Consider the following 115,343-nt stretch of genomic DNA (forward strand, 5'->3'; position numbering starts at 1 on the left):
CATGCCAGCGTCCCCGACCTCGATCACCACGCCTGCCTCGCTCGCACAGTGCAGCGCCCTGCTGCGCGATATCGACGGCCATGTCAGCTTGCGCGACGATATCCAGACGCTGCTGGTCAACGGCGATGCGGTCATCGTCAAACCCCTGCGGGCAGCACGGAAAAGTTGTCTCGCCACCCTGGCCATGCGGATGGCGTGCCGCCTGATCTTCAAGGCATCGCTCGACACCGCGGCAATCCGCCGCCGGTCGCCTGGCTATGAAGCCGATCGCCTGCGGGGCCTCCGGCGCCTGGGCTGGCCGGTGACGACGGTCTACCTTGAAACGCGCCGCTACATGGTGATGCAGCATTGCGGCCCGTCGGTCGAGACGCTGCTCAAGCGGATGGCGCCGACCCCGCGCCTTGCCCTGCTTCAACGCATTACCGACGACCTGGCCGATTTTCACGGGACCGGGCAATGGCACGGCGGCGCCCAGTTGCGCAATCTGACCTTGCAGGACGACGTGCTGTACCGGATCGATTTCGAAGAACCGATCGGGGACGCCGTGCCGCTGCCGCTGGCACAGGCCTTCGACGTTGCGCTGTACCTGGCGTCGGCGTCCGATCTGCTTGGGCCCGACGGCGGCGACGGCGCCGCCCTGCTGACCCGCTATCTGGATGCCGCGCCGCGTTCCGAGGTGATCGGTTATCTGCAGCGGTTGAGACGGGTCGTGACAGGGGCGGCCTGGGCCCTGGCGCGAACGCGCGGATCGCGGCGGCAGACAGCAGAGGTCCGCCGCGTCCACGCGCTGTCGCGGATGCTGGCGCAGGCGCTGTAGAAGGGTCGATGCGCCAGGCTCGGGGCCTTCACGATTCGTGAAGGGGCTTGTGCCGTCAGGGATGGCGGCGGCACCGGGCGGACCCTACAGTAGCGGCCTGACCATCCCCCTCGGACCTCCCGATGATTGACGTACTGGTAATTGGCGGCGGCAATGCCGCGTTGTGCGCTGCGCTGATGGCGCGCGAGGCCGGCGCCAGCGTAATGGTGCTGGAGTCCGCGCCACGCGAATGGCGAGGCGGCAACTCCCAGCACACCCGCAATCTGCGCTGCATGCACGATGCGCCGCAGGACGTGCTGCTCGACGCCTACCCCGAAGAAGAATTCTGGCAGGACCTGCTGAAGGTGACGGGTGGCATCACCAATGAACACTTGGCGCGCGTGGCGATCCGCCATTCGGCCACCTGTCGCGACTGGATGCGCAAGCACGGCGTCAATTTCCAGCCGCCGCTGTCGGGCACGCTGCACCTGGCTCGCACCAACGCGTTCTTCATGGGCGGCGGCAAGGCCCTGATCAACGCCTACTACCGCAGCGCCGAAGCCCTGGGCGTGCAGATCCGCTACGACAGCACGGTCGACGCGCTGGAACTGGACGGCGACCGCTTCGTTGCGGCCCGCATGGGTGACACCCGCATCGAAGCGCGCACCTGTGTGCTGGCATCCGGCGGCTTCGAGTCCAACCTGGCATGGCTGCGCGATGCCTGGGGCCAGAATGAACGCGGCGAATGGCCCGCCGACAACTTCCTGATCCGCGGAACCCGCTACAACATGGGCGTGCTGCTGCGCTACATGATCGATGCCGGCGCCGACATCATTGGCGACCCGTCCCAATCGCATTGCGTGGCCATCGATGCCCGCGCGCCGCTGTACGACGGCGGCATCTGCACCCGCATCGACTGTGTGTCACTGGGCGTGGTGGTGAACCGCGACGCCCAGCGCTTCTATGACGAAGGCGAAGACTTCTGGCCCAAGCGCTACGCGATCTGGGGCCGCCTGACCGCCATGCAGCCCGGGCAGATCGCCTATTCGATCATCGACGCGAAAGCCGTCGGACGGTTCATGCCACCCGTGTTTCCGGGCACCAAGGCCAATACGCTGGAGGAGCTGGCCCGCGCGGTCGGGCTGGACGAGGCCGCGTTCGTTGACACCATCCACCAGTACAACGCCGCCTGCCGCATTGGCACCTTCGACCATACCGTGCTGGACGACTGCCATACCGAAGGCGTGACACCCGCCAAGACCCACTGGGCCCGGCCCATCGACACCGCGCCGTTCTACGCCTACCCAGTCCGGCCCGGCATCACGTTCACCTACCTGGGCCTGAAAGTGGATGAGGGCGCGACCGTGCATTTCGGCGGCCGCCCCAGCCCCAATCTGTTCGCGGCGGGCGAAATGATGGCCGGCAACGTGCTGGGCAAGGGGTATACGGCCGGCGTGGGCATGACCATCGGCACAGCCTTTGGCCGCATTGCCGGCACCAGCGCGGCGGCCGCCGCCCTGAACACGCATGAAGGAGCACGCCGTGAAGCAGCTTGAGATCCTGACGCGGGAAGCCGTTGCGCTTGCCACGCCGGGCGTGACCATGAAGGAGCATCCGGTCCGTTGGGCAGGCAAGGACAGCAAGGCGCTGAGCCACGACGAAAACGAAGTCGGCCGCATGATGGAAATCTGCAATGCCTGCCGGTATTGCGAAGGCTTCTGTGCCGTGTTCCGGGCCATGAGCCGGCGGCTGGAATTCGGCAAGGCTGACATCCATTACCTGGCCAACCTGTGCCACAACTGCGGCGCCTGCCTGCACGCCTGCCAGTACGCGCCGCCCCATGAATTTGGCGTGAACGTGCCGCAGGCCATGGCCAAGGTACGCGTGCAGACCTATTCGGACTTTGCCTGGCCTGCGCCGCTGGGCAAGCTGTACGAACGCAACGGTCTGACGGTCGCGATGGCGGCGGCGGTCTGTCTGACGCTGTTCCTGGTGCTGGCCGCAGGGGTCAACGGCGGCCTCTTCCACGAGCCGCTGCAAGGCAATTTCTACGCCATCTTTCCGCACAACACCCTGGCGCTGATGTTCGGCAGCGTGTTCATGCTGGCCCTCCTTGCCTTGGGCATCGGCGTGACACGCTTCTGGCGCAACGTCAGCCCCGGTGCGGCAAGCGGCGAAGCAGTTGCCGAAGCCGCCGGCAATGCGCTCAAGCTGAAGTACCTCGATGGCGGACACGGCAAGGGTTGCAACGACGAGAGCGACAGATTCACGCTGCGCCGCCGGCGGTTCCACCACTTCACGTTCTACGGCTTCATGCTGTGCTTTGCCGCGACGTCGGTCGCAACGCTGTACCACTACTTCCTGGACTGGCACGCGCCCTACCCGTTCTTCAGTCTGCCGGTGCTGCTTGGCACCGCCGGCGGCATCGGGCTCATCATCGGCCCGGTCGGCCTGCTGTGGCTGAACCTGAAGCGAGACCCCGCGCAGGGCGACGTGGCGCAGCGCCCAATGGACCGCGGGTTCATCGTGCTGCTGCTGCTCATCAGCGTGACGGGCCTGCTGTTGCTCGGATTGCGCGACACCTCTTGGATGGGCCTGCTGCTGGCCGTGCACCTGGGCGTGGTGATGGCGCTGTTCCTGACCCTGCCCTACGGCAAATTCGCGCACGGCATCTACCGCAGCGCCGCGCTGCTCAAGTGGTCGATCGAAAAACGCCAGCCGAGCAAGCTGCAGGTGGGCGCGGACTAAACGCTTGTACAGATCCAGGGCACAGCGGATCTGGCTTTGCCAGGCCGCCAGTGCCGCCCCTGGGGAGGCGCGCAGCGCCCAAGGGGGCCTCCTACTGTCGCCCCTGGGGGAGGCGCGCAGCGCCTAGGGGGCCTCCCTGCTTTCGCCCCTGGGGGAGGCGCGTAGCGCCTAGGGGGGTAAGATCCCTGACTGCCATTCTGCGAAGACACCCCGATGTCCCACACAACTCAGGTGCCGGCCTACGACAGCCGGGCCAGCACCTGGATCGCATTGCTGGTCGCGGCCTCCTTCTTCATGGAGAACCTCGACGCCACCATCATCGTCACCGCCGTTCCGCAGATGGCCGAGTCCTTCGGTGTGCAGGCGGTCGACCTCAGCATCGGGGTCAGCGCCTACATGCTGGCGCTGGGCGTCTTCATTCCGGCCAGCGGCTGGGTGGCCGAACGCTTTGGCGCCCGCACCGTCTTTGCATCGGCGGTCGCCCTCTTTACCGTATCGTCGCTGCTGTGCGGCTTTGCCACCGGGCTGTGGGAATTCGTCTTGTTGCGTGTGCTGCAAGGCATGGGCGGCGCCATGATGGTGCCGGTCGGCCGGCTGGCCGTGCTCAAGACAACACCGAAGGAAAAGCTGGTCAGCGCCATCGCCACCCTGACCTGGCCGGCGCTGGTCGCGCCCATCCTTGGCCCTCCCATCGGCGGCTTCATCACCACCTACGCATCGTGGCGCTGGATCTTTTATCTCAACCTGCCGCTTGGCATCCTTGCCTTCTACTTTGCCTGGAAGCTGATCCCCAACGACAGGAACCCGACCCCGCAACCCTTCGACACCCAAGGCTTCCTGCTTGGCGGCGGCGGTCTGTTCTGCACCCTGTGGGCCGTCGAACTCGTCAGTGGCGACGGCACGCCCTGGGCACAGGCTGTGGGCTTCCTGATCGCCGGGGTGCTGCTGCTGGCCGCCTGCGTCTGGCACATGCACCGCGCCACCCACCCGATGATCGACCTGAGCGTGCTGAGAGTGCAGACCTTTGCCGCGACCGTCAGCGGCGGATCGTTGTTCCGCATGGCCACCGGCGCCACCGCGCTGCTGCTGCCGCTGATGTTCCAGGTCGGCTTCGGTCTGAACCCCTTCCATGCCGGTTTGTTGATGGTCGCCATCTTTACCGGCAACCTGGCCATGAAGCCCGCCACCACCGGCATCATCCGCCGCCACGGCTTCAAGCGCGTGCTTGGATGGAACGGGCTGGCCAACGTCGTCTTCCTGCTTTGCTACGCGATGCTGTCGCCCAACACGCCGCTGGGCTGGATCCTGGGCGTGCTATTCGTGGGCGGCCTGGCCCGGTCCCTGCATTTCACCGCGTTGAACACCTTAGCCTTTGCCGATGTGCCGCCCGCCAAGCTGCGCGCCGCCAACACCTTGTTCAGCACGGCGTTCCAGCTGTCGCTGGGCGTGGGCGTGGCCGTCGGCGCACTGGCTCTGCGGGTCGGGTCGTGGGCGAAAGATGGGCTGGGCGTGACCGACGTGCCGGCCGTGGATTTCCGCCTGGCGTTCGTGCTGATCGCCCTGCTGTCGTTGATCGCGCTGTACGACGTGCGCCCACTGCCGGCGGATGCGGGGGATGAGATTGCACGGAAGGCAAAGAAATAGGCGTCAGGAAAGCGAGGCGGCGTGGCCTGCCATCGATGCTCGGCAGGCGATGCGGCGTGAGACGCTGCAATGGCGATGAATCGATGCCTGGCCAGGACTACGAACCGGCGCGCTAGGCAGACGTCCCGGCGTGCCGCCACGCATTCAGCTCCGCCCCGATCAGCATCGAAAATCCCGCCATGTACAACCACAGCATCAGCACGATCACCGCGCCGACGCTGCCGTACGTGGCGCTGTAGTCCCAGAAGGTCTGCACATAGCGCGCAAAGATCAATGACGACAGCACCAGCAGCGCCGCAGCCGCCAGGTTGCCCGACGTGATCAGCACGAACTGCTGCTTGCGGTTGGGCGCCAGGTAGTAGATCAGCGCGAAGCCGAGGATCAGGCCCGACAGGATGATGACCCAGCGCAGTACACCGAACACCACCTGCCATAGGGTAGACATGCCGAGCTGGTTGCCCAGCCATTCCTGCAGCAGGCCGCCCAGCACGACCAGCGAAAACGCCAGGATCACCAGCACCACGAACAGCAGGCTGAGGCAGATCGCGACCCACCGGCCGCGAAACACGCCCCGCCCTTCCTGCACGCCGTAGATGGTGTTGAGCTGCTGCATGATCGCGTACATGCCGGTGGACGTGGCCCACAGGCTGGCGCCGATCCCGAACGACAACAGGCCGCCGCGCGGTTGCTCGGTCACGTCCTTGACCACGTCCTGGAACATGGCGGCGGACTCGGGCGGCAGGGCCTGGCCCAGCAGGTCCATGATGGCCTGGTCCACGTGGTGCACGGGCAGATAGGGCAGCAAGGCCATGATCAGAATGATGGCCGGGAAGATGGCCAGGGTCAGGTAGAACCCCAGCACGGCGGCGCCGTTGAACAAGTCGTGTTGATTGATCTTCCGGCAGAAGCCGAGAACAGACGAAAGAAGTTTCACGGTGGCGTGCGGGGCGAAAGGTGGACGAGCCGGAACTGAACCGTAGCACGCGGCGATCTGGCCGACAGGTGCATATACGCCGCGGTCACGTTAATGCAATCAGGCGAATGGCTTGAGCGCGTTGACCTTCTCAGCACAAACGGGGAGGTCATCCTTGCCACCTAGAATCCAGATCTTGGGTTGATCGAGCACTCTAGTCAGAAACGAGTCCTGCGCCATCAGGCGTTTTGCGAACTCCTCGCGCGTCAATATCGTGGGATTGATCGGCCGACCCAGGGCTTGCCCCGCCTCCTCCAGCGCAATAAATACGTCTCCATAGCTCAACGCCTCGCTGATCAACATCAAGTCGATATCGCTGCTGGCGGTGTCGCTCTGCTTGGCTATGGACCCGTAAACGAAAGCGGCCGCAATCTCGTTTGCAAGCGGAGTCACAGCCTGCAGGATAGGTTCTGCGATTCCCACCGTCTTTTGAACGATGGAGCGCAACTCAGTAAATATGGGCGATGTTGGATTGGCCTGATAGTGCACTTGATTGCCGATGCGCTTGGCCGTGATCAACCCGGCTTGCATTAACGTAGCCAGTTCACGTTGCACGGCGCCGGATCCGCCCGCGACAAGTTCAATCACCTCACGTGCGTAAAAGCTGCGGTCCGGACGGCCGAACAGGACCGCAAGCACCCGCTGCTTAGTTGCAGGGAAGAGTGCGTCGGCAAGGCTTAGAGAGCGCTCGGCGGCAGGTTTTTCTGTACCCATATTAGGTTCCATCGTACTCTTTTTGGGTATGAAAGCACACGGTGCGAATAAGTGTCAACGTGGTACACGTAAACCCTGTAGTGCATCTACCCCTTCGTGGCCTACGTTAACGGTCTGACTTGCCGCGCCCCTTCACCCCGCCGCCAACCCGCAGCCCCCTAGGACGCCCCGTGATCCACTTCTATTTCCACCCCACGCCCAATCCCGCCAAAGTCGCCCTTTTCCTTGAAGAAGCCGGCCTGCCGTACGAGGTCATTCCAGTCGATACCAGCAAGGGGCAGCAGCACGCCGCGGAATTCCGCGCCATCAACCCGAATGGCAAAGTGCCTGCCATCGTGGACACGGAAGGTCCTGCCGGGTCGGACACGCGAGTGTTCGATTCCAGCGCCATCTTGCTGTACCTGGCCGAAAAGACCGGCCGCTTTCTGGGTTCGCCCGCCGACAAGCCCGAGCTGCTGTCGTGGCTGTTCTTCATTTCATCGGGCCTGGGCCCCTTTTCGGGCCAGGCCGTGCACTTCCAGTACGCCGCCGAAAACGAAAGCCCCTACGCCACCAACCGCTATCGACGCGAGACCGAACGGCATTACCAGGTCCTGAACGACCACCTGGAAGGCCGCGACTACATTGTCGGCAACGAATACACCATTGCCGACATGTCGGCCTGGGGCTGGGTGGACCGTGCGCCGCGCGTGTTCAAGGGCGTGGAGGATCCTCTGTCGGCCTATCCAAACATCAAGCGCCTGTACGACACGATCAACGCGCGTGATGCCGCCACCCGTGCGCGCGCGGTGGGCAAGGACATCGACTTCAAGAAGGTCAATGACGAAGAAACGCGCCGGTCCTTGTTCCCGTCGAACTTTCCGCCAGCAGCGCGCTGACGCCGGTCGAACCAGGCGGCGCACGTTACCGCCGCGTACTGTTGCGCAAAACCGTGTGATCGGCGGCAAGATGTAGCTGCTCGACCATTCGCGCAACATTGCGTAAGCGCGCGTCGTGCCGGGATCCCGGCAACAAGTCGGTAACACCTACACTCCTGGGTGTGCTACTGCGCATCGATTTCGCCATCGATGCCCGGCGGCGCACACCCGCAACACGTTTGGCGGTTGCAATGTCCATCAATTGCCAGACACCAGGAGACACCGTGCTAACGGCGATGACCCAAGAAGGATTCAGGAACGCATTCGAGGAAGCGCCATGCCCGGCCTTGCTGCTCGATTGCGACCTGATGGTGCTGGCGTGCAACAGCGCCTACGAAAACGCCGTAAAAACGGATCGCACGGCCATGCTGGGCCGCCAGATTTTCGATCTGTTTCCAGGATCCGACGACCAGCAGTCCGAGATCATGCGCGAGTCGTACCGGCGCGTCCTGGACAGTGGCCGGCCGCATCACATTTCGCAGATCCAGTATTCCGTCGCTGCAAAAGGGATCCATCAGGAACGCTATTGGACCGTGTCCAACACGCCTGTCTTCGATAGCGACTCGACCCTGCGCGGCATTCTGCATTGCGCGGCGGACGTTACCGAGCTGGTGCTGGACGTGCATGACGATGCACGTTCGCTGGACGCGGCCCTGATGGCCGGCCAGCAAGCCACCACCCATCGCTGGACCCGCAACATCCAGAACATCCTGCAAAGCGAAATCCAGCGCTTGCAACAGCTGTTCAAGCAGGCGCCCGGCTTCATTTGTGTTCTGCAAGGTCCGAACCATGTGTTCGAGCTGGCCAATGATGCCTACAACCAACTGGCCGGTCACCGCACGATCATTGGCCACCCGTTTGCCAAGGTCATGCCCGAAGTGATACAGCAAGGTTTCCTGGCCAAGCTGGACAACGTGTATGCGACGGGAACGCCCTTCGTCGGCCGCGCCATGCCGATCAAGCTGCAACGCGAGGCAGGTGGCGAGCTTGAACAGCGTTTTATCGACCTGATCTATCAGCCCATCTTTGACGCCAGCCGCGCCGTCACCGGCGTGTTTGTGCAGGGCAACGACGTGACCGAGGCCTACGAGCTGGGCCAGGAAATCGCCTATCAAGCGGCCCACGACGCGCTGACCGGCCTGATCAACCGGCGCGAATTTACCGCGCGCACCGAGCACATTGACGGCCCCGGTCCCCATGCGCTGCTGTACATGGACATCGATCACTTCAAGATCATCAATGACCGCCGGGGCCATGCGGCGGGCAACGGCTTGCTGATCCAGGTGGCCAATCTGCTGACATCAGTGTGTCTGGACGACGATGTGCTTGCGCGTTTCGGGGGCGACGAATTCGTGCTGGTCCGGCCCAACTGTGGGCCCGACGATGCCCTGGAATGGGCGAATCGCCTGTGCGCCGCGATCGACGACATGGACTTCATGTGGGAAGACCGGCGCTACGGCGTCACGGTCAGCGTAGGGGTGGCCTTTGCGGGCGAGCCCGAGGGGTTGTCGTTCGAGTCCGCCCTGGCCCAGGCCGACGCCGCCTGCTTCCTGGCGAAGGAAAAAGGGCGCAATCGGGTGCAGGTCAGCCTGCCCAGCGACGAAGAAATCCGGCAGCAACAGCAGGACATGGACAGCGTGACGCGCCTGAAAGACGCCATGCGGGAAGACCGTGTGCTGCTGTATGCGCAGCGCATCGTGCCCTTCCACGCCAGCACGGACGCACCAGAGGTCTTCTATGAAGTGCTGGCCCGGATCCAGGATCTGGACGGCACGGTGGTACTGCCGGGCGGCTTCATCCCCGCCGCGGAACGGTTCGGCCTGATCGAGGAACTGGATCGCCACATCGTCCGCAAGACCTTTGCGCATATCCAGGCGCAGTCCACACAGCCGGGCGAGACGCCCTGCTACTTCATCAACCTGTCGGGCATAACGCTTAGCGCGCCGGGCTTTCTTGCGTTTGTCGAAGCCGCATTGGAGATGTACCCCCTGGTTCGATCCAGCCGCATCTGCTTTGAAGTGACCGAGACGGCGGCGGTGTCGAATGTGAACCGGACTGCCGACGCGATGCGCCAGTTGATCGCGATGGGATTCCAGTTCGCCCTGGATGACTTTGGCAGTGGCATGGCGTCGTTCACGTACCTGCGGCACTTGCCCGTGCACTACGTGAAGATCGATGGCGAGTTCGTGAAGGCGATTCTGGATCAGCCGGCTAGCGCGATCATTGTCGAGGCGGTAATCAAGGTGGCGCAGACGATGAATATGCAGACCATCGCGGAATCGGTGGAATCGGAAGCGTTGATCCCGTTGCTGAGGTCGCTGAATATCGATTATGCGCAAGGCTTTGCGCTGCATCACCCAGAGAAAATAAGCCCCCCTAGGCGCTTCGCGCCTCCCCCAGGGGCGGCACCAGTGGACTGGCGAAGCCAGATCCACGGTGCCCCTGGTCGGGCCATGCACGGGGCGCGGTTGCGTCTGTGGGAGGGGCCGATGCGCTCGACTGCGGTGGGTGTTGCTTAAGGGCGCACTGGCGGCTTCGGGCGGGATAATCCAGCGTGGCCTGAACGGTCCTGCCCCAGGACGGTTTAGCGTCTTGGGTGGCACTAACCTGGGTCACGTGGGCTACATGGACGGACAAGAAAAAGCCGCTGGCTCGGTAGAGCGCAGCGGCTTTTCGCGCTTGCGGGCGGCGATCAGGTTGACGACGGAGCAGGCGCAGCAGGAGCGGCCGGGGCCGGGTCCGTCGGGGCGGACGATGCTGGCGGGACCACAGGGGCCGGCTCGGCGGGCGGGGTTTGCGTGCCGGGTTGGGTGCCCGGCTGTGCGCCGAGGGCCGGGTCCGCTGGCGTAACCGGTGGAGCGGCCGGCGGCGTGACGGGCGCTGCCGCTGGGGGCACGGAAACCGCCTGGGTCGGCGCCACGCGCCAGATCGTGTTGGCGAGATCGTCAGCCACGATCAGCGCACCACGAGGGTCCACGGTCACGCCCACCGGACGGCCGCGGGTCGTGCCATCGTCGTCCCGGAACCCGGTCACGAAGTCCACGGGATTGCCCGAGGGCCGCCCCTGGCTGAACGGCACGAACACGACCTTGTAGCCCACCGGATCCTTGCGGTTCCAGCTGCCGTGCTCACCCACGAACACGCCATTGGCGAACTGCGTGCCCATGGTTTCCGTCGAGAAGTCGACGCCCAATGCCGCCACATGCGACCCCAGCGCGTAGTCCGGCTTGACTGCCGCCGCGACCTTGTCCGGATTCTGCGGCCGGACGCGATCGTCGGCGTTCTGGCCCCAGTAGCTATACGGCCAGCCGTAGAAGGCGCCCTCGCGCACCGAGGTCAGATAGTCCGGAACCAGGTCCGGGCCAATCTCGTCGCGCTCGTTCACGACAGCCCACAGTTGCCCGGTCTCGGGCTGAATGGTCAGCGCCGTCGGGTTGCGCAGCCCGGTTGCATACGCCTTGTGCTCACCCGTGCGCGCATTTACGCGCCAGACCATGGCACGGTCGACTTCCGCCGTCATGCCCCGCTCGGTAATGTTGCTGTTCGACCCGATACCCACATACAGATACTGGCCGTCGGCGCTTGCCGCCAGCGACTTGGTCCAGTGGTGGTTGATCTCCGAAGGCAACAAGGTCACCACTTGTGCCGGGCCGCTGGCCTGCGTCTGGCCTTCCTTGTAATCAAAGCGGACCAGGGCATCCTGGTTGGCGACATACAGCACGTTGTCGACCAATGCCAGGCCATAGGGCGCATTCAGGTTTTCGGCAAAGACGGTCGACGTTTCATACTTGCCATCCTTGTCCGCATCCCGCAACAGCGTCAGGCGGTTGCCGCCCTTGACGGGGCTGGTGCCTTTCGCCTTGATCACGGCGGCAATGACATCCTTCGGTTTCAGATCGGGTGCCATACCACCGCGCCCCTCGGCCACCAGGATGTCCCCGTTGGGCAAGACCAGCGTCTGGCGCGGAATCTTCAAGTCGGTAGCGATGGCCGTGACGGTATATCCGGCAGGCACCACGGGAACCTTGTCCCCCCACGGGGCAGGCTTGGCAATGACCATGTCGGGCAACAGGCCACGCTGCGGTTCAGGCAACTGAGGCTCCGCCCCGACCTGGACCGGCGCGGGCTTGTCGCCGCAAGCGCTCAACAGGGCGGACAGGGTAACAATGGCAAGCGAACTGGCGTATTTGATAGTCATAGTGGCCCCAGGACGCGTGGAGTACGGAAACCCAGCCAAGTCGCCAGGCAGGCAAGCACGAATACGACGACCGACAGGATCAGTCCCATTGGCATGACGGCCCACGCATCACGGGCGTGCCACAGGGCATTGATGAAGCCAAGTACCCAGGTGGCCAGCAGAACGATGAAATAGGCGACGGCGCCCCGAGCCCGTTGGTACGGCCGGAACAGGTCCACCAGTGCAAACACGAGCGCAATGCCCGCGAGAACCAGCGCGCCCGCAATCAGCCACGAAGCGAAGTTGCTCCACTGAATATGGAAGCTTTTGGCATACGCCATGTCGCTGAGCATGGCGCCCAGGAATAGCGGGACCGTGCCAGCCAGGAAGACGGCATGCAACGGGTAAAGGGTGACGCTGTAGCGATGGTCGATGACGTGAGCCACGGACTGTCTCCTTGGTAGCGAGGTCTAGCAGGGTGCTAACTCTGGAAGACTGCGCAGCAAGATGCGTACCGTTACAACGCAAGGGCGATTTGGGAACCAAGCCGTGCCGCTACGAGGCGCCGGTCCGGCACCGGCATGCGCCGTCTTCCTGGCTCGGGACGTGATGCGGAAAGGCGCAACGCAGCGGAAAGGCCGACTAACCGACAACCGGGCTGATTGGCGACGAGGCGCCGGTCGGGCACCCGCATGCGCGGTTTGCCTGGCCTGGGACGTGGGTGCGGAAAGGCGCAACACAGCGCGAAGGCCGACTGATCGAGAACCGGGCTGATTGGCTACAGGGCACCGGTCTGGCGCCAGCATGCGCAGTCCGCCTGGGCTGTGACGTGAGTGTGAAAAGGTGCAACGCGCGTAGAAGGCTAATGCGCGAACTGCGCGAACGCAACAAGCCCGTGCGGTGGCTGATTATCGCTGGCGGCGGCTGACCGGGCTCAGTGCAGGCTTACGCACTGCAGTGCTTTTCGTCCCCTTATTTACTCAGCACATTGACCGGCTTGCCGTCTTTCCATGCCTGCACGGCCGCCAGCGCATTCTGGTAGAAAGCCCGGAAATTCGATTCGCTGACATAGCCCAGGTGCGGGGTAAGAACGACGTTGTCGAGCTGGCGGATCGGATCGTCTTCGGGCAGCGGCTCCCGCTCGAACACATCCAGCCCCGCCCCGCCAATCTTGTGTGCCGTCAGCGCACGCATCAGTGCGTCGTCATCGACCAAGCCTGCGCGCGACGTGTTGACCAAAAACGCGGTCGGCTTCATGGCATCGATGGCCGCCGCATCCACCACGTGACGGGACCGGTCGCTTAACACCAGATGCAGACTGATCGCGTCCGACGTGGCGAATAGCTCGTGTTTGTCTACCCGCTTTACGCCAACTTCAGCCGCCTTCTCGTCGGTCAGATTGGCACTCCACGCCACCACGTCCATGCCGAACGCCAGGCCCACGCGCGCCATGGCGGCACCCAGCCGGCCCAATCCCACCACGCCAAGCCGCTTGCCATACACAGGCACAGGCATGCGCGTTTGCCACTGCCCCCGCCGCATCGATTCGTTTTCGTGCGGCAGGTTCTTGAACAATGCCAGAAGCAAGGTCCACGCAAGCTCTGTCGTGGCAAGGTTGGCCTCGGCACTGCCCGCCGAACCGCACACCGTGATGCCCCGCGCCGTGCAAGCCGGCACGTCGATGGAATTGTTCTTCAACCCTGTCGTGACTAGCAGTTTGAGATTGGGAAGCGCAGCGATCTGGGACGCAGGGAACGGCGTGCGTTCACGCATCGCGATGATGACGTCAAAGGGCTTCAAGGCCACGTCGCGTTCCGGACCTTCGGGCAGGTAATGCGGGAAGGTCGTTACCTGCGCATCGTCGCCAAGCGTTTTCCAGTCGGCATAGGTGCTGGCTACGCCATGGTAATCATCCAGAACGGCAATCTTCACGCGGGTCTCCTGAGGGGTGCGATCAACCTGGGGGGCAGTGGTGCGCGTCACGTATCGACTGTGCGGCGCGCTGGCCGGTTGTGGTGGGCGATCATGGTCGCACCAGACCGCGGATCGCGCCAGTCGAATATGGCGGACCACGGCGGGGCGCCGGACCGGACTGCACGGGCATTAGCCGCGACCCCACGGGCATCGGCACGGCCTCAAGGTCATCGGACCCGGCCTCACCGGTATCGGACCCGGGCGCGCGGACATCGACCTGGCCTCGCGGGCATCGGACCCGACTTCACGAGCACCCGACCCGATCGCACGGGCATCCAACCCCGGCCGCACAGGCATCGGCCCCTACCGCACGGTCACTTCAGATCGAGCTTGCCGGCCGCCACCAACTTTTCCCAACGTTGGGTCTGCGTGTCAAGGTAGGTGCCATAGGCCTGCGCGTTCAAAGTGCCTGGCTCAGCGCCGATCTGATTGAGCCGATTCCGGACATCAGGGGCGGCCATGCCTTCCAGCAAGGCGGAAGCAATACGGTCCACCACCGGCTTGGGCGTACCCACGGGGGCGAGCAGTCCGAACACCGATACCAGATCGGTGTCCGGCAGGCCCGCTTCCGCCAACGTGGGCAAGTCAGGCGCGCCGGGCCAGCGTTTTGTCGATGTGACCGCAAGCGCCCTCACGCTGCCAGCCTTGGCATTGGCAAGTCCGTTGATCAGGTTGTCGAACATGAGCGGAACCCGACCGGCAAGCAGGTCGACCTGCGCGGGCCCTGTGCCCTTGTAAGGAACATGCAGCATGGGCACCCCGGTAGCATCCCCGAACAGCACACCTGACAGGTGACTAACCGTACCCAGGCCCGCGGACCCATAGCTGAAGCTGTCCTTGGGGCTGGTCCGCTCAAGCTCGATGAATTCCTTGGCAGTCGTTGCCTTGACCGACGGATGCACTACCAGCACGTTGGGCGACTCGGCCAACATCACCACGGGCATGAAGCGTTTGGTGATGACGGCATCTTTGTCACGCGCGACCACCGGATTGACGATGTCCGCCACCACGTTGACCAGCAGCGTGTTGCCGTCGGGCTTGGCGTTGGACACCGCACTGGCCGCAATCGCGCCGCTGGCGCCCGGCCGGTTTTCCACCACGACCGACGCACCCAGCTTGGTGGTCAACACTTCCGCGGCGATGCGAGCCACGGCATCGGTCGGGCCGCCCGGCGCGAATCCCACGACCAGGCGCATGGGTTCGGGGCGCGCCTGAGCGTGGACGACGCCGGGGCTGAGAGCAGTTGCGGCAGCGAGATTCAACAGCAGGATGCTGAACCACCTTGCCTTCGGTGATGCATTCGACAACGTTGCATTCGACAACTTTGCAGTCGACAACGTTGCATTCGACAACGTTGCAGTCGACAACTTTGCGTTCGACAACTTTGCATTCGACAACGTTGCGGTCGACAACGTTGTCTCCAGCAACATTGTCTTTGATAACCCTGTCTTCGATAACCTTGTAGTCAACCACCTTGCGTTCAACAACATAACCGTCTCCTGATTTTTATCGTTTGGGAATGTCGGGTCAGCCGGTGCCGCTACCGGCTTCGGCCTTTATGCATTGTTGAAGAAGGCAAATGCCCGTTCACGAGGCGCCTCCCACTCCAGATCGAACCCCACCACCGTCTTGGTCCAGGCGCGCTGGCTGTCGATGACTTTCTTGAAGAAGGGATCGGAAGACAGATCATCGAGAACCGTGGCCCACGCCGCCAATTGAGCGTCCAGAATGCTTTCCGGCGCTTGAACCACGGTGATGTTGTCCACCACCTTCAGCTCTTCCAGATCCCGGGGGTAATAAACCATCTGCTTGTAGGCCATCGACGACGACGCCGCGTCACCGGCGATCTCCAGAATGCGCTTCACCTCATCACCAAGCCCATCCAGTCGGGACTTGTTGAAGATGATCTCGAAGCATTCGCACACCTGGTGATAGCCCTGCACGATGTACAAAGGTGCCGCCTTGGCCAGACCGACCTGCCGGTCGATCGTCGGATTCAGATATTCAGCCGCATCGACACGCCCGCTGGCCAAGGCCTCGGCAGTCTCGTTTCCGGGAATCAGCACCGGTTCCATGCCCATCACTCGGCACACGTCCGCAGACAATCCACCGGTCCGGAACCTCAGGCCCTTCAAATCTTCTGGCGAATGGATCGGCTTCTTGAACCAGCCCAAGGGCTGGGTAGGCATCGGCCCGACCAGATACCCGGAAATATTGTGGCCATGCACCGTCTGCACCAGTTCGTCATACAGCGCCTGCCCGCCGCCGTGACGCATCCACCCCAGCATCTGCGTCGAATTCCAGCCAAACGAAGGCGGCGTGGTGAACAGCGCATACGCCTTGTCCTTGCTGTACTGATTCGACGCCACGCCATGGGCCGCATCCAGCGCGCCCGACGCCACCGCGCCATACAGATCGCCACCCCGGCTCACCACCGCCCCGCGCGGCAGCATCTCCAGACGGACCCGCCCTGCCCCGATCGTGTTGACGATATTGACGTAATCCATGGCGAACTCGTGCAGCACGGAATCCTCGCTCCACACGGCCTGCATTCTCAACGTGACGTCATGTGCCTTCGTTGAAGACGACTGACGGTTGCTAGTTTGGTCGGACATTGACTCGCGATCCTGCTAAGAAGGTGTTGAAAGCGCAACCTGCACGGCGACAGCACCATTACCGACACGCGCACACACACATGCACATGCACATGCACATGCACATGGACTTGCACGCAGGCACTGATGCCGGTCGCCGGTAATCGTTGCCGGCCCCCACCCGCGCGCATGCACACAATGCCGTAGACACAGGACTGTCTAAACGGCAGCGTTCATCTCAATCGGCTCTTGGCAGATCGGCAATGTGACATCCAGAATCAATCGCGGCGCACTTGATCTCCTCGTCCTTAACAGTTTTCTGCGCCATGACCAGGACTTCCTGCGCCCGCGCGATCGGGATAAAACACACGCCCGTATCGTCCGCGAACACGATGTCCCCGCAAGACACGCGCACGCCGTCGATCTCGACATCGCCATTGATCTCAACGGTCTCCACCCGCCACTTGCCCGTGCGCGGCGTGATCTCCGATGCCCACACCGGGAACCCCACCGAGCGCGAATGGGCCACATCCCGCACGCCACCCATTACGATCGCGCCCACTTCCCCATGGCGCTTGCCCAACTGCGCGGAGATACCGCCCATATTGGAAATCCCCGGCACGCCCTGGATCACCAGCACGTCATCAGGCTGAGCAAGGTTATGCGCCTCAAACTCCGCCATCTTGTTCACCACGGACCGCGCAGCCTCATACTCATGACCCCGCTGCATCACATTGCGAACCGTCAGAGCCGTACCCACGATCACCTTGCCAGGAAGCGTCGGCGCCAAAGTCGACGCCGCCACCACGCCCGGAATCCCCAGGCGATCCATCACGTCAGACAGCACACCGCTCGCGTCGCCCAGCGCACGGTAGGCGGCCAGCAAAGCCGGATCCGCGCGGGGAACGGCCATCTGTCGAATGCGCTCGCGTGCGATCTTTCCGGTCAGTCGCTTTTCCTGTTCCATGGAATGTCTCCCTTTGTTGATTGCATTAGATGGGGCGAATTCTTGGGCATGCGCAGGGGGCGCTCAAGCGATTTAAACTGCAGTTCGGTTGAGTTTTTTAGAATCGAGACACGACATGAGCCTGCCTCCATTGAACGCTGTTCGCGCTTTCGAAGCCGTGGGGCGGCGCGGCAGCGTCAAACACGCCGCTGAAGAGCTGTGCGTGACGCCAGGCGCCATCAGCCGCCAGCTGGGATTGCTGGAAGAACACCTGGGCATCGCCCTGTTTAAGCGCTCACACCGGCAAGTAACGCTTACCCACAGCGGAACTCTTTATTTGCAAAGCGTGAGCGACGCCTTGCAACGCCTAAGTGACGCCACCGACGAAATAAAGTCAACCAAAGGACGCGACCCACTGCACATTTGGTGCCCCATGACGTTTGGCTTGCGCTGGCTTGTCCCCCGCCTGCCCGCCTTTCGTGCCGCCCAGCCTGACAGAGATGTCGTGTTCACCACGTCCCTCGGCCCAATCGACTTCAGCGCGCGGACTACGGATGTCGCGATCCGCATCGGTCAGGGTTCGTGGCCCGGATGCGCGAGCCACCGGCTGATCGATATCGAGCTCACGCCAGTTTGCAGTCCAGCACTCCTGGATCGTCTGGGGCCGATGACTCGCCCCAGCGACCTCAGGCGCGCGACGCTGCTGCAGTCCGCCGCCCGCCCCGGTTATTGGCGCCAGTGGCTAGAGGCTGCCGGCGCGTCAGACATTGATCCTGACCGTGGCATCACTTTTGAAAGCGTCAGCTTGGCGTATCAGATGGCGATGAATGGCGCAGGCGTGGCCTTGGGGCAGCTGGCGCTGGTGGAAGACGATCTGCGGACAGGGCGGCTCGTGGCACCGTTTGCGCAGCGTACCCATTCGGGGGATGCGTTCTATCTGATCTATCCGAATCGGTTGATCGGCGATCCGTTCGTGGGGATGTTTCGGGATTGGGTGGTTGGGGAGGCGGGGGTGGCGGCGTGGTCGCGCGCTAATCGCAGCGACTTTTAACAGGACCAAGCTCAAAGACGTAAAAAAGCCGCTGACTAATCACAGTCAACGGCTCTTTATATCTGGTGCCCGGGGCCGGAATCGAACCGGCACGCCTCGCGGCGGGGGATTTTGAGTCCCCTGCGTCTACCAATTTCACCACCCGGGCGTCTCGTGACGCGAGCGCGGCTGCTGCATGCGCTCGGAGAGAAGTCGTGCATTATAAGCATAACTTTCGCAAAAAGCGCAGCCCACCTGCCCAACCGGTTATCATCGCTGGTTTTCCGCAAGCATTACGCCTCATCCCCCGTGTCTGATCTGACCCTGGACGACTTCGACTACGTCCTTCCTCCCGAGCTGATCGCCCAGTCCCCGGCCGCCGATCGCACTGCCAGCCGTCTGCTGCATCTCGATGCGCAGGGCGGGCTGCATGATCGCCGGTTCACTGACCTGATCGACCTGCTGCGCCCCAACGATCTGCTGGTGTTCAACGACACGCGGGTGATCAAGGCGCGGCTGTTTGGCGAGAAGTCGAGTGGCGGCAAGGTGGAGGTGCTGGTGGAGCGGATTACGGCACCGGATCGCGCGTTGGTGCATATGCGCGCCAGCAAGTCGCCGAAGGCGGGTGCGGTGATCCGGTTGGAAGACGCGTTTGACGTGACGATGCTGGGGCGCGAGGACGATCTGTTCGACCTGCAGTTCCCGGGGCCGGTGCTCGATCTGCTGGAAGCGCATGGGGCGACGCCCCTGCCGCCGTACATTACGCACACGCCGGATGCGGGGGACGATGCGCGCTACCAGACGGTGTATGCGCGTGAGCCTGGCGCGGTGGCGGCGCCGACGGCGGGGCTGCATTTCGATGAGGCGACGCTCTCGACACTGAAGGCCAAGGGTGTGAACACGGCGTTCGTGACGCTGCACGTGGGCGCGGGTACGTTCCTGCCGGTGCGTACGGAAAAGCTGTCGGAACACGTGATGCATAGCGAGTGGTACACGTTGCCCGATGCCACGGTAAAGGCCATTGAAGCAGCCCACGAACAGGGCGGCCGGGTGATCGCGGTGGGCACGACGAGTGTGCGCGCGCTCGAATCCGCGGCCAAGGCGCATTGGCCTCTGCAGGCGACGGAGGGCGATACGAAGCTCTTCATTACGCCGGGCTTTGACTACAAGGTGATCGACGCGATGGTCACCAATTTCCATTTACCCAAGTCCACGTTGATGATGCTGATTTCTGCCCTGGCAGGGATGGCGCCGATCAAGGCGGCCTATGCGCATGCCGTGGCGCAGCGCTATCGCTTTTTCAGCTATGGCGATGCGATGTTTATCGAGAAACCATGAACGGACTCAATTTTGAGCTGCTGGCAACGGATGGTCTGGCCCGACGTGGCCGGGTGACGTTGAACCACGGCGTGGTGGAAACGCCGATTTTCATGCCGGTGGGCACCTATGGCACGGTCAAGGCGATGGCGCCGTACGAGCTGAAGGAGATCGGCGCGCAGATCGTGCTGGGCAATACCTTCCATCTGTGGCTGCGCCCGGGTACCGAGATCATGGAGGCCCATGGCGGCCTGCATGGTTTCATGCAGTGGGACAAGCCTATCCTGACGGATTCGGGTGGCTTCCAGGTGTTCAGCCTGGAAGGCCTGCGCAAGATTACGGAGGAAGGCGTGCGGTTCGCGTCGCCTATCGATGGCGCTCGGCTGATGCTGACGCCGGAAGAGTCGATGCGGATCCAGCGTTCGCTCAATTCGGATATCGCGATGGTGTTCGACGAGTGCACGCCGTACATGATGGGTGACCGTCCGGCCACGGCGGAAGAAGCGGCCACGTCGATGCGGATGTCGCTGCGCTGGGCCAAACGGTCGCTGGACGCGTTCAATGGGTTGGAGAATCCGAATGCGCTGTTCGGCATTGTGCAGGGCGGGATGTATGAACACCTGCGGGATGAGTCGCTGGCGGGTCTGACGGATATCGGCTTTCACGGGTACGCCATTGGCGGGCTGTCGGTGGGTGAACCGAAAGAGGACATGCTGCGGATCCTGAATCATGTGGGTCCGCGTCTGCCGCAGGATGCGCCGCGTTACCTGATGGGCGTGGGCACGCCGGAGGACCTGGTGGATGGCGTGGCGCACGGGATCGACATGTTCGATTGCGTGATGCCGACGCGGAATGCGCGCAACGGCTGGCTGTTCACGCGGTTTGGCGACATCAAGATCCGCAACGCGCGTTATCGCGCCGATACGACGCCGCTGGATGAAACCTGTGGCTGCTATACGTGTCAGAACTTTTCGCGGTCGTATCTGCACCATTTGTTCCGCTCGAACGAGATCCTGGGCGCGCGGCTGAATACGATCCACAACCTGCATTACTACCTGAACTTGATGCAGGAAATGCGTGACGCCATTGCGTCCGGTACGTTCTCGGCATGGCGTGCGCAGTTCCACGCCGACCGGGCGCGCGGCGTCTAGCAAAGGTTATCCCTAGTCCTGCCGAGGCCTGCGGGGGCGGCGGTGGGCTACAATTTCGCGTTAATTTTGACGCAAGTCATTGATTCTGGAGAAGAAAACGTGCTGACAATGAATGAGCTGGCCGCTCCGCTGGCCCAGTTGAACCTCGGCGGCGGCGCCGGCGAAAGCCCCTTGATGGGCATGCTGCCGATCGCGCTGATGTTCGTGATCCTCTACTTCCTGATGATCCGTCCGCAAATGCGTCGCCAGAAAGAGCACAAGAATATGGTGGCTGCGCTGGCCAAGGGCGACGAAGTCGTGACCTCGGGCGGCCTGCTGGGCCGTGTCGTGAAGGTCAACGAGACGTACGTCACGCTGGAACTGAACCGCGAAGGCGAAAAGTCGGTGGAAGTGCTGGCGCAGAAGGCCGCCGTCGCAACCGTCCTGCCCAAGGGCACGATCAAGGCCCTTTGATGCAGTGTCGGGCCGCGCCCCCTATCGGGCGGCGGGTGCGGCCTGGCAAGACGATTTTCCGGGGCTGGCGCATGGCGCCCGCCCCTTTTCGTGTCTTGCTGGCTTGAGGCCGCCCTGCAGTAGCAACACTGGCCGCCGCCACCTTCCGTGGCGCGGCCTTCCGAGGTCAGATTACTCATGAATCGTTATCCTCTCTGGAAGTACATCATGGTCGCCGTCGCGATCGTGATTGGCTTCATCTATACCTTGCCGAACTTTTTTGGCGAATCGCCCGCGGTGCAGGTGTCGAGCGCCAAGGCGACCGTCAAGGTCGACGCGTCGATGATGGGCAAGGTCGAACAGTCGCTGCAAGCGGCCAACATTCCCAATACGGGGCTGTACTTCGACCAGAACGGTCCGGTCGGCACGGTGCGGGCGCGTCTGACGTCGACCGACCAGCAACTGCGTGCGCGGGACCTGCTCGAAAAGGAACTGAATCCGGACCCGACCGACCCGAGCTACACGGTGGCGCTGAACCTGCTGTCGGCATCGCCGGCCTGGCTGACGTCGCTGCATGCCCTGCCCATGTACCTGGGCCTGGACTTGCGCGGTGGCGTGCACTTCCTGCTTCAGGTGGACATGCGCGCAGCCCTGACCAAGCGCTATGACTCGCTGACCGGTGACGTGCGCAGCCTGCTTCGCGACAAGAACGTGCGCCACAACGGCATCGACCGCGTGGGCGATACGATCGAAGTGAAGTTCCGCGATGAAGCCTCGCGTGAAGCGGCCCGTGGAGCGCTGACCGATGGCATGCCGGACCTTCAGTTCACTGAGCAAGTGGCGGGCACCGACTACAAGCTGATCGGCGCGCTCAAGCCGGCCGCGATCAAGACGGCGCAAGACAATGCGCTGGGTCAGAACATCAGCACGCTGCACAACCGGATCAACGAACTGGGCGTGGCCGAGCCAATCATCCAGCAGCAAGGCGCCGACCGTATCGTGGTGCAGCTGCCGGGCGTGCAGGACGTGGCCAAGGCCAAGGACATCCTGGGCCGCACCGCGACCCTGGAAGTGCGCCTGGTGGACGATTCGCCCGAAGCGCAGGCCTCGTTCGCCAGCGGCACGGTTCCGTTCGGTCTGGAACGTTTCAACGATCGTGACGGCCGCCCCGTGCTGGTCCGCCGTCAGGTGGTGCTGACGGGTGAAAACCTGACGGATGCGCAGGCCGGCTTTGATGGCCAGAGCCAGCAGCCGGCCGTGCACCTGACGCTGGATGCCAAGGGTTCGCGCATTTTCCGTGACGTGACCCGCGACAACCTAAAGAAGCGCATGGCCATTCTGCTGTTCGAGAAGGGCAAGGGCGAGGTCGTGACCGCACCGGTGATCCAGTCGGAAATCAGCGGGGGCCGGGTGCAGATCTCGGGCAGCATGACGTCGGCCGAAGCGGCTGACACCGCGCTGCTGCTGCGCGCCGGTTCGCTGGCGGCCCCGATGGAAATCATCGAGGAACGCACCATTGGACCCAGCCTGGGCGCGGACAACATCGAGAAGGGCTTCAAGTCGGTGGCCTATGGTTTTGCCGCCATCGCCATCTTCATGATGCTGTACTACGGCCTGTTCGGCGTGTTCTCGGCGATCGCCTTGTCGGTCAACCTGTTGCTGCTGATTGCCTTGCTGTCCATGCTGCAGGCCACGCTGACCCTGCCGGGTATTGCCGCTATCGCACTGGCGCTGGGTATGGCCATCGACTCGAACGTGCTCATTAATGAGCGCATTCGTGAAGAATTGCGTGCAGGCGCGTCGCCCCAACAGGCGATCAACCTGGGCTTTGAACGGGCGTGGGGCACGATTCTGGACTCCAACGTCACCACCCTGATCGCCGCGGTCGCCCTGCTGGCCTTCGGCTCGGGTCCGGTCCGCGCGTTCGCCATCGTCCATGGTCTGGGCATTCTGACCTCGATGTTCTCCGCCGTTGTCGGCGCGCGTGCTCTTGCCAATCTCTGGTACGGCCGCCGCAAGAAGCTGCAGAAGATATCCATCGGTCAGGTCTGGAAACCCAAAGAGGTCTAAGAGATGGAATTTTTCCGCATCCACAAAACCATCCCGTTCATGCGTCACGCCGTGATCCTGAACGTGATCAGCCTGGTGACGTTCCTGCTGGCGGTGTTCTTCATCGCGCACAAGGGCTTTCACCTGTCGATCGAGTTCACGGGCGGCACGGTCATGGAAGTGGCCTACCCCCAGGCGGTCGAACTGGAAAAGGTCCGCGAAGTCGTGGCCGCCAAGGGCTATACCGACTTTCAGGTGCAGAACTTCGGCACGTCACGCGACGTGATGATTCGCCTGCCCAACATCGAGGGCAAGACGTCGACGGCGCAGAGCACGGAGGTGATGCAAGCCCTGAAAGCCGCCGATTCGGCCGTGGAACTGCGTCGGGTGGAATATGTCGGGCCGCAGGTGGGCGAAGAACTGGCGCATGATGGGCTGCTTGCCATGCTGTTCGTGGTGATCGGCATCATGATCTACCTGGCCTTCCGCTTCGAATGGAAGTTTGCCGTGGCCGGTGTGTTGGCCAACCTGCACGACGTGGTGATCATCCTGGGCTTCTTCGCCTTCTTTGGCTGGGAGTTCTCGCTGCCCGTGCTGGCGGCGGTGCTGGCCGTGCTGGGCTACTCGGTGAACGAGTCGGTCGTGATCATGGACCGGATCCGCGAAAACTTCCGCAAGCAGCGCAAGGCGACGGTCCGTGAAGTCATCGACAGCGCCATTACCGCGACGATGTCGCGCACGATCATTACCCATGCATCCACGCAGATGATGGTGCTGGCCATGCTGTTCTTCGGCGGTCCCAGCCTGCATTACTTTGCGCTGGCGCTGACGATCGGCATCTGGTTCGGTATCTATTCGTCGGTGTTCGTTGCCGCGGCGATTGCGATGTGGCTTGGCGTGAAACGCGAAGACATGGTCAAGCCGATCAAGAAGGACACCGAGGTGGTGGGCGGTTGATCCGCTGACTTCCTGGTGATGCTGTAGCAAAGCCCGGCCTTGTGCCGGGCTTTTTGTTTTTGGTGGGGGGCGTCCTGGACGCCTCAGCTCAGCTGGGCTGGCACAGCATCACGCTCGCGCCAGCGCGACGCAGCGACGGGCAAGCACATCCGTCGGGTCGACCAGCGCGACACGCCATCCTTGCACATCGATCGCCGCCTCCCGGAAGACCAATGGCAGCTCGGTGCATCCAAGGATCACCACGCGCGCGCCCTGCTCGACCAGCTCATCCATGGCGACTCGCAAAGCGTCTTTGCACAAGCCCGTTGTGTGCCCCGCCTTGATGCCTTGCGGTCCATAGATGGCTTCCATGACCTCCGCTTGGGCAGCGGCCGACGGCGTCAGCAGGGTCAGGCCACGCTGCGCAGCCGCGCTCGCATAGACCCCGCTGTTGACCGTGCCGGTCGTGGCCAGCAGGCCTATCCGCACCGCGCTGCCCTGCTGATGAACAATGTGATCGAGCGTCTCGGCGATCATGTCGATCACCGGGATGCCCAGGCGCGATGCAATACGAGGCACGAAGGCATGCGCGGTGTTGCACGGAATGGCAATGGCGCTGGCGCCCTGTCGTTCAAGTCGTCTGCAGGTGGCATACAGCGCGACCGACGGATCTGCGCCGCCATTCAGCAGGCATGCCGTGCGGTCCGGTATCTGCGGGTTCTGTTCCAGAAGCACCTTGATGTGGTCCTGGTCCCGTGCGGCCTGCGTGCTGCGCACGACCTTGCTCAGGAAGTCGACCGTGGCGGCAGGGCCCACGCCCCCCACGACTCCGAGCCGGAAAGCCTGGCGTGCGGCCCGACCGGCCATCTTCAGCGCGTAGTCGGCCAGACGGCGGTCCAGGTCCATCGGATTCACCGAGTCCGCAGAGCCCATGGCATGCCAGGCTGGCGCCGCATTATCCATGGATGCGGGCAGCACGGTCCGCCATCCGATGACGGGTATGCCGACTTCATCGATCAGCAGCGGCAGAAGATGCTGATGGCGGGCGGACCGCAGGAGCAATGCAGTGGCGCCTTGCTCGGCCAGATGGCGGCAGGCATCGAAAATATCTAGGCCGTCCAGATCAGGCAGGGGCGGTTTATCAGGCAGCGTCGATTTACCAGACAGGGTCGATCCACCAGGCAGCGTCGATTCACCAGGCAAGGTCGATTCACCAGGCAGCGTCGATTCACCAGGCAGCGTCAATTCACCAGCCAAGGTCGATTCACCGAGGCTCCCGGTCCGCCCGTGCCCCCGCTGCCGGTCACGGTCGGCAGCCGCCAGTTCGCGCAGCCCGGCAAGCAGGTCCGACGACCGCACAACCCGGTCTCTTCCGACGATGCCGAACAGAGTTTGATCCATGGCCCTTCCCTGCCCCGGCCTTCCCCTATTGCAGGGTGACCTTGCCCTTCTTCACGACGTCGTCCCACTTTTCCGCCTCGTTGCGGATCAGGGTCGCAAATTGGGAGGGTGTTGCCGTCATCGGCTGCGCGCCCTGCTCCGCCAGCAACTGGGCCGTGGCGGGGTCTTTCGCCAGGGCTGTCACGGCATCAGCCAGCTTCGTCACGACATCGGCAGGCATCCCCTTGGGACCCATGACGCCAAACCACGAATCCACCGCCGCGTCCGGAATGCCGGCTTCCTGCATGGTCGGCACATCGGGTAGCGCGGGGGAACGCGACGCGCTGGCAAGCGCCAGGGCGCGCAGTTTGCCGGCCCGTACATGCGCCAGCACGTTGGGCAGATTGACGAAGGTCAGTTGCACCCGATTGCCCAGCAGATCGACCATGGCGGGTCCGGCACCCTTGTAGGGGACGTGGGTGAACTCCGCCCCTGTCCGGAGCATGAACAATTCGCCGACCAGGTGATTGGCGGAGCCTGCCCCGGCCGAACCCATGTTCAGCTGATTCGGATGACGTTTTGCGTAACTGATCAGCTCAGTGGCAGTGGCGGCGGGGGTCTGCGGCGACACGACAAGCACGTTCGGCACACTGGCGAACAGGGCGATCGGCGAAAAGTCCGTCTTGGGATCGAATGGCAGATTCTTGGATACCGCGGGCTGAATGGATTGCGCGCCCATGGTGGCAAGCAACAGGGTATAGCCATCGGGCGCGGCCTTGGCGACCACATCGGCCCCCATGATGCCAGCCGCGCCGGCACGATTTTCCACGACCACTTGCTGACCCAGGCTGGTGGATAGACGGTCGGCCAGGATGCGTCCCATCAGGTTGACGCTTCCGCCCGGCGGAAACGGCACCACCAGGCGTATCGGCTTGTCGGGATAGGACGCCGCGTAAGCGGGCTGCAGGGACACGGCGCACAGCGTGGAAACGAGAAAGACAGCAATGGGTTTCATGGGCGACTCGGTAATGAAGCGTGAGGGGGCCGCGCAGGCGGCAGGGAGCATGCGGGCGGGCTCAGGCCTGCCGGGCAGCTAAGGCGCGGATGTCCCGCTTGAGCGTGTCGCGGGCGGCCGCAAGCCGCTGCCGCCAGGTGGCGACCTCGGACAGCACCGCTTGATGCTGTTGCCGTTGCGCGCCGATGCGGCCGCGCACGACCGCCGGTGCGGGCCCGCCTGTCGCGGTTCTTGCCGCTACGTTGCGTTCCGGATCGAGGCAGTTGCGCACGGTGTCGTCGCTCAAGTGCACCGCGCGGCCGAGTTGGTCCATCGCGGCCCGGTCGATCATGGCCGACGTGATCTCGTCGGCGGGCACCTGCTGGTCCAGTGCGTCGCGCACCACGGCGCCAACGATGTGGTGCGCGTCGCGGAAGGACAGGTCCGCCTCGCGCACCAGTGCATCCGCCAGATCGGTTGCAGTGGAAAAGTTTCGGCGGGCATGACGCGCCATGGCGTCGGGTTTCGGCACGACGCTTTCGAGCACCAGCCTAAACAGCGCAAGGCAGCGGCGGCTTTCGTCGGCGGCTTCATAGAAGCTGCGCATGCTTTCCCGGCTGCCGTCCCCGGTATGCGTGAAGTTGCAGCCCTTGACCGTGGCAAGCGACGCCGTCAGCAAACCGATCAAGTGGCTTGCCTTGCCCTTGAGGTGTTCCAGCACCGCCGGGTTTTTCTTTTGCGGCATGATGCTGGACGTGCTGGCCACGCGATCCGGGAATTCGAGCAGACCGAACTCCGGTGTGGACCAGATGTAGAAGTCTTGCGCGACGCGGCTCCAGGTGACGGCATTGATGGTCAACGCCGACATGATTTCCCACGCGAAGTCGCGTGACGCCACGGCATCGAGCGCATTGTCGACGACGCCCGAGAAGCCCAGCCACTGGGCGACGGCTTCGCGCCGGATCGGAAACGCGGTGCCGGCCAGCGCGCCGGCGCCCAGCGGGCAGGCGTCCAGGGCGGCAAGACCCTGGCGCAGACGCGCCATGTCGCGGCCCAACGCATCCGCCACTGCCGACAGATAGAAGCCGTAGGTGATGGGCTGCGCGGCCTGCATGTGGGTGTAGCCGGGCATGACGACATCGGCGTATCGGTCTGCCCCTTCGATGGCCGCATGGGCGGCTGCGCCCATGGCATCAAGCACATCCAGCGCCAGCGCGCGCGTCCGCATGCGGTCGACCGTGGCGCCGATGTCATTGCGGCTGCGCGCCATGTGCAGCCGGCCACCCGCATCGCGTCCGGCGATGTCCATGAGACGGGCTTCGTAGTTGAAGTAGGCCTCTTCCCGGCGCGCGTCGAGCGGCACCGCGTCCATGCCCTGCTCTTCCATCTGAATCAGTGCCGACGCCAACGCGGCCGAGGTCGTGGTGGGCATGAGGCCGACCGAGTGCAGCATCAGCAGGTGGGCCTGGTTGATGTCGGTCAGGTGGCCGAAGTTGTTCGTGAATTCGCGGTTCAACCGCGGAAGGAACATGTACTCCAGGACTTCCGGGGCAATGGCTTCTTTCAGGCGACGACTGACTTTCGATTCCAAGATGTTCTCCGCTTCAGGTGTGAAAGCAGTATGGAAATCGGGGCACGTACCGTCAAATTCCGAGTTTGCAGGAGGCCATGCAGATTTGATATACCCTTTGGAGTCGTCTACCGCTTGCCTCGCACCATGAACTTCAAACAGATCGAGACCTTCCGGTCGGTCATGCTGACCCGTTCGATGACGGCGGCAGCGGCGCAGCTGCACACTTCGCAGCCCAACGTGAGCCGTGTCATTGGCCAGCTGGAAAAGGAAGTCGGCTTTGCGCTGTTCGAGCGCGTGGCGGGCCGGCTGTCGCCGACGGAAGAAGCGGAAGCCTTGTTTCAGGACGTGGAGCGGGCCTTTATCGGGCTGGACAATCTGCGCGATTCCGCCCGGTCGATCCGCCGGCTGGGCACCGGTACGCTGCGCATCGGCGCGGCCGGGTCCATCGCAATGAGCGTGGTCCCGCTGGCAATTCGCGCGTTCAGCGCCGCCCATCCGGATGTTGCGATTGTCGTCCACACCGGATCGTCGGCCACGGTCGCCAAATGGACCGCCACGCATTTCTGCGATATCGGACTGGTGTCCTACACGTCCGACATTCCGGGCGTGGAAATCGAACTGCTGCGCCAGGAAAACGGCGTCTGCGTCGTTCCGGCGTCGCACCGGCTGGCACGGCGGCGGCGCATCCGCGCCAGCGATCTCGACGGTGAACGGTTCATTTCACTGCCTTACGGCAGCGCCACCCGCATTGCTACTGACGCGGCGTTTGCATCCGATCGCCGGCTGCTGACGGTGGAAACGCCGTTCGCGGCGACGATCTGCACCATGGTGAACATGGGGCTGGGCGTCGGCATCGTGAATCCGATCGTCACGCGAAGCCTGAAACTGCCTGGCCTGCGCGCCATTCCGTTCGATCCGGCGGTGGAGTTTCGCAGCTATGTGGTGCGCGCCACGCAGTTTCCGGCGACGCGACTGGCCAACCTTTTCCTGGCGTGCCTTGACGAGGCCTGGGCCATGTCGACCTGAGTGCTGTGTCACCACAAGAAGATTGATGCGCAAGCGGTAGGCAGTGGCAAAATGGCGGCGTCATTCATCCCTTGCACCCCCGCCATGGCCACTCCTAGAAAAATCCGCGTCTGGGATCTTCCCACCCGACTGTTCCACTGGCTGCTCGTGGTCTGTATCGTCGGCGCCTACGTCACCATCAAGGTGGGCGGGCTCTGGCTGGATTACCACATGCTGTTCGGGTACACGACGCTGGGCCTGATCCTGTTTCGCATCGTGTGGGGGTTCGTGGGGCCGGAGCCGGTGCGCTTCCGGCACTTCGTGCGTGGACCGGGGGCGGTCCTGGCGTACCTGAAGGGCACACGGGTGCGAAACACCGGGCACAACCCGCTGGGCGCCCTGTCGGTCGTGGCGATGCTGGCGCTGCTGGGCTATCAGGCGGTGACGGGCTTGTTTGCCACCGATGACATTCTGAGTTCAGGGCCGCTGTCGGGCCGGGTGAGCAATGATCTGGCAAGTACCCTGACCGGTCTGCACAAGCTGGACGAGTGGCCGATCCTGATTTTGGTGGCGCTGCACGTGCTGGCGATCATTTACTACCGGATTGCCAAGAAACAGAAGCTGGCGGCCGCCATGATTACGGGCGATGCGCCAGCGGATGAATTCCATTCCGCTGCCGAACCCACGCGGGACACGTGGAAGGTGCGCGGGACGGCACTGGTGATCGCGGTGGTGGCAGCGGGCGTCGTGTACTGGATTACGACGCTGCGGGTGTCGTCGGGGTATTAAGCAAGGGTTGTTTTACGGGTCGCGCGATGGCAAGCAGTTTGCTGCCGTCCGTTCACTCACGAACGTCCACCGCCGTGACCGCCGCCATGGCCGCCGCCGCCACCATGGCCACCGAAGCCGCCTCCCCCACCTCCGCGTCCACCGCCACCGCCACCGCCCATGCCCGGCGCGCCGCCCCCGCCTCCACGCTGGAAGCCGCCACCGTTCATGGACGGGGCGCCCCCACCGCCGTTGCGTTGAAAGCCGCCGCTCATCTGCGGCGCACTGCCACCGCCCACCTGCGGCGCCGGGCCTCGCGCAAAGCCGCCGCCCGCGCTGATGCTGCGTTCGGACGCGCCACTGTTGAAACGCTGGCCGCCGTTGATCTGCGGAGCGGCACCGTCGCCATAACGTGAGCCGCCGCCGATCTGGGGCGCGGCGCCGCCCCCATTGAAACGGGGTCCGCCGCTGATCTGAGGTGCACTGCCATCACCGCGGCTGGCACCACCGATGAACTGGGGAGACCCGGCGCGAAGCGACCGGCCGTCGCCGCCCTGCCCGGTCCGCGGGAAACCGCCATCGGGCCGGCTGGCGGCTTCGCCAAAGGACGACATGCGCGAGCCCCCGGTGGTCTGCGGATTGCCCGGACCGGTACGGGGATTGCCCGGAGCGGTTTGAAAGCCGCCTGGTGCGGTCTGCGGATTCCCTGGCGCCGTTTGCGGGTTGAGCGGCCCGGTTTGCGGGTTCATGGACCCGGTCTGCGGGAAGCCGCCACGGCTGCCGCCGAAGTCGGAGCGCGGAAACCCGTTGCCATTGCTGCCCGGTCCGCCCCCGGGGGCTCCCCCTGGCGCGCCGCCCTGCCCGCCAGGCCCTCGGCCGGCACCGCCGCTGTAGAAGCCTTGAGCGCCACCTGGGACGCCACCGCCGCCAAGGTGCTGACCGCCTCCGCCGCCGGGCCCGCCCGGCCCACGGCCGCCGCGATCACCGAATCGGTCCCCACCGCGATCTCCGCCATACGCGCCACGATCCACACGCCCCAGGTCTGCACGCCCGGCGTCGGCGCGCGGCCGGAACTGCTCGCGCGACCCAAAGCGGTTGCCCGGCCCGCCGTCGCGGAAGCCACCATCCCGATAGCCGCCATCCCGATAGCCGCCATCCCGAAACCCATTGCCGGGGCCGTACCCGACCGGCCCGCGATGCCCCGGATCGTGCCGCCATGGCCCGCCACCCCACGACGTGCGGCTGTAGCGATTGTAGTTGGTGACGTTGACCACGTTCACACTGTGCCGGCGCCAGTCATACCCGCCCCACAGGGCGTGGCCAACAAAAATGCCCGACGCAAAGCCAAGAATCGCCCCCGCCGCGACATACCCGGGCGGCGACCAGTAGAACGGCGTGTAGGCCGGGTAGGCCCACCCGCCGTACACCACCTGCGGGTTGTAGGTCGGCACGTAGATCACGTCGGGCTGGGCCGGTTCGATACGGATGATCGTGCGTGGCGCGGTCTCGGCCACGATCACGTTCTGCTGGGGTGTCGACTGCAGGTTACCGGCGGTCTGCGCCCGATAGCGCATCTCCTGCACCTTGTCCATCACGGCGGTCTGCTGCGACAGGAAGGCGTCACCCAGGTCGGACGTCCAGCGCAGGTGCTCGTTCATCATGTCCAGCACCGTGGGAAAGGCAACCAGCGACTTGACGCTGGGATCCCAGTCTTCCTGCCGCAGGGCATCTTCCAGCGCCGCGCCCGTCAGCCCGGGATGAGCCTGCCGCCAGCGTGCCGCCTCCACGACTTCCAGCGGATAGGTGGACGCCATGAGCACTTGCGAGAGCAGTGAGTCGGGATACAACGCGATAGGCGCGACCAATTGTTCCAGTTGGCCGGGCTGCGCGTAGTTGGCGCTAGACGCGGAACTGATATTGGAATCAGGTAACGTCGGGAAGACGGTTTCCTGCGCCATGCCTCGCAGCGGCACGGCGAGCGTCGATAACGCAGTGGCGACGCAGACGGCGATTCGGGAGACGGAGACCATGATGGCTCCTCCTTCAAGGGATATCCCATTCGACCGCCGGGACGCAAAAAAGCCAGAAATCATCCGGCTTTTTTGCAACAGGCGCCGAAAAGCGCCTGAAAGATATTGCGATCGATTACAGGGCACCAAATTGCCCGCAACCGTGCGACTGACCAGCTGCCACGCGGGTTTTGCCGCAATGCGGCGCCCGTGTCCAGCCAGCCGGAAGTCAGCCGAAAATCAGCGTGCGCGGAAGCTGTCGTGGCAGTTCTTGCAGCTGGCGCCCACTGCGCCGAAGGCCGTGCGAATCTGGGCGATGTCGCCTGATTGCGCAGCGGTCTGCAGCTTGGCGACGTCGCCTTCCAGCCGCTGGGAAGCTTGCACGAACTTGGCGTTGTCGGTCCAGACTTCCGGACGGGCCTTGCCGCCCTGCGTGCCTGGACCAAACGCCGCCCAGGGCAGTTTGGACATGGACGCGACCAAGGCGGCGTCCGCCTGCACCGTGGCGGCGTCGAACGGACGTTCACCCTTGACGATGGCGCCAATGCGGCCAAAGTGCGTGGCCATGACCGTCAGTGCCGACTGGCGGTAGTGGATGGCATCTTCGGGCTTGGCGAATTGGGCGGCAGCCGTTGCGGAATACAGCATCGGCGCGGCGACCGTACAGGCCACCAGCAGCACACGAGTCAATTTCTTCATGCGGGAAACTCCAGAGAAAGCTAGCGGGAACGCAAGGGGGATGGCGTGAACGGACGGCAGCAAACTCGATCAGGACATCGGCAGGCTGCGGAGTGATGACCCACAGCCTGGCTCAAGCCTACCGGGAAAGACGGCCGCTAGCCACCTGCCGAAACCCCGTTACAGCTTGCGCGCCAGCTCAGCCGCAAGGCCAATGTAGCTGCGAGGCGTCATGGCCATCAAGCGTGCCTTGGGTTCTTCCGGCAATTCCAGCCCACTGACGAATTCGCGCAACGCTTCTTCGGTAATGCCCTTGCCGCGCGTGAGCGCCTTGAGTTGTTCATACGGCTGTGGCAGGCCATAACGGCGCATGACCGTCTGGACCGGTTCGGCCAGCACTTCCCAGCAGGAATCGATATCGGCGTCGATCGCGGCGCCATTGATTTCCAGCTTGTTCAAGCCGCGCAGGCAGGCGTCGTACGCCACCAGTGCGTAGCCAAACCCCACGCCCAGGTTGCGCAGCACCGTGGAGTCGGTCAGGTCGCGCTGCCAGCGCGACACGGGCAGCTTGTCGGCCATGTGGCGCAGCGTGGCGTTGGCCAAGCCGAGGTTGCCTTCGGAATTTTCGAAGTCGATCGGATTGACCTTGTGCGGCATGGTCGACGACCCGATTTCGCCTTCTTTCAGACGCTGCTTGAAGTAGCCCAGCGAGATATAGCCCCAGATATCGCGGTTCACGTCCAGCAGGATCACGTTGGCGCGCGATACGGCGTCGAACAGCTGCGACATCCAGTCGTGGGGTTCGATCTGGATGGTGTGACGGTTCTGCGTCAGGCCCAGCGAGGTGAGCACCTTGGCGCTGAAGCCTTCCCAGTCGATTTCCGGATAGGCCGACAGATGCGCGTTGTAGTTGCCCACGGCGCCATTCATCTTGGCCAGGGGTTCGACACGCGCGATTTCGGCGATGGCGCGGCCCAGGCGGGCGGCCATGTTCGCGAATTCCTTGCCCATGGTGGTCGGGCTGGCCGGCTGGCCGTGGGTGCGCGACAGCAGCGGCTGGTCGGCGTGGTCGTTGGCCAGCGCCACCAGTTTGTCGTGCAGGCCCTGCAGCGCGGGCAGCAGGCCTTCCTTGCGCGCGGCGTTCAGCATCAGCGCGTGCGAGGTGTTGTTGATGTCTTCGGACGTGCAGGCGAAATGGATGAATTCGGCCGCGCCCGACAATTCGGCGTGATCGGCGACCTTTTCCTTCAGCCAGTATTCGACGGCTTTCACGTCATGGTTGGTGACGCGTTCGATGTCCTTGATGCGCTGTGCATCGGCTTCGGTAAAGTCCGCGACCAGCGCCTTCAGGCGCGCGCGGGCGTCGGCCGAAAAAGCGGGCAGTTCGGGCAGGCCCGCGTCGGACAGCGCTTCCAGCCAGGTGACTTCGACCTGGACCCGGTGCAGCATGAAGCCGGCTTCGGACAAAAGCGGACGCAACACGGCGCCCCGGCTGGCATAGCGACCGTCCAGCGGCGACAATGCATTGAGTGGGCTGAGCTGGTCGGAAGTTTTCATAAGCGCTTGATAGTAAAAAGAAATTGTAGCACCGGCGCATCAGGGGATGCATCCCGGGTGGTATACTCGGCGCCCGTTCGGCTGTGCCGTTCGGACACGAATTGAGTCGTCCCTTTTATCATCTTTTTTCTGATCTGCTGCACTATGAAACTGATCGGTTCCCTGGCCAGCCCCTTCGTTCGCAAAGTGCGGATCGTGATGGCCGAGAAAAACTCGACTACCAATTCGAGCTGGAAGATGTGTGGGCGCCTGATACGCGCATTCAGGATTCCAATCCGCTCGGCAAAGTGCCCTGTCTGGTGATGGAAGACGCCGGCGCCGTGTTCGACTCGCGCGTGATCGCCGAATACCTCGACACCATGAGCCCGGTCTGCCGCCTGCTCCCGCAATCGGGCCGCGAGCGCGCCGAAGTCAAATGCTGGGAAGCGCTGGCCGACGGCCTGCTGGACGCCGCGATCCTTATCCGCGCCGAACACACGCAGCGCGATCCGTCCTTGCGCAGCGACGCCTGGATCGCCCGCCAGCACGGCAAGATTCGCGCATCCCTGGACGCGATGGCCAATGGCCTGGCCGAAAAGCCGTTCTGCGTGGGCAACAACTACACGCTGGCCGACGTGGCGACCGGATGCGCCTTGGGGTATCTGGACTTCCGGTTCCCCGATCTGGACTGGCGCAGCCGCCACCTGAATCTGGCGCGGCTGCTGGACAAGCTCAGCCAGCGTCCGTCGTTCATGGATACCCGTCCGCCTGCGGCGTGACCTGAGCGGCCGTAAGCCGCGGCACACTGTCGCGGGCGTTGCGACGGCGGGGTCTCGCTTACTCGTTCCTACGTAGTTCCCGACCTGGCCCGATTCATCCGGGCGTTCATCTTGCCGTGACCGTGCGCTGCTATCCTAGTCGGCTATCTGGCTGACCCAAGGAAGTACGCATGGCCTGGTTTGCTCCCCGTTACGCCACGCTGTGGCTGTCTGTCATTGGCACGATCGTTTTTGGCGCCATCGCGCTTGAACGGCCGGGCTGGGCCATCGCCGCGCTGATCTGCGCCCTGCTCGTCGCCGTCGGCATCCACGACCTGCGCCAGCGCCAGCACGCCATCCTGCGCAACTACCCCATCATCGGCAACCTGCGCTTCCTGTTCGAACTGGTGCGCCCCGAAGTGCGGCAGTACTTTCTGGAAGATGACACCAACGCACAGCCCTTCTCGCGCAATCAGCGGTCGATCGTGTACCAGCGGGCGAAACAGGACGTCGACAAGCGGCCATTCGGCACACAGGAAGACGTCTACGGCACGCGCTACGAGTGGATCAACCACTCGATGGCCCCGGTGCATATCGACAACTTCGACTTTCGCGTGACGGTCGGCGGCCCGGACTGTACGCAGCCCTACAGCGCCTCGATCTTTAACATCTCGGCAATGAGCTTTGGCTCGCTGTCGGCCAATGCCGTGCTGGCGCTCAATACCGGCGCCAAAAAGGGAACTTCGCGCATGACACCGGCGAAGGCGGCATCAGCAGCTATCACCGGCGTCCGGGCGGCGACCTGATCTGGAACATCGGGTCGGGTTATTTCGGCTGCCGCGACGCCGACGGCAACTTCAGCGAAGAAGCCTTCGTCCGCAATGCGACCCAGCCCAATGTCCGCATGATCGAGATCAAGCTGTCCCAGGGCGCAAAGCCGGGTCATGGCGGCATCCTGCCCGGCAGCAAGGTCACGGCCGAAATTGCCGAGGCGCGCGGCGTTCTGGTTGGGGTCGACTGCAACTCGCCCGCGGCGCACAGCGCGTTCAGCACGCCTCTAGGCCTGATGCAGTTCGTGCAGCGTCTGCGTCATCTGTCGGGGGGCAAGCCGGTCGGGTTCAAGCTCTGTATCGGCCACCCGTGGGAGTGGTTCGCGATCGTCAAAGCCATGCTCGAAACCAACATTACGCCGGACTTTATCGTGGTGGACGGCGCCGAGGGTGGCACCGGCGCGGCGCCCGTCGAATTCACGGATCATGTTGGCGTGCCGATGCAGGATGCGCTCCTGCTCGTGCACAACACGCTGGTCGGCACGCACCTGCGCGACCGCATCAAGCTTGGCGCCGCGGGCAAGATCATCACGGCGTTCGACATCGCGCGCACCATGGCCATGGGCGCCGACTGGTGCAACAGCGGCCGCGGCTTCATGTTCGCCGTGGGCTGCATCCAGGCGCAGACCTGCCACACCGGCACGTGCCCCACCGGTGTCACGACGCAGGATCCGGTGCGCCAGCGCGCGATCGTCGTGCCCGACAAGGGCGAGCGGGTCTACAACTTCCATCGCAATACGCTGCGTGCGGTGTCGGAACTGGTGTCGGCGGCCGGACTGCCCCACCCGAACAAGCTCGGGCCGGAGCACATCGTGCGGCGGCTGTCGGGCAATGAGGTCAAGCTGCTGGCGGGCCTGTTCCCGTTCCTGAAGCCGGGTGAACTGCTGGACGGCAACGTCGACTACGCGGTCTACCGGACGTTCTGGCCGATGGCGCAGGCGAATTCGTTCGAGCCGGTCAAGCCTGATGCAGGCAGCGGGACGTCTACCGGCATGGCAAAGCAGACGGTGAGCGAAGCGGTCCTGGAGAAGATGAGCGCATAGTGGAATGCCCCCTAGGCGCTGCGCGCCACCCCGGGGGCGACACCAGCGGACCGGCAAAGCCGGATCCGCGGTGTCCTGGATCGGAGCAGCGCTGGGCGCCTTGCATCGGGATTTACGAGGCGATGATGCCGCCGCCCAGGCAGACGTCGCCGTCGTACAGCACGGCGGACTGGCCTGGGGTGACGGCCCACTGCGCGGTTGCGAAGTCCAGGGCGAATTCGGCTCCGCTGGCGGCGTTGAGCACGGCGGGTGAATCGCTCTGGCGGTACCGGGTCTTGGACCCGTATTCACTTGCCAGCACCGGCGCATCGCCTGCCACCCAGGACGCGTTCTGCGCCTGCAGGGACTGGCTCAACAACCAGGGATGGTCATGCCCCTGCACCACGTACAGCGTGTTGCTCGGAATGTCCTTGCGCGCCACGTACCAGGCGTCGCTGGTGCCGTCGTCATGCTGCTTGCCTTTCACGCCGCCAATGCCCAGGCCCTTGCGCTGCCCGAGGGTATAGAACGACAGGCCGACATGTTCCCCGATCAGATCGCCTTCGGGCGTCTTGATCGGGCCCGGCTGGGTGGGCAGGTAGCGATTCAGGAAGTCGCGGAACGGCCGCTCGCCAATGAAGCAGATGCCGGTCGAATCCTTCTTGGCGGCATTCGACAGGCCCAGTTCATGGGCAATGCGGCGCACTTCGGTCTTCGGGATTTCGCCGAGCGGAAACACGGTGCGTGACAACTGCTGCTGGTTCAACCGGTGCAGGAAATAGCTCTGATCCTTGCTGGCGTCCAGCGCCTTCAGCAACTGGTAGCGGCCCGCGTCGGGGCCGCCCGTCACCTGCCGCACGCGGGCATAGTGGCCCGTGGCGATCTGCTCGGCGCCCAGCGCCATGGCGTGATCCAGGAAAGCCTTGAACTTGATCTCGGCGTTGCACAGCACGTCCGGATTCGGCGTGCGGCCGGCCGAATATTCCGTCAGGAATTCGGCAAACACGCGATCCTTGTATTCCGCTGCAAAGTTCACGGCTTCGATGTCGACGCCGATCATGTCGGCCACGCTCACGGCATCGAGCCAATCCTGGCGGGTCGAGCAGTATTCCGAATCATCGTCGTCTTCCCAATTCTTCATGAACAGGCCCACCACCTCGTAGCCCTGCTGCTTGAGCAGCCACGCGCTGACCGAGGAATCGACTCCCCCGGACATGCCTACGACGATACGACCCTTGTTTGCCATGATGAATTGCCAATGCTGCGAGTGAAATGACCGGCCATGCCCCGTGTCGGAAACGACGTTCAGGGAAGCGACGTGCCGGATGGGGATGAATCGGGAGTATGTGAATCTGGAGTACGTGAGTCTGGCGCGGATGAATCCGAAGCCGCCGCGTCGGAACTAGACGCGGACGCAGGCGACTGTGAAGCCGCCAGAGCCGAACCGGACTCGGACACAGGCGACAGTGAAGCCGCCAGAGCCGAACCGGACTCGGACGAAAGCGAATCCGACACCGACGAATCCGTGTGCAACGCGGTCAGCGGGATCCAGCCTCGGCCACTGGCGCGACCGGCCAGGTAGTGGTCCACGCACTGCATGACCAGGGACTGCGGTGCAGGGCTGGGCAGGCGCGCAACGCATCGGCGGTCATCCAGAGGGCCCGCCGAATGCCAACGTCCAGTTCCCGGCTGCGATCGGGCTCGCCTACCGTGCCGACAAAAGCGAACCGCAGATAGGTGGTGCCGGTGCGCGCCGTATCACCCCCGGTGCGCCATAAATACGTGCCGAGCAGGCCGATCGGCTGCAGCACGTGCGCAGTTTCTTCAAGGGTTTCGCGAATGGCCGCCGCAGCCAGGGACTCGCCAGGTTCGAGATGACCGGCAGGCTGGTTCAGCCGGACACCGTCCGCGGTGTCTTCTTCGACCATCAGGAACTTGCCGTCCCGCTCGATCACGGCAGCAACGGTGGCGCGGGGCGTCCAGACGTGGGTGTCGTTCAGGTTCATCCGACGATTTTACTGCACCCCGGAATGGGTCATGGGCTGCCGCCACGACAGGATACATAAGCCGTTCCGCCGGCAACCTGCAACCACGCACGCAGGTCGCCCGCACCGCCACCGCGCGACATCCCGGGCGCATCGCCACGGGGTCGCGCGATAGGAGCGCTTGAACGCTTGGCGCCTGGCCGCCCAGGCGCCTGGCCGCTGAACCGCCTGGGGGGCGGTTGCGCGCGTGGGCGCTTGCGCGCTTAGCCGCGCAGACCCGGCATCGTGAAGCCCGTGGCCTTCAGTTTGGCCAGCATGTCGGCTTCCTGATCGCCAGGCAGTTCGACCAGCGGCGGACGCACGGTGCGCCATGCCGAGTCACCCGAAAAGTCGGCAATGATGGCCTTCAGCGCCGGGATCATCGAATACTTCTGGACCAATTCACGCGTCGACGTAATGCCTTGCTGAAGCGCGTCGGCTTCGGCGGTCTGCCAGTTGCGATACACGTTGGCAATCGCACCCGGATTGACGTTCCCGGTGGCCGTGATGCAACCCTTGCCGCCATGGCGCATGTTTTCGAGCAGGAACACTTCGCTGCCGGCAAACACGTCAAAGCCCGACTTGGAAAACTCGTCCAGCAGCGCCTTGGTGTTGCTCCAGTCGCCCGACGAATCCTTCAGACCGGCGATGTTCTTTGGGTAGGCCTTCAGCAGACGTTCGACCAGCTTGAGCGAAATGCCGACCTGCGAGACCGGGGGATGTGATACAGGTAGACCTGCAGCGCGTCGCTTGCCACCGTCTCGATCACGGTGCTGTAGTAACGGAACAGACCTTCGTCGGACACGCCCTTGTAGAAGAACGGCGGCAGCATCAGCACGCCACCGCAACCCAGCTTTGCCGCATGCGCGGTCATGGTGATGGCATCGGTCAGGCTCGATGCACCCGTACCCGGCATCAGCGTCTGCGCAGGCACGCCCGAGCCGACCAGGGCGTCCAGCAAGGCCGTTTTTTCGTTGACCGACAGCGAGTTGGCTTCACTGTTCGTGCCAAACACCGCCAACCCCGCGCAGCCGCTGTCCAGCAGCCACTGGCAGTGCTTCACGAAGCGCGAGGCATCCGGCGCGTAATCAGGTTTGAAGGGCGTGACAACCGGTGCAAGAACACCTTCCAGGCGGGTAGACGTCGACATGGATTCATCCGAAAAAAGTGATCACGCGGCGCGGATCAAAGTTGAATGGCTTCTAGTACAAAAAGAGGGCGCGAAGCGCTTAACGAAATACGAGGCGCCAAGCGCCCAAGGGGGCCTGCTACACGGGATTCATACGGATTCTTTGAAGGCGGGTCATGCCGTTCCTGAGGTGGGCATGCGCTGCGCTGCGTGCCGCCCCGACGTCATGCGCGGCGATCGCATCGAATATCGCCTGATGTTCCAGCTGGATGTCCCGTAGCCAGCCGGCGATCTCACAGTTCACCCGGCTGATCGACAACTGCTCGCGTGTGTGACGCTCCAGGAATTCAACAAAGCCGTCATACAGCGCGTTGTTTGCCGCCCGCGCGATCGCGCGATGGAAACGCAGATCTTCTTCAACGCCGTTCGACCCGATCTCGCTGGCGCGATTGAGCGTGTTCAACGCCGTGCGGATGGCCTTGATCTGCGGCGCCGTGCCGCGCTCCGCGGCCAGCGCCGCCGCTTCCGTCTCGACACCAATACGCAGCTCAAATACTTCCTGCACCAGCGTGTGGCTGTCTTTGCGGTCGCCGTCGATACGGAATGGCGTATTGCGCAACGAGCTTGCCACGAACGCGCCCAGTCCCTGCCGGGTAAGGACCAGACCATCGGACTTCAGGCGCGAGATGGCTTCGCGGACCACGGTGCGGCTGACGCCATAATCGGTGGCCAGCTTTTCTTCCGTCGGCAAACGGCTGCCCGCCACGCGTTCGCCCGAGACGATCTGGGCGGTAAGCGCCTGGCTCAATTGCTCGACGAGGTTGTTGCTGCGCAGGGCGGAAACGGTCATGGGGCGTGATGCAGAAGAGGCACGTGCGAGCGCGGCTCGGGGCACGTCAAGAGGCCGTACCTTACCCGGTCATCATACAACCAGTCAACTGCAGGGGCAGCCGTCATACCAGGACATTCCTGTCCTTCCGCGGGAAAGAACGCATGTAAGCAAACGTGTTCTGCGTGCTAGGATGCCCTGCACAACAACAAGAATCCGCGCTACGAACGCTAGCCAAGCCTGACCGGCGTGTCACCCGCGACGCGTCGTCCACTGGAGGAGTCCGCTCATGAAGATCGGTATCCCGACCGAAATCCGGTCTGGAGAGACGCGCGTCGCCGCCACGCCCGAAACGGTCAAGAAGCTGCGTGCCTCCGGCGCGCAGGTCATGATCCAGGCAGGCGCCGGCCAGGCCTCGAACTATCTCGACGACGCTTACGCAACCGCCGGTGCCCAGCTCGTCCCGACCGCGGCAGACCTGTACGCCCAGGCCGACGTGGTGCTGAAGGTGCAGGCGCCCGCTTCCGATGAACGCGCGTGGTTGCGCCCAGGCCAGGTAGTGATCGGCATGCTGAACCCGTTCGACGCCGAAGGGCTGTCTGCCTTGGCCGCAGCGGGGGTCACCGCGTTTGCACTGGAAGCGGCGCCGCGGATCACCCGGGCGCAGAGCCTGGACGTGCTGTCGTCACAGGCCAATATCGCCGGCTACAAGGCGGTGCTGCTGGCCGCCAATGCGTACGGCCGGTTCCTGCCAATGCTGATGACGGCCGCAGGCACGGTCAAGGCGGCGCGGGTGGTGGTGCTGGGCGCGGGCGTGGCGGGCTTGCAGGCCATTGCGACGGCCAAACGACTGGGCGCGGTGGTCGAAGCGTCCGATGTGCGGCCGGCGGCCAAGGAACAGATCGAATCGCTGGGCGCCAGATTCATCGACGTGCCTTTCGAGACGGACGAGGAACGCGAGATCGCGCAGGGCGTGGGCGGCTACGCGCGGCCCATGCCGGCGGCGTGGATGGCGCGCCAGGCGGGCCTGGTGGCCGAACGGTGCAAGCAGGCCGACATCGTCATCACCACGGCATTGATCCCCGGCCGCCCCGCCCCCGTACTGGTATCCGAAGACACGGTCAAGGCCATGAAGCCGGGGTCGGTCATCGTCGACCTGGCAGTGGAACGGGGCGGCAACTGCCCGTTGTCCCGGCCCGACCAGGTGGTGGTCGCGCATGGGGTGACCCTGATCGGTCATACCAACCTGCCTGCAATGGTGGGCGCGGATGCGTCGGCCCTGTATGCCCGCAACGTGCTGGACTTCCTGAAGCTGATCCTGGACAAGGAAGGCGCGCTGGCCATCCAGCGTGAAGACGAGATCGTGGCGGCCTGCATGGTGGCCGACGCCAACCGCGTGACGAGGAGCGCCTGATGGACCTGATCGATCACACCGTCATCAACCTGATCATTTTCGTGCTGGCGATCTACGTCGGGTATCACGTGGTCTGGAACGTCACACCTGCCCTGCATACGCCGTTGATGGCGGTGACCAATGCCATTTCGGCCATCATCATCGTGGGCGCCATGCTGGCGGCGGCGCTGACCGACACCACGCTGGGCAAGACCATGGGCGTGCTGGCCGTGGCGCTGGCGGCGGTCAATGTCTTTGGCGGCTTTCTGGTCACGCGCCGCATGCTGGAAATGTTCCGTAAGAAGGACAAGGCGCCGCGCGCGGCGGGCGCGCTGGCTGAGGGTGGGGAGGCCGGCAAGGCCGATGCCGAGGCCACTGCTTCCACCGTGAAGGAGACACACTGATGCTCTCGCTCAATGTGGTCACCCTGCTCTATCTGCTTGCGTCGGTGTGCTTCATCCAGGCGCTCAAGGGGCTGTCGCATCCGACGACCTCGCGGCGCGGCAACGCCTTCGGGATGATCGGGATGACCATCGCGGTGCTGACGACCGGCGCACTGATCGCGCGGCTCAGCCAGGCGCCCGCGATCGGGCTGGCGTGGGTGCTGGTCGGCCTGTTGGTCGGCGGAACCGCCGGCACGATGATGGCCAGGCGGGTCGAGATGACCAAGATGCCGGAACTGGTGGCCTTCATGCACAGCATGATCGGTCTGGCGGCCGTCTTCATTGCGATCGCCGCGGTGGCCGAACCGCATGCTTTCGGTATTGCCGCGGCCGGCACGCCGATTCCCTTCGGCAACCGCATCGAACTGTTCATCGGCAGCTTCGTGGGCGCCATTACGTTCTCGGGGTCGGTCATCGCTTTTGGCAAGCTGTCGGGCAAGTACACGCTGCGGGTGTTCCGTGGCGCGCCGGTGCAGTTCGCCGGGCAGCACCTGCTCAACCTGCTGCTGGGGATCGTAATGCTGGCGTGCGGCCTGTGGTTCGTGCTCACCCAAAGCTGGACCCCGTTCGTGCTGATGCTGGCCATCGCTTTTGTGCTGGGCGTGCTGATCATCATCCCGATCGGCGGGGCGGACATGCCGGTGGTGGTGTCGATGCTGAACAGCTATTCGGGCTGGGCCGCGGCCGGGATCGGGTTCTCGCTCAACAACCCCATGCTGATCATTGCCGGGTCGCTGGTGGGATCGTCCGGCGCCATCCTGTCCTACATCATGTGCAAGGCCATGAACCGGTCGTTCTTCAACGTGATCCTGGGCGGCTTCGGGGGCGATGCCAACAGTGGCGCGGCGGCGGGCGAGCAGGTGCAGCGTCCGGTCAAGTCGGGCAGCCCCGACGACGCGGCCTTCATGCTGACCAATGCCGAAACCGTGGTGATCGTACCGGGATATGGCCTGGCCGTGGCCCGCGCGCAGCATGCGCTGAAAGAGCTGACCAGCAAGCTGGTGGCGCGGGGCGTGGACGTCAAGTATGCGATCCACCCGGTGGCGGGCCGCATGCCAGGGCACATGAACGTGCTGCTGGCCGAGGCCGAAGTGCCGTACGAGCAGGTGTTCGAGATGGATGACATCAACAGCGAGTTCGGGCAGGTGGACGTGGTGCTGGTCCTGGGCGCGAACGATGTGGTCAATCCGGCAGCCAAGACGGACCCGAAGTCGGCCATTGCCGGCATGCCCATCCTGGAGGCCTACAAGGCGCGGACGGTGATCGTGAACAAGCGGTCCATGGCCGCGGGCTATGCGGGCCTGGACAACGAGTTGTTCTATCTCGACAAGACCATGATGGTTTTTGGCGACGCGAAAAAGGTCGTTGAAGACATGGTGAAAGCGGTGGAATGAGGACGTCCGCGATTCACGCCTGCGCGAGTCCCTGCACCTGCCATACTCCGCCTCCACCGGCCACGTAGATGCGTCGGCCGGGGGCATGCTGCACGGCATAGCCGCCCGTGAAGTCACCGAACGCCGGCAGCACCGCGGCGCCGTCATCGAACACGAAACCGGGCAGCCTCAGGCTGTCCCGGCCGAGCCCGCGCAGTACGAACACGGGGTGCTCGTGCCCGGCCAGCACATAGTGGGTCGGATGGCGCTGGGGGTGATGACACAACGCCAACGCCCCCATCAGAAAAGGCTCGTTTACCACCTGGAATTGCAGCGCCTTGGGCGGATCCCCGGCACGCGCATCGTGATTGCCGCGCACCAGCGTGCACCGCAGGTCCGGACGCCTTGCCCGCCATGCGAGCAGCGTGTCGAAGGTCGGGCCGGTGGACCGGTGCACCTGCGGACCATGCAGGAAATCGCCCAGAAAAACGATGTGTTCGGCCGGGTAGCGGTCCAGCAATGCATCGATACGCTCGACATTATGTTGGGTAGTGCCGTGCGGCACGGGTTGGCCCAGCACGCGGTAGGTCGCGGCCTTGCCAAAATGGGCATCGGCGATCAGCAAAGTGCGCTGCGCAGGCCACCAGATGGCGTGATCGGCCAGCAGCCATAGTCGTTCACCATGGCAGTCGATCTCGACATGAACAGGAAGATTCAAAGCGGGCAATTCCAATACTAAGAGGCCGCGCGGCGCGGCTTGACGGTTGCGTCGGCGACTTGTTCGAGATTCTGGACCATGCGGGCTACGCGGTCGGCCAGTGATTCATTCGACAATTTTTCGCGGAAACGTTCCACCAGCAAGGGAAAGCCGAAGGGCGTCGGGCGTTCCAGCACCCGCAGATCCAGTTCGCGTTCCCGCAGCCGCTCCAGCGTGTGCTGCAGGCGCGCGATGTCGAGTTCCTGGCTGAGCACCTCGCGTTCGGCCTGGGTCAGCAGCAGATTGCCCGGGTCATACTTGCGGAACACGTCGTAGAACAGGCCTGACGACGCCTGCACCTGCCGCATGCTTTTGGCCGCGCCCGGGAAGCCCTGGAAGATCAGCCCCGACACGCGCGCGATTTCCCGGAAGCGGCGCTGCGCAAGTTCGCCCGCATTCATGCTGTCCAGGATCTCCTTGAGCAGATCGTCGGGCAGTTCAGGTGGGGCAACACCGGCGGGCAGGCGCGTCTCCAGAATGCGCGGCAGGGCATTGACCCAATCCACCGGCGTGGACGACAGCAGCTCCAGACCGTAATCGTTCACCGCCATGGAGAAGGTCGCGGGCTGCAATTGCGCCGCGCGCCAGGCCAGCAGGCTGGCGATGCCCAGGTGCACATGGCGGCCCGCGAACGGGTACAGGAACAGGTGCCAGCCTTCGCGCGACTTGAGCGTTTCCGCAAGCAGGCTGTGCGCCGTCGGCAGTGCCGACCATCGCTGCTGGATGTCGAGCAGCGGCTTGGCCAGGCGCAACTCGGGACTGTCGTAATGGCCTTTGGACGCGGCTTCAAGCTGGTCGACGACCGCATCCGCCAATGTCGACGACATGGGCATCTTGCCGCCATTCCAGCGCGGCACGGCAGGCTTGCGGGCCGACGCTCGCTTCACGAACGCGGTCATTTCGTGCACACGCACCAGTTCCAGCACCTTGCCCGCGAACAGGAAACCTTCGCCGGGTTTCAGCCGGGCAATGAAGCTTTCTTCGATGGTGCCCAGCCGTCCGCCGCCGCCCTTGCCGGTCCAGTACCGCACCTGCATGCTGGCGTCGCTGACGATGGTGCCGACGCTCATGCGGTGCCGGCGCGCCAATCGGGCATCCGGCACGCGCCACACGCCTTCGGCGTCGGGCACCACGCGGCGGTAGTCGGGATAGGCGGCCAGGGACTCGCCGCCCTGTCGGACGAAGTCCAGGCACCACTGCCAGGATTCGCGCGACAAGGACCGATAGGACCACGCGGTACGCACTTCGTCGTACAGGCGGTCGGGCGTGAAGCCGCCGCCGAGGGCGACGGTGACCAGGTGCTGGACCAGCACGTCGAGCGGTTGATCAGGGGCGGTGCGCGCTTCGACATGCCCTTCGCGCACGGCTTCGCGCGCGGCGGCGCCTTCGATCACTTCAATGCTGTGCGTCGGGACCAGCGTGACCCGCGAAGGCCGGCCCGGCGCATGCCCCGAACGGCCGGCACGTTGCAGCAGGCGCGCCACGCCCTTCGCGGATCCGATTTGCAGTACCCGGTCCACCGGCAGGAAGTCGACGCCCAGGTCCAGGCTGGAAGTGCATACCACCGCACGCAGACTGCCGGTCTTGAGGCCCTCTTCCACCCAGTCGCGCACTGCTTTGTCGAGGGACCCATGGTGCAAGGCGATTTCGCCTGCCCATTCGGGCTTGGCGTCGAGCAGGGCCTGATACCAAAGCTCGGCTTGGGAGCGGGTGTTGGTGAAGACGAGGGTGTTGGACGATGAGGCGATTTCCCCGATGACCTTGGGCAGCATGCGCAGGCCGAGGTGCCCGGCCCAGGCGAAGCGTTCGACCTCGTCGGGGAGCAAGGTGTCGATGAGCAGGGTCTTGGGTTCCTGACCGCGGACCAGTACGCCGCGCGGATCGGGTTGGATGATGGCGGTGTGTGTTGAGGCTGCGGTGCTGGTGCTGCGGGTGTCCGTGCTGCTATTGCCAGTGCCACGGCTGCCGGAGCTGTCAACGTCGTTGACGGCGTTGCGGGCCGCATTGGCGTTGCCGCTCCCGTTTGCGCCCAGCAATGTCTGCATCGCCTCGTCGAGATTGCCCAGCGTCGCGGACAGGCCCCAGACCTGCAACTGCGGGTTCCACCGCCGCAGGCGGGCCAGCGCGAGCTGGACTTGCACGCCGCGTTTGTTGCCAAGCAGTTCGTGCCATTCGTCGACGACGACCATGCGTATCGTGGAAAGCGTGGCTTCCGCGTCGTTGCGCGCGAGCATGAGCGACAGGCTTTCCGGCGTGGTGATGAGCGCGGTGGGCAGGCGGCGGGCCTGGGCGGCGCGGTCGCTGCTGCCGGTGTCGCCGGTGCGCTGCCCGACGGTCCAGTCCAGGCCCAAGGCGTCGACGGGCGTGTTGAGCGCCTTGTAGGTGTCGGCTGCCAGCGCGCGCATGGGCGTCAGCCAGACCACCGTGAGCGGTGGCGGAGGAAAGGCGCGGCTGCGAAGACGAGCGGGCGGTGGCGGCGCGGCGACTGAGGTGGATGGCGCCGACGCGGCCGCATGGGCAGCGCGGCTGGCCGCGATCGCCCGCCGCATGGCAGAGGACGCGGCCCGCATGATGGCGCCGGGGTTTACGGCGGCCTGGGTTTCGAGGTCGTCGATCGAGCGCGGTTCGCGGGTCGGAATGAGGGCAGCGTTATCTGACGCAGACCTGGGGTCGGCGGCGGGGTTCTTGCTCTTCGCGGCGGCTCTGCTGTCTGCGTGACCGTCTGCTTGGCTGCCTGCCTGAGTGCCTGCTTTGCTGCCGGCCGAACTTCCTGCTCGGCCGCCCGCCGGACTTCCTGATTGGCTGCCTGCCGGACTGCCTGCTCGGCTGCCTGCCGAACTTCCTGATTGGCTGCCTGCCGGGATGCCTGCCTTGCCGGGCGCTTTCCCTGCGGCCTCTGCGGCAGCGCGCGCGGCAGCTTCCGCCGCCGCCTTTTCCGCTTTGGCCTGCGCCCAGGCGGCATAGCTGCCAGGGCCGGATACGGCGGGCGTGCCTTGCGCAGTAGCCGAGCTTGATGAAGTAGCCGGTCCTGATGCGGTAGGCGAGCCTGGTGCGGTGGCCGGCCGTCCCCCACTGCCTTGCGACTCCAGCGTCCCGCGCTCGAACGCCGGGTTGGGGGCGCTCAGCCCGAGCGCGGCGTCCAGCGCGCGGCGGCGTGTGGCTTGCGAGCCGCGCCGGCGGTCGCGCGGCACGCGCCGCGGTTCGGGCAGACCGCCCGATAGCGACGGCGAGGCGCAACGGCCATGGCCTTCAGGCGCCTCATCACCGTCCTCATCGGCAGGATCGTGATCGACGTGACGGCGGCCGCCATTGCCGCTGGCGGCAGCATCCTCGTTCTCCACCTCGTCATCGTCCATGCCGGCCACGGCATCGAAATGCGTGGCGCGCGGCGGCTTGCGGGGGGCGGATGCGTCCGGGGACGACCCGTCGGCATCGATCACGGCACCGTTCCCCTGATCAGCTGCGGCATCCGCAACGGCTTCACCCGTCGCATCGAGCATCGGCGGATGCACCGCCCTTGCACCAAATGCCAGCAAGGCCCCAAGCCAGATCGCATAGGTCTTGCCGGCACCGGTCGTGGCATGCAGCAGGCCGGACTTGCCGCCTATGATCGCGTCCCACGCATCCTGCTGGAAACGGAAGGGCGACCAGCCACGTGCTGCCATCCAGGGCGCAAGCAGCTTGGGCACGGCACGGCGGCGCGCGCGGGGACGAGGCGCTGCCGACGGCGCGGCGCCGCCTTGCACAGGGACGGACGAGATGTCGGACGCAGCGGCAAGCGTCGCTGCCCCCGCGGTCTTCCGACTCGATGGCCTTCGTGTCGCGGCCGTTGCACCGTCCTTGGCCGGTTTGCCCGCCGCCGTCTTTGTCGTCATGACGGCAGCAGCGCGGATAGCGTGGTCAGCGTGTCCGCTTCTTCCACCGGCTTGTCGGTACGCCAGCGCAGCATGCGTGGAAAGCGTACGGCGATCCCGCTCTTGTGCCGCGTGCTGCGCGCAATGCCTTCAAAGCCAAGTTCGAAGACCATGGTCGGCTTGACGCTGCGCACGGGCCCAAAGCTTTCGATTGTCGTTTTGCGGATGATGTTGTCGACCTTGCCGATTTCTTCGTCGGTCAGTCCCGAGTACGCTTTGGCAAACGGCACGAGCTTGCGGTCGGGGTCGCCCGGGTCGCCATCCCACACGGCAAACGTGTAGTCGGAATACAGGCTGGCGCGGCGGCCGTGGCCGCGTTGTCCGTAGATCAGCACCGCATCGATCGTGAACGGGTCGATCTTCCACTTCCACCATACGCCCACGTCCTTGGTGCGGCCCACGCCATAGTGGGCGTCGCGGGCCTTGAGCATCATGCCTTCCACGCCCAGGTCGCGCGATTGTTCGCGTATTTTGGCCAGGTCGGACCATTCCGCGCCATTGAGCAATGGGCTGGCGTGCAAGGCCGGATGCGGATGCGCTTCGACGATGCGATCGAGTTGCGCGCGGCGCGCGTGCTGCGGCTGGGAGCGCCAGTCGACACCGTTCCATTCCAAGACGTCGTAGGCCAGCAGGGCAACCGGCGCGTCGCGCAGGATTTTGGGGCCGAGCGTCTTGCGGCCGATGCGTTGCTGCAGGATGGCGAAGGGCTGCACCTTGCCGTCCTGCCAGACAACGATTTCGCCATCGATCACGGTGCCATCGGGCAGGAAGTCGCCAATGGACACCAGTTCCGGAAAGCGGTCGGTCACGAGGTCTTCGCCCCGCGACCAGATCCACGTCTGCCCTGCCCGCTTCACAAGCTGGCCGCGAATGCCGTCCCACTTCCATTCGATCTGCCAATTTGCGGGCGGGCCCAGCACGGTCGGGAAGGTCGCCACGTCGGCTTGCAAGGGGTGCGCCAGAAAAAAGGGATACGGATGGCCGCTTTGCTGCCGCAACGATTCGTCGCCGGTTTCTTCGGCGATCAGGGCGCGGAACATGTCGGCGTTTGGCCGCGCCGATAGATCGGTGTAGCCGACCAGCCGCTGCGCAATGCGCTTGGCATCCACCCCGCTCACCTCGGCCAGGGCGCGGGTGACAAGCAGTTTGGACACGCCCACCCGAAAGCTGCCCGTAATGAGCTTGGTGCCGACCAGCCGGCCACGCGCGTCGAGCCGCGACCACATGTCGAGCAGCAAGGGCCGCGCCATATCCGGCGCCATGCCGCGCAGCGGCAGCAGGGCTTCGGCCATCCACTGCGCCAGGCCACGGTCTTCGCCATGCACGGACTCGGGCAGCAGTAGCGCAATGGTCTCGGCCAGGTCGCCGACGGCGTGGTAGCTCTCGTCAAACAACCATTCCGGGATGCCGGCCGCCTCACGCGCGAATTCGCGCAGGAATTTGACCGGGATGATCTGCCGGGGCTTCCCGCCCGCGAGGAAGTACACGGCCCACGCGCCATCCTCGGGCGGGACGGCGCTGAAATAGTCGGTCAGCGCCTTGAGCTTGTTCTTGCTCGACGTGGTGCTGTCGAGCGCGGTGTAGAGGTCGACGAACGCCTTCATGACGAGGTGCCCAAACCTTGCGCGGCGGCGGCACGATCGGACGCAGGCTGGCCGTCTTCCGTGGCATCGGACGACGCGGCGCCATGACCTGGGTCAATTGCGTCGCTGGAGTCAGCCGATGGGTCCGGCGTGCCCTTGGCCACCGGCGCCTTCAATTCCGTTACGGCTTCCAGCACGTCAGACGGCGCGTTCAGGGCAAGCTCGGGCTGCGTGCCGGCTTGCACGCCGGGCGCTGCCTTGGCGCTTGCGGCATCGGCGGCGCTACCGGCAGCCGCACCACCGGCAGCCGCACCACTAGCAGCCGCACCACCGGCAGCCCCATCGCCTTCCGCATCAGCGCCTGCCGCAGCAGCGCCAGCCGCATCCACGTCCGCCGCCGTATCCGTCGCCTTGCCGCCTGCCGGCTCGGCCGCCCCCGGCTCGCCACCCGCCTGCGAATCGTCTTCCTCGTCCCCATATTCGGTCGTGAACGACAGGGCCTCATACCCTTGTTCGGTCAGCCACCGCACCATCGGGCCAACGCTGCCGTGCGTGACGTACACCGTTTCGGCGCCGCTTTCCTTGATCGCGTATTGCAGGCCGGGCCAGTCCGCGTGGTCGGACATGACAAAGCCGCGATCCACGCCACGCCGGCGTTGCGCGCCGCGCACCTGCATCCAGCCGCTGGCAAAGCCATCGGAATATTCTCCGAAACGCCGCAACCACGGCGTGCCCTGCGCCGACGGCGGGGCCACAACCAGGCAGCGCCGCAGCAAGGCCTTGTCTTCGATGTCCGTGACTTTGAACGCCGGGGGCAAAGGCACGCCGGCGGCGCGATAGGCCGTGTTGAGCGGATCGACGGCCCCATGAATGACGATGGTGCCGATCGACGGATCCACGCCGGCCAGCACCCGCTGCGCCTTGCCGAACGCATACGCGTAGACCACCGACGCGCGCCCGGCGTCGGCGTTCTCGCGCCACCAGGCATTGATCTCGGCAAACAGGTCGTTGTCGCTCTGCCAGCGGTAGATAGGCAGGCCAAAGGTCGATTCGGTGATGAACGTGTGGCAGCGCACGGGCTCGAAGGGCAGGCAGGTGGGGTCGGTGCCGATCTTGTAGTCGCCCGACGCGACCCAGATTTCACCGCGATATTCGATGCGCACCTGCGATGATCCCAGCACGTGGCCGGCGGGATGCAGGGAGATCGTGACGCCGTTATGAACCACCTTCTCGCCATAGGGCACGGCATCCAGCGATATCTCGCCCATGCGCGATCGCAGCACGCCTTCACCGGGCGCCGCTGCCAGGTAGTGGCGATGCCCCCGCCGCGCATGGTCGGCATGGGCGTGGGTGATCACGGCACGGTCGACCGACCGCCACGGGTCGATATAAAAATCGCCAGGCGGGCAGTACAGGCCCTGCGGCGTCGCGATGACAAGGTCCATAGGCTCTCCCCTGGGGCGCTTCGCGCCTCCCCCAGGGGCAGCACTGGCGGACTGGCAAAGCCAGATCCGCTGTGCTCTTGTTGAAAACATGCGCTTTGGCGTTGCTTTGGCGCTTGGTCTACGTGGGTCTGGATGGCTTGAAAACAAGCTGATACGCCAAGGTGGACTCACGCATGATGCTGGCTCAGCAGGAAATGCGCCCGGGATGTTGGGGCGCGTTGGCGCCTAGGCTGCGGCCAGCGCCGCGTCCACCAGTTCCACCCAGTGCCGCACGGGGATCTTGGTTCCGCCCTGCAGGTGGGTCAGGCACCCGATGTTGGACGACAGGATCATCTCGGGGTTGCCAACTTCGATGGCGTCGAGTTTCCGGCGCCGCAGTTCGCCCGCCATGGCCGGTTGCAACACCGAATACGTGCCGGCCGATCCGCAGCACAGATGGCTGTCGGTAAACGGCTGCAGGGTCAGGCCCAGGTCGGCCAGCAGTTGCTCGGTCACGGGCCGCAGGCGCTGCCAGTGCTGCAGGGTGCAGGGCGGATGGAAAGCCACGCGGCCGGTCGAGCCGGCCGGCAGGCCGCCGATCACGCGCGGCCGCAGCGCTTCGGCATGGGGCGCGACGATCTCGGCAATGTCGCGAACCATGTCGGACACGCGAATGGCCTTGCCGGAATACACCGGATCATGGCGCAGATGATGGGCATACTCGCGCACCATGGCCCCGCAGCCCGAGGCGTTCATGACAATGGCGTCGATGGCGCCGGCTTCGATATCGGGCCACCAGGCATCGATATTCGCGCGCATCTGCATCTTGGCGCCGTCCTGGTCATCCAGGTGGAACCGCACCGCGCCGCAACAGCCGGATCCCGCCGCCACGCGCACGCCCACCCCAATGGCATCGAGCACCCGGATGGTTGCGGCATCGATGGCCGGGATCATGGCCGGTTGCACGCATCCGGCAAGAATGAGCACATTGCGGGCGTGTGCGGGCACGCGTACGTTGCCGGCCGGGCGCCGTGTCGGCACCTTGGCCGCCAGCACGTCGGGCAGCATGGGGCGCAGCGCCTGCCCGGCCTGCATGGCCAGGTTGAATGCCGCCGACCCGATCACTTCTTTCAACACCGTGCGCTTGAAGCGGTCGGTTCGGGACCGCGGAACCCGCTCGTTGACGATCTTGCGCCCGATGTCGACCAGATGGCCATACTGCACGCCCGACGGACAGGTGGATTCACAATTGCGGCAGGTCAGGCAACTGTCGAGGTGGCCCTGCGTTTCGGCGGTGACGGGCTCGCCTTCCAGCATCTGCTTGATCAGGTAGATGCGCCCGCGCGGACTGTCCAGTTCATTGCCTGTGACCTGATAGGTGGGACACGTGGCCGTGCAGAAGCCGCAATGGACGCACTTGCGCAGGATCGCGTCGGCTTCCTGGCCGTCGGCGGTGTCTTTCAGGGATTCGGCAAGCTGGGTCTGCATGACAGTCGATACGCCTTCGGCTCACAAGCCGGGATACATCCGCCCGGGGTTGAACACCCCCGAAGGATCGAATTCGTTTTTCAGGCGATGGTGGATCGCCGCCAAGCCCGCCGTCAGCGGCTGGAACACGCCCACTTCATGCGCTTGCGCTTCCGACGCCGCGCGAAACAGCGTCACGTGCCCGCCCAGATCACGCGCCTGGGCGCGCATCGGCCGGGCCAGGTGCGGGCCAGTCAGCCACCGCTGGGCGCCGCCCCACTCGATCAGGGTCGGCCCGAGATTCAACGGCGGGGTGGCCGACGGCACCGACACGCGCCACAACGGACACGCCGTCAGGAAGGGGTGACGATGGTCCCGCAAGGCGCGCCAGAAGACGTCGCCATCGTCCATCACATCGCCGCCGATCCGGGCCCGCGCCGCCGCCACCGCCGCGGTCGAGCCCGACAGCCGCACGCTCAGCAAGCCGCCTTCAGTGCCCTCTCCCACCCACGCCGTGCCGCTGATGGGCAAGGGCTGCCCGGCCCACTGGTTCATGGCGTGCAGCGCCTGGGACTCCGTCATTGGCAGGCACAGGGTGGTCTCGACCGCGGGGCGCGGCAGCACCTTCAAGGACACGTCGAGCAGGATGCCCAATGTGCCCAACGACCCGGTCAGCAGGCGCGACACGTCGTAGCCCGCCACGTTCTTGATGACCTCGCCACCGAATCGCAGCACCCTGCCCTGTGCATCCATCATCCTCACGCCCAGCACGTAATCCCGTACGCCGCCCGCCGTGGCTCGCCGCGGACCGGCCAGGGCTGCCGCAATACAACCGCCAATCGTTGCGCCCGCCGCGAAGTGCGGCGGCTCGAACGCCAGCATCTGGTGACGGCTGGCCAGTTCGGCTTCGAGATCGGCAAGCCGTGTTCCCGCGCGCGCCGTCACGACCAGTTCGGTCGGCTCGTAGCTGATGATTCCGGCATAGCTCGACATGTCCAGCACGCTGGCGCCTTTGGGCGGCGGATTGCCATAGAAGGACTTCGTGCCGCCCCCGCGGATCGTCAGCGGCTTGCTTGCCGCATTCGCAAGGATCACCCTTGCACGCACATCGGATAACAGGACATCCATAACAACGCGTGGCCAAAAAGAAAGCAGCGCGCCGCCCTGGCACGCTGCAGAGGACGAAAGATGTCAGAAACGCGGTATCTCGGGAAACCGGACGTTTGCCGAATGGGTATGACTGCGGCCGTACTCGTTGCAGCGCGCCAGGGTGGGAATGGCCTTGCCCGGGTTGAGCAGCCCGCTGGCGTCGAAGGCGTGCTTGACCGAAAAGAAGACATCGAGTTCTTCACGCGCGAACTGGACGCACATCTGGTTGATCTTTTCCATGCCGACGCCGTGTTCGCCGGTGACCGTGCCGCCCACTTCCACGCACAGCTCCAGAATCTCGGCGCCGAACTGCTCGGCGCGCTGGACCTCTTCCGGATCATTGGCATCGAACAGGATCAATGGGTGCAGGTTGCCGTCGCCCGCATGAAACACGTTGGCGCAGCGCAGGGCATATTTTTCTTCCATTGCTTCGATCGCCGACAGCACGCGGCTCAGGTGGCGCCGCGGAATGGTGCCGTCCATGCAGTAGTAGTCGGGCGAGATGCGGCCCGCTGCCGGAAAGGCATTCTTGCGCCCGGCCCAGAACCGCAGCCGCTCCGTCTCGTTGCGGGACACCTGGATGCGGGTGGCGCCACTGCCTTCGAATACCGCAATCATGTGGGCGATTTCGTGCGCGACTTCTTCGGGCGTGCCATCGGATTCGCACAGCAGGATGCTGGCCGCGTCCAGGTCGTACCCGGCCTGCACGAAAGGTTCCACCATGCCGGTCGCGCGCTTGTCCATCATTTCCAAGCCTGCCGGTATGATGCCGGCCGCGATGATATTGGCGACGGCATCACCGGCGGCTTCGACCGTTGGAAAGCTGGCCATGATCACCTGCGCCAGGGCCGGCTTGGGCACGAGCTTGACGGTTACTTCGGTGACGACGCCGAGCATGCCTTCCGATCCGATGAAGACCGACAGCAGGTCCAGGCCGGGCGCATCGAGCGCTTCGGACCCGAACTCGACCACATCGCCATCGATCGTCACGACGCGGACGGCCATCACGTTATGCACCGTCAGGCCATACTTGAGGCAATGCACGCCGCCCGAATTTTCGGCCACGTTGCCACCAATGGTGCAGGCGATCTGGCTCGATGGATCGGGTGCGTAGTACAGCTTGTAGGGAGCGGCCGCTTCTGAAATCGCAATGTTGCGCACGCCGGGTTCGACCACGGCCAGCCGTGCCGTGGGGTCGATCCGTTTGATGCGGTTGAACTTGGCCAGGCCCAGCAGAACGCCTTCGGCATGCGGCATGGACCCGCCCGACAGCCCCGTGCCCGCACCGCGCGCCACGACCGGCACCGCCAGCCGCTTGCACAGACGCAAGACGTCTTGCACTTGCGCTTCGGTTTCGGGCAGCACGACCACCATCGGCAACTGACGGAACAGCGCCAGGCCATCACATTCGTAGGGGCGTGTCTGCTCTTCGCGGTAGAGCACGCAATGCGGGGGAACGACCCGGCGCAATGCTTCCACGACTTCAGCCTGACGGGCTGCAATACCCAGGTTATGCCCAACGTCCAAAGGGGCGTTCATCCGCAATCTCCATGACCCCTTGAAGATAGCTTGCGCGCCCCGGTACGCACAGCGGATAAACCCGCAGGATTCAGGGCGCGTGCGCCACAAAACGTGACAGGATGCGGGTCGCCAACAACCCGTAACCGCTTGGTGGACAAAGAGTGCCAAAATCCCTGATTGCGCGTGCTACGCGCCATCTGATTCATTGGAGTACTGCATGGGTAACCGACTCTCCGCCATCGCCACGCGCACGGGGGATGACGGCACGACCGGGCTGGGCGACGGAACGCGTACCGCCAAAGACGCCCTGCGCGTCCAGGCTATGGGGGATGTGGACGAGCTCAACAGCACGATCGGCCTGCTGTTGACGGAAGACCTGCCTAACGACGTGGCGCGCGACCTGTTCGACATCCAGCACGACCTGTTCGACCTGGGCGGCGAGCTGAGCATTCCCGGGTTCACGCTGCTCAAGCCCGAACAGGTGCTGCGGCTGGATGAATGGCTGGCGCGCTACAACGCACCGCTGCCTGCGCTGCGCGAATTCATTCTTCCCGGTGGCTCACGCGCCGCGGCGCTGGCCCACGTGGCCCGCACCGTGTGCCGGCGCGCCGAACGCAGCGTGGTGTCGTTGGAAGCCAATGAGCCCATCAACGACACGCTGCGCCATTATCTGAACCGCTTGTCGGACCTGATGTTCGTGCTGGCCCGCACCCTGAATCGGGTGAACGGGGGCAATGATGTGTTGTGGCGATCGGAACGCAACGCGCGCGCCACGGCTGCCGATCAGGATTGACGTCCTGCCTGTTTGATCAGGTGACGGTCCAGGCGCCACCCGCCTGACCGTCCTTCATACGGTGCGCCGCCTTACTTGCCGGCCTGGCCCACCGCCAGCCGACGCGCCTTGACCGCCTGCGACAGGCGCTGCAGCACCTGCACCGAGCTGTCCCAATCGATGCAGCCGTCGGTAATGCTTTGGCCATACACCAGCGGCTGCCCCGGAATCAGATCCTGACGGCCTGCCACCAGGTGGCTTTCCACCATCACGCCCACGATGCGCGTGTCGCCGGCTTCCATCTGGCGCGCGACGTCGTCGATCACCTGCGGTTGGTTTTCCGGTTTCTTGCTGCTGTTGGCATGGCTGGCATCGATCATGATGCGCGGCGCCAGGCCGGCCTTGGCCATGTCCATGGACGCGGCTTCGATGCTGGCGGCGTCGAAGTTCGGCGCCTTGCCGCCGCGCAGGATCAGGTGGCAGTCTTCATTGCCGTTGGTCGACACGATGGCCGACACGCCGCCCTTGGTGACCGACAGGAAATGATGCGGCTGCGACGCGGCCTTGATCGCATCGACCGCGATCTTGACGTTGCCATCGGTACCGTTCTTGAACCCCACCGGACACGACAGGCCGGACGCCAGCTCGCGATGCACCTGGCTTTCCGTGGTGCGTGCGCCAATGGCGCCCCACGCCACCAGGTCGGCAATGTATTGCGGCGTGATCATGTCCAGGTATTCGCAGCCGGCCGACAGTCCCAGCTCATTGATTTCCAGCAGCACCTGGCGCGCCGTGCGCAGGCCACGGTTGATGGCGAAGCTGCCGTCCAGATCCGGGTCGTTGATCAATCCCTTCCAGCCCACCGTGGTGCGCGGCTTTTCGAAATACACCCGCATGATGATTTCGAGCTCGCCCTGGTATAGGTCGCGCTGGACCTTCAGACGCCGAGCGTAGTCGAGCGCCGCTTGCGTGTCATGGATCGAGCAGGGACCGATGACGACGATGAGGCGGTCGTCCATGCCGTGCAGGATGCGGTGCGAGGCCTGGCGGGCGTTGTACACCGTAGTGGCGACGTCGGTGCTGCACGGCAACTCGCGCATCAGGTGCGAGGGGGAGCGAGTTCCTTGACTTCACGAATGCGCAAGTCATCGGTATTGTGCGACACGGGTGTTCTCCTGAAGGGGCTGCGGATCTTGTTATGAAGGGGGTAGTCGGGTGCCCGGTCCGGTCGCCAGTCCACGCTGGTGGGGTCTACCCGCGCGGCGCATAAAAAAGCCGCCAGGGTAGCTGGCGGCTTTTTTGGGGCAGGAATTCGTTACGTACGACGCTTCCTTTCCTCCGCCAGCGGCATTGGAAATCCAAAAAGTAAAAATAAAAATGGCGGGAAGCGGCGTTCATGGGATTCATACTAGCAGGCCCTTTGCGGCCGAGCAACCGGGGATCCTGTGGTTTTTTCGCGCATGGGTCAATCCGCAAACCACGCAAGCATCAGGGAATTGACCGCGTCGGGGCGTTCGAACATCAGCCAGTGTCCTGCTCCGGGCAAGGCTTCCCAGGCCCGTTCCGGGTGCCCGTCCTGCAAGACCGGCCCCGCCAGATCCGCCTGCGCCGTCGCATCGAACTCACCCCACACGAAGCGCATCGGCACCGTCAGTGGCGCCAGCACGGCAGCAACCGATCCCGACTGCGACAGGTTCTTCGACCGGAAATGGGTCTGCACACAGGCATCGCGATGGACGGTCAACGCCAGGGCATCGATCTGCGCCGGATCGTGAAGCATCAACGCCCGAAGGTTGTGGCGCAGGTCCTCCAGCATCGCGGCTTCATCGGTCGACCGGCGCCAGTTCACCATCGCCAGGGTCTGCCGGCGCGGCGTGCCGTGGCCCGCGGAACCCAGCAAGGCCAGCTTGCGCACGTGGCCGCGTTTGGCTGCGATGTGCGACGCGACCAGGCCGCCGAACGAAAACCCGGCAAGATGAATGGGTGTCGTGCCGCCAATCAGCTGGTCCAGGCTGGCGATCGTCACGCGCACCAGATGATCCAGGTCATCGGGCGATGTTGCCAGCGGGCCGGAAGCGCCATAGCCGGGCAGGTCCGGAACATAGACAGTGTGCTGTCGGGCGAGCGCTTCGATGTTGCGTACCCAGTGCAGCCAGCTGCCGTGCCCGCCGTGGATCAGAACCAGTGGCGTGCCGGTGCCCAGGCTGCGCCAGGCGACGTGTTCGCCCAGGGCCAGGACGTCGTGACGGGTGGTCAGGGATTCCAGACGCGCGACGATGGCGGCAGCTTCGGCGAAGTCGCTGATGGGGCGAGGGGCGGTTGAGTCGGCAGGCAGGGACACGGGCAAGGCAGGTGGCAGTGCACCCGCGCGGAGGGTGAAGGACGCGGGCATCGTACCACCGGGGGGTGGACGGGGCTGGCGGCTGGCCGGCTTGCGGCCCGTCAGGTGCGGCCCACGGCTTCGTGTACCGGCAATCGGCGTGTCGGGCAGGACACGCACACACCGCGACATTGGCGTATAAGGAACTCCTTCATTCAAGGTCACCTCTCCATGAGCCATCCCGTCTTTCTCAACGCGACGTCCAACCCCCGCATGCCCGATGGCAGCAGCCATGAGTGGGAGGCGTTCTTTCTGGAAGGCGGACCCGAGCTGGAAGCCAATGCGCATATCCCCTTCTGTGGATGGCGCTGTTTACGCCCATGGACCTGCATTGGGCGCGACTGATCGATGACGAGGACCTGGACAGCGACGCGCGCGAAGACATGATGGACTATGGCGACACCCAGTATCCGTACCTGGTGACGTCGCTGGAACGCGCGCTGGCGACGCTGGCGCAGCGCGCGCCGCTGCTGGTGGCGCGGTTCGGGACCGACGTGGCGCCCATCGTCGACAACTTTGCGCGGCACCTGCGTCTGCATTACGGGCCGTATGTGTTGTGCCGGACGAGCGGCTTGCCGGACGTGGAAGCCTTCGGTCCCGAACTGCAAAAAGCGCTGGAAGACTTCGAAGCGTTAACGCGGTCCGGGGACGCCGCGTCCGATAACGTGATCGTTGCCGATATCAACCATACGCGCACCATGCTGCGGCCCGACCGGATGCATCTGCTGACGGGCCATAGCCACGACTTTACGCAGGCCGAGCCGGAACCCGAGGTCGTGGACGTGGTGCTGCCAGTGGATGCGGAGGTGGCTGAGCCGGCCAGGGTCACGCAGTCGGCGCGTGCGTCGACGCGAGTGGCGGCTGACGATGCGCTGGTTGCGGCTGTGAAGCGAAGCGCGGATCGGGCTTCGGGCTGGAGCGCGGATCAAAGCATGGATCGGGCTGCGGGCCGGAGCGCGGATCAAAGCATGCATCGGGCTGCGGGCCGGAGCGCGAATCAAAGCACGGATCGGGCTGCGGGTCACGCTGCGGAGACCTCAGCCGCGGCTCGCGGTGGCGCCACGGCCAACAGGGACGCAGCGACCGCCCGATCCCAGCAACCCGCCAGGCGCGAGAACAAGCTGGTTGGATGGCTGGTGGCGGTGGCTGTTGGCGTGCCGACCGTGCTGGCCTATCAGACAACACGGTCGGTATGGATCAGCGGCATCCTGTTCCTGCTGCTATGTGCGGCGGCCGGATGGTTCATGAAGCGACGAGCTTGAGGTCTGGGCGGATATCACGGGTGACGCCACGAGTGACGCCGCAAGTGATGCCACGCGTGATGCCACGGGTTAACGCCACGCGTGATGCCACGAGTGATGCCACAGGCAACGCCACGACTGATGCCACGCGTGATGCCACGGGTAACGCCACGCGCGATGCCACGAGTGACGCCCCGTTGATTGCGACTAAAATGCCGCGTTACCCCTCCTTGATCCGACCAGCATGTCCGAACCCCTACGCCTTTCCAAACGCATGTCCGAACTCGGCCTGTGCTCCCGCCGCGAAGCCGATGCATGGATCGAACGCGGCTGGGTGCGCGTGGATGGCGTCGTCGTCTCGACCCTGGGCAGCAAGGTGCTGCCCGAACAGAAGATCACCGTGGAACGCCAGGCCAGCAACGAGCAGGCGCGCCGCGTCACCATCCTGATCAACAAGCCCGTGGGGTTTGTGAGTGGCCAGGCCGAAGACGGGTATCGCCCTGCCGTGTCCTTGATCAGTTCGCGCACGCGCTGGAAGCTGGATCGGTCGCCCACGCAGTTCCAGCCCAATCAGCTGCGCAACCTGGTGCCCGCGGGCCGGCTGGACATCGATTCCGTTGGCCTGCTGGTGCTGACGCAAGACGGCCGCATCGCCAAGCATCTGATCGGCGAAACGTCGGAGGTCGATAAGGAATACCTGGTGCGCGTGCAATACCACAAGCCCGGCCGCCTGCCGGAGTCGGACCTGCGGTTGCTGAATCACGGTATGACCATGGACGGCAAGCCGCTGAAGGAAGCCAAGGTCTATTGGCAGAACGAGGACCAGCTGAGCTTTACCTTGCGCGAGGGCAAGAAGCGCCAGATCCGCCGCATGTGCGAAAACGTCGGCCTGCGGGTGATCGGACTGAAGCGGGTGCGGATCGGCAAGGTGACGCTGGGGGATCTGCCGACTGGTGAATGGCGGTATCTGGGTGCCGACGAAAGCTTTTAGGCTCGGCTTGGCCAGACCATGAAACATGCCGCGCACTGCGCGGCATGTTTGCGTTGGAACTGGCGAAATGAAGACATCGAAGTCGGGCTAATCAAGCCCGGCTTCGGCTGCGGGGATAAAAGTCAACCCACCGAGGCCGAGCAATACGGTGCCGCGCCGCCGCTTTCCAGCGCGCGCTGGCTGGCGGCTACGGCGTCGACGACCTGACCCACGACGCGTTGATGCGCCACGATCACGTCGGCCACCTGCGCGCCGGCGGGCGCTTCGAACCGCGCCTGACACACCCGGCCATTCGGCCCGGACACCTGCTTGACCAGCCATGACACATTGGCCCGCACCGCCCCGCCCTGCTGCGCGTCGAGCTGGTTGAATTCGATCGAGATGCGATAGGACGGCGCCTTGCCGGCCAGGCCGGTCTGCGACACGTCGGCCGCGTTCAGCTGCGACTGCAGGCCGAACGAAATTGCGTCGTGCAGTTCGTCAGCCAATGATGCCGACCAACGGTCTTCTTCCAGCACCCGCAGTTGCGTGGCGTCGGTGCGCAGCACGAGCTGGCGGCGGCGCAGGCGTTCGGGAATGATGACAGGGGCAACGTCGATGAAGCGGGTGGGGCCTGAGGTGGACGCATTACCGGTCGACGCAGTGCCGGCCGCGGCGGCGTTGCCAGCGGCAGTGGACGATGCCATGCGGTCGGTCCCCGGCGCCATCTGCGCGCCGCCTTGTATTGCGGACGGATCCTGCAATGTGTAGATGCGCGGCGCAGACGGACCTGCGCACGCGGCAAGGCCAAGAGTCGCCAGGCCCAGCGCCCAGATCGTCATGCTCGACCACAGGCGGCTGCTTGCAACCCCCGCAGCGCTTCCACCGACCGCGCCGGCACGCGACGCCGCGCCAGCCGAAGCTCTGCCAGCCGAAGCTCCGCCAGCCGAAGCTCTACCAGCCGAAGCTCCGCCAGCCAAAGCTCCGCCAGCCGAAGCTCCACCAGCCGAAGTTCCGCCAGCCGAAGCTCCACCAGCCGAAGTTCCGCCAGCCGAAGTTCCGCGACACAAAGCGCCACCATGGTCTTCCTCCACGCGTGTAACAGCCAAGCCCATCATCGTCCGGCGCGGTGCAGCGATTGGTCTCATCGTTCGTCCTTCGGTTTGCCCCGGATCAGCGACTGGGGATTCTGTTCAAGATAATCGGTCAGCTGACGCAGCGAGTTCGACGTGCGCATCAGTTCCTGCATCGCGCGGCGCACGTCCTGCTGCAGCGGCGCGTCGGACGAGAAGGTCTGTTCGGCGGCGCGCAGGGTCGCACGGGCATCCTGCATGGTGGCCGTGATTTCCGGCGCGACCTTGCCATTCAGGGTGCTGACCAGTTGCTCGGTGGTGGCCATGGTGGTGCGCAGGCTGGCCAAGGTCGCGGCGATGTCCTGACCCATGGTGTCGAACGGGAACTTGCCGATCTTGTCGACGATTTCGGCGATGCGCGTCTGCAGTTCGTTGAACGTGCCCGGCACGGTCGGGAACTCGGGCAGGGTCGACTTGCCGTTCGGGTTCAGCGTGGGCGCCTTGGAACCCGGGAAGAAGTCGATGGCCACGTACATCTGGCCGGTCAGCAGGTTGCCGTTGCGCAATTGCGCCCGCATGCCGTTCCTGACCAGGCCGTCGTAGATCTGTTTCTGATCCATGTCGTTGGCGGTGGTGCCGCTGGCGGACCGGCTGCCCAGACCCAGACGCTGCGGGTACAGGTCGACCACCACCGGCAGCACGAAGACCCGTTTGTCGCGGCGGAATTCGATGCCGATCGATCGCACCTGACCGATCACGACACCGCGGAAGTCCACCGGCGCGCCGGGCGACAGGCCGCGCACGGATTGTTCGAAGTACATGACGACACTGGTGGGCGCGCCATCTTCGGGCTTGAGCGCCATGTCCTGGTCGCCGAACAGGGCGAACGTGGCGTCATTCGGTGCCGGGTCGGAGGCAGGCAGATACGGCGACGCCTGGAAGGACACGCCTCCCAGCACCACGGTCGCAAGCGATTGGGTCTGCAGCTTCAGGCCGTCGGCATTGAGCTGCACGTTGACGCCGCTGGCGTGCCAGAAGCGGGTGTTCGCGGTGACGAATTTGTCATACGGCGCATTGACGAACACACGCAGCGTGATGCCGGTGCCATCGGGGTCAAGGTCATACGCCACGACCTGGCCCACGTTGATGCGCCGGTAGTACACCGGAGACCCGAGGTCCAACGAGCCGAGATCGGTCGCGCGCAGCACGAACTGCTTGCCCGGGGTGTCGGTCGTCACGATGGGCGGGACTTCCAGCCCGGTAAAGTCGGTAACGCGTTCTTCGGATTTGCCGGGGTCCACGCCAATGTATGCGCCTGACAGGAGCGTGTTGAGCCCGGTCACGCCGCTGGCCGCCACCCGGGGCTTGACGACCCAGAAGCGCGAGCCTTCGACGGCGAAGGTGTCCGCGTCTTTGGTCAACTCGACATTGACGATGACGTGGGTGCGGTCGCGCACCAGCCGGATCGATTGCACCTGTCCGATGTCCACGTCCTTGTAGCGGACCTTGGTCTTGCCGGCTTCCAGCCCTTCCGCCGTGCGGAAGGTGATATCGACCGATGGCCCGTGCTTGGACAGGATGTTGAACATGAACGACAGGCCGGCCACGGCGGCGACGATCGGGATCAGCCACACCAGCGATGGCAGCCAGCCCCTGCGATGTCGGCGCGCCGGCTCAGGCACGGGCCGGGTCGTTTGCGGTTCAGTCTGTTGTGTCATGCGTATCCACCGGGTCCCAGATAAGGCGTGGGTCGAAGCTGAGCGATGCGAACATGGTAAGGACCACGACCGCGCCGAACGCCAGGGCGCCGGGCTCCGGCGTCACCATGGCCAGCGCATCGAGCCGCACCAGCGACGCCAGCAGCGCCACTACAAAAATGTCGACCATCGACCAGCGGCCGACGGCTTCGACCATGCGATACAGCCGCGTGCGTTCGTAGGGACGCCAGGTCGAGCGACGCTGCGCGGTGATGACCAGCATGGTCAGCACCGCGAGCTTGAAGACAGGGACGACGATGCTGGCGATGAACACCACGGCCGCCACGAAATAGGAGCCGTCCAGCCACAGGTAGACGACGCCGCTCATGATCGTGTTGGTTTGCGAGCTGAGCAGCGTCCCGGTCGTCATGATGGGAAGCAGGTTGGCAGGGATGTACAGGATCAGCGCCGCGATCAGGAACGCCCAGGTGCGTTCGATGCTGGCGACTTTGCGGGCATGGACGGGGGCGCCGCAACGGCCGCAGGGCGTTTCGGCCACGGCAGCCGGATGCACAGCGCCGCAATGCGTACACTCCACGACCCCGGCCTCGGCCGCCGTGCGCACGGGCGCATGGTCGTCCACGGCGGTGCTGTGGGACGTGATGATGGACGCGCCTGGCGTGGCGGAGCCGGTCGACGACGGCCCCGGGCCATCGTCACGCAATGGGGCGGGGTGCGGAACGGTCAGTTCTGGCATCGATCCGCCCGGTCCCACAGTTCGGCGGGGTCGTAGCTCAGCACCGACGTCAGCAACAGCGTCAGCAGCGCGAACGACCATAAGGAGATGCCCGGCACGATGGTCGCCATGGTCGACAGTTTGACCAGCGCGGCAACGATGCCCAGCATGAAGACTTCGATCATGCCCCACGGACGCCCCATGCGGATGGCGCGGATGACCAGCCCGAAGCCGGGCGGCACATGGCCGGCCGCCAGGGGGCCAGCACATAGAGCAGCAAGGCCAGTTCGGCGAACGGAAAGAAGATCGTGGTCGCGAACACCAGCATAGCCACCAGAAACATGTCTTCGTCCAGCAGCACCAGAACGGCTTCCCAGGCGGTGGTTTCGGTACGGATGCCCTGGATCTCCATCGCCACGATGGGGAAGGCGTTACAAATACAGAAGACGATCAGGCAGGCAATGACGATGGGCAGCAACCGCTGATACTGGCGTTCGGTATCGTGATAAAGCTCGGTGCCGCACCGTTCGCAATACGCGACTTCCTTGCGCGCAAGGGGAACCCTGCGATAGACCGCATCGCAGTGTTCACATACCTTCAACGCAGCGCCATCAGACGCATCGGGCAAGCCAGTTTCGGTCATCGCGCAGACCCGGGCGCCGTCAGGACGGACCCAGAGGGATACTTCAGGGGATATGTCGGGGAAGGGATCCGATTAGGGCGTACATACGAACGCGCCAAGCCGGTACCCGTTTACAAACAACAGTGTATGTAAACGGTCCCATCATATCCCAAGGCGTACCCGCAGCTGTGGTGCGGATGAGCGCCCTGGCAAGGGAAATGGCAACAGGGCGCGACATTTGCTTCATCCGTCGATGGTATACGGACGGAGGAGGAGAATGCAGAGAGTATTGGCGCCCCACGGCGCTGTGTACGCGCCACAAACCGCGCGCCGCAGACCGTGCGCTACAGGCCACGCGCCGAGGATCGCGCCGGCCAGGTAACCCGGCCCTTATCCAGGCACCGGTATTTACGCCGTGCCGCCCACGGTCAGCCCGTCCATGCGCAATGTAGGCTGCCCAACGCCCACCGGCACGCTTTGACCGTCTTTGCCGCAAGTCCCGACCCCCGAGTCCAGGCGCATGTCGTTGCCGATCATGCTGACCTGGGTCATGGCTTCCGGACCGCTGCCAATCAGGGTAGCGCCCTTGACCGGGTACGAAATCTTGCCGTCTTCGATCATGTAGGCCTCGGACGTGGAGAAGACGAACTTGCCGTTCGTGATGTCGACCTGGCCGCCGCCGAAGTTGACGGCGTACAGGCCACGCTTGACCGACCGGATGATCTCTTCGGGGTCTTTATCGCCGTTCATCATGTAGGTGTTGGTCATGCGCGGCATGGGCAGGTGCGCAAAGGATTCGCGGCGGCCATTGCCGGTCACCGGCGTCTTCATCAGCCGTGCATTGAGCGAGTCCTGCATGTAGCCCTTCAGGATGCCATCTTCGATCAGCACGTTGCGCTGCGAGACATTGCCTTCGTCGTCCACGTTGAGCGAGCCGCGGCGATCGGGCAAGGTGCCGTCGTCGACCACGGTCACGCCCTTGGAGGCCACACGTTCGCCGATACGGCCCGAAAACACGCTGGATCCCTTGCGGTTGAAGTCGCCTTCCAGGCCATGGCCCACGGCCTCGTGCAGCAGGATGCCGGGCCAGCCCGACCCGAGCACCACGGTCATTTCGCCAGCCGGCGCCGGGCGGGCGTCCAGGTTGACCAAGGCTTCGTGCACCGCGCGTTCCACATAGCCTGCCAGGACGTCGTCGGTAAAGTATTCGAAGCCGGTGCGGCCACCGCCGCCGCCATGTCCCATTTCACGCCGGCCGTTCTGCTCGGCGATCACGGTGAGCGACAGGCGCACCAGGGGCGGACGTCGGCCGCGAGACGGCCATCGCTGCCCGCGACCAGCACCACGTCATATTCGGCGCCCAGGCTGGCCATGACCTGCACGATGCGAGGGTCCTTGGCGCGCGCCATTTTTCGAAGCGTTCGAGCAGCGCGACCTTGTCGGCCGCTTCCAACGAGCCGATGGGATCCAGCGCCGAATACAGCGAGCGCGAATCGCCTTGCGCGTAACGGTTCGGCACCTTGATCTTGCCCGCGCCCTGGCGTGCGATGGTGCGCACCGCGCGGGACGACGACATCAGGGCTTCGGGCGAGAGCGAATCGGAGTAGGCAAACGCGGTTTTTTCGCCGCTTAGCGCGCGGACACCCACGCCCTGGCCGATCGAAAAACTGCCGGTCTTGACGATGCCTTCTTCCAGGCTCCAGCCTTCGCTGCGGGTGTACTGGAAGTACAGGTCGGCATAGTCCACCTTGTGCGTGAAGATCTCGCCGATCGCGCGCGACAGGTCGGCCTCGGTCAGGCCCCAGGGGTCGAGCAGCAAGGACTTGGCGGTCGCGAAGGCCTGGATATTGGGTTCTACGATATGCATTGAGGAAGCTCTGATGAATGCGTGACGGTCACATCACACGGTGACGCAAGGCGGGCAGTGAACTGCGGACGTCGGCAATGCGGGCGGGATCGATGTTGCCACAGACCACGCCGGGCCCTTCGGGCAGAACGTCGATCACGGTGCCCCAGGGATCGACCAGCATGGCGTGGCCCCAGGTGCTGCGGCCATTGGGATGCCGGCCGCCCTGCGCCGGCGCCAGCACATAACACTGGTTTTCGACCGCGCGGGCGCGCAGCAGCAATTCCCAATGGGCCTTGCCTGTGGTGTAGGTGAAGGCGGCCGGCACCAAAATCAAGGCCGTGTCGCCCAGCGCCCGGTAGAGCTCGGGAAAGCGCAGGTCGTAGCAGGTGGACATGCCGACCCGGCCGAACGGCGCCTGGAATGCGACCGGCTGCCCGCCCGGGCGGATGCTGATGGACTCGTCGTAGGACTCGGCATCGCGGGTGAAGCTGAACAGGTGGATCTTGTCGTAACGCGCAAGCACGGCGCCGTCCGGCCCGTAGACGAAGGCAGTATTAAAGACGCGGTCGGGATCCGGACACGCCAGCGGCAAAGTGCCGCCCGCCAAGATGATGCCGTGCTGTTTTGCCTGGCCGGCCAGGAAGTCCTGGACCGGTCCATTGCCTTCCGGTTCGCGGATGGCCACTTTTTCGTGGTCAGCCCGGCCCATGAAGCAGAAGTATTCGGGTAGCGCCACGAGCTTGGCCCCCGCCCCACTGCCTGGGCGATGAGTTCGGACGCCATATCCAGGTTTTCCTGGACGTCGGGCGTGGACACCATTTGCAGCGCGGCGACGCGCGTAAGCGGAGAAACGTCAGCGGAATCAGGCATGGCAGGCGGCTATCCGGCGGTCGAAAACCGTATTGTGACGCAGAACCGCGATGGTCATGTACGGCACCTGGACAGAGATGTCCTGCTCGCGGCGGCCATCCTCAAGGCGCGGCCACGGGCTCATTGGCGACCGGCCCCGGCCGCGGCACGACATTCGGAATCCGTGCAATGACGGGATCGGCCCAACTGCCCGAGATGCCGTACTGATACGTGAACGCCGCGCCCAGCGGCTCGCGCAGCAGCAGCTGGGCGACGAACATGCTCAGGCCGACCACGGGGTTCACCAGGCCGTACAGCAGGGTCGCGCCGCCCGCATCCAGCTTGGGCACCACCACCACGCGCAGCTTTTGCGTCTCGTGCACGAGGTCGGTGTCGCCGGCCATCATGACGGTGGCCGAAATGCCGTTCATGCGGAAGTCTTCGGTGTGCGCGACGCCGCTGCGGATGGCGGCGTGGCCATGCAGGCTGTCGAATGCGAAGCCTTCGCTGAACACGTCGCGAAAGTCCAGGCTGACGCGGCGGGGCAGCGACTGCAAGGACAGCACGCCCAGCAGCTTGGCGATGCCCGGGTCGGCTTTCAGGAATTGGCCTTTGCCGATGTCGAGCGCCACGGTGCCGCTGAGCGTTGGCATGTCGATCGAATACGGCATGCCCAGCCATGACACCTTGGAATTGACTTTGCCCGCCCCGCCCGCGAGGGTCGCGGGCAGGCCCATCCGGTCCAGGAATTTGCCGGTGTCGACCAGATTCAGCGACGCGTCCAGGGTCATGCGGCGGCGCGTGGTGCGGTTGTCGCCCGGTTCCACGCGCCACACACCCGAGCCTTCCAGCGTCGCATCGGGATTCTTGACCGTCAGGTGGCGCAGCTGCCATTCCAGGCCGCGGTCGACCGTCTGGGCCTGCACTTCAAGCCGCCCCAGCGACTTGCCGTACAGGTCGAACCGGTCGGCAATCAGGTCCACCTCCGGCACGTCGACCGGCTTGGGGTCGGCGACGACCTCGTTGCCGTCGGCGGCCCCCGGTTCGTCTTGCACCACCAGGCGGCGCAGGCGCGCGGTCAGCTTGCCGGCCGTGCCATCCGGGCCTTCGTTCCACGACAGCCGGCCCGCGACCTGGTCGGAGTCGATGTCGACGCGCCAGTCACCACTATCCACCACGGCAGGCTGAGCGGCGGGCAAGGCCGTGGGCGGCAGGCGGGGCGGCGTGGCCCCCTGGCGCGCGGCATACAGGGTGACGTTGTCCAGATGCCGGCCATGCAGCTGCAGGGACCCGGTCTTGAGGTTGACGCGGTTCAGGCTGAACAGCCGCGCGGTAGCGGGCGCCATCGAGGAAGGCGGGGCCACGACCGCGACCGGAGCGGCCAGGGTCGATGCGGTGTCGGTGCCCGGCGTGTCGGCGGCAGCCGGCGCAGAAGTTGAAGCGGAAGCGGCAGCGACAGCCCCCAACGACGACGCCCCACTTGCGGCGCCTCCCGCCCCGGCCGGCGCCGGCGCGGGCGCGGGCGACACGAATTCCGCCATCACCGTGCGCCAGCGATCTACGTCCAGCACAGGCAAATCGATCGCCAGTCCGAACCCGGGTCCCGACAGGCTGGCCGCGCGATTCACGCCCAGCGCGCCGCGCAGACCGCGCAACTGGCCGCTTCCGGCAGCCAGATCCCGTTCGATGTGCAGGTTCACCAGGCTGCCACCGATACTGGCCGCCAGCCAGTCACCCTGGGCGCCGGCCTGTTCCTGCGGACCCCATTCGGCGCGCAGCGGCAACGCGTCGGCAGGCGCCTTGCGTAGCGGCACAGGCAGGTCCATGCCCAGGCCCTGCAGGGTGGACTCGATCACCGCGCCGGGCGGCCTGCCGGGAGCCACACGCAGGGTGGCACGGTAGGCGGTCTGCCCGCTCAGGCGCGCCATGCCCGGCGCGGGCCACACGGTCTGCAACGCGCGGGCCGGGACCGTGCCGTTCGCGACCAATTCATTCACCCCGTTGGCGCCCGGTCCGCCCGACAGCGTGACCGGACCTTCGAGCAGGGTGCCCGTCACGTCCTTGGGGGACACGCCGTCGTTGGAAAAGTGCAGTGTGCCGGTCAGCCGGCTCAGGGGCGGGCTGTCGGCGTTGAAACGGAAGGTGTTGCCCGCCAGCTGGATGTCGCCTTCGACCCTCGCAAAGTCCGCGTGCTTGAGCGGCAGCCGCAAACTGAGCGGCACCACCAGATTGCCAGTGGCCGTCGCGTCGCTTAGCACCTTGCCGCCCATCCGGGACAGGGGCGTTTCGCGCACGAAGCGCAGAAAGTCGGTGGCCGTACCGCGTGCTTCGGTGTCGATCTCGAGCAATGCGTCTTTTTCGAGATGGGCGATGCGGACGTCGGACTGGCCCAGCATGACCGCCGAATCGGGGGCGGTCCGCACCCTGCCGCCCCGGGTGCGCAAGGTCATGGACACGCGATCGAACACGAAGTCGCCGGCAATGTCGTCGATCCTCGGCCAGATGTCGGTATGACCCATGGCCGCGCCCGCCGCTTCCAGTGACACGCCCTGGAATGCGCCCGCCACGTGAAATTCCCCAGCCTTGCCTTCGCCGTACGGGAAGTCGGCCAGGTCGCCCTTGACGCGAAAGTCGACGTCGGACGCCGTGCCGGCCAACAGGGCGTTCCTGAGCCAGACACGCACGTCTTCGGAAACGACCGTCGGAATGAAGCGATGCACGTCCCGCGGATCGGCCCGGGTCAGCTGCCCGGTCAGGTCCAGCGAGCCCGCCGGGGTACGGCCGCGCGCCGTCCAGGTCGCCTGCACGTGGCCGTGATTGCGCGCCTGTTCGAATTCGACCTTGGACATCGTGACCGTCAGCGGGCCGTGTTCAGGCCGCTGCACATCGATGTCACCCACCAGGCGCTGCACCGGCACGGTTGGCGCGGCAAAGACGCCGGGCAGGGTCAGGGTCAGGTTGGATGCGTCGATGGCGATACGCGCGGTGTGCGGCCCGGCATCCAGCGTCCCGCTCAGGTTGGTAACACCCGGCCGCTGGGGGTGATGCGCGTCCTTGCCGGTCGGCACCGGGGCGGCTGTCAGCGACAGGCCGGAAAAGCGGGTTTGCAGGTGGAAGGAATGCAGCGCTGGGGTAGCTGGGGTAGCTGGGGAGCTGACGGGTGCGGGTGCGGGTGCGAGTGCGGATGCGAGTGGGGGTGCAGGTGCAGGTGCGGGTACGGCTGCGGGTCCAGATGCAGATGCAGGTGCAGATGCGGGTGCAGGCGCAACTGCGGCTGGGGGCGAGGCCGCTGCCACGGGTGGCGTAGCCCCACCGGTGGCAGTGCCCGCCAGCGCGGTCAACGGGTCTCCCTGCCATGTCAGCACGACATCATCCAGCCGCCCGGCGGGTTCCGCCTGCGCGATCCGCGTGCGCGTCGCCTCGGGCAGCGGCAGGCCCGGCGCTATGTCCCGCAGCACGCCCAACGACAGCATGGGCACCCGCACCTCGCCCGCATCGGTGTCGGCCGTGTACGACGCCGCCACCGTCCCGGGAGTCATGACTTCGCCCGCGCCGATCCGCACCTGCGGATCGGTCAGGGTCACGCGGTGGCCCGACGCATCCTTGCCGGCATCCACGCGGGCGACGATATCGCGCAGCGGCAAGGCGGGTTGGCCGGCCGCCAGTTGCAGGTCCAGATCATGCAAGGCGACGTCGGCCAGCACGTGGTGCACACGCCCGTCGCGAAAATCGGCCCACCCCCGCAGCGCCCCGTAGCCATTCAGCACCGTGGCCGGCAACGGCAGCCACGCGCGCCACTCCAGCAGGTCGATGAAATCGGCATTGCCGTAGACGGTGCCGCGCCAGCGCGTCATGTCCGTGGGCCGGGTCTCGAACAGGCGGTGCGAGAACTCGGCCCGCAGGTCGATGGTCGAGGCCAGCGCCGGGGGCGGCGTGGCCAGCAGCGCGGCGCGGTGCCGGCGCCCGTTGTTGCGCAGCCGGAAGGCCACGTCATGGAAGTCCAGGGCGGGCGCCTGATTCATGTCGTCCAGCCAGCGCACCGTGCCGCCCCGCATGGACACGTCGCCTTGCGCCAGCAGCCAGCGGCTGGCGGCGTGGGACCCGGATTCGCGCGGATCGAACGAGATACCGGCAACCCAGATGCGCCCGGCGGCATCCCGGCGAACGTCGATGTGCGGCGATTCGATCTGCAACTGGAGCAGGCGCGGCTCGAACACCAGCAGGCTGCGCCAGGAAAACAGCGTGGCGATGCGCGGCAGCGCCAGGGCAACCCGGCCTTCGGCATCCAGCACGTCTACCTCGCGCAGGACCAGCCGGGGATGCAGCCCCATCCAGTTCGCGTCGATGGCGCCGATGCGTATCGGCACGCCCGCCTGCCTGCTGACCATCCGTTCCAGGGCCGGCCGGTAGTCGTCGATCGCGGGCAACACGGCATACCGGAGCGCGATCACCGCGAACGCGAACAGGAAGTAGCCGGCCAGCAGCAACAACAGGGCGGGTCGAACAACGAGACGATACAGAGGAGACAGACGCACGTAGGAAGGACAGGGGGAGGATGCGGCGATCCGGGCAAGCCCGTATCGGAGGCTGAGCCGAAGCTTACCGCGTAGAACCTGGCTTATGCTGCTACAGATCAAAAACAGCGTAACGAGAGACGCACGTGTCAGCGGATCGGCCACACTGAGCGGTCACTTCCGCCACGACCGTCTGTTCACGCCAGACCATCGACGCTTATTACGAGACCGCCCATGTCAGATTCTTCCCTTCTTGCTTCCGCCCTGGCCTGGTCCGGCCACTTGCGGCGGCGCGTGAGCGCGCAGCCCGCCTGGGTGGACGGGCTGGCCGACGGGGCGCGGCACCCCGTCACCAGCGAGACACTGGCCACCTGGTTCGATGAATTGTGCGCGCGCCGCAACGTGGCGCCGGCCGGCCCCCTGCCCGTGGCCGATTGCAAGGCGGTGCTGCGGCAACTGCGGGAACGTGTGTTCTGCACCATCATGGTCCGCGACCTGGGCGGCCTGGCGCCGCTGGAAGAGGTGGTCACGGCAATGACGCGGCTGGCGGACCTTGCGATTGCGCAGGCCTACCGCAGCGTGGCTGCCGAACTGGCCGAGGTGCACGGCATTCCGCGCGAGGCGGCCAGCGGCCTGCCGCAGGAAATGTTGATCGTCGGCATGGGCAAGCTGGGCGGCGAAGAATTGAATGTGTCGTCCGACATCGACCTGGTCATGCTGTATGGCGACGAAGGCGATACCGACGGCCGCCGTCCCATCTCCCACCACGAGTTCTATGGCCGCCTGACGCGGCGCATGATGCCGGTGATCTCCGAGATCGACGCCGACGGCCACGTGTTCCGGACCGACCTGCGCCTGCGTCCCGATGGCGATTCCGGCCCGCTGGCCTGGAGTCTGGATGCATTTGAAAACTACCTGGTATCGCAGGGCCGCGAATGGGAACGCTATGCGTGGCTGAAGGCGCGGCGGATCGAGGTGTCGGCGTTCGAGGGCAGCGATGTGTCGTCACAGGCCGCGCAACTGGAAGCCCTGCGGCGGCCCTTCGTGTACCGCAAGTACTTCGACTTTGACGCGCTGGCGGCGCTGCGCGGCCTGCGCGAACGGATCCGCGAGGACTGGAACCGGCGCGCGTTCAAGGGATCGGGGGCAGACACCACGCAGGCCGACAACATCAAGCTCGGCGAAGGCGGGATCCGCGAAATCGAATTTGTCGTGCAGCTGTCGCAGCTGGTGCGCGGCGGGCGCCAGCCGTCTCTGCAGACACGCGGACTGCTCGCGGCCCTGAAGGCCGAGACCGAAACCGGACTGGTATCGCCCGGCGATTCGGAGCGCCTGGAGGCGGCTTACCGCTTTTTGCGCCGGACGGAACATGCACTGCAATATCGCGAAGACCAGCAGACGCATCTGCTGCCCCACGAACCCGACCGCCGCGCCGACCTGGCCAAGGCGCTGGGTTTCGAAGCGCTGGACGCGTTCGAGGCGGAACTGGCGGGGCATCGGCAGTTCGTGGAACAGACCTTCCGGGATGTGTTCGGGCGGCAGGGCATCGGGGCCGACACCGCCGTCAACTCCTCGCCCGACAACGACGGCGCACCCTTGCTGGCGTGCGATCCGTCGGCTGCCGACACCGATCCCGAAACCGTGCTGGCCGTGCATCTGCACCAGCATCTGCCGGCGCTGGAAGCGGAACTGCTGCCGCGCGGGCTGGCCATGCTCAATGGCAGCCGGATCCGCACCTTGTCGGACGCCAGCCGCCGCCGGCTGTCCGCCCTGCTTCCGGCGGTGATCCAGGCCGCGGCGCTGACCAAGGCGCCGGGCCCGGCGTTCTTGCGCATGTTCGATCTGATCGAGAATATCGCGCAGCGCAGCGCCTACATGGCCCTGCTGACGGAATTTCCGGACACGCTGGCCCGCGTCGCGCGCATTATGGCGGCCAGCGAATGGGCAGCGCAGTATCTGATCCGCCACCCCATCCTGCTGGACGAACTGCTGGATTGGCGCACCCTGCTGGCGCCGCCGAATTTCGACCAGATCGCCCAGACCCTGAGCGACGACCTGGACCGCTGCGTGATCGAAGGCACGCCACCCGTGCCCGACATCGAACGGCAGATGAACATCATGCGCGACGTGCAGCGCCAGTGGGGCTTCCACTTGCTGGCGCAGGACCTGGAAGGCAAGTTGACGGTGGAACGCCTGGGCGACTTCCTGTCCCTGCTGGCCGACCTGCTGCTGCGCGAAACCCTGAAACGCGTCTGGCCGCAGGTGTCGCGCGACGGCGGCGCGTCGCCCGCCCGCTTCGCCGTGATCGCCTATGGCAAGCATGGCGGCAAGGAAATGGGTTACGCGTCGGACCTGGACCTGGTCTTCCTGTTCGAAGACAGCCGCGACGATGCCGGCGAGGTCTATGCCCGCTTCGGGCAGCGCATTCTGTCGTGGCTGGGGTCCTTGACCGCGTCGGGCCGCCTGTATGAGGTCGACCTGCGGTTGCGGCCCGACGGCCAGGCCGGCCTGATGGTGATTTCGACCGAGGCCTTCGAGCGCTATCAGAAAGAACACGCCTGGCCCTGGGAACACCAGGCCATCACCCGGGCGCGCTTTGCGGTGGGCGACCCGCATGTGGGCGCTCGCTTTGAAGAAATCCGCCGGCAGGTGATGCTGATGCCGCGCGATCCGGACAAGCTGGCGCGCGACGTGATCGACATGCGCAAGAAGATGAACGAAGGGCATGTGAACCGCACGTCCCTGTTCGACCTGAAGCACGATCCGGGCGGCATGGTGGACGTCGAATTCGTGACGCAGTACCTGGTGCTGCGCCACGCGGCCGACCACCCGCGCCTGCTGGAAAACCTGGGCAACATCACCCTGCTGCGGCTGGCGGCCGAAGCCGGCCTGCTGCCGCAACCGCTGGCCATGCGCGCCGGAGACGCCTACCGCACGCTGCGGCGCGAGCAGCACGCGCTGCGGCTGCAGGGCCTGGACAAGGCCCGGGTGCCGCAGGATAGCCTGACCCCGGAACGGGCGGCGGTGATCGAACTGTGGGAGACGGTCATGGGGCCGCGGCAGGCGGCAACGCCGCAGCTGTAAGCAAGGCGAGCCGGCCAAGGGGCAGCCGCTGGCGCCGCCACGTGATCTTGCGTGCGGCGCGCGGGCGGCTCAGCCGGTCACGGCCCGCAGCACCCACAGCGTCACCATGCCCGCCGCGATCATGGCCACCGTGCTGCGCGAGACGGCCATGACGCCCACGGCAGCCGCCGCGGCGACGATACGCAGGTCGAAGGTTGGCCCCGTTACCGGCGACCAGGGCAGCAGTTCCGGCACGATGATCGCCACCAGGGCCGCCGCGGGCGCATAACGCAAGGCGCGGCGCACGCCATCGGGCAGCGGGACGCGGTCGCCGAGCAGCATGAAGCTGGCGCGCGTCACAAGGGTGCACAGCCCCAGCGCAAGTATCGCGAGCCAGACATACAGGTTGTCGGACATGGAGGGAAAGGTCGATGGCGTCATGCGGCGCTTCCTTCTTGCAAGGCACGCCGCGCCTGTGCCTTCTCGACCACGATCCCGGCGACGACCCCGGCCACCACCGCCGCGACCAAGCCCAGGCGCAACGGCAGGGGTTGACCCACCCACCCGACGATGGCGGCCGCCACGATGGCCGCAAGCACGGGTCGGCCCACGGCCATGGGCACGACAATGGACATCAGCGCCAGCACGGCCGCGAATTCCAGCGACCATCCTGCCGGGATCAGCGACCCCGCCACGATGCCCACAATGGAAGACACCTGCCAGACGATCCAGTTGCCGGCGTTGACGCCCAGGAAGAAGCCGGTCTGCTCGGGCGTGCCCTTGACGGGCGCGTCGCCGTAGCGCGGCAGGAAGAGCACGAAGGCGATGTCGCTGGAAAAGTAGCCGAGAATCAGCCGCTTCCACGCCGGGAAATGACGAAAGAAGGGGTGAAAGGCTGCCGAAAAGATCACGAAACGCAGGTTCACCACGAAGGACGCAAGAAAAATCAGCCAGATCGGCGCGCCGGCCAGTATCAGCGGCAAGGCGGTCAGCTGCGCCGATCCGGCGTACACGACCAGCGTCATGGCCAGCGCCAGCGACTGCGTCAGCCCCACCTTGACCATGGCCACGCCGGTGACCAGCCCCCACACCCCAATGGCAAACGAGGCCGGCGCCAGCGCCCGCAGCCCCGACTGAAAGCCCGCGCGCAGGGCGTCGGGGCCGTGGGGCGCGGGCGGCAGGGCCGGGCCGCGATCGGCAGGGGGATCGGGAAGCAAGGCGGAAGGGTCTCGATCGGCAGCGGACGTGGCGCGTGCCGTGGTGGATGAATCTGGGGAAGCCATGACGGATGCTGCAGGGGGTGAGCCCGCCGATTGTACTAGGCAGCCAGCGCAAAGGCGGCCAACGTCTGGGCGGCCGCGTGCCAGGCGGCAAGCGGCGCCAAACGGCCTGGGCGCGCCATCAATGACGCCATGCCCCCTGCCGCCAGGGGCCGTTTCAACGTCAAAGCAACGGCGCCGCCGCCAAAACCCCGCCTGCCCTAGCGTCTGTGCCACCAAAAAGCAAATCGCGGCCCAGGTTGCTACAATACTCGGCTAATTTCGGAGATCCAACATGTCGATGGCAGACCGCGACGGCTTCATCTGGTACGACGGCAAGCTCGTGCCCTGGCGTGAAGCCAATACCCACGTGCTCACACACTCCCTGCACTATGGGTTGGCGGTATTCGAGGGTGTACGTGCGTACAAGACGGAATCGGGCACCTCGATCTTCCGTGTCAAGGAACATACCGACCGTCTGGTCAACTCTGGCCGCATCTATCAGATGGCCCTGCCTTACAGCAAGGAACAACTGATCGAAGCCCAGAAGGAAGTGATCCGCGCGAACAAGCTCGAGTCCTGCTATCTGCGTCCGATCGCCTTCTACGGCTCCGAAAAGATGGGTGTGTCCCCCAAGGGCGCGAAGGTCCATGTGGCGATCGCCGCCTGGGAATGGGGCGCCTACCTGGGCGCCGAAGGCCTGGAAAAGGGCATTCGCGTCAAGACTTCGTCGTTCGCCCGTCACCACGTGAACGTGACGATGCCGCGCGCCAAGCTCGCCTCGACCTATGCCAACTCGATCCTGGCCAACCTGGAAGCGACCGAAAACGGCTACGACGAAGCCCTGCTGCTGGACACCGACGGCTTCGTGGCCGAAGGCGCGGGCGAAAACGTCTTCATCGTGCGTGATGGCGTGATCTATGAACCGGAAATCGCGTCGGCGCTGTCGGGCATCACCCGCGCGACCGTGTACACGCTGGCCGAAGACCTGGGCCTGAAGATCGTCAGCAAGCGCCTGACGCGCGACGACATCTATATTGCCGACGAAGCGTTCTTCAGCGGCACCGCCGCCGAAATCACGCCGATCCGCGAACTGGACAACCGCGTGATCGGCGAAGGCCGCCGCGGCCCTGTCACCGAACGCCTGCAAAGCGCTTTCTTCGAACTGGTCGCGGGCCGCAATCCCAAGTACCAACACTGGCTCACGCAGGTCTGACCAGGAGTCAACCATGTCTGATGTGAATGCGCCCACCGGCGTCATCGAAGTCGATGCCGAGGATCTGCCGATTTCCTGCCCCGGCCCGCACACGCCGCTCTGGAACATGCACCCCAAGGTGTTCCTTGACGTTGCGACCACCGGTGCGGCCATGTGCTCGTACTGTGGCCAGGAATACCGGCTCAAGCCGGGGGCCAAGGTCCACGGCCACTAAGGCCCGCAGGCCGCGGCCCCACCGCCCCGGCCCCCTGCCCTAGCCCGACCTCAACGGCCAGCCCCGGACTTCCGGGGCTTGTCGTTTCATCGGCGCCCACCGGCTTGCCGGGCGCGCTTCATCTCTACAGGAATCTTTCGTGCAGCAAAACGACCATATCCTGACGCTCGCTTGCCCGGACTCGATCGGGATCGTCTTTCACGTTTCGGAATTCCTGTTCGAGCGTGGCTGCAACATCCTGGATTCGCAGCAGTTCGGCGACAAGGATACGGGGCTGTTCTTCCTGCGCGTGCATTTCGAGATGCCCGCCGCGATGACGGCTGCCGATGTCCAGGCGCAGTTCAATGACGTCGCGACGCGCTTCAGCATGCAGTGGCAGATCCGTGACGCGCAGCGCAAGTCACGCGTCATGCTGATGGTCAGCAAGCACGGCCATTGCCTGAACGACCTGCTGTTCCGGGTCAAGAGCGGCCAGTTGCCGATCGAGATCCCGGCCATCGTGTCGAACCATCCGGACTTCGCGCTGCTGTCGGCGTCGTACGGCATCCCGTTCTATCACCTGCCCGTCGTCAACGGCGAAAAGGCGCAGCAGGAACGCCAGGTCCTGCAGATCGCCGAACGCGAAAAGATCGACCTGGTCGTGCTGGCGCGCTATATGCAGATCCTGTCGAGCGAAATGTGCGAAGCGCTGTCGGGCCGCGCGATCAACATCCATCACAGCTTCCTGCCCAGCTTCAAGGGCGCGCGTCCTTACTATCAGGCGCACGAACGCGGCGTGAAGCTGATCGGCGCCACGGCGCATTATGTGACGGCGGACCTGGACGAAGGCCCGATCATCGAGCAGGACATTGCCCGGGTCGATCACAGCATGTCGCCCGAAACGCTCACGGCCGTGGGCCGCGACGTCGAATGCCTGGTGCTGTCCCGTGCGGTTCGCTGGCATGTCGAGCACCGCATCCTGTTGAACGGTCACAAAACTATCGTGTTCCGCTGATCATGACGCCACGCAAAACCAATCTGTTCGCCACGCCCGACGAAGCCGAGCACGCGTTCTATGAAGCGCTGGAAACCGGCGATCTGGCCCAGTTGATGGAAGTCTGGTCGGATGACGATGAAATCGTCTGCATCCACCCGGGCGGCCAGCGCCTGATCGGCCACGACGCCGTGCAAAGTTCGTGGCAGGAAATCCTGAACAACGCGCCCGTGCCCATCCGGCCGACCCGTCAGCACGCCATGCAAAGCATGATGAATGCCGTGCATACCGTGGTCGAGCAATTGACGGTCGACACCGAGCAGGGTCAGCAGGTCGTCAATTGTTATGCGACCAACGTGTTCCACAAGGGCACGTCGGGCTGGCGGCTGGTGCTGCATCATTCGTCGCAGGCGCCGGACGATCTCGGTCCCACCGATCGTCAGGACGTGCCCGATCTGCTGCACTAGGCAGCAGCCCATCGCGACGCATGCCCGCGCTCCTGGATACCACATCCTGCCCTAGCCCCCGCTGGTTGCCCGAAGGTCACAGTCAGACGATCTTCGCGGCGCTGTTTGCGCGTCACCACCGCGCGTCGTTCGTGCGCGAGCGCGTCGACACGCCCGATGGGGACTTCATCGACCTGGACTGGACCGCGCCGGGCCTGGTGCCGGCGGCGATGGGGCAGGCCGGGCCGGCGCGTCACACTCGACGGCCGGGTGCCCAGGCCGCGGGCACACAGACCCTGCCCGCCGCGCAGCCGGTTCGCCTGCCCAATCCCTTGCCGCAGTCCACCGACAACGCCCTCGTCCTGTTTCATGGCCTGGAAGGCAGCAGTCGCAGTCCTTACGCACAAGCCATTACGCAGTACTTCCGATCGCGCGGCTGGACCGTGGTGATCCCCCACTTTCGCGGATGTTCCGGCGAACCCAATCGGCTGCCGCGCGCCTACCATTCCGGCGATTCGAAAGAGATCGGCTTCATGCTCGACACCGTGCGCAGCCGCCTGCCCGGCGCGCGCTGGCATGCCGTTGGCGTTTCGTTGGGGGGCAATGCATTGCTCAAGCATCTGGGTGAAGTTGGCACCGCGGCCAGCTGGCTGACGGCAGCCGCGGGCATTTCCGCGCCCCTGGACCTGATGGCCGGCGGCAGCACGCTCGGCACCGGCTTTGTGAACCGGCAGGTCTACACGCAGATGTTCTTACGTACGCTCAAGACCAAGACGCTGCTGAAGTCGCAGATGTTTCCCGGCACGATCGATATCCTGCGGGTCGCCAACGCCCGTGACCTGTACGAGTTCGACGATGCCTATACCGCGCCCTTGCATGGCTACACGGGCGTTACCGATTACTGGACGCGCGCGTCGAGCAAGCCGCTGCTGGGCGGCATTGCCGTGCCCACCCTGGTGCTGAATGCACGCAATGATCCTTTCCTGCCCGGCCGCTATCTGCCCGGCACGCATGAAGCGTCAAGCCACGTCTTGCTGCACCAGCCGGCCCAGGGCGGACATGTCGGCTTTTCCAGCGGGCGCTTTCCTGGCAACCTGAACTGGTTGCCGCAGCGGATCGCCACGTATTTTCGTTGCGGCGCGTAGGCCGTGGCGCGTCGTGGGTGCAAGCCGCAACGCAGTGCCTTGTCCTGCCTTGCGCCCTGTCCTGCCGCCCGTTTTTTTACGGAGCCCCGCATGAACTCCGATGACCTTGCCTGCTTTGCCCGCGTCGTGGCCTGCGGCAGCTTTTCGCGCGCGGCGGTGGAGCTGGGCAGCGACCAATCCACCATCAGCCGGCAAATGGCGCGGCTGGAAGCCGAGGCGCGCACGCGCCTGTTCCACCGCAGTGGCCGCGGTGTCGAACTGACGGAGCCCGGCCGCCTGCTGCTGGCCCACGCCCAACGCGTGGCCGCCGCCCTGGACGACGCGCAGCGCACGCTGCAAGCCTGCGCCGACGATGGCCCGGCGCAGATCGTGATCGCCGCCCAGCCCACGATTGCCAACACCACCTTTGCCGCGGTGGGCAAGGCGCTGCGGCACCAATTTCCGCGCACGCGTTTGCGCTTCGTGGAAGGCCTGGGCACGCATATGGTGGGCTGGCTGGCATCGGGCGAGATCGACATCGCCATCCTGTACCTGCCCGCGCATGCCGGCGGGCTGGAGGTGGATCTGCTGCTACGCGAGCAGCTGTGTCTGGTCGGGCCGCCAGGCGATCCTGCCGATGCTGCCAATTCGGCCAAGCCTGCCACCAACACCGGGGCGTGGCCGCTGAAGGCGCTGGCCGACGTGCCGCTGATCCTTCCCAGCACGCCGCATGGCCTGCGCCTGCTGGCGGAATCGCTGGCCAGCCGGTTGGGCATCACGCTGAACGTGGTGATGGAGTGCGATGCATCCACCAGCGTGACCAAACGTCTGGTGCAGGAAGGTTGCGGCTACACCTTGCTGCCGCTGGCGGCGGTGAGCGATGAACTGGCTGCCGGCCGTCTGCACGCCGTGCCCCTGGCGGACCCGTCTCCGCAGCGCGATGTGGCCTTGGCCACGTCCAGGAACCGGCCGCCCGTGGCGGAGCAGTGGGACATCACCCGGATCATCCGGCGCGAAGTGCAGATTATTGTGGCGAGCGGCGGCTGGCCCGGGGCAACGTTGATCGAGCAAGCGTAGCGCGGCAGGCTGGCAGCAGTAGGCGTCGCGCCTCTTGCCTCCATCCCATGCATCCGCCGCATACCTGATCTGCGTCGAGCTCATGGCGGACGATGCGAACCCTGTCCACAATGACGGCTGTCGGCGCCTTGCGCCCTTAACCCCGCTTGCTGGATGCTTCTAATGAACGCCCCTTCCGCACCCCGTTCCGCCGCTTCCGACGCCACCGCCGCCCGTTCGGGCGGTCAACTGCTGGTCGATGCGCTTGCCGCACAGGGCGTGGACCGCGTGTTCTGCGTGCCGGGGGAAAGCTACCTGGACGTGCTGGACGCGCTGTACGCGCATCCGGACATCGAGACCATCGTGACCAAACACGAGGGCGCGGCCGCCAACATGGCCGAAGCGGACGGCAAGCTGCTGGGCCGGCCGGGCATCTGCTTCGTGACCCGCGGCCCGGGCGCGACCCACGCCGCAATCGGCGTCCACATCGCGCAGCAGGACTCCACCCCCATGATCCTGTTCGTCGGCCAGGCGCCGCGTGACCATCTGGGCCGCGAAGCCTTCCAGGAAGTCGACTACGCCGCCACATTCGGATCCATGGCCAAGTGGGCCGGCCAGATCGAAGACACCGCGCGCATTCCAGAAATGGTCGCCCGCGCCTTCCAGGTGGCCACGTCCGGCCGCCCCGGCCCCGTCGTGCTGGCCCTGCCCGAAGACGTGCTGGGCGGTACGGCTACCGTGGCCGACACCCTGCCCTATCAGGTGCTGTCGCCCGCACCCACCGCCGACCAGGCGGCCGACATTGCCAAGCTGCTGGCGTCCGCGAAACAACCGCTGGTGATCGTGGGCGGCGCCAACTGGCCTGCGCAGGCCGCCGACGACTTCAAGGCTTTCGTGCAGGCGTGGAACCTGCCAGTGGCCGCATCCTTCCGCCGCCAGGACCTGTTCGACAACCGCGACCCGCATTATGTGGGCCACCTGAGCCTGGGCATGAACCCCGCCCTGGCCGAACGCGTGTCGACCGCCGACGTGATCCTGGCCGTCGGCACCCGCCTGGGCGAAATCAACACCGCCGCGTACACCCTGCTGGACGTGCCCACGCCCAGGCAGCAGCTGATCCATATCCATGTCGATGCGGCCGAACTGGGCCGCGTTTACCGTCCGACCATTGCCGTGCAGGCGGCGCCCGCAACCGCCGCCGCGATGTTGCGTGCGCTGGAAGCGCCCGCAACGGCGGGCAATACTGCGGCTTACTCTGCCGGCACCGCCGCTGCCAATGCTGCGGGCAGCGGCAGTGCCGAGTCTGCTGCAAGCGCCGCTGTCGATGCCGCTGCCAATGCTGCTGCCGCCTCATCGGCCGCTCCTGCCTGGGCCGGCTGGACCGAAGCCGCCCGCGCCGCCCACGTCGCCTTCAGCGCCGCCCCCAAGCCCGCCGCCGACTACCAGGGCGTCGTCATGGCCGACGTCATGGCCCACCTGAACACCACCCTGCCCGACGACGCCATCCTGGCCAACGGCGCCGGCAACTACACTGTCTGGGTCCACCGCTTCTACCAATACCGCCAGCCACGCACCACCCTGGCCCCGGTATGCGGCGCCATGGGCTACGGCTTTCCTGCCGCCATCGCCGCCAAGCTGCGCTACCCCGAACGGGATGTGATCGCCTTCGCAGGCGACGGCTGCTTTCTGATGTATCCGCAGGAACTCGCCACTGCGCTGCAGTTCGGCGCGAATGTCGTCACGATCGTGGTCAACAACGGCATGTACGGCACTATCCGCATGCACCAGGAAAAACGCTTCCCCGGCCGCATCAGCGCCACCAAGCTGCAGAACCCGGATTTCGTGGCCATGGCGGCCGCGTTTGGTGCGCATGCCGAATTGGTGGAGAGGACGGAAGACTTTCCGGCGGCATTCGAACGGGCCCGCAAGGCCGGCCGGCCCGCGCTGCTGGAGTTGCGCGTGGATCCCAAGCAGATCACGCCGGCGGTTCGGTTGGGGTCGGTGGACTGAGGGCGCTGGTCGATATGTCGGCTCGTGACGGGCCGGCATAACGGCGTCAATGCGCGCATCGCATCGCACCGCATCGCGTCATGGCCGTCGGTGACGCGGTTGCTGGCCGTGTCATACGGCCTGCAGCCGCCTTAACGCGTCTTCACGATATTGGCCAAAAGCCGCATTGTCCGGGCTGACGGCCCGAGGTGCCTTGAGAACTAACGTCCGCAGACGTTCTCGTTCCACGGCATTGGCAAGCGCGATAAGGTCATCGGCAAAATAGGAAGCCATCATCATAACGACGGTTTCGGGGGTGTCGCCCGAAGCAAGCAGAAGGTCCAGCAAGTGTCGGGTCAGCTCGTCTTGCCTGACACCCGACAACCATGCCTTGGCTTCCAGCCACTGACCGAGCGGCCGTCCCGCCAGATGATAGAAACGATCTGGCACCGTGGTGAACTGCGAAGCGTTGTCCTCCAAATAATCGAGCAAGATGTTTCGCCCCTCTCGACTTAGCGTCTCCACGCCTTGGCGCGAACTCAGAAGGCCGATCAGATGCTGGCCTAAGGTGGGCAGTTGGTCATCCTGGGCACGGGTGAGTTCTGCACGAATCATCTCCTTGATCAACCGTTCCTGCTCGGCATGCTCAAGGTTCCACAAATGACCGTGCGCCAAGCGAATAAATTCTCTTGCCGGCAAGATGCCGCTGCTTAGCGATTCTCGAAGAAATGAGATGGCCTTATCTGCAGGCGCTGCCTTCAAATAGGCCAATGCGGCCTCCTGTGCAACAGGGTCACGCGGATCCTGGGCGGCCGACTTCAGGAACGCCAGAATCCTTGCCTTTTCTTTCTCGGCAGCCGAATCCGGCGCGACCTCTGCCTGGCAGGCATTGCCGATGGCACGCACGATCATGGACTGGTTTGCCGGACTCAATACGTCGGCGTTAAACATCGACATGAGCACGTCAACGCTGAACCATCCTGGAAGCACTACGGCCATCTCGATCATGTAGCGTGACACGAATGCTCCGATTGCCTGGGCTTGCGACTCTGTTCGTGCGGGGTCGTTGATGATCGGCAATCCGATCGTTGCACCGGCCGCCACGCACACCGCCACGGCAATACCTATCGCTGCATTCCTGAATGACACCCTTGTTCTCCTTGCACTGCCACGACGGATAGTCGAGCAAGCTACCTGCAAAACCCGACGGATGCAGACTGTCGGATTTGACAGGCCAGGCAACATCCCGCAACGCCTGCTGCCTGCACGCCGGGCGCAACACGTCAGCCGCCCGTAAGCGTTGCGGTAAGCTTGACGGGTTCCCACTCAACGGATTTCGATCATGGATGACGACGTCATCGCCGCCATGGCGCGCTGGCCCAACGTGCCTGCCGTGTGCGGCTGGCTGTCGCTCGACCGGCGCGGCCGGTGGCGGCTGCATCCGCTTGGCGACGCGGATCAGGGCGGACCGGGCGAACCGATCTCCAATCCGCAGATCTTGGCGTTCATAGACCGCAATTACGTGCGGGACGTGACGGGCCGCTGGTACTTCCAGAACGGCCCGCAACGGGTATTTGTGCGGATCGATGTGGCGCCGCTGGCCTTGCGGGCGACGGGCCAGGGCGCGCAACTGACCACGCATACCGGCCAGGACGTGACGCAGGTGGCGCAGTGGTATGCAGACGAGGCGGGCCGGCTGTATGCGCAGACGGAACATGGCCCCGGGGTGGTGGATGACCGGGACATGGCCGCGCTGCTGGCGGCGTTCGAACTGGCCGACGGCCGCAGCGTGCTGGATGCGCCGCCGGACTGGCTGGGGGTGGCAGACGGGGCCGATGCGGCGGGCGGGGCCATGATGCGCGGCGGCGCACCGCTGGCAATTCAAACCGCTTCGTACGGCGCGTCGTTTCTGCATCCGCTGGCCGAGGCGGATCGGGAACATGTACTGGGCTTCGTTGCGACGCCTGCGCTGGACAGCTAAGTTAATAGCGGGCCGTCGGCTTGAGCGGATCGGCTGCCCGCGAGATTTACCGAGGTCCTCGAACTACAATTCAAGAAGAAATATCTTGCTGTACTAGCCAATCGGGAGTTGCTACGACCATGACGCAAAGCAAAAAGGTTTTTGGATTCGACACCGGTAGCCGGGAAAACATTGCGCCTTCTCGTGCCGTCGACCGTTCAGGTCGCACATCGGAGCAACGCGAGGTCACGAAAGCGGCGGCTACCAAGGTGATACGAACGCATCGCAAGGTACTTATTGCTTTAAGGGATAAGTAATTGCTTGACGTGGATTTCGTAATTGCTGTGCACGACCAGATCATCGAAGAAATTGGTGGACTTCCAGGCTTAGCCGGCGGAGGAAGAGGTGCGGTGCAGGCAGCGCTCAATCGGATCGAAATGCGTCGGACTTACGAGGCGCTAAACGATGTGTTTGGTATCGCAGGACACTATGCCGAGGCAATTGCGCGCGGCCATGTCTTTAATGACGGTAACAAGCGAACGGCGTTGACTTGCGCCCTGACCTACCTGGAAGAAGAAGGAATTGAAATCCCGGAGGTAGACGTCATCGATGAAGTGATGGTGATGTTGGCGGACGGAGATCTATCAGCGACCGAGTTCTCGAACTTCTTGTTCTCGGTATGGAGAGCGCATAACAGGCCGCGATCCATGCCCCAATAGCAAAAAGCGGCCGAGGCCGCGTTTTGCTAACCTCCGACGCTGGCAGCCCGGGACTTAAGGCCACCAACTATCGCGTCTAATGCAGACATCAGTCCGCTTCGATGTTGAACTCTTTCACGATCTTGGCGTAGTACGCGTGGTCGTCGGCGGTCAGCTTGCCCAAGGCATCGGGCGTGCTGCTCTTCGCGAACGCGCCGAACACGCGCATCTTCGACACCACGTCCGGCATCTTCAGGATGTCGGCCATGGCGGCGTTCAGTTGCTGCACGATGGCGTCGGGCGTGCCCTTCGGCGCGTACAGGCCTTGCCAGGCCGCCACGTCCACGTCCTTGTAGCCCAGTTCGCGCATCGACGGGGCGTCGGGTGCCAGCGGGGTGCGTTCGGCGGCGCCGTTTGCAAGGATGCGGATCTTGCCGGATTGCAGGTGCGGTTCGACCGGACCGTAGGTCATCCAGCTCAGCGCCACGTGGCCGCCCAGCAGGTCGTTCACGGCAGGGGCGACGCCCTTGTACGGAATGTGCGCGAGCTTGATGCCGGCAGCGCGGTTGAAGACTTCACCCAGGATGTGCATGGGCGAGCCCGAACCAGGCGTGGCGTAGGTGATGGACTTGCCGCCTTGCGCATCTTTCACCACCTGCGGCACCGATGTATAACCCGATCCCTGGCTGGCGACGAGCAACAGCGGCTGCGTGGCGGTCTGGGTGATCGGCGTGAAGTCGCGCGTGGGGTTGTACGTGGTTGCGGCGTTGCTCTTTACCACCAGGGTCGCAAGCGCGAACGTGTTGGGGGCAAGCAGCAGCGTGTACCCGTCGGGCTTGGCGCGCGAGACGTAGTTGCTGCCGATGATGCCGCTGGCGCCGCCGCGGTTTTCGATGATGACCGGCTGTCCCAGTTTCTGCGCCAGCTTTTCGCCGAACAGACGGGCCATGGCGTCGGTGTCGCCACCCACGGCATAGGCCACCACGATGGTGACGGGCTGCGTCGGATAGGCTGCGGCAGCCACTGCCGGCAAGGCGCCGGTCAGACCTACGGCGCCCAGCACGGCGACGGCACCCAGTTTCAGGAAATGACGTTTGTTCGACACTGCTTTACAGAAGGACATGACGGCGACTGGTAAGTGTTTGTACGTGCGCAGCATAGCAGCAGTTGGCCGCCGAACGCGCCGATCCGGCACACGATGTAGCGTGAAAACCCGCAGCCTTGGCAGGATAACGACAGGTGGCGCCAGGACGTTTCATCAAAGGAACAAATTGGCTGCCGAGCGTGCTCAAACTTGAGCAGGCGGGGTCCCATTGCCGCTTCCGGCGCCGCCTGTCTCGGACCAGGTAAAAGCTGTGACAAGCGCCTGGTTCGGTGATTTTTCGGGGAGACAATGGACGCATCCCTACGTTTACCGGAGACCCCCATGACCCACCGCACCGAAAAACAGAAGATGCTGGCCGGCGAGCTGTATGTCGCGGACTGCCCGGAACTGGCGGCCGACAATCGCCGCGTGTCGGAATGGATGGCGCGCTACAACGCGTCGATCGCGATGCCGCCTGCGCAGCGGCTGGCGTTGCTGAAGGACATGCTGGGCGCGGTGGGCAACCACGTGAACATCCGGCCGCCTTTCCATTGCGACTACGGCTACAACATCCGCCTGGGCGACGGCGTGTTCATGAACTTCAACTGCATCATCCTGGATGTCGTGCAGGTGACGATCGGCGACAACACGCAGATCGGGCCGGGGGTACAGATCCTGACCGCCGACCATCCGCGCGACCCGGCGCTGCGGGCGCAGATGCTGGAGTTCGGGCGGCCCATCGTGATCGGCAAGAATGTGTGGATTGGGGGTGGTGCGTTGATCATGCCGGGCGTGACGATCGGTGATGATGCGCTGATCGGCGCCGGCAGCGTCGTGACGAAGGACGTGCCCGCGGGCGCAACGGTGATGGGCAACCCGGCGCGGGTTCGCGGCTGACACAGCAGGCCAGCGCATCTCGCCGACGCATCAAACTAATTTCCCGGCTGCCGGGCCAGCCAGCCGCCTTGCAAGGCAACAACCCTGCATCCCGCGCAGGCGCTCAGCTCTTGAACCGTTTCAACATGTCGTTTTCCTCTTTCACCCGCCGCTGCAGCTCGCGCAGTTGCGCGTCGATCTGCGACTGTTCGTAGAAGTCCTTGGACAGGCCGCGCGCCTGGGTCAGCAGTTCCACCGCGGCGGACATGGCACCGGTGCGTGAATAGAACTCGGCCATGGCCCGCCGCTCGGCCACAGGCTGCTGCAGGCCGCCGTAGCTGGTCGCCAGCATCTGGCGGAACCGGGGCTGGTCGGGATAGCGGGAAATCTGCTCGTTCAGAAACGTGACCGCGTCGCTGTGGCGGCCCGTGCGTTGCAATGCATCCGCATAGTCATAGGCCAGGCTGATCTGCTGGGGCCAGCGCTCACGCGCGGCCCTGCTCAGCGCCAAGGCCTTGTCGGCGTTGCCCTGCGCCATGGCGATGTCGATCGCCAGACCCGCCAGCATGACGTGATCGCGCGCGCCCGACGTGGCGTTGTCATAGGCTTCTTGCGCCTTGGTGTAATCGCGCCGGCGCAAGTACCCAACGCCCACCCCGTAATACGCGGCCGCCTTTTCGATGCCGGTGGTGGCTTCCATGGCGCGGCTTTCCAGGAAACGGATCGCGTCGATCGTGTCCTGCCCGCTGGCCGCCTGCAACACGCGCAGCTTGGCGCGCACGAAGTAGAAATCAGGCGGACTGGGTGGTGTGGGCGCGCCGGTGCTGAGGGACCGCGCCCGGTTCTGCATGTCCGACATCCGCTCGATGGACAGCGGGTGCGTCCGGGTGAACGACGTGCTGGTACGTTCGTTGACGGAAGACAGCGCCATCAACCGGCCAAAGAAGGTGGCCATGCCGTTCACGTCATAGCCTGACGCGCTCAGCATTTGAAAGCCGGTGCGGTCGGCCTCGCGTTCGGCCTCGCGCGAAAAGCCCAGTTGCGCGTCGATCGCCGCGGCCTGCCCGAACGCCATGGCCGCTTCGGGCGCCTGGGAATTGCCGCGCGCCGCGACCAGCGCCGCAAGCAAGGCCGCCACCATGATGACGCTGGTCTGCTTCTGCTGCACCAGGCCCCGTGCCACATGCCGCTGCACCACATGGCCGATTTCATGCGCCATCACGCCGGCCAGCTCCGATTCCGACTGCGCGGCCACGACCAGGCCCGCGTTGATGCCGATGAATCCGCCGGGCATCGCAAACGCGTTGACGCTGGCGTCGCGCACCGGAAACACGTGGATCTGCTGCGTGTCCGACGGGGCATGCGCCGACAGGTTCGACGCCATGGTGTTCAGGTACTGGGAGATGTCCGGATCGTCGATGTAGTCCGGGTCGTTCAGCGACTGCGCCATGATGGCTTCGCCCAGCCGCCGTTCCAGCCGCGGCGACAGTTCGTCGGCCGACGATTCGCCCAGGTCGGGCAGGCCCGCCGGCTGCGCCCGCGCAACGCTGGCGCCGGGCAGCCAGGCAGGCGCGGGCATGGCCAGCAGCACGGGCAACAGCGCGCAGGCGATCGCGTTGCGCGTAAAGAGTGGGAAGCGGGTCGGTGTCACCATCCAAGTATGATAGCCAGCTTCGCCGACGGGTGCCCTGCCGGGCAGTTATCAAGTGGTAAGCCATGTCTACGCCGCGTGCGCCGCGCGGATAGCCATGCCAGACCTGAGCCAGCGTGCAAGCTTGGCGCGCGCACGTATGCACCCAGGCAGGCCGGCACACCTGCTTCTGGCCCTTTCTTTGCATTTTCACTCTGGACCGCCTTATGTCAGGACTGACCCATTTCGACGCCGCCGGACAGGCCCACATGGTGGATGTCGGCGCGAAACCCGCGACCGCCCGCGTGGCGCGCGCCGGCGGCAGCATCCGCATGGAAGCAGCCACCCTGGAACGCATTCGCGATGGCAACGCCAAGAAAGGCGACGTGTTGGGCATTGCCCGCATCGCTGCGATCATGGCCGCCAAACGCACATCGGACCTGATTCCGCTGTGCCATCCCATTCCGCTGACGCATGTTTCCTGCGACTTCGACATCGACGAAGCGGCATCGGCCGTGCACTGCACGGTGCAGGCGGAAACGGTGGGCGGCACGGGCGTCGAAATGGAAGCGCTGACAGCAGTGAACGTCGCGCTGCTGACCATTTACGACATGTGCAAGGCCGTGGACCGGGGCATGGTCATCGACAACGTGCGGCTGCTGGAAAAGCGCGGCGGCAAGTCAGGGGTGTGGCTGCGGCAGGAGTAATCGCCCCGCCGTGGCGACCGCTTCCCGTTCCATCAGTGTGGACAGGGCTTCCGCAGCGGGCGTCAGCGGCAGGTTGGCCCGCGTGATGCGCACGATGTCCGGCCCCGGAAACCGTTCCGGGATTGGAATGGTGGCGATCACATGCCGCAGCACGGGTGAGTCCACCCACTGGCGCGGCAGCACGGCCAGCATGTCGGTGGTGGACAGCAGCGACGCCACGCCGATCATCGAATCGGATTGCGTCAGGGCCACGGGCGGCGTCAGGCCGTTGTCGGTAAAGACCTCTTCGAACTCGTTGCCCACCTGATCGCGCACGCCGGTCAGCAGCCATTCCGCGCCGACCAGATCGGCCAGGCGCCGCGCCGTGCCCAGGGGATGGCCATGCCGCCCCACCACGAAGCGTTCGTTCTCGAACAGCAATTCGATGTGGAAGGGCTTGCCCGCGGGCCGGTCCGGACGCGGGCCGACCAGGAAGTCGAGCGATCCGTCTTCCAGGCGTTGCCCCAGCGTCCTGAAAAAGCCTTCCACGATCTGCAGCCGCACGCCCGGAAAGCGCTTGCGAAACGCGTTGTACACCTGCGGCATCAGGGCCATGCAGGCGGCCGACGACACGCCCAGCGCCACGCTGCCGGTCAGCTCGCCCTGGCGCTGCGCGACCTCGTCCTTGCCTCGGCGCAGTTCGGCCATTGCGGCCTGTGCGCGCACCAGGTACAGCTCGCCAAGCTCCGTCAGGTGCACGCCCCGCGCGTGCCGCTCCACCAGCGCGGCGCCCAGTTCCGCTTCCAGCTCCCGCAGGCTGCGGGTCAGCGCCGGCTGCGCCAAGCCCAGGCTGCGGGCGGCCGCGCGCAGGCTGCGCGTCTGTGCAATCGCCACGAAATCCCGCAAGTGATGCAGTTTCATTGCTGATACCTGACAGTTATCGGTGGGGTCATTTTGCCATCTCACAGCAGGCAGTTGCACTGCCTACTATCCGGCTATCCCAACCAGGATGCCCAGGATCCCGCGGCGCACGTTCGTGCACCGACAGAAGGATCCGCGGCCAGCCCTAGCAAAAGGTGGAGACATGACGTTCAGACAACTCGCAATCGGGCTGCTCAGCCTGGTGGCGGCCAGCGCCCCGTTGCAGGCGCAGCCATCCTTCCCTTCCCGGCCGATCCGCGTGATCAGCCCCTTCCCGACCGGCAGCGGGCCGGACGTGGTCGTCCGGGTGGCGGCCGAGAAGATGACCAAGTCGCTGGGCCAGCCGGTGATTGTCGAGGCGCGCCCGGGTGGCAACGGCTTCATTGCGCTTGACGCCGTCAAACGCGCGGCGCCGACCGGGTACGAGCTGGGCCTGGCGGACGTGGGCCACCTGGCGATCAACCCGTCGCTCTTCAAGAAGCTGCCTTACGACGCGGCGGCCGACTTCACGCAGATCAGCGGCGTGTATCGCACGGCGTTTTTCGTGTTCGTCGGACAGAACAGTTCGATCCGGGACGTTCGCGGCCTGGTGGCCGAAGCGCGCCAGCATCCGGGCAAGGTCACCTACGGGTCCAACTCGGTGGGCGGGCCCTTGCATCTGGGCGCCGTCCAGCTCGAAACCGCGGCGGGCGTGCAGATGCTGCATGTGCCGTTCAAGGAAACCGCCGCCGTCTACAACGCCGTCGCCACGGGCGACGTGACCTGGGCAATGGGCAGCCTGGCCACGGCCGGCCCCTTGTTGCAGGCGGGCAAGCTGCGGCTGCTGGCGGTGGCCGACAAGGAACGGTCGGCCGCGATGCCGGAGGTTCCCACGGTGGAACAAAGCGGCGGTCCGGCGGGCGTCGAAGCCACCACCTGGGTTACCTTTCTGGGCCCGCGCGACCTGCCGCCGGCTGTCGCCGAGACACTAAGCACCCACTTTCGCGCCGCCCTGGATTCCACCGACGTGCGCGATCGCATGACCACGTTCGGTTTTGCACCGGCCGGCAGCACCGGCGCCCAGGTGATGTCCTGGATGCGGGCGGACACGCCGCGCTATGCCGACATGATCCAGCGCACCGGCGCGCAGGCCGACTGAAGGAGCCGTCATGGATACCGTCATGACCGATGTCGCCATCGTAGGCGGCGGCCCAGCCGGGCTGATGCTGGCGATTGAACTGGGCTGCCGCGGCGTGCGCTGCGTGCTGCTGGAAGAAGACGTGGACGGGCCGGACTTTCCCAAGGCCAACGCCACGTCGTCACGCACCATGGAGCACTATCGGCGCCGCGGGTTTTCCGCCGAGATCCGCGCCTTGGGCCTGCCCCCGACCATCCGCAGGATGTGGTCTATTGCACCCGCCTGGCCGGGCACGAACTGGCGCGCTTTCGCATCCCGTCACGGGCCGACGCCGCGGCGGGCGTGTCGTTTGGCGACTATGGCGAGCAGGCCTGGCCCACACCCGAACTGCCGCACCGCGCGCAGCAAATGGTGATCGAGCCGATCCTGCGCAGGCAGGCGGCGCGCTATGCCAGTGTCGATGCCCGGTATGGGGAACGCGCGTCGGCGGTGGAGGATCGTGGCGACCATGTGCGGGTCACCGTCACGCCTGCCGAAGGTGGACCGGCCTGGGAAGTCCACGCCCGGTATGCGGTCGGCTGCGATGGTCCCCGCAGCCTGATGCGCAAGTCGATGGGCATCGGCTACAGCGGCCAAAGCCAGGAAGCGCGCGATTTCTTTGGCGGGCAGATGCTGTCCTTCTACTTCCGGTCCAGCGACCTGGCGCAGGTCATGGGCAAGCGCCCTGCGTGGCAATACTGGGCCGTCAATCCGGAACAGCGGGGCCTGCTGGTGTCGATCGACGGCGCGGAAACCTGGCTGTTGCTGGTGCAGGTTCCCCCTGGCAAAACCATGGCCGAGATGGATGGCGCGGCCTTGTCCCGCGCGGTCGTGGGCGCGCCGCATGACTTCCGGCCGATCGCCACCATGCCCTGGAGCGCCGGCTATGCACTGGTGGCCGACACGCTGGCCAAGGGCCGCCTCTTCCTGGCCGGTGATGCCGCGCATCTGTTCACCCCCACCGGGGGCATGGGCTACAACACCAGCATCGACGACGTGGTGAACCTGGGGTGGAAACTGGCCGGGGCGGTGCGGGGCTGGGGCGGCCCGGCGCTGCTGGCAAGCTACGACCAGGAACGGCGGCCGATTGCCTTGCGCAACACGGCTTTTGCCCGGCGGATGGCGGACAGCATCGGCCGCGTGCCGGTAGACCCCGGCGTCGAAGCCGATGATGCCGGCGCCGAGGTAGCCAGGGCTGCGCTGGGCGCGGCGCTGGCCCGGCATGTGGCCTCGGAATTCAATATCCCGGGCCTGCAGCTGGGGGTGCGCTATGGCGACAGTCCACTGGTCGCCACGGATGACGCTGCGCCGCCACCCGACGAACCGAATCATTATGTTCCGTCGGCCTACCCGGGCGCACGGGCGCCCCACGTCGCGCTGCCTGGCGGCCCGCTGTTCGACCGCTTCGGACCGGACTTTACGTTGCTGCTGACGCGGGACGGGGATGCCGCGCGATGGCAGGCCGCGGCCGATGCGCTGGGCGTGCCGCTACGGGTGCTGCGAGTCGCCGATACGAGCGTGCGGCAAGTCTATGAGGCGGACGCGGTGCTGATCCGGCCGGATCATCATGTGGCATGGCGGGGAGCCATGGACGCAGACGCGGCTGTCGTTCTGCGGCGCGCGACGGGGCATGGCGCGGACGTGTCGGCTGCTGATGCGGGGAATGCGGGCACCTTGAATGCCAACGGCGCGGCCAGGGTGACCGCGGACCCTGCAGACGCCAAGGCCATCCACGCCACCACACGCCATCGCTGCGCCCTTGCCGTGCACTCGGTCCACCGCGTCGTGTACACCGTGCCCGATCTGGACGAAGCCGAACGGTTCTATGTCGCCTTCGGACTTGACGTCAGGCGGATCAGCAGCGGAAGCCGCCCACGGCTCGATCTGTACACCTACGGATGCGATCACTGCTGGGCGACGATCCACGCCAACGGCGAGCCGAAGCGGCTGCAAACGGTCGTCTACGGCATTTTCGAGCAAGACGTGGAGGCCTTCGGGCGGCGCATCGAGACACTGGGTCTGGCCTGCCCTCCCCATCCGCTGGGCGACCCCGGCGGGCTGTGGCTGCGCGACGCCGACGGCCTGCCGATCCAGTTGGTCGTGGCCGAGAAAAGCTCGCCGGACAGCAAGTCAGTGCCCACTCCGCAGGTGCTCGACGCCGAAGGACGCGGCGCCCACAACCGCAGCGGTGGACCGGTGGTTCGCCCCCGGCGTCTGTCGCACGTGCTGCGTTTTTCGCCCGATGTGCCACGCATGACGCGCTTCAGCGAAGACGTGCTGGGCCTGCGGCTGTCGGACAGCGCGGCGGACGTGATCGCCTTCATTCATACCCCACATGGCAGCGACCACCACTTGGTGGCCTTCGCCAAGGCATCGCACCCCGGACTGCACCACATGAGTTGGGATGTGGGCAGCGTGGACGACGTAGGCTGGGGCGCGGAACGCATGAAGGCGCAGGGCTACACCCTGGGCTGGGGCGTCGGCCGGCACTTCCTGGGCTCCAACTACTTCTACTACGTGCGCGATCCGTGGGGCAGTTACGCCGAGTACTCCTTCGACATCGATTACGTGTCGGCTGACACCGATTGGCCCACGGGCAATCACGCGCTGGCCGACTCGCTGCATGTGTGGGGCCCCGACGTGCCACACGACTTCATCACCAATTTCGAGGTGAATGACGCTGCCGGCGGAATGCCCGGGCAGACGCCAACCCAGGCGGCTGCCCTGCCCGACGCAGCAACCGACGCCCCTCCCGCGCCCCAGACCGCTTTGGCGCCCACCCACCAGCTTGCCACCGAGACATTGGCCGACACGATCGCCGACGCCGCTATCGAGGCCACCGACACCCACCCTCCTGCCAAGGACCCTGCATGAAACTCGTGACCTTCACCCACCACGGCGCACAGACCATCGGCCTGGTGGCCGGCGACCGCGTCATCGACGTGGCGGCTGCCGACCCGTCCCTTCCCAACGACATGATTGCCCTGATCCGCTCGGGCGGCCAAGCCCTGGATCGGGTCCGTGCCATTGACCTTGCCACCGCGCCATCGTTCGCCTTGGCCGACGTTCACCTGGACGCCCCCGTACTGACGCCGTCCAAATATCTGGCGATCGGCATGAACTACCGCGCCCACGTCAAGGAAGCCCTGAGCAAGGGTGTGCAGGTGCCCGACACGCAAGTCTGGTTCAACAAGCAGGTGTCCTGCATCAACGGTCCCTTCGACGACGTGCACAAGCCGCGCGCGTCGGACCACCTGGATTACGAAGCGGAACTGGCCGTGGTGATCGGCCGCCGCTGCCGCCACGTACCGGTGGAACACGCCAAAGACGTGGTCTTTGGCTACACCATCGCCAACGACGTGTCCGTGCGCGACTGGCAGTTGCGGTCCAGCACCTTCACCCTGGGCAAGTCCTGGGACACGCACGGGCCCATCGGCCCGTGGATCGTGACGGCCGACGAACTGCCCGAACCGCACGGCCTGCGCCTGCGCATGCGGGTCAATGGCGAGGTCCGCCAGGACATCACCACCGACCAGATGCTGGCCAATGTGTGGGAGCAGATCGCGCATCTGTCGACGGTCATGACGCTGGAACCGGGCGACCTGATCGCGACCGGCACGCCGTCGGGCGTGGGTCTGGCGATGCAGCCGCCCACCTGGCTGAAGGTGGGCGATGTGATGCGGGTGGAAGTGGAGGGCATCGGCCACATCGAGAACCGCGTGGTGGCCGAGCCGGAATCGACGGTGATGCGCTAGCGGGTACTACTGCCAGGCTGGCCGGGGCGGCGCCTGACTTGCCGGCCTGGGCGGAGCGTCCGCGGCCGGCTGCCTGCCTCAGTGCAATTTGACGCGCGGCCGCGATCGCCGCGTCAGCACCCGCGCCAACGACCGCATCGTGGCGCCCCAGATGCCCAGCACCGCCGCATAGTGGGTCCAGTGCGAGCTCGAATACATGATGCGCGCGACCCAGCCCTCCACTTTCAAGTTGGGTCCCGACAAGCCACCCATCAAACTGCCGACGCCTTCGGAATGCCCCAGCGACACCAGGGACCCGAAGTCGCGAAACCGGAAACCTTCGGCAACCGGCGCATCGTTGTTCATGCGGGCGGACAGCACCTTGAACAAATAAGACGCCTGCTGGTGCGCGGCCTGGGCCCGCGCCGGCACCGTCTTGTCGGTGCCCGCCCAGGGCGCTGCCGCGCAGTCGCCCAGCGCATATACATTGGGGTCGCTCGTCGCCAGGTGGTCATCCACCTGGATCTGATGTTGCCTGGTCAGCGGCAGGCCCAATTTTTCGAGCAGCGCGGGCGCCTGGATCCCGGCGGCCCACACGCACAGGTCCGCCGGAAACTCGCGGTCGGCCGTGCGCACCGCATGCTGGGTGACTTCGGACACCCGGCAGCTGGTCTCGACCTGGATGCCCCGCTCAACCAGCAAGGCGGACGCCGCCTCGGATACGCGTTCGGGCAGCGGCCCCAGAATGCGCGGCCCGCCTTCGATCAATGTGATCTTCAGTTCGTCGGCCACGCTGTCTTGAGACAGGCCATAGTCCGAGATGCGGATACCCGCCTCGTGCAGTTCAGCGGCCAGTTCGACACCGGTCGCCCCACCGCCCACGATCACGACGTTGACCTGGCTACGCGTGCCTTCCTTGCCGAACGCTTCCGCGCGCGCCATGGCTTTCAGCAGTTCCGTACGGAAGAATTCCGCCGAATCGGTGGAATCCAGCGAAATCGCGTGCAGCTCCGCGCCCGGCGTGTTGAAAAAGTTGCCATAGCTGCCCAGCGCAAGCACCAGGGTGTCGTAAGGCACGGTGCGCGCGGGCAGGATCGGGTCGCCCTTGGCATCGACGAATGCATCGATGGCGACGGTGCGCGCGGCGCGATCCACATCCGTCACGCGGCCGATCAGGAATTGAAATCCGCTGTCATGGCCAAGCATCGCGTACGACAGGCCTTCGCGATGAATGTCCAGCGTGCCGGCCGCGACTTCATGCAAGGAAGGCTTCCAGATGTGGAAGGGGTTCGAATCGATCAGGATCACATTGCTGCGACCATACCGACGCCCCAGACGGACCGCCAGTTCCAGGCCCCCGGCGCCTCCGCCCACGATAACCACACGGTGCGACGTGCTGCGCATACCTGCTTCCTTCTTTTCTAGATGAATACCGGGCGGGGACATCCCGCCCGCAATACGTGTCTCCTGCCTCCGTGTTCGGTGATTTGGACGGCCGCGCCGCGTGCGATGCGCAAGGCGGACCGGAACGCCGCGGGCTGTCAGGCGCCGCGGCCATTCCGCTTGCCGGATCAGTTGCCGGCGATGGACATGCTGGCGATCAGGATCGAACCGGTCCGCTTGGTGCCGCGCACCAGCGTGTCGGCGCCAATGGCCACCATGTCGCGGTACATTTCGTTCAGGTTGCCCGCAATCGTGATCTCCTGCACGGCGTACTGGATCTCGCCGTTTTCCACCCAGTAGCCGAACGCGCCACGCGAATAGTCGCCGCTGACGTAATTGACGCCCTGCCCGATCAACTCGGTCACCAGCAGGCCCGTGCCCATCTTCCTGAGCATGGCGCGGAAATCGTCTTCAGGGCGCGTCAACCGCGACGACAAGGTCAGGTTGTGCGAGCCGCCCGCGTTGCCGGTGGTCTTCATGCCCAGCTTGCGCGCGGTATAGGTCGACAGGAAATAGCCTTCGACCACGCCCCCGCTGATCACTTTGCGGGCCGACGTGCGCACGCCTTCGTCGTCGAAGGGCGAGCTGCCCTGCGCGCCGGGTACGTGCGGATCCTCGTTCACGTCGATGTGCTCAGGCAGGATCTGCCGGCCCATGCTGTCGACCAGGAAGGTGGACTTGCGGTACAGCGCGCCGCCGCTCAGCGCCTGGGTCAGGGACCCCAGCAGGCCAGCAGCCAGCGGCGCTTCGAACAGCACCGGAAACTTGCCGGTCTTGATACGGCGGGCGCCCAGCCGCGACAACGCGCGTTCCGCAGCGTAGCGGCCCACGGCTTCGGGGTCGGCCAGTCGGTCGGCGCGGCGGTCGCTGGTGTACCAGTCGTCGCGCTGCATGTGATTGCCGCGCCCGGCGATCGGCGCCACCGACAGGCTGTGACGCGAATACGGATAGCCGTGCAGAAAGCCGCGCGTGTTCCCCAGCACGAAGTGGCCTTCGTAGGTCGAGACCGATGCGCCATCGGAATTGGTCACGCGCTTGTCAGTGGCCAGCGCGGCGCGTTCGGCGCGGATTGCGATGTCGGTGGCTTCTTCGGCGGTGATGTCCCACGGGTGGTGCAGGTCCAGGTCGCGGATGTCCGCATCGGTCGCCATCATGTCGGCGTCTGGCAGGCCGGCCATGGGGTCTTCGGCGGTGTGGCGGGCGATGTGGAACGCGGCTTCCACGGTGTCGCGCACAGCCTTGTCCGAAAAGTCCGAGGTAGACGCCGATCCGCGCCGCTGACCCACGTATACCGTCACGTCAAGCGAGCGGTCGCGCGTCTGTTCGACCGTTTCCAGGTCGCCCTGGCGCACGTTCACGGCCAGGCCCTGGCTTTCCGAGACCTCAGCCGCGGCGTCGGTGGCGCCGACGCGCTTCGACTCGTCCAGCACGCGGGCCACCAGGTCGCGAAACTGCGCGTGGTTGGCGATCAGGGGCTCGCGGACCGGTTCGCCACGGGGGCGTTGCGGGCCGAACGGGACGAGGCGTCGGTGCGGGAAGTGGTTTTGACCATCGGTGTCTTTGCAAAGGAGGCGGCCCCGGCATCGGAGCGAGACAGTTATCATAGCCAACAAGTGACACCCTCTCTTTGTCCATTGGCTTTCCATGTCCCGCAAAAGTTTCGTTCCGATCGACACCAACCCGCCCGTCCGCTTCGACGAGGACGGCAATCCCGACCTTCGCCCGCCCAGCAAGTCGCAGCTCAAGCGCGATTCGACGCGGCTGCAGGAACTTGGGGTCAGACTGACGAAACTGTCTCCCGCGCGGCTCAAGCAGCTGCCGCTGGCCGAACTGCTCTACCAGGCGATCCGCGAAGCGCAAAAGATCACGTCGCATGAAGCCAAGCGCCGGCAGATGCAACTGGTCGGCAAGTTGATGCGCGACGCGCAGATCGACCCGATCCAGGCCCAGCTGGCCAAGTGGGAAGGCGATTCGCAAGAAGACATCGCTGCCTTCCATCAGCTGGAACTGTGGCGCGACAAGCTGCTGGCCGACGACGAGCAGTTCACCAAATTCATGAACCTGTACCCGGCCGCCGACGCGCAGCACCTGCGGGCGCTGATCCGTGCGGCGCGCAAGGAACAGGCCGCGAACAAGTCGCTGCTGCAAGGCCAGGAACCGCAGCGCAAGCATTTCCGGGTGCTGTTCCAGGAAATCAAGCGGCTGCAGGCCGACGCGCAGGGCGACACGGGTCGCGATACCGAACCCGACATCGACGATGACGAGGACGATTGATCCCATGGCCTTTCCCCAGCAGGAACCCCAAGACGCGACCGCCGTCCGCATCGAACGCTCGCACCCCGACGAACTGATCTGCGGCCTGGTGTCGATCAGCGACCGCGCATCGGGCGGCGTGTATGAAGACCAAGGCATCCCGGCGCTCAAGACCTGGCTGCAAGGCGCGCTGACCACCCCGGTGCGGTTTGTCGAACGCCTGATCCCCGACGAGGCGCCCGGCATTTCCGCCACGCTGACCGACCTGGCCGACACGGTGGGCTGCGACCTGATCCTGACCACCGGCGGCACGGGTCCCTCGCGCCGCGATGTCACGCCCGAGGCCACGCTGGCGGTAGGCACCAAGGAAATGCCAGGGTTCGGCGAACAGATGCGCCAGATTTCCCTGCGCTTCGTGCCAACGGCAATCCTGTCGCGCCAGGTGGCGGTGATCCGCGAACGCGGCACGACCGACGCCGACGGCGCCACGCTGATCATCAATCTGCCGGGCCAGCCCAAGGCCATCCGCGAAACGCTGGAAGGCCTGCGTGACGCCGACCAGGCGCTGGTTGCAGCCGGCATCTTTGCCGCCGTGCCTTACTGCATCCAGTTGATAGGCGGCCCGTACATCGAAACCGATCCCGCGGTGTGCAAGGCGTTCCGCCCCAAGACGGCCGTGCGCCCGGCCTGACGGGCGCAGCGCCAACGACCTGCCCCGGATCGGCGGCACACGGCATTCGCCGCGTCATCCAACCGGGCGCCCTGCCCCTTTCGTCTCCTCTTTCGTGCAGCATCCGCCATGACCGACACCCCGCTTCTCGACTCCATCGAAACCACGACCGGCCCGGAACCCACCCGCGCGGTGATCTTCCTGCACGGCCTGGGCGCCGATGGCAATGACTTCTTTCCGGTCGTGCCGGAACTGAATCTGCAAGGCATTCCGTCCGTGCGCTTCGTGTTTCCGCACGCCACCATCCAGCCCGTCACCATCAACGGCGGCATGGCCATGCGGTCCTGGTACGACATCAAGCTGGCCGACCTGACGCGCCGTGAAGATGAAGCCGGCATCCGCGTGTCGCAGCAGCACGTGGAACGCCTGATCGCGCGCGAAAACGCCCGTGGCATCGCCACCGAGCACATCGTGCTGGCGGGGTTTTCGCAGGGCTGCGCCATGACCTTGCATACCGGCCTGCGCCATCCCCAAAAGCTGGCCGGCCTGGTCGCGTTGTCGGGCTACCTGCCCATCGCCGACATGCTGGACGCCGAGCGGGCCCCAGCCAACGCAGCCACGCCCGTCTTCATGGGCCATGGCACCAGCGACCCGGTCGTGCCCCTGGCCCGTGCCGAAGCGTCGCGCGATCGCCTGAATGTGCTGGGCTATCCGGTGGAATGGCACACCTATCCCATGCCGCATTCGGTGTGCGTGCCGGAACTGGCGGACATCTCGGCATTCCTGCGCAAGGTACTGGCCTGAGGTCGATGTGCCCGAGGTTCGCCTCTGGCGCAAACGGGGTATCCTGCGGTTGATGAGTCACTGTGAGGAGTAGCCACCATGTTCAAGAAAATCCTGATTCCCACCGACGGTTCGCCGCTGTCCTCGCAAGCCGCCAATGCCGGCGTGATGTTCGCCCGCTCGGTCAACGCCGAAGTCGTCGCGCTGCACGTCACGCAGCCGTTTGCCGCGACCATCGGTTTCGACGGCATGGCGGCTGCCTATGCGATCACCGATGACGCGTACGAAAAGGCCTCGTCCGAACAAGCCGCCAAATACATCGACGCCGTCATGAGCCGCGCCGACACCGCCGACGTCAAGGCAACATCCCTGTCAGTCTCGAATTTCAACGTGGCCGACGGGATCGTCCAGGCGGCCGCCGAATCGGGCGCGGACCTGATCTTCATCGGCAGCCATGGCCGCAGCGGCCTGTCCCGTCTGCTGCTGGGCAGCGTGACCGCCAAGGTGCTGTCGCTCGCGGGCACCGCGGTACTGGTGTATCGCGTGAAAGAGGAAAAAGACAAGAAGTAAGCTGTGGGTGAAACAGGCTTGGCCGCGGCGTGCAGCAAGTGCAGTCGCAAGTTGAAGCCGGCGCGGCCTTGAGCTGAAAAGGCGTGTCCTGATGCCGGATCAGTCGGTCTGTTTCCCCGCAAGAGCCCCGGGGCTGACAAAGCATTCGTCGGCCCCGTTTTCATGAGCTGAAAAGGCATGTCCTCATGCCGGATCAGTCGGTCTGTTTCCTGGCAGCCCCCCCGGGGGCTGACGGAGCACTCGTCGGCCCCAGTTTCTTTTGATTGCGGCCAGTTGCTGGTGGATTGTGGCCAGTTTCTGGTCACAACTGCTTACGCGTCGTCTTGCACGCCTGAGCAGCATTCAGGTCATATACAGCTTCTTTCCCTTTCCGACAGGAGCTGCACTGAAACGCCATTCTTCGCCCCCTCGTACACGCCGTCACCTTCGCGCGCGAGCCTTGAAGCGCGTCATGGCCGCGTCCGGCGTCGGCCTGGCCCTGGCCCTGGCGTTCAATGCTGCGCAGGCGGCGCCTGGCGCTCAAATGGCGGCGGCTGCAACCGCATTGCCAGTCGCTCCGCTACCCGCGCCCTCCGCTCCGCAGGTATTGCCGAAATCGCCCGCAATCCCCGCAGCAGGCGCAACCCCGCCGTCCACAGCCGCCGCCACTGCCGCCGCAGCCGACTGGCCGGCGCGGTTGGTGACCGAATTGGCGCGGGTCGACGCGCGCTTTCCTGGTGCGATTGGCGTGTACGTGCGGGATCTGGACACGGGGGTCGAGGCGTCCTATCACGCCGAAGAAACCTGGTACCTCGCGTCGACGGTAAAGATTCCCATCGCCTTGACGGTAATGCGCACCATCGAGCGCGGCGAACACACGCTGGACAGCACGCTGACCCTGCGTGCAACGGACTATGTCGATGGCACGGGCGAAACCAACAGCCACCCGCCCGGCACCAAACTGACGCTGCGGTATCTGCTTGAACAGATGATCGTGCACAGCGACAACACGGCCAGCGACATGCTGATCGACATGGTCGGCATCAACGAAGTCAACGCGCTGGTACGCGGCATCATCCCCAAAGGTTTTCAACGCATCACGTCGCTCGCCGACGTGCGGCGGCACGCCTACAGCCAGATCGTGCCGGCCGCCATGCAGTTGTCCGGATCGGATTTCCTTTTGCTCAAGAAACAGCGCACCGATTCGGCGCGGCTGGAGATCCTGGCCGATCTGTACAAGACTCCGCCCAAACAATTCCAGATGAAGACTGTGGGCGCCGCGTTCGAGGCGTATTACGCGACCCAACTGAACTCGGCACGGCTCGATGCGTATGGCGAACTGCTGGCCAAACTGATGGCGGGAAAGATTCTTGCTCCAACGTCGACTGCCTACCTGCTTGACGTCATGCGGCGGGTGCAGACCGGCCAGCAACGGATCAAGGCCGGCCTTCTGCCCCCTGCCGTTTTCGCGCACAAGACCGGTACCCAGCGCGCGCGCACGTGTGATTCGGGGATCATTACCGAACCCACGGCCTACCCTGGCAAGCGGATCGTGATTGCCGCCTGCACACGGGGCGACCTTTCGGTGGCGCGTTCGGACCGGGCTTTGAAACAAGTGGGTGAGGCCTTACGGACATCCGGGCTACTCACCATCGAAGGGTTTCATGATCCCACCGCAGACCTTATTCCGGTCGCTGTCCCTGGCACTGGGGCTGCTCGCCCTTGAGCCCGCTTACGCGGACTGGACCGACGCCCTCGAATCGCGCATCGAGCGTATCGACCAGGACACGCCCGGCAAAATCGGCGTCTACGTCAAACGCCTGGATGACGGAAAGTCCATGAACTACGAGGCGGATCGCCTGTGGTACCTGGGATCCGCCGTCAAGCTGCCAATCGCGCTGGCCGTGCTGCAGGAAGTCGAAGCGGGCTCCCACCGGCTTAATGAATCCCTGACGCTGCAAGACACCGACAAGATCGACGGGTCGGGCAACGTGGTGTGGCAAAAGGCCGGCACGCGCTACACCCTGGACCAGCTGCTGAAGAAGATGCTGATGGAAAGCGATAACACCGCGGCCAACATGCTGGTGCGCGCCATTGGCGAGGACACGGTCAACCGCCGGGCGCGCGACTACCTGGGGTCCCGCGGCTTCAAGCAGATCACCAACTTCACGCAAGTCCGGTACGAGGTCTACCGCGAACTGCACCCGGATGCGAGCAAGCTGACCAATGTGCAGATGGTGGAAGTGGCCGGTGCACCCATGGGCGCCGAGCGGGTTACCGCCTTCCGGCGCGCGCTGTCGCTGGAGCCCAACGAGCTTAAAGCCACGAGCATGGACGACGCCTACAACCGCTATTACGCAAAGGACATGAATGCCGTGACGCTGACCGCGTATGGCGACATGCTGGAAAAGCTGGTGACCGGCAAAGTGCTCAAGCAGCCGCAAAACCTGACCGCGCTCTACAAGAACATGAAGTACGACAGCTATGACGCATATCGCCTCGAAGCCGGCTTGCCGCGTACCGTGCGATTCATCCACAAGACCGGCACGCAGCACGAACGGGCGTGCCATGCCGGCGTGATCAACCCGCAGGACAACGGCCGCAACGCCATCGTGGTGGTGGCCTGCGCGGAAGAGATGGACGAATCGAAGGTCGCCGCCAAGGCGTTCGAGCAGGTAGGCCGTGCGATTACCCAGACGATGCTGGGGGAGCAGACCAGCAGGAAGTAGCGGACGGGCTAGTCTTCCCCCGCCGTCCCGACCGGGTGCTCGCCGTGTTCTTTCGCGGCCTTGCGCACGCACTCCACCAATTCGTCCACCGCCGCCGACCGGTACGGATCGTTCCGCCAGTACATTGAGACCGATCCGTACCCTTCCAATGGAATCGGCAGGATCCGCAAGGCTTTCAGCATCATGTGCCGAATGGCGGCGCCATGCGATGCCACCCCGATCATGTCGCTGTGGGACAGCAAGGTCACGTTCAGCGTGGCCGATGCCGACTCCAGGTCGTTGCGCGGGGCGCGGCCCGCGGCGGCCAGAGCCGCGTCCAGGGCATTGCGAATCGGCGTGCCGCGTGGCCACATGATCCAGCGATAGGCCAGCACGTCGTCCCAATCCATCGTCTTCCGCTCGAACAGCGGGTGATCGGGCCGGGCGATGAAGTGAATCGACTCCCGGTACAGCCGTTCGGTCAGGATGGCCGGGTCCAAGTGCTCTGTTGCGCTGCGGCCAACCACCACATCCAGATCGCCACGCACCAGCTGTTCGAGCAGCGTATCCAGCGTGCCTTCGACCAGTTTCACATGCACCTGCGGCATGCGCTCCAGCAGCATCAACACGGCATGCGGCACGGTGCCCGGCGCCGATGCGCCCGACGTCCCGATCATCACCTGCCCGCTCCCGCCTTCCCGCAAGGCATCCATCTCGGCGCGAGCGCGATCCAGCTGCACATCCAGCCGTTTGGCGTGGGCGATCAGCGCCTCGCCATGCGGCGTGGGCCGCAAGCCGCGTGCATGCCGCTCGAACAGTGGCAGCCCGATGTCGTCTTCCAGGTCCTTCAGCCACTTCGACAGACCGGGCTGCGTCGTGTTGAGCGCCGCCGCCGAATGGCTGATGTTCCGGGTATTGGCCAGGCTGATCAGCATCTGCAGGTTGCGCAGACGCAGCCGGTGAGTCCAATCCATGGTGCGTCCCTTCAGGCATAGATATACGCCCCACAGTATAGATAATCATAAACAATCATTGTTTTTGGCATATCTGATTGGCCATACTGCTGAAAAAATGCGCCCGCCGATGCTCGGGGGCCAGACGGAGACAGCGTGGCGCGCCAGACGGCGCGCTCGCATCAAGCGGGCCGGTCGACTACGGCCATGACCGCCGCGACCCGGCTTGCTCCAGGGTTGCCCTCCCTCTGTTGCCCAAGCTGCCGGCGGCGCATTGCGCCGATCACTTCCAAGGACACTCGCATGGCTTTCGTCGTTACTCCACCCCTGCCGTCAGCATCCCCGTCGTGGGTTCGCAAGACCTCTTTCCCGTCCGCCGCGTGTATTGCGTAGGCCGTAACTACGGCGCGCACGCGCGCGAGATGGGTTTTGACCCCGACCGCGAGCCGCCCTTCTTTTTCTGCAAGCCTGCCGACGCGGTGATCCCGGTGGCCGAAGGAGAAACCCTGTCGGTTCCCTACCCCACCCTGACCGGCAACTACCACTACGAAGTCGAGCTGGTGGCCGCCATCGGCAAAGGCGGCGAAAACATTCCAGTGGAATCGGCGCTGGACCACGTCTGGGGCTACGGCGTCGGGCTGGACATGACCCGGCGCGATCTGCAGATGAAGATGCGTGAGATGGGCCGTCCGTGGGAAATCGGCAAGGCCTTTGATGCGTCGGCGCCGGTCGGCCCGCTGCGCCCGGTCGCTGCTGCCGGCAACCCGCACGACGCGGCGCTGTCGCTGCATGTCGACGGCGCGCAGCGCCAGCACAGCCGCACGTCGATGCTGATCTGGTCGGTGGCTGAAACCGTGGCTGACCTGTCCCGGTATTTCCGCCTGGAACCCGGCGACATCATCTTTACCGGCACGCCCGAGGGCGTGGGCGCGGTCAAGCCCGGCGAGACGATGACGGCCACGGTGGAAGGGCTGGGCAGCCTGTCCGTCAAGGTCATCTGAGACGACGCGGCGGCGGCCCGCCCCGGCCGCGCGCCCGTCAGGCTTGACCCTATAACAATGATTCGGAGACATCATGATCCTTGACCGCATGTTGGGCTCGCTTGCATCGACTGGCCGTTCCTTTGCTTGCCTGGCCCGTCCGCTGGCCGGCGTCGCGCTGGCGCTTGCCAGCCTGAGCGCGTCGGCCGCGTGGCCTGAGCGCCCCATTACCTTCATCGTGCCATACACCCCCGCCACGGGCATTGACCTGGTGGCTCGTCAACTGGCTGCGCATTTGCCCAAGACTCTGGGGCAGACCGTGGTGGTCGAGAACGTTGCGGGCGCGAGCGGCAACATCGGCAGCGAACGCGCGCGCGCGCGCAGCCCGATGGCTACACCTTCATGGTCCAGGTCAACACCTTGGTCATGAACCGGAGCCTGTACAAGTCCTTGCCCTACGACCCCGTCAATGACTTCGACGCGGTCGGCCTGACGTCCTGGGGCACCTTGCTGCTGGTGGCCAATCCCTCGCAGGCGCCCAACACCGTTGCCGAGGTCGTCGCCGCCGCCAAGGCTGCGCCCGGGAAGCTCAATTACGGCACGCCGGGCGTCGGCACGCCCCACCATCTGTCGATGGCGCTGTTCCTGCAGCAGACCGGCACCGACATGATGCAGGTGCCCTACAAAGGAACGGCAGGCGCCGTGACCGACATCCTTGGCGGCCGCATCAATTACATGTTCCTTCCCGTGCATGTGGCCCTCCCGCAGATCAAAGCCGGCAAACTCAAAGCGATCGCTACCGGCAGCGCAAAACGCCTGCCCCAGTTGCCCGACGTTCCCACCCTGGCCGAAGCCGGCCTGAAGGGCGGCGACGTGGACATGTGGTACGGCGTGCTTGCCCCAAAAGGCACCCCACCCGCCATCATCGAACGCATGAATCGCGAGATCGCCGCCGTGTTGAAGGCGCCGGAGCTGGCCACCGCCTTCGAGGCGCAGGGCATGGTTCCAGCGACGTCTACCCCGGCGCAATTCCGCGACCTGATCGGCAAGGACGCTCAACGTTGGGCTGACGTCGTCAGGAAGTCCAACATTACTGCGGAGTAGAAACGGCTGCGAGGCCTTCGCCTGGACACCTCCAATGGGAGTTGGACCGATGGCTGCTTTCGTCCAATGGGCGCTTTTGTCCATTGGACGAAATCGTCATCTGGACGGATGTCCGGCAAGGGTCGATACTCGCTCAAGTCTGAACCTGCTCATTTTTCCGGCCACGTCGTGATGTGCGCGCGACATGGCTCGCGCCCTGCGTTTCAAGGCCCGAATTTCACGGAGTGTCTTTTCATGCAGCTTTACAGTTTCTTCAACAGTTCCACGTCCTATCGCGTGCGTATCGCGCTTGCTCTCAAAGGCCAGGCCTATGACACGCACGGCGTGAACCTGCGCAGCGGCCAGCAGCGCGACGCCGCGTACCTGCAAGTGAATCCGTCGGGCGTGGTGCCGTCGCTGGTCGACGAAGACCTGACGTTGTCGCAATCGCTGGCCATCATCGACTACCTGGACGCGCGCTTTCCAGAGCCCCGGCTGATTCCAGCCGACCCGGTGGAACGCGCACGCGTGCTTGAAGTCTCCAACGCCATTGCCTGCGACATCCATCCGGTCAACAACCTGCGCATCCTGCGTTACCTGAAGGACCAGTTCAATATCGACGAAGACGGCCGCAACGCGTGGTACCGGCACTGGGTGGCCGAAGGGCTGTCCGGGGTCGATGCCCTGTTGCAGCGCCATGGTGATGGCCCCTACTGCTTCGGCGATGCCCCCACACTGGCCGATTGCTGCCTGGTCCCGCAGGTCGCCAACGCCCTGCGCATGAAGTGCGATTTGTCCCCCTTCCCCCGCGTCATGGCGATCTATGCCCATGCCTCGGCGCAGCCCGCATTCGTGGCCGCCGAGCCGGCACGCCAACCCGATTACATTGCCTGAACCTGGAGCCAACATGCAGATCGCCCGACATTACATCGACGGAGAGTGGCTGGGCTCCGTCAGCGGCAGCGAAACCCTCGCGCCAAGCTATAACCCCGCCACCGCCGAAGTCGCCGCCCAGTTCGCGGACGGTTACAAGGCCGAAGCAGAAGCAGCAATCGCCGCTGCCGTTCGCGCCTTCGACGGCACGGCCTGGAAGCACTCGGCCAAGCTGCGTGCGGACGTGCTGCTTGGCTTCGCCGACCGGCTGGATGCACAAAAAGAAGCGATCGCCGACTGGCTGGTCACGCTGAACGGCAAACTACGCCGCGAAGCGCTGGGCGAGATCGGCGCAGGGGTGTCCGAGCTGCGCTACTACGCCGGCCTTGCACGCAACCTGTTCGGGCGCATCCTGGAAATCGAGCCGGGCTGCTTCTCGTCACTCGATCGCGAACCATCAGGCGTGGCCGCCATCATCCTGCCGTGGAACGCGCCGGTAACTCTGCTGGTCCGTTCGCTCGCACCCGCCCTGGCAGCGGGCTGCACAGTGGTGATCAAGCCTGCCCACCAGACCTCGCTGGTGAACAATCTGGTGCTGGAATGCCTGGTCAGCGACAGCCGCGTGCCGAAAGGCGTCATCAACTCGGTTATCGAATCGGGCACCGAAGTCTCGCGGTGGCTGTGCGAGTCGCCGGATGTCGATGTGATCAGCTTTACCGGATCGTCGGGCGTGGGCAAGAAGATTGCCAGCGCGACGGCCGACACGCTCAAAAGGCTGTCGCTCGAACTGGGCGGGAAGGCGCCTGCCGTCGTATTCAAGGATTGCGACCTCGACAAGACGGTAGCGGGGATCGTGGCCGGTGGCCTGGTCATGGCCGGACAGCAGTGCACGGCCGTGGCCCGCGTGCTGGTTGAAGACAGTCTGTACACCGACTTTTCGGCAAAGCTTGCGCAGGCCTTGAAGGCCGTCAAGGTGGGGCCGGGCAATGACCCCACGTCCCAGATGGCCTGCCTGATCGACAACGCGAACCGCGACCGCATCGCGGGTCTGGTCGAAACGGCCGAACGCACCCAAAAGGTCCTGTTGCGCGGCGCCATTCCTGAAGGCGCACTGGGCCGTGGCGCGTTCATCACGCCCAGCCTGGTCGAAGTCGAAGATTTGTCGAGCAACTTCGTGCAGAACGAACTGTTCGGCCCGCTGCTGGTGATCGAGCGTTTTTCGACCGAAGACGAAGCGGTGCAGCGCGCCAACGCTACCCGCTTCAGCCTGGCCGCCAGCGTGTGGACCACCGACATGCGCAAGGCGCGCCGGATGGCGACACGCATCCGGTCGGGCACCGTGTGGTCCAACACGCACAACCGGTTGTTTGCCGAGATCGAGACGGGCGGCTATCGCGACAGTGGCTATGGCAAGCTGCATGGCGTGGAAGGCCTGAACGACTTCATGCAGACCAAACACTTCTACTTCGAAACCGGCGTCTGAATCCCTGCCTTCGCCCCCGTCATCCTGACCGACCCTCATCTTTATCGCGGAGCGTGTCCATGCGCAGCAGCGCCCATTACTTTGTCGAAGGCCTGACCGGCCTCGGCATCGATTACATCTTCTCCAATTTCGGCACGGACCATGTGTCGCTGATCGAAGCGTTTGCGCAGTGGAAGAAAGAAGGCCGCCCGCATCCGACCGTCATGCTCGTTCCGCATGAAAACGTCGCGATGCACATGGCCATGGGTTACGCCGCGGTGACCGGAAAAGGACAGGCGGTCATGGTGCACGTCGACGCCGGCACAGCCAATGCCGCCATGGGCATGCACAACATGTTCCGCACCCGCATTCCGGTCATGCTGATGGCCGGACGCTCGCCCTATACCTTGCGGGGCGAATTGCCCGGGTCGCGGGACAACTATGTCCACTTCGTGCAGGACCCATTCGACATTGCCAGCCTGGTGCGGCCTTATGTGAAATGGGACTACTCGCTTCCCACGGGGGTGGTCGCCAAGGAGGTATTGCGCCGCGCTCACTCGGTCATGCAGAGCGATCCCCCCGGACCGGTCTACCTTACCTTGCCGCGCGAAGTGCTGGCCGAGGAATGGGAAGCGGATCGTATCCGCGATTTCAGCAGTGAACACTATGGCGCGGTACAGGCGGGCGGGGTGACGCCTGCCGTGGCCGAGACCATTGCGTCGCGGCTGATGGCGGCGCGCGAGCCCATCGTCATCACGTCGTACGTCGGGCGGAAGGCCGACGCCGTGCATGCGCTGGAAAAGCTGGCCATTCTGTGCGGCATCAAGGTGTATGAGTTCAGCCCGACCGCGATCAGCGTCTCGCGCGAGTCGCCCTGCTTTGGCGGCTTCGATCCAGGCAAGGCGCTTGCCGGCGCGGACCTGGGCCTGCTGCTGGATGTCGACGTACCGTGGCTGCCCAAGTATGCGCAGGAAGATCCTTCCACCGAATGGATCCACATCGACGTCGACACGATCAAGAAAGACTTTCCGATGTGGGGGTTCCGCACTGACATGCGGATCCAGGCGGATTGCGCCACGGTGCTGCAACAGGTAATCGAGATCGTCGAACAGCGCGCCGATGAGACCTTTCGCAAGACAGTTGCGGCCCGTGTCGAAGGATGGGAAGGCGCCAATACGCAGCGGCGGCAGGCCGTCGCCAAAGTGGCGCAGGATGTCGGCAAGAAGGGAGCCATTTCGCCCGCACATGTGTGCGCCACGCTGGGCAAGCTGATCGCGCCAACCGACATTGTCGTGAACGAGGCCGTCCGCAACACCTTCGCGGTACTCAATCAGATTCCCCGCACTGAACCCCTGTCCTTGATCGGCTGCGCCGGTGGGGGCCTTGGGTATAGCGCGGGCATCGCGCTTGGCGCCAAGCTGGCCAAGCCGGACGTGCGCGTGGTGCAGGTCGTGGGCGACGGGGGTTTCCACTTTTCAACGCCGACCTCGGTGTACGCGACCGCGCAGCGTTATGGCATACCCATCTTTACCATCGTGCTCGATAACAGTGGCTGGCAGGCCGTGAAAGAGGCCGTGCTGCGCGTCTACCCTGACGGGGCAGCCGCCGACAGCAACGACTTCCAGGCCAAGCTGGGCATGGGCGACAACGTGCGCAGCTTCGAGCAAGTGGGCGCCGCGTTCGGTGCCTATGGCGAGTGCATCGACGATCCTGCCGAAGTCGAAGCCGCGATTGCCCGCTGCCTGAAAGCGGTGGATGCCGGACAGGCCGCCGTGCTGAATGTGCGTATCGGATCCATCTGATCCGGATCCGCCAGGACCCTTTATCCGCTTTGCAGCAGTTCTCACAACGACATGGAAAGGCAACGATCTTTCCAGTACCGGAGGAAGACAGATGTATACGAAGCATGCCTGGCACGTTGCCACCGCCGCCCTGATCTGTGCGGCGCCTTTCGGCCTGGCGCACTCGGCAAGCGCGCCGGCCGCGTTTCCGACCAAACCCATCACCATCATCGTCGGCTACGCCGCCGGTGGCGGTAACGACGTGCTGGCGCGCGTCGTGGGCGAACGGATGGCCGCCAACATGGGGCAGCCCGTGATCATTGAAAACCGGCCTGGCGTCGCGTCCATTATCGGCGCCAACGTCGTGGCCAAGGCCAAGCCGGATGGCTACACCCTGCTGTGGGGCGCCAGCGGCCCCATCTCATTCAATCCTGCCCTGTATTCCAAGCTCAGCTACAAACCGGAAGACTTCACGCCGGTATCGCTCGCGGCCACCTTTCCGCTCGTGCTGCTGACGCAGGCCAACAACCCGGCCAAGACGGTCAAGGAACTGGTCGACTTCTCGATCAAGTCCCCGGAAAAAGCCAACTACGGCGCCAGCGCGGCGTCGTTCCAGCTCGTGTCCGAACTGTTCAACAGCAAGACGGGTGGCAAATTTACCCGCATCCCGTACAAGGGCAGCAACGAATCGGTATCGGCCGTGATGGCTGGCGACGTGACGATGACGCTGGTCGATCCAGGTCCGGCATCCACCGCGTTGCAAGGCAATCGCGCCAAGGCGCTCGCGGTGACGTCGGCCGAGCGGATGGCCGAGTACCCGAACGTCCCGACCTTGAGCGAGCTCGGCATCGACTTGAAAGTGGAACTGTGGAGCGGCGTCCTGGCGCCGGCAGGCACGCCCGAGGCCATCATCCGCAAGCTCGAGCAGGAAATCGCGCGTGCCGTGGCCGATCCCGAGGTCAAGAAACGCATCCAGGCGCTGGGCATGATCCCGACCAGCAACACGTCGGCGGAATTTACCAAGATCATCCAGGAAGAAGTGCCGCTCTGGAAGAAGGTTGCGAAAGAGAACAACATCAGCGCGGACTGAAGGCCAGAAGCCGGCGCGCGGTGCTGCGGCGCAACGACAACCCGCCACCGTACTTGGCTCCCCGGGCAAGCCAACTTGCGAACCGCCGTATCGCTTCCTCTACACGCGTGTGTAGATGGGGCGGTCCGGCTTTCTAGTCAGCAACCCGAGCTTGACGGCTTCAGTCAGTTGACGGTCGATGTTGGCGAACTCCGCGTCGCCCCACGTGGGCACGAAGATGCGCGCCAGGCGCTCAGGCAGCAGCTTGATGGCCGTGGTTTCGGTGTCGGGAATGCCGATCGCCTTGTGGTACTTCGCGGCCAGGTCCGGATCTTTGCGGATCACGCTGTTGACGGCAAGGAAGGCATCGGCGACCCGTTTCGCGGTGGGCTTGTTGGCTTCGATCCAGTCACGCCGTCCGCCATTGCCCACCAGAAACAGCGGGGCACTGTCCCCAGTGGCCTCTTTCCATTGCGCGGCCACGTTCGCGATCTCGCGTGCGCCGTTCCCGATGATGCGGGATGCCGTCGGTTCGATCGCGATGATGGCATCGACGTCGCCCCGATTGAACAAGGCCAGGTTGGCGATCGGCGCGCCGTGGATGACTTCAAAGTCCTTGCGCAGGTCCAGCCCGTGCAACGCCGCTGCCATGCGCGCCTGCCGGTAGGTGTCACTGGTCTGCGGCAGCGTGGCGATACGTTTGCCTTTCAGGTCACGCGGATGCTGAAAGGGGCTGTCGCCCCGTACTAGCCAGGCACCGTGATTGGAGATCTTGGGACCGAAGATGACAATGTCGTTGCCCTTCAATTGCGCCTCGGCCGCACCCAGCGCCCCATAGGCACTGCTCTGGACGGCGCCCGACAGCAACAGGGTCTGTACCTGTCCGGGATCGCCTCCAACCCAGTCGATGTCCAGTCCTTGCGTCAGGTCGGGCAACGCCTTGAACAGGGCCGACGCCAACGTTTCGGCCGATCCCGGCCCCCACTCGTCAGCTTGACCGGCAACCCGCCCGTGGCGAACGCATTCCGCTGCGGCACGCCCATCCCTGCCAGCGCCAGCCCGATCAGCGCGAATGCCGCGCGGCGGCGGCTGGCGGATGCCGGCGCATCGTCCTGCGGGTCGATGCGTAGATCGGGGTTCAGGCCGAATGCAGACATGTCGACCCCTGGATCGCTGGCGGAAGGAGGGCCGACTGCAGAATAGGTGGCGGCAGAATAGCTAGCAGCATGGCGGTTGGCTGCAGAGCGGCCGCTGGCGGAACGTTCGGCTGCAGCACGGTCGGCGGCGGAACGGTGGACTGCGGGATCGTTGGCTGCAGGATCATTGGCTGCTGAGCGGTCGCCAGCCGGCGATCCAACGGGAGAGATAGGCGTGCGTGCTTCGTACATAAGACCTTTGCAGGGCGCGTCGACAAGACGGGTTCATGCTCAGTGTGACGTCGGCATTGGCGCGGACAAACGAAGGAATCGGCCCATGCATATGCGCATTCCGAGGAACAGCCGCCGATGCGCGGCTTGGAAGTGCAGTTTTCCTTGCCCCTGTTTGCCTGCTTGTTGGAGACGCTTCCACAAAGGCGCTTCGGATGCCGCGCCGCAGGCATTGCGCTTAATCGGTTTTCGTATATGCATGCGCCGAATCGTGCCTTATCGCGCCAGGACACGACGCCTATCATGGGCTGTCCCGTGATCGACCCGGAGTTGCTGTCGTGCCTTACTTGCCTTTCCAAAGCCTTTCCGATTCTGCCCGCGCACGCATCGCTTCGCGCGGCCCGTTCTGACATGAGTGGCCATGCCGCGCTGGCCGGTCGGCCGACGCTCACACCTGCCCACCCCCAGAGCAGCGCGTCGGCGAACGCGTCTGCAAGCGCACCAAGCAGCGCACCAGTCAATCCGCCTTCTACCGCGCGCGCTTCAACGCCTGACCTCGCCTCATCGTCGGCTCCGCCCGCACCTGCACTATGGGCGCTAGGAATGCCGACCGCCTTCCTGGTT

General features: G+C 65.0%; 88 protein-coding genes, 1 tRNA gene and 12 pseudogenes (1 of these 101 running past the window's edge). 53 read left to right on the top strand and 48 right to left on the bottom strand.

Going from position 1 to position 115,343, the window contains the following annotated elements; genetic code table 11:
* The first annotated feature begins 1 nt into the window (after position 1).
* From ACNANG_RS07370 to ACNANG_RS07385, 4 genes are all read left to right on the top strand, one after another.
* Positions 2-817: a hypothetical protein gene (locus ACNANG_RS07370; protein ID WP_420226647.1), complete on the top strand. Its 816-nt coding sequence runs from the start codon at positions 2-4 to the stop codon at positions 815-817.
* A 122-nt stretch (positions 818-939) separates the two neighbouring features.
* Complete coding sequence (gene tcuA / locus ACNANG_RS07375; RefSeq protein WP_420226648.1) at positions 940-2,352, top strand: FAD-dependent tricarballylate dehydrogenase TcuA; 1,413 nt, start codon at positions 940-942, stop codon at positions 2,350-2,352.
* The gene (gene tcuB / locus ACNANG_RS07380) at positions 2,339-3,544 is read left to right on the top strand and encodes a tricarballylate utilization 4Fe-4S protein TcuB (protein WP_420226649.1); all 1,206 of its coding nucleotides are present in this window, start codon (positions 2,339-2,341) and stop codon (positions 3,542-3,544) included. The genes tcuA and tcuB overlap by 14 nt, the downstream gene beginning before the upstream one ends.
* Positions 3,545-3,757: 213 nt before the next feature.
* A complete protein-coding gene (locus ACNANG_RS07385; RefSeq protein WP_420226650.1) occupies positions 3,758-5,188 on the top strand; it encodes an MFS transporter in 1,431 nt (476 codons plus the stop codon).
* A gap of 112 nt (positions 5,189-5,300) precedes the next feature.
* Here the strand turns inward: ACNANG_RS07385 and ACNANG_RS07390 are convergent, their stop codons facing one another.
* Both ACNANG_RS07390 and ACNANG_RS07395 read right to left on the bottom strand, forming a co-directional pair.
* The gene (locus ACNANG_RS07390) at positions 5,301-6,122 is read right to left on the bottom strand and encodes a YihY/virulence factor BrkB family protein (protein ID WP_420226651.1); all 822 of its coding nucleotides are present in this window, start codon (positions 6,120-6,122) and stop codon (positions 5,301-5,303) included.
* Between the two features lie 99 nt (positions 6,123-6,221).
* Positions 6,222-6,875 carry a transcriptional regulator gene (locus ACNANG_RS07395; protein ID WP_420226652.1) on the bottom strand — a complete coding sequence of 218 codons (654 nt, stop codon included), beginning with the start codon at positions 6,873-6,875 and terminating at the stop codon, positions 6,222-6,224.
* A 170-nt stretch (positions 6,876-7,045) separates the two neighbouring features.
* Between ACNANG_RS07395 and ACNANG_RS07400 the strand changes: the two genes are divergently transcribed.
* The gene (locus ACNANG_RS07400) at positions 7,046-7,753 is read left to right on the top strand and encodes a glutathione S-transferase family protein (RefSeq protein WP_420226653.1); all 708 of its coding nucleotides are present in this window, start codon (positions 7,046-7,048) and stop codon (positions 7,751-7,753) included.
* Between the two features lie 275 nt (positions 7,754-8,028).
* The gene (locus tag ACNANG_RS07405) at positions 8,029-10,311 is read left to right on the top strand and encodes an EAL domain-containing protein (RefSeq protein ID WP_420226654.1); all 2,283 of its coding nucleotides are present in this window, start codon (positions 8,029-8,031) and stop codon (positions 10,309-10,311) included.
* Positions 10,312-10,697: 386 nt separating this feature from the next.
* Here the strand turns inward: ACNANG_RS07405 and ACNANG_RS07410 are convergent.
* The 7 genes and pseudogenes from ACNANG_RS07410 to ACNANG_RS07440 form a co-directional block, all read right to left on the bottom strand.
* Positions 10,698-11,984 (bottom strand): annotated as a pseudogene (locus tag ACNANG_RS07410) (PQQ-dependent sugar dehydrogenase); the annotation flags it as partial.
* 2 nt (positions 11,985-11,986) lie between these two features.
* Positions 11,987-12,415, bottom strand: a complete 429-nt coding sequence (locus tag ACNANG_RS07415) for a DUF2231 domain-containing protein (protein ID WP_420226655.1) — start codon at positions 12,413-12,415, stop codon at positions 11,987-11,989.
* Between the two features lie 526 nt (positions 12,416-12,941).
* The gene (locus ACNANG_RS07420) at positions 12,942-13,901 is read right to left on the bottom strand and encodes a D-2-hydroxyacid dehydrogenase family protein (RefSeq protein ID WP_420226656.1); all 960 of its coding nucleotides are present in this window, start codon (positions 13,899-13,901) and stop codon (positions 12,942-12,944) included.
* 356 nt (positions 13,902-14,257) lie between these two features.
* Positions 14,258-15,205 carry a Bug family tripartite tricarboxylate transporter substrate binding protein gene (locus ACNANG_RS07425; RefSeq protein WP_420227478.1) on the bottom strand — a complete coding sequence of 316 codons (948 nt, stop codon included), beginning with the start codon at positions 15,203-15,205 and terminating at the stop codon, positions 14,258-14,260.
* Between the two features lie 87 nt (positions 15,206-15,292).
* Positions 15,293-15,433, bottom strand: a pseudogene (locus ACNANG_RS07430) (pentapeptide repeat-containing protein); the annotation flags it as partial.
* 66 nt (positions 15,434-15,499) lie between these two features.
* A complete protein-coding gene (locus tag ACNANG_RS07435; RefSeq protein WP_420226657.1) occupies positions 15,500-16,558 on the bottom strand; it encodes a TRAP transporter substrate-binding protein in 1,059 nt (352 codons plus the stop codon).
* Between the two features lie 217 nt (positions 16,559-16,775).
* Complete coding sequence (locus ACNANG_RS07440) at positions 16,776-17,504, bottom strand: RraA family protein (RefSeq protein WP_420226658.1); 729 nt, start codon at positions 17,502-17,504, stop codon at positions 16,776-16,778.
* Between the two features lie 115 nt (positions 17,505-17,619).
* Here ACNANG_RS07440 and gcvA point away from each other — a divergent pair, with 115 nt between their 5' ends.
* Positions 17,620-18,534, top strand: coding sequence for a transcriptional regulator GcvA (gcvA, locus tag ACNANG_RS07445; RefSeq protein WP_420226659.1), 915 nt, complete (start codon positions 17,620-17,622; stop codon positions 18,532-18,534).
* Positions 18,535-18,597: 63 nt separating this feature from the next.
* Here the strand turns inward: gcvA and ACNANG_RS07450 are convergent.
* Positions 18,598-18,682: transfer RNA gene (locus ACNANG_RS07450), tRNA-Leu, on the bottom strand.
* 140 nt (positions 18,683-18,822) lie between these two features.
* Between ACNANG_RS07450 and queA the strand changes: the two genes are divergently transcribed.
* The 5 genes from queA (at position 18,823) to secF (ending at position 24,419) form a co-directional block, all read left to right on the top strand.
* Positions 18,823-19,851, top strand: a complete 1,029-nt coding sequence (queA, locus tag ACNANG_RS07455) for a tRNA preQ1(34) S-adenosylmethionine ribosyltransferase-isomerase QueA (protein ID WP_420227479.1) — start codon at positions 18,823-18,825, stop codon at positions 19,849-19,851.
* On the top strand, positions 19,848-20,981 hold the full coding sequence (gene tgt, locus ACNANG_RS07460; protein ID WP_420226660.1) for a tRNA guanosine(34) transglycosylase Tgt: 1,134 nt from the start codon (positions 19,848-19,850) through the stop codon (positions 20,979-20,981). Before queA ends, tgt begins: the two co-directional genes overlap by 4 nt.
* Positions 20,982-21,155: 174 nt before the next feature.
* Positions 21,156-21,434 carry a preprotein translocase subunit YajC gene (gene yajC / locus ACNANG_RS07465; protein WP_229828809.1) on the top strand — a complete coding sequence of 93 codons (279 nt, stop codon included), beginning with the start codon at positions 21,156-21,158 and terminating at the stop codon, positions 21,432-21,434.
* A gap of 177 nt (positions 21,435-21,611) precedes the next feature.
* On the top strand, positions 21,612-23,483 hold the full coding sequence (gene secD, locus ACNANG_RS07470) for a protein translocase subunit SecD (protein ID WP_420226661.1): 1,872 nt from the start codon (positions 21,612-21,614) through the stop codon (positions 23,481-23,483).
* A gap of 3 nt (positions 23,484-23,486) precedes the next feature.
* Positions 23,487-24,419, top strand: a complete 933-nt coding sequence (secF, locus tag ACNANG_RS07475) for a protein translocase subunit SecF (protein WP_420226662.1) — start codon at positions 23,487-23,489, stop codon at positions 24,417-24,419.
* A 108-nt stretch (positions 24,420-24,527) separates the two neighbouring features.
* Here secF and ACNANG_RS07480 read toward each other — a convergent pair whose 3' ends face one another.
* From ACNANG_RS07480 to argH, 3 genes are all read right to left on the bottom strand, one after another.
* A complete protein-coding gene (locus tag ACNANG_RS07480) occupies positions 24,528-25,799 on the bottom strand; it encodes an aspartate/glutamate racemase family protein (RefSeq protein WP_420226663.1) in 1,272 nt (423 codons plus the stop codon).
* 25 nt (positions 25,800-25,824) lie between these two features.
* Entirely contained in the window at positions 25,825-26,793 is a 969-nt protein-coding gene (locus tag ACNANG_RS07485) for a Bug family tripartite tricarboxylate transporter substrate binding protein (RefSeq protein WP_420226664.1), read from the bottom strand.
* Between the two features lie 61 nt (positions 26,794-26,854).
* Complete coding sequence (gene argH, locus ACNANG_RS07490; RefSeq protein ID WP_420226665.1) at positions 26,855-28,363, bottom strand: argininosuccinate lyase; 1,509 nt, start codon at positions 28,361-28,363, stop codon at positions 26,855-26,857.
* A gap of 126 nt (positions 28,364-28,489) precedes the next feature.
* Between argH and ACNANG_RS07495 the strand changes: the two genes are divergently transcribed.
* Both ACNANG_RS07495 and ACNANG_RS07500 read left to right on the top strand, forming a co-directional pair.
* Entirely contained in the window at positions 28,490-29,371 is an 882-nt protein-coding gene (locus tag ACNANG_RS07495) for a LysR family transcriptional regulator (RefSeq protein ID WP_420226666.1), read from the top strand.
* A gap of 84 nt (positions 29,372-29,455) precedes the next feature.
* A complete protein-coding gene (locus ACNANG_RS07500) occupies positions 29,456-30,139 on the top strand; it encodes a cytochrome b/b6 domain-containing protein (RefSeq protein ID WP_420226667.1) in 684 nt (227 codons plus the stop codon).
* A 56-nt stretch (positions 30,140-30,195) separates the two neighbouring features.
* Here ACNANG_RS07500 and ACNANG_RS07505 read toward each other — a convergent pair whose 3' ends face one another.
* The 3 genes from ACNANG_RS07505 to purB all read right to left on the bottom strand — a co-directional run bounded on the left by ACNANG_RS07505 (position 30,196) and on the right by purB (position 34,362).
* Positions 30,196-32,148 carry a DUF3300 domain-containing protein gene (locus ACNANG_RS07505; RefSeq protein WP_420226668.1) on the bottom strand — a complete coding sequence of 651 codons (1,953 nt, stop codon included), beginning with the start codon at positions 32,146-32,148 and terminating at the stop codon, positions 30,196-30,198.
* Positions 32,149-32,367: 219 nt separating this feature from the next.
* Complete coding sequence (locus ACNANG_RS07510) at positions 32,368-32,826, bottom strand: c-type cytochrome (RefSeq protein ID WP_420226669.1); 459 nt, start codon at positions 32,824-32,826, stop codon at positions 32,368-32,370.
* Between the two features lie 159 nt (positions 32,827-32,985).
* The gene (gene purB / locus ACNANG_RS07515) at positions 32,986-34,362 is read right to left on the bottom strand and encodes an adenylosuccinate lyase (protein WP_420226670.1); all 1,377 of its coding nucleotides are present in this window, start codon (positions 34,360-34,362) and stop codon (positions 32,986-32,988) included.
* A gap of 144 nt (positions 34,363-34,506) precedes the next feature.
* On the opposite strand from purB, the pseudogene ACNANG_RS07520 reads away from it, so the two are divergent.
* Positions 34,507-35,120, top strand: a pseudogene (locus tag ACNANG_RS07520) (glutathione S-transferase C-terminal domain-containing protein).
* 170 nt (positions 35,121-35,290) lie between these two features.
* A pseudogene (locus ACNANG_RS07525) lies at positions 35,291-36,972 on the top strand (FMN-binding glutamate synthase family protein).
* A 112-nt stretch (positions 36,973-37,084) separates the two neighbouring features.
* On the opposite strand, the gene mnmA reads toward ACNANG_RS07525, so the two are convergent.
* The 4 genes and pseudogenes from mnmA to ACNANG_RS07545 all read right to left on the bottom strand — a co-directional run bounded on the left by mnmA (position 37,085) and on the right by ACNANG_RS07545 (position 40,954).
* The gene (gene mnmA, locus ACNANG_RS07530; RefSeq protein WP_420226671.1) at positions 37,085-38,197 is read right to left on the bottom strand and encodes a tRNA 2-thiouridine(34) synthase MnmA; all 1,113 of its coding nucleotides are present in this window, start codon (positions 38,195-38,197) and stop codon (positions 37,085-37,087) included.
* Positions 38,198-38,489: 292 nt separating this feature from the next.
* A complete protein-coding gene (locus ACNANG_RS07535; protein ID WP_420226672.1) occupies positions 38,490-38,957 on the bottom strand; it encodes an NUDIX domain-containing protein in 468 nt (155 codons plus the stop codon).
* A 242-nt stretch (positions 38,958-39,199) separates the two neighbouring features.
* Positions 39,200-40,125 (bottom strand): annotated as a pseudogene (locus tag ACNANG_RS07540) (dihydrodipicolinate synthase family protein).
* 118 nt (positions 40,126-40,243) lie between these two features.
* Positions 40,244-40,954 (bottom strand): FadR/GntR family transcriptional regulator, encoded by a 711-nt coding sequence (locus tag ACNANG_RS07545; RefSeq protein WP_420226673.1) that lies wholly within the window; start codon positions 40,952-40,954, stop codon positions 40,244-40,246.
* 268 nt (positions 40,955-41,222) lie between these two features.
* Between ACNANG_RS07545 and ACNANG_RS07550 the strand changes: the two genes are divergently transcribed.
* The 3 genes from ACNANG_RS07550 to ACNANG_RS07560 are packed head-to-tail and all read left to right on the top strand — an operon-like array spanning position 41,223 to position 44,163.
* Positions 41,223-42,347, top strand: a complete 1,125-nt coding sequence (locus ACNANG_RS07550) for a Re/Si-specific NAD(P)(+) transhydrogenase subunit alpha (RefSeq protein ID WP_420226674.1) — start codon at positions 41,223-41,225, stop codon at positions 42,345-42,347.
* A complete protein-coding gene (locus tag ACNANG_RS07555) occupies positions 42,347-42,730 on the top strand; it encodes an NAD(P) transhydrogenase subunit alpha (RefSeq protein WP_420226675.1) in 384 nt (127 codons plus the stop codon). The genes ACNANG_RS07550 and ACNANG_RS07555 overlap by 1 nt, the downstream gene beginning before the upstream one ends.
* The gene (locus ACNANG_RS07560) at positions 42,730-44,163 is read left to right on the top strand and encodes an NAD(P)(+) transhydrogenase (Re/Si-specific) subunit beta (protein WP_420226676.1); all 1,434 of its coding nucleotides are present in this window, start codon (positions 42,730-42,732) and stop codon (positions 44,161-44,163) included. Before ACNANG_RS07555 ends, ACNANG_RS07560 begins: the two co-directional genes overlap by 1 nt.
* Before the next feature lie 13 nt (positions 44,164-44,176).
* On the opposite strand, the gene pdeM is transcribed toward ACNANG_RS07560, so the two are convergent.
* From pdeM to ACNANG_RS07595, 7 genes and pseudogenes are all read right to left on the bottom strand, one after another.
* Complete coding sequence (gene pdeM / locus ACNANG_RS07565) at positions 44,177-44,860, bottom strand: ligase-associated DNA damage response endonuclease PdeM (RefSeq protein ID WP_420226677.1); 684 nt, start codon at positions 44,858-44,860, stop codon at positions 44,177-44,179.
* Between the two features lie 17 nt (positions 44,861-44,877).
* Positions 44,878-48,564, bottom strand: a complete 3,687-nt coding sequence (locus ACNANG_RS07570; protein ID WP_420227480.1) for a DEAD/DEAH box helicase — start codon at positions 48,562-48,564, stop codon at positions 44,878-44,880.
* A 206-nt stretch (positions 48,565-48,770) separates the two neighbouring features.
* A complete protein-coding gene (locus ACNANG_RS07575) occupies positions 48,771-50,417 on the bottom strand; it encodes an ATP-dependent DNA ligase (RefSeq protein ID WP_420226678.1) in 1,647 nt (548 codons plus the stop codon).
* 371 nt (positions 50,418-50,788) lie between these two features.
* Positions 50,789-51,841, bottom strand: a pseudogene (locus ACNANG_RS07580) (ligase-associated DNA damage response exonuclease); the annotation flags it as partial.
* A gap of 225 nt (positions 51,842-52,066) precedes the next feature.
* Entirely contained in the window at positions 52,067-53,308 is a 1,242-nt protein-coding gene (glcF, locus tag ACNANG_RS07585) for a glycolate oxidase subunit GlcF (protein ID WP_420226679.1), read from the bottom strand.
* A gap of 21 nt (positions 53,309-53,329) precedes the next feature.
* On the bottom strand, positions 53,330-54,415 hold the full coding sequence (gene glcE, locus ACNANG_RS07590; RefSeq protein ID WP_420226680.1) for a glycolate oxidase subunit GlcE: 1,086 nt from the start codon (positions 54,413-54,415) through the stop codon (positions 53,330-53,332).
* 63 nt (positions 54,416-54,478) lie between these two features.
* Positions 54,479-55,975, bottom strand: coding sequence for an FAD-linked oxidase C-terminal domain-containing protein (locus tag ACNANG_RS07595; RefSeq protein ID WP_420226681.1), 1,497 nt, complete (start codon positions 55,973-55,975; stop codon positions 54,479-54,481).
* Positions 55,976-56,174: 199 nt separating this feature from the next.
* Here ACNANG_RS07595 and ACNANG_RS07600 point away from each other — a divergent pair, with 199 nt between their 5' ends.
* Positions 56,175-56,750 carry a cob(I)yrinic acid a,c-diamide adenosyltransferase gene (locus ACNANG_RS07600; RefSeq protein WP_420226682.1) on the top strand — a complete coding sequence of 192 codons (576 nt, stop codon included), beginning with the start codon at positions 56,175-56,177 and terminating at the stop codon, positions 56,748-56,750.
* 71 nt (positions 56,751-56,821) lie between these two features.
* Here the strand turns inward: ACNANG_RS07600 and aroG are convergent.
* Both aroG and ACNANG_RS07610 read right to left on the bottom strand, forming a co-directional pair.
* Positions 56,822-57,894, bottom strand: a pseudogene (gene aroG, locus ACNANG_RS07605) (3-deoxy-7-phosphoheptulonate synthase AroG).
* 300 nt (positions 57,895-58,194) lie between these two features.
* Positions 58,195-59,268: an alpha/beta fold hydrolase gene (locus tag ACNANG_RS07610; RefSeq protein ID WP_420226683.1), complete on the bottom strand. Its 1,074-nt coding sequence runs from the start codon at positions 59,266-59,268 to the stop codon at positions 58,195-58,197.
* A 12-nt stretch (positions 59,269-59,280) separates the two neighbouring features.
* On the opposite strand from ACNANG_RS07610, the gene ACNANG_RS07615 reads away from it, so the two are divergent.
* From ACNANG_RS07615 to ACNANG_RS07625, 3 genes are all read left to right on the top strand, one after another.
* Positions 59,281-59,454: a hypothetical protein gene (locus ACNANG_RS07615; RefSeq protein WP_420226684.1), complete on the top strand. Its 174-nt coding sequence runs from the start codon at positions 59,281-59,283 to the stop codon at positions 59,452-59,454.
* On the top strand, positions 59,430-60,371 hold the full coding sequence (locus ACNANG_RS07620) for a hypothetical protein (RefSeq protein ID WP_420226685.1): 942 nt from the start codon (positions 59,430-59,432) through the stop codon (positions 60,369-60,371). Before ACNANG_RS07615 ends, ACNANG_RS07620 begins: the two co-directional genes overlap by 25 nt.
* A 223-nt stretch (positions 60,372-60,594) precedes the next feature.
* A complete protein-coding gene (locus ACNANG_RS07625) occupies positions 60,595-61,341 on the top strand; it encodes a pseudouridine synthase (RefSeq protein WP_420226686.1) in 747 nt (248 codons plus the stop codon).
* A gap of 122 nt (positions 61,342-61,463) precedes the next feature.
* On the opposite strand, the gene ACNANG_RS07630 is transcribed toward ACNANG_RS07625, so the two are convergent.
* The 8 genes and pseudogenes from ACNANG_RS07630 to ACNANG_RS07665 all read right to left on the bottom strand — a co-directional run bounded on the left by ACNANG_RS07630 (position 61,464) and on the right by ACNANG_RS07665 (position 72,681).
* Positions 61,464-62,162: a PqiC family protein gene (locus ACNANG_RS07630; RefSeq protein WP_420226687.1), complete on the bottom strand. Its 699-nt coding sequence runs from the start codon at positions 62,160-62,162 to the stop codon at positions 61,464-61,466.
* On the bottom strand, positions 62,159-62,401 hold the full coding sequence (locus ACNANG_RS07635) for a hypothetical protein (protein WP_420226688.1): 243 nt from the start codon (positions 62,399-62,401) through the stop codon (positions 62,159-62,161). Before ACNANG_RS07635 ends, ACNANG_RS07630 begins: the two co-directional genes overlap by 4 nt.
* Before the next feature lie 63 nt (positions 62,402-62,464).
* Positions 62,465-64,111 (bottom strand): intermembrane transport protein PqiB, encoded by a 1,647-nt coding sequence (locus tag ACNANG_RS07640; protein ID WP_420226689.1) that lies wholly within the window; start codon positions 64,109-64,111, stop codon positions 62,465-62,467.
* The gene (locus tag ACNANG_RS07645; RefSeq protein WP_420226690.1) at positions 64,095-64,847 is read right to left on the bottom strand and encodes a paraquat-inducible protein A; all 753 of its coding nucleotides are present in this window, start codon (positions 64,845-64,847) and stop codon (positions 64,095-64,097) included. The genes ACNANG_RS07640 and ACNANG_RS07645 overlap by 17 nt, the downstream gene beginning before the upstream one ends.
* Positions 64,835-65,469, bottom strand: a pseudogene (locus ACNANG_RS07650) (paraquat-inducible protein A). The gene ACNANG_RS07645 and the pseudogene ACNANG_RS07650 overlap by 13 nt, the downstream one beginning before the upstream one ends.
* A gap of 387 nt (positions 65,470-65,856) precedes the next feature.
* Positions 65,857-67,315 (bottom strand): annotated as a pseudogene (tldD, locus tag ACNANG_RS07655) (metalloprotease TldD).
* A gap of 28 nt (positions 67,316-67,343) precedes the next feature.
* A pseudogene (locus ACNANG_RS07660) lies at positions 67,344-68,167 on the bottom strand (carbon-nitrogen hydrolase family protein).
* A gap of 101 nt (positions 68,168-68,268) precedes the next feature.
* Positions 68,269-72,681 (bottom strand): YhdP family protein, encoded by a 4,413-nt coding sequence (locus tag ACNANG_RS07665; RefSeq protein ID WP_420226691.1) that lies wholly within the window; start codon positions 72,679-72,681, stop codon positions 68,269-68,271.
* Between the two features lie 213 nt (positions 72,682-72,894).
* Between ACNANG_RS07665 and glnE the strand changes: the two genes are divergently transcribed.
* Positions 72,895-75,744: a bifunctional [glutamate--ammonia ligase]-adenylyl-L-tyrosine phosphorylase/[glutamate--ammonia-ligase] adenylyltransferase gene (gene glnE / locus ACNANG_RS07670; protein WP_420226692.1), complete on the top strand. Its 2,850-nt coding sequence runs from the start codon at positions 72,895-72,897 to the stop codon at positions 75,742-75,744.
* Positions 75,745-75,813: 69 nt separating this feature from the next.
* On the opposite strand, the gene ACNANG_RS07675 is transcribed toward glnE, so the two are convergent.
* Both ACNANG_RS07675 and ACNANG_RS07680 read right to left on the bottom strand, forming a co-directional pair.
* The gene (locus tag ACNANG_RS07675; RefSeq protein ID WP_420227481.1) at positions 75,814-76,140 is read right to left on the bottom strand and encodes an AzlD domain-containing protein; all 327 of its coding nucleotides are present in this window, start codon (positions 76,138-76,140) and stop codon (positions 75,814-75,816) included.
* A gap of 20 nt (positions 76,141-76,160) precedes the next feature.
* Positions 76,161-77,006: an AzlC family ABC transporter permease gene (locus tag ACNANG_RS07680; RefSeq protein WP_420226693.1), complete on the bottom strand. Its 846-nt coding sequence runs from the start codon at positions 77,004-77,006 to the stop codon at positions 76,161-76,163.
* A 271-nt stretch (positions 77,007-77,277) separates the two neighbouring features.
* On the opposite strand from ACNANG_RS07680, the gene ACNANG_RS07685 reads away from it, so the two are divergent.
* The 7 genes from ACNANG_RS07685 to ACNANG_RS07715 all read left to right on the top strand — a co-directional run bounded on the left by ACNANG_RS07685 (position 77,278) and on the right by ACNANG_RS07715 (position 84,021).
* A complete protein-coding gene (locus ACNANG_RS07685; protein ID WP_420226694.1) occupies positions 77,278-78,198 on the top strand; it encodes a branched-chain amino acid transaminase in 921 nt (306 codons plus the stop codon).
* Positions 78,199-78,211: 13 nt separating this feature from the next.
* Positions 78,212-78,412, top strand: a complete 201-nt coding sequence (locus tag ACNANG_RS07690) for a zinc-finger domain-containing protein (protein WP_179589174.1) — start codon at positions 78,212-78,214, stop codon at positions 78,410-78,412.
* A gap of 139 nt (positions 78,413-78,551) precedes the next feature.
* On the top strand, positions 78,552-79,406 hold the full coding sequence (gene purU / locus ACNANG_RS07695; RefSeq protein ID WP_420226695.1) for a formyltetrahydrofolate deformylase: 855 nt from the start codon (positions 78,552-78,554) through the stop codon (positions 79,404-79,406).
* 23 nt (positions 79,407-79,429) lie between these two features.
* Positions 79,430-79,852, top strand: a complete 423-nt coding sequence (locus ACNANG_RS07700) for a YybH family protein (protein ID WP_420227482.1) — start codon at positions 79,430-79,432, stop codon at positions 79,850-79,852.
* Between the two features lie 20 nt (positions 79,853-79,872).
* Positions 79,873-80,976 (top strand): YheT family hydrolase, encoded by a 1,104-nt coding sequence (locus tag ACNANG_RS07705; RefSeq protein ID WP_420226696.1) that lies wholly within the window; start codon positions 79,873-79,875, stop codon positions 80,974-80,976.
* Positions 80,977-81,066: 90 nt separating this feature from the next.
* Entirely contained in the window at positions 81,067-82,032 is a 966-nt protein-coding gene (locus ACNANG_RS07710; protein WP_420226697.1) for a LysR substrate-binding domain-containing protein, read from the top strand.
* A gap of 162 nt (positions 82,033-82,194) precedes the next feature.
* Entirely contained in the window at positions 82,195-84,021 is a 1,827-nt protein-coding gene (locus ACNANG_RS07715) for a thiamine pyrophosphate-binding protein (RefSeq protein ID WP_420226698.1), read from the top strand.
* A 111-nt stretch (positions 84,022-84,132) separates the two neighbouring features.
* Here the strand turns inward: ACNANG_RS07715 and ACNANG_RS07720 are convergent, their stop codons facing one another.
* Complete coding sequence (locus ACNANG_RS07720; protein ID WP_420226699.1) at positions 84,133-85,149, bottom strand: hypothetical protein; 1,017 nt, start codon at positions 85,147-85,149, stop codon at positions 84,133-84,135.
* Positions 85,150-85,342: 193 nt separating this feature from the next.
* Here ACNANG_RS07720 and ACNANG_RS07725 point away from each other — a divergent pair, with 193 nt between their 5' ends.
* Both ACNANG_RS07725 and ACNANG_RS07730 read left to right on the top strand, forming a co-directional pair.
* Positions 85,343-85,981 carry a DUF2946 family protein gene (locus ACNANG_RS07725; RefSeq protein WP_420226700.1) on the top strand — a complete coding sequence of 213 codons (639 nt, stop codon included), beginning with the start codon at positions 85,343-85,345 and terminating at the stop codon, positions 85,979-85,981.
* 305 nt (positions 85,982-86,286) lie between these two features.
* Complete coding sequence (locus tag ACNANG_RS07730) at positions 86,287-86,679, top strand: type II toxin-antitoxin system death-on-curing family toxin (protein WP_420227483.1); 393 nt, start codon at positions 86,287-86,289, stop codon at positions 86,677-86,679.
* A gap of 88 nt (positions 86,680-86,767) precedes the next feature.
* On the opposite strand, the gene ACNANG_RS07735 is transcribed toward ACNANG_RS07730, so the two are convergent.
* Positions 86,768-87,781, bottom strand: coding sequence for a Bug family tripartite tricarboxylate transporter substrate binding protein (locus ACNANG_RS07735; protein ID WP_420226701.1), 1,014 nt, complete (start codon positions 87,779-87,781; stop codon positions 86,768-86,770).
* 303 nt (positions 87,782-88,084) lie between these two features.
* Between ACNANG_RS07735 and ACNANG_RS07740 the strand changes: the two genes are divergently transcribed.
* Positions 88,085-88,639 carry a sugar O-acetyltransferase gene (locus tag ACNANG_RS07740; RefSeq protein ID WP_420226702.1) on the top strand — a complete coding sequence of 185 codons (555 nt, stop codon included), beginning with the start codon at positions 88,085-88,087 and terminating at the stop codon, positions 88,637-88,639.
* A 103-nt stretch (positions 88,640-88,742) separates the two neighbouring features.
* Here ACNANG_RS07740 and ACNANG_RS07745 read toward each other — a convergent pair whose 3' ends face one another.
* Positions 88,743-90,272 carry a M48 family metalloprotease gene (locus tag ACNANG_RS07745; RefSeq protein WP_420226703.1) on the bottom strand — a complete coding sequence of 510 codons (1,530 nt, stop codon included), beginning with the start codon at positions 90,270-90,272 and terminating at the stop codon, positions 88,743-88,745.
* A gap of 203 nt (positions 90,273-90,475) precedes the next feature.
* Between ACNANG_RS07745 and moaC the strand changes: the two genes are divergently transcribed.
* Positions 90,476-90,955, top strand: coding sequence for a cyclic pyranopterin monophosphate synthase MoaC (moaC, locus tag ACNANG_RS07750; protein WP_179589165.1), 480 nt, complete (start codon positions 90,476-90,478; stop codon positions 90,953-90,955).
* On the opposite strand, the gene ACNANG_RS07755 is transcribed toward moaC, so the two are convergent.
* Positions 90,929-91,855: a LysR substrate-binding domain-containing protein gene (locus tag ACNANG_RS07755; RefSeq protein ID WP_420226704.1), complete on the bottom strand. Its 927-nt coding sequence runs from the start codon at positions 91,853-91,855 to the stop codon at positions 90,929-90,931. The two genes, moaC and ACNANG_RS07755, sit on opposite strands and share 27 nt — an antisense overlap.
* A gap of 163 nt (positions 91,856-92,018) precedes the next feature.
* On the opposite strand from ACNANG_RS07755, the gene ACNANG_RS07760 reads away from it, so the two are divergent.
* The 4 genes and pseudogenes from ACNANG_RS07760 (at position 92,019) to ACNANG_RS07775 (ending at position 96,766) form a co-directional block, all read left to right on the top strand.
* Complete coding sequence (locus tag ACNANG_RS07760) at positions 92,019-92,993, top strand: Bug family tripartite tricarboxylate transporter substrate binding protein (RefSeq protein ID WP_420226705.1); 975 nt, start codon at positions 92,019-92,021, stop codon at positions 92,991-92,993.
* A 64-nt stretch (positions 92,994-93,057) separates the two neighbouring features.
* Positions 93,058-93,174 (top strand): annotated as a pseudogene (locus tag ACNANG_RS07765) (hypothetical protein); the annotation flags it as partial.
* Positions 93,175-93,236: 62 nt separating this feature from the next.
* Complete coding sequence (locus ACNANG_RS07770) at positions 93,237-95,885, top strand: FAD-dependent monooxygenase (protein ID WP_420226706.1); 2,649 nt, start codon at positions 93,237-93,239, stop codon at positions 95,883-95,885.
* Positions 95,882-96,766 carry a fumarylacetoacetate hydrolase family protein gene (locus ACNANG_RS07775; protein ID WP_420226707.1) on the top strand — a complete coding sequence of 295 codons (885 nt, stop codon included), beginning with the start codon at positions 95,882-95,884 and terminating at the stop codon, positions 96,764-96,766. Before ACNANG_RS07770 ends, ACNANG_RS07775 begins: the two co-directional genes overlap by 4 nt.
* Before the next feature lie 78 nt (positions 96,767-96,844).
* Here ACNANG_RS07775 and ACNANG_RS07780 read toward each other — a convergent pair whose 3' ends face one another.
* Both ACNANG_RS07780 and pmbA read right to left on the bottom strand, forming a co-directional pair.
* A complete protein-coding gene (locus tag ACNANG_RS07780; protein ID WP_420226708.1) occupies positions 96,845-98,149 on the bottom strand; it encodes an NAD(P)/FAD-dependent oxidoreductase in 1,305 nt (434 codons plus the stop codon).
* Positions 98,150-98,316: 167 nt separating this feature from the next.
* A complete protein-coding gene (gene pmbA, locus ACNANG_RS07785) occupies positions 98,317-99,660 on the bottom strand; it encodes a metalloprotease PmbA (RefSeq protein ID WP_420227484.1) in 1,344 nt (447 codons plus the stop codon).
* Between the two features lie 172 nt (positions 99,661-99,832).
* Here pmbA and yjgA point away from each other — a divergent pair, with 172 nt between their 5' ends.
* The 6 genes from yjgA (at position 99,833) to ACNANG_RS07815 (ending at position 105,172) form a co-directional block, all read left to right on the top strand.
* The gene (gene yjgA / locus ACNANG_RS07790) at positions 99,833-100,462 is read left to right on the top strand and encodes a ribosome biogenesis factor YjgA (protein WP_420226709.1); all 630 of its coding nucleotides are present in this window, start codon (positions 99,833-99,835) and stop codon (positions 100,460-100,462) included.
* Positions 100,463-100,466: 4 nt separating this feature from the next.
* On the top strand, positions 100,467-101,132 hold the full coding sequence (gene mog / locus ACNANG_RS07795) for a molybdopterin adenylyltransferase (RefSeq protein ID WP_420226710.1): 666 nt from the start codon (positions 100,467-100,469) through the stop codon (positions 101,130-101,132).
* Positions 101,133-101,240: 108 nt separating this feature from the next.
* Positions 101,241-101,915 carry an alpha/beta hydrolase gene (locus ACNANG_RS07800; RefSeq protein WP_420226711.1) on the top strand — a complete coding sequence of 225 codons (675 nt, stop codon included), beginning with the start codon at positions 101,241-101,243 and terminating at the stop codon, positions 101,913-101,915.
* A 78-nt stretch (positions 101,916-101,993) separates the two neighbouring features.
* A complete protein-coding gene (locus tag ACNANG_RS07805; RefSeq protein WP_420226712.1) occupies positions 101,994-102,464 on the top strand; it encodes a universal stress protein in 471 nt (156 codons plus the stop codon).
* A gap of 451 nt (positions 102,465-102,915) precedes the next feature.
* Complete coding sequence (locus tag ACNANG_RS07810) at positions 102,916-104,169, top strand: serine hydrolase (protein WP_420226713.1); 1,254 nt, start codon at positions 102,916-102,918, stop codon at positions 104,167-104,169.
* Positions 104,108-105,172, top strand: a complete 1,065-nt coding sequence (locus ACNANG_RS07815; protein WP_420226714.1) for a serine hydrolase — start codon at positions 104,108-104,110, stop codon at positions 105,170-105,172. The genes ACNANG_RS07810 and ACNANG_RS07815 overlap by 62 nt, the downstream gene beginning before the upstream one ends.
* An 8-nt stretch (positions 105,173-105,180) precedes the next feature.
* Here the strand turns inward: ACNANG_RS07815 and ACNANG_RS07820 are convergent, their stop codons facing one another.
* Positions 105,181-106,125: a LysR family transcriptional regulator gene (locus ACNANG_RS07820; RefSeq protein ID WP_420226715.1), complete on the bottom strand. Its 945-nt coding sequence runs from the start codon at positions 106,123-106,125 to the stop codon at positions 105,181-105,183.
* Positions 106,126-106,407: 282 nt separating this feature from the next.
* On the opposite strand from ACNANG_RS07820, the pseudogene ACNANG_RS07825 reads away from it, so the two are divergent.
* From ACNANG_RS07825 to ACNANG_RS07855, 7 genes and pseudogenes are all read left to right on the top strand, one after another.
* A pseudogene (locus ACNANG_RS07825) lies at positions 106,408-107,105 on the top strand (fumarylacetoacetate hydrolase family protein).
* Between the two features lie 73 nt (positions 107,106-107,178).
* Positions 107,179-107,514 (top strand): hypothetical protein, encoded by a 336-nt coding sequence (locus tag ACNANG_RS07830; protein WP_420226716.1) that lies wholly within the window; start codon positions 107,179-107,181, stop codon positions 107,512-107,514.
* The gene (locus ACNANG_RS07835; RefSeq protein ID WP_420226717.1) at positions 107,487-108,188 is read left to right on the top strand and encodes a tripartite tricarboxylate transporter substrate-binding protein; all 702 of its coding nucleotides are present in this window, start codon (positions 107,487-107,489) and stop codon (positions 108,186-108,188) included. Before ACNANG_RS07830 ends, ACNANG_RS07835 begins: the two co-directional genes overlap by 28 nt.
* A gap of 234 nt (positions 108,189-108,422) precedes the next feature.
* The gene (gene maiA / locus ACNANG_RS07840) at positions 108,423-109,061 is read left to right on the top strand and encodes a maleylacetoacetate isomerase (RefSeq protein WP_420226718.1); all 639 of its coding nucleotides are present in this window, start codon (positions 108,423-108,425) and stop codon (positions 109,059-109,061) included.
* A 13-nt stretch (positions 109,062-109,074) separates the two neighbouring features.
* Entirely contained in the window at positions 109,075-110,523 is a 1,449-nt protein-coding gene (locus ACNANG_RS07845) for an aldehyde dehydrogenase family protein (RefSeq protein ID WP_420226719.1), read from the top strand.
* A 59-nt stretch (positions 110,524-110,582) separates the two neighbouring features.
* The gene (locus tag ACNANG_RS07850) at positions 110,583-112,304 is read left to right on the top strand and encodes a thiamine pyrophosphate-requiring protein (protein WP_420226720.1); all 1,722 of its coding nucleotides are present in this window, start codon (positions 110,583-110,585) and stop codon (positions 112,302-112,304) included.
* Between the two features lie 91 nt (positions 112,305-112,395).
* Positions 112,396-113,373: a Bug family tripartite tricarboxylate transporter substrate binding protein gene (locus ACNANG_RS07855; protein ID WP_420226721.1), complete on the top strand. Its 978-nt coding sequence runs from the start codon at positions 112,396-112,398 to the stop codon at positions 113,371-113,373.
* 99 nt (positions 113,374-113,472) lie between these two features.
* On the opposite strand, the gene ACNANG_RS07860 is transcribed toward ACNANG_RS07855, so the two are convergent.
* Positions 113,473-114,312: an ABC transporter substrate-binding protein gene (locus ACNANG_RS07860; protein ID WP_420226722.1), complete on the bottom strand. Its 840-nt coding sequence runs from the start codon at positions 114,310-114,312 to the stop codon at positions 113,473-113,475.
* Positions 114,276-114,509: a hypothetical protein gene (locus ACNANG_RS07865; protein ID WP_420226723.1), complete on the bottom strand. Its 234-nt coding sequence runs from the start codon at positions 114,507-114,509 to the stop codon at positions 114,276-114,278. Before ACNANG_RS07865 ends, ACNANG_RS07860 begins: the two co-directional genes overlap by 37 nt.
* A gap of 813 nt (positions 114,510-115,322) precedes the next feature.
* Between ACNANG_RS07865 and ACNANG_RS07870 the strand changes: the two genes are divergently transcribed.
* Positions 115,323-115,343, top strand: the start of a protein-coding gene (locus tag ACNANG_RS07870; RefSeq protein ID WP_420226724.1) for an ABC transporter permease. It continues 717 nt past the right edge of the window; the window shows 21 of its 738 coding nt (coding positions 1-21); its start codon is at positions 115,323-115,325; its stop codon lies off the right edge, out of view.

The sequence above is a fragment of the Pigmentiphaga litoralis genome (assembly GCF_048632615.1).
In the GTDB taxonomy this organism is placed as follows: domain Bacteria; phylum Pseudomonadota; class Gammaproteobacteria; order Burkholderiales; family Burkholderiaceae_B; genus Pigmentiphaga; species Pigmentiphaga litoralis_B.

Excerpts from the sequence above, each read along its gene's own strand:
- ACNANG_RS07370 (WP_420226647.1), top strand. The coding sequence starts at position 2 with ATGCCAGCGTCCCCGACCTCGATCACCACGCCTGCCTCGCTCGCACAG.
- tcuA (WP_420226648.1), top strand. The coding sequence starts at position 940 with ATGATTGACGTACTGGTAATTGGCGGCGGCAATGCCGCGTTGTGCGCT.
- ACNANG_RS07385 (WP_420226650.1), top strand. The coding sequence starts at position 3,758 with ATGTCCCACACAACTCAGGTGCCGGCCTACGACAGCCGGGCCAGCACC.
- ACNANG_RS07395 (WP_420226652.1), bottom strand. The coding sequence starts at position 6,875 with ATGGGTACAGAAAAACCTGCCGCCGAGCGCTCTCTAAGCCTTGCCGAC.
- ACNANG_RS07405 (WP_420226654.1), top strand. The coding sequence starts at position 8,029 with ATGACCCAAGAAGGATTCAGGAACGCATTCGAGGAAGCGCCATGCCCG.
- ACNANG_RS07435 (WP_420226657.1), bottom strand. The coding sequence starts at position 16,558 with ATGTCCGACCAAACTAGCAACCGTCAGTCGTCTTCAACGAAGGCACAT.
- ACNANG_RS07440 (WP_420226658.1), bottom strand. The coding sequence starts at position 17,504 with ATGGAACAGGAAAAGCGACTGACCGGAAAGATCGCACGCGAGCGCATT.
- gcvA (WP_420226659.1), top strand. The coding sequence starts at position 17,620 with ATGAGCCTGCCTCCATTGAACGCTGTTCGCGCTTTCGAAGCCGTGGGG.
- tgt (WP_420226660.1), top strand. The coding sequence starts at position 19,848 with ATGAACGGACTCAATTTTGAGCTGCTGGCAACGGATGGTCTGGCCCGA.
- yajC (WP_229828809.1), top strand. The coding sequence starts at position 21,156 with ATGGGCATGCTGCCGATCGCGCTGATGTTCGTGATCCTCTACTTCCTG.
- secD (WP_420226661.1), top strand. The coding sequence starts at position 21,612 with ATGAATCGTTATCCTCTCTGGAAGTACATCATGGTCGCCGTCGCGATC.
- secF (WP_420226662.1), top strand. The coding sequence starts at position 23,487 with ATGGAATTTTTCCGCATCCACAAAACCATCCCGTTCATGCGTCACGCC.
- ACNANG_RS07480 (WP_420226663.1), bottom strand. The coding sequence starts at position 25,799 with ATGGATCAAACTCTGTTCGGCATCGTCGGAAGAGACCGGGTTGTGCGG.
- ACNANG_RS07485 (WP_420226664.1), bottom strand. The coding sequence starts at position 26,793 with ATGAAACCCATTGCTGTCTTTCTCGTTTCCACGCTGTGCGCCGTGTCC.
- ACNANG_RS07495 (WP_420226666.1), top strand. The coding sequence starts at position 28,490 with ATGAACTTCAAACAGATCGAGACCTTCCGGTCGGTCATGCTGACCCGT.
- ACNANG_RS07500 (WP_420226667.1), top strand. The coding sequence starts at position 29,456 with ATGGCCACTCCTAGAAAAATCCGCGTCTGGGATCTTCCCACCCGACTG.
- ACNANG_RS07505 (WP_420226668.1), bottom strand. The coding sequence starts at position 32,148 with ATGGTCTCCGTCTCCCGAATCGCCGTCTGCGTCGCCACTGCGTTATCG.
- ACNANG_RS07510 (WP_420226669.1), bottom strand. The coding sequence starts at position 32,826 with ATGAAGAAATTGACTCGTGTGCTGCTGGTGGCCTGTACGGTCGCCGCG.
- purB (WP_420226670.1), bottom strand. The coding sequence starts at position 34,362 with ATGAAAACTTCCGACCAGCTCAGCCCACTCAATGCATTGTCGCCGCTG.
- mnmA (WP_420226671.1), bottom strand. The coding sequence starts at position 38,197 with ATGGCAAACAAGGGTCGTATCGTCGTAGGCATGTCCGGGGGAGTCGAT.
- ACNANG_RS07535 (WP_420226672.1), bottom strand. The coding sequence starts at position 38,957 with ATGAACCTGAACGACACCCACGTCTGGACGCCCCGCGCCACCGTTGCT.
- ACNANG_RS07545 (WP_420226673.1), bottom strand. The coding sequence starts at position 40,954 with ATGACCGTTTCCGCCCTGCGCAGCAACAACCTCGTCGAGCAATTGAGC.
- ACNANG_RS07550 (WP_420226674.1), top strand. The coding sequence starts at position 41,223 with ATGAAGATCGGTATCCCGACCGAAATCCGGTCTGGAGAGACGCGCGTC.
- ACNANG_RS07555 (WP_420226675.1), top strand. The coding sequence starts at position 42,347 with ATGGACCTGATCGATCACACCGTCATCAACCTGATCATTTTCGTGCTG.
- ACNANG_RS07560 (WP_420226676.1), top strand. The coding sequence starts at position 42,730 with ATGCTCTCGCTCAATGTGGTCACCCTGCTCTATCTGCTTGCGTCGGTG.
- ACNANG_RS07570 (WP_420227480.1), bottom strand. The coding sequence starts at position 48,564 with ATGGCAGCACGTGGCTGGTCGCCCTTCCGTTTCCAGCAGGATGCGTGG.
- ACNANG_RS07575 (WP_420226678.1), bottom strand. The coding sequence starts at position 50,417 with ATGAAGGCGTTCGTCGACCTCTACACCGCGCTCGACAGCACCACGTCG.
- glcF (WP_420226679.1), bottom strand. The coding sequence starts at position 53,308 with ATGCAGACCCAGCTTGCCGAATCCCTGAAAGACACCGCCGACGGCCAG.
- glcE (WP_420226680.1), bottom strand. The coding sequence starts at position 54,415 with ATGGATGTCCTGTTATCCGATGTGCGTGCAAGGGTGATCCTTGCGAAT.
- ACNANG_RS07595 (WP_420226681.1), bottom strand. The coding sequence starts at position 55,975 with ATGAACGCCCCTTTGGACGTTGGGCATAACCTGGGTATTGCAGCCCGT.
- ACNANG_RS07600 (WP_420226682.1), top strand. The coding sequence starts at position 56,175 with ATGGGTAACCGACTCTCCGCCATCGCCACGCGCACGGGGGATGACGGC.
- ACNANG_RS07615 (WP_420226684.1), top strand. The coding sequence starts at position 59,281 with ATGAGCCATCCCGTCTTTCTCAACGCGACGTCCAACCCCCGCATGCCC.
- ACNANG_RS07620 (WP_420226685.1), top strand. The coding sequence starts at position 59,430 with ATGGACCTGCATTGGGCGCGACTGATCGATGACGAGGACCTGGACAGC.
- ACNANG_RS07625 (WP_420226686.1), top strand. The coding sequence starts at position 60,595 with ATGTCCGAACCCCTACGCCTTTCCAAACGCATGTCCGAACTCGGCCTG.
- ACNANG_RS07630 (WP_420226687.1), bottom strand. The coding sequence starts at position 62,162 with ATGACGATCTGGGCGCTGGGCCTGGCGACTCTTGGCCTTGCCGCGTGC.
- ACNANG_RS07635 (WP_420226688.1), bottom strand. The coding sequence starts at position 62,401 with ATGGTGGCGCTTTGTGTCGCGGAACTTCGGCTGGCGGAACTTCGGCTG.
- ACNANG_RS07640 (WP_420226689.1), bottom strand. The coding sequence starts at position 64,111 with ATGACACAACAGACTGAACCGCAAACGACCCGGCCCGTGCCTGAGCCG.
- ACNANG_RS07645 (WP_420226690.1), bottom strand. The coding sequence starts at position 64,847 with ATGCCAGAACTGACCGTTCCGCACCCCGCCCCATTGCGTGACGATGGC.
- glnE (WP_420226692.1), top strand. The coding sequence starts at position 72,895 with ATGTCAGATTCTTCCCTTCTTGCTTCCGCCCTGGCCTGGTCCGGCCAC.
- ACNANG_RS07675 (WP_420227481.1), bottom strand. The coding sequence starts at position 76,140 with ATGTCCGACAACCTGTATGTCTGGCTCGCGATACTTGCGCTGGGGCTG.
- ACNANG_RS07680 (WP_420226693.1), bottom strand. The coding sequence starts at position 77,006 with ATGGCTTCCCCAGATTCATCCACCACGGCACGCGCCACGTCCGCTGCC.
- ACNANG_RS07685 (WP_420226694.1), top strand. The coding sequence starts at position 77,278 with ATGTCGATGGCAGACCGCGACGGCTTCATCTGGTACGACGGCAAGCTC.
- ACNANG_RS07690 (WP_179589174.1), top strand. The coding sequence starts at position 78,212 with ATGTCTGATGTGAATGCGCCCACCGGCGTCATCGAAGTCGATGCCGAG.
- ACNANG_RS07705 (WP_420226696.1), top strand. The coding sequence starts at position 79,873 with ATGCCCGCGCTCCTGGATACCACATCCTGCCCTAGCCCCCGCTGGTTG.
- ACNANG_RS07710 (WP_420226697.1), top strand. The coding sequence starts at position 81,067 with ATGAACTCCGATGACCTTGCCTGCTTTGCCCGCGTCGTGGCCTGCGGC.
- ACNANG_RS07715 (WP_420226698.1), top strand. The coding sequence starts at position 82,195 with ATGAACGCCCCTTCCGCACCCCGTTCCGCCGCTTCCGACGCCACCGCC.
- ACNANG_RS07725 (WP_420226700.1), top strand. The coding sequence starts at position 85,343 with ATGGATGACGACGTCATCGCCGCCATGGCGCGCTGGCCCAACGTGCCT.
- ACNANG_RS07735 (WP_420226701.1), bottom strand. The coding sequence starts at position 87,781 with ATGTCCTTCTGTAAAGCAGTGTCGAACAAACGTCATTTCCTGAAACTG.
- ACNANG_RS07740 (WP_420226702.1), top strand. The coding sequence starts at position 88,085 with ATGACCCACCGCACCGAAAAACAGAAGATGCTGGCCGGCGAGCTGTAT.
- ACNANG_RS07745 (WP_420226703.1), bottom strand. The coding sequence starts at position 90,272 with ATGGTGACACCGACCCGCTTCCCACTCTTTACGCGCAACGCGATCGCC.
- moaC (WP_179589165.1), top strand. The coding sequence starts at position 90,476 with ATGTCAGGACTGACCCATTTCGACGCCGCCGGACAGGCCCACATGGTG.
- ACNANG_RS07755 (WP_420226704.1), bottom strand. The coding sequence starts at position 91,855 with ATGAAACTGCATCACTTGCGGGATTTCGTGGCGATTGCACAGACGCGC.
- ACNANG_RS07760 (WP_420226705.1), top strand. The coding sequence starts at position 92,019 with ATGACGTTCAGACAACTCGCAATCGGGCTGCTCAGCCTGGTGGCGGCC.
- ACNANG_RS07775 (WP_420226707.1), top strand. The coding sequence starts at position 95,882 with ATGAAACTCGTGACCTTCACCCACCACGGCGCACAGACCATCGGCCTG.
- ACNANG_RS07780 (WP_420226708.1), bottom strand. The coding sequence starts at position 98,149 with ATGCGCAGCACGTCGCACCGTGTGGTTATCGTGGGCGGAGGCGCCGGG.
- yjgA (WP_420226709.1), top strand. The coding sequence starts at position 99,833 with ATGTCCCGCAAAAGTTTCGTTCCGATCGACACCAACCCGCCCGTCCGC.
- mog (WP_420226710.1), top strand. The coding sequence starts at position 100,467 with ATGGCCTTTCCCCAGCAGGAACCCCAAGACGCGACCGCCGTCCGCATC.
- ACNANG_RS07800 (WP_420226711.1), top strand. The coding sequence starts at position 101,241 with ATGACCGACACCCCGCTTCTCGACTCCATCGAAACCACGACCGGCCCG.
- ACNANG_RS07805 (WP_420226712.1), top strand. The coding sequence starts at position 101,994 with ATGTTCAAGAAAATCCTGATTCCCACCGACGGTTCGCCGCTGTCCTCG.
- ACNANG_RS07810 (WP_420226713.1), top strand. The coding sequence starts at position 102,916 with ATGGCCGCGTCCGGCGTCGGCCTGGCCCTGGCCCTGGCGTTCAATGCT.
- ACNANG_RS07815 (WP_420226714.1), top strand. The coding sequence starts at position 104,108 with ATGATCCCACCGCAGACCTTATTCCGGTCGCTGTCCCTGGCACTGGGG.
- ACNANG_RS07820 (WP_420226715.1), bottom strand. The coding sequence starts at position 106,125 with ATGGATTGGACTCACCGGCTGCGTCTGCGCAACCTGCAGATGCTGATC.
- ACNANG_RS07830 (WP_420226716.1), top strand. The coding sequence starts at position 107,179 with ATGATCCTTGACCGCATGTTGGGCTCGCTTGCATCGACTGGCCGTTCC.
- ACNANG_RS07835 (WP_420226717.1), top strand. The coding sequence starts at position 107,487 with ATGGTCCAGGTCAACACCTTGGTCATGAACCGGAGCCTGTACAAGTCC.
- maiA (WP_420226718.1), top strand. The coding sequence starts at position 108,423 with ATGCAGCTTTACAGTTTCTTCAACAGTTCCACGTCCTATCGCGTGCGT.
- ACNANG_RS07845 (WP_420226719.1), top strand. The coding sequence starts at position 109,075 with ATGCAGATCGCCCGACATTACATCGACGGAGAGTGGCTGGGCTCCGTC.
- ACNANG_RS07850 (WP_420226720.1), top strand. The coding sequence starts at position 110,583 with ATGCGCAGCAGCGCCCATTACTTTGTCGAAGGCCTGACCGGCCTCGGC.
- ACNANG_RS07855 (WP_420226721.1), top strand. The coding sequence starts at position 112,396 with ATGTATACGAAGCATGCCTGGCACGTTGCCACCGCCGCCCTGATCTGT.
- ACNANG_RS07865 (WP_420226723.1), bottom strand. The coding sequence starts at position 114,509 with ATGTCTGCATTCGGCCTGAACCCCGATCTACGCATCGACCCGCAGGAC.